The organism is Brevundimonas sp. (assembly GCF_019636155.1).
Classification (GTDB): domain Bacteria; phylum Pseudomonadota; class Alphaproteobacteria; order Caulobacterales; family Caulobacteraceae; genus Brevundimonas.
In genome coordinates, this window is record NZ_JAHBYB010000008.1 from 1 (window position 1) to 111,949 (window position 111,949).

At 70.3% G+C, this 111,949-nt stretch carries 106 protein-coding genes, 1 pseudogene and 1 riboswitch (1 of these 108 cut by a window edge); of the genes and pseudogenes, 51 read left to right on the forward strand and 56 right to left on the reverse strand.

Features of this window, described 5'->3' with window-relative positions; genetic code table 11:
* Positions 1-271: 271 nt before the first annotated feature.
* The gene (locus KF910_RS09900) at positions 272-526 is read right to left on the reverse strand and encodes a DUF1150 domain-containing protein (RefSeq protein ID WP_292261315.1); all 255 of its coding nucleotides are present in this window, start codon (positions 524-526) and stop codon (positions 272-274) included.
* 63 nt (positions 527-589) lie between these two features.
* Positions 590-1,009, reverse strand: coding sequence for an Hsp20 family protein (locus KF910_RS09905; RefSeq protein ID WP_292261318.1), 420 nt, complete (start codon positions 1,007-1,009; stop codon positions 590-592).
* 173 nt (positions 1,010-1,182) lie between these two features.
* Between KF910_RS09905 and KF910_RS09910 the strand changes: the two genes are divergently transcribed.
* Positions 1,183-2,031 carry a neutral zinc metallopeptidase gene (locus KF910_RS09910; protein ID WP_292261320.1) on the forward strand — a complete coding sequence of 283 codons (849 nt, stop codon included), beginning with the start codon at positions 1,183-1,185 and terminating at the stop codon, positions 2,029-2,031.
* Between the two features lie 16 nt (positions 2,032-2,047).
* On the opposite strand, the gene KF910_RS09915 is transcribed toward KF910_RS09910, so the two are convergent.
* A complete protein-coding gene (locus KF910_RS09915; RefSeq protein ID WP_292261323.1) occupies positions 2,048-2,998 on the reverse strand; it encodes an aspartyl protease family protein in 951 nt (316 codons plus the stop codon).
* Positions 2,999-3,085: 87 nt separating this feature from the next.
* Between KF910_RS09915 and thrC the strand changes: the two genes are divergently transcribed.
* Positions 3,086-4,477 (forward strand): threonine synthase, encoded by a 1,392-nt coding sequence (gene thrC / locus KF910_RS09920; RefSeq protein WP_292261325.1) that lies wholly within the window; start codon positions 3,086-3,088, stop codon positions 4,475-4,477.
* On the opposite strand, the gene thrB is transcribed toward thrC, so the two are convergent.
* The 3 genes from thrB to KF910_RS09935 form a co-directional block, all read right to left on the reverse strand.
* Positions 4,474-5,406: a homoserine kinase gene (gene thrB / locus KF910_RS09925; RefSeq protein ID WP_292261328.1), complete on the reverse strand. Its 933-nt coding sequence runs from the start codon at positions 5,404-5,406 to the stop codon at positions 4,474-4,476. The genes thrC and thrB overlap by 4 nt on opposite strands.
* 32 nt (positions 5,407-5,438) lie before the next feature.
* Entirely contained in the window at positions 5,439-7,169 is a 1,731-nt protein-coding gene (locus KF910_RS09930) for a homoserine dehydrogenase (protein ID WP_292261331.1), read from the reverse strand.
* 111 nt (positions 7,170-7,280) lie between these two features.
* Positions 7,281-7,412, reverse strand: a complete 132-nt coding sequence (locus KF910_RS09935; protein ID WP_292261334.1) for a hypothetical protein — start codon at positions 7,410-7,412, stop codon at positions 7,281-7,283.
* Positions 7,413-7,596: 184 nt separating this feature from the next.
* Positions 7,597-7,713: riboswitch (SAM riboswitch) on the forward strand.
* Positions 7,714-7,789: 76 nt separating this feature from the next.
* Between KF910_RS09935 and metX the strand changes: the two genes are divergently transcribed.
* Both metX and metB read left to right on the forward strand, forming a co-directional pair.
* Entirely contained in the window at positions 7,790-8,836 is a 1,047-nt protein-coding gene (gene metX / locus KF910_RS09940; protein WP_292261338.1) for a homoserine O-succinyltransferase MetX, read from the forward strand.
* Entirely contained in the window at positions 8,833-10,005 is a 1,173-nt protein-coding gene (metB, locus tag KF910_RS09945; protein WP_292261341.1) for a cystathionine gamma-synthase, read from the forward strand. Before metX ends, metB begins: the two co-directional genes overlap by 4 nt.
* Here the strand turns inward: metB and KF910_RS09950 are convergent.
* Entirely contained in the window at positions 10,002-10,838 is an 837-nt protein-coding gene (locus tag KF910_RS09950) for an LD-carboxypeptidase (RefSeq protein ID WP_292261347.1), read from the reverse strand. The genes metB and KF910_RS09950 overlap by 4 nt on opposite strands.
* A 61-nt stretch (positions 10,839-10,899) precedes the next feature.
* Here KF910_RS09950 and KF910_RS09955 point away from each other — a divergent pair, with 61 nt between their 5' ends.
* From KF910_RS09955 to KF910_RS09975, 5 genes are all read left to right on the forward strand, one after another.
* The gene (locus KF910_RS09955; protein ID WP_292261353.1) at positions 10,900-12,309 is read left to right on the forward strand and encodes a UDP-N-acetylmuramate--L-alanine ligase; all 1,410 of its coding nucleotides are present in this window, start codon (positions 10,900-10,902) and stop codon (positions 12,307-12,309) included.
* Between the two features lie 62 nt (positions 12,310-12,371).
* Complete coding sequence (locus KF910_RS09960; RefSeq protein ID WP_292261355.1) at positions 12,372-13,049, forward strand: PepSY-associated TM helix domain-containing protein; 678 nt, start codon at positions 12,372-12,374, stop codon at positions 13,047-13,049.
* A gap of 11 nt (positions 13,050-13,060) precedes the next feature.
* Positions 13,061-13,582 (forward strand): DUF2271 domain-containing protein, encoded by a 522-nt coding sequence (locus tag KF910_RS09965; protein WP_292261362.1) that lies wholly within the window; start codon positions 13,061-13,063, stop codon positions 13,580-13,582.
* Positions 13,583-13,593: 11 nt separating this feature from the next.
* Positions 13,594-14,397, forward strand: a complete 804-nt coding sequence (locus tag KF910_RS09970; RefSeq protein ID WP_292261367.1) for a DUF4198 domain-containing protein — start codon at positions 13,594-13,596, stop codon at positions 14,395-14,397.
* Positions 14,398-14,531: 134 nt separating this feature from the next.
* Positions 14,532-15,488: an FAD:protein FMN transferase gene (locus KF910_RS09975; protein ID WP_292261371.1), complete on the forward strand. Its 957-nt coding sequence runs from the start codon at positions 14,532-14,534 to the stop codon at positions 15,486-15,488.
* Here KF910_RS09975 and KF910_RS09980 read toward each other — a convergent pair.
* The 3 genes from KF910_RS09980 to KF910_RS09990 form a co-directional block, all read right to left on the reverse strand.
* Positions 15,485-16,162, reverse strand: a complete 678-nt coding sequence (locus KF910_RS09980; protein ID WP_292261378.1) for a Fe2+-dependent dioxygenase — start codon at positions 16,160-16,162, stop codon at positions 15,485-15,487. The genes KF910_RS09975 and KF910_RS09980 overlap by 4 nt on opposite strands.
* 192 nt (positions 16,163-16,354) lie before the next feature.
* Positions 16,355-18,598, reverse strand: coding sequence for a TonB-dependent receptor (locus KF910_RS09985; protein ID WP_292261382.1), 2,244 nt, complete (start codon positions 18,596-18,598; stop codon positions 16,355-16,357).
* Between the two features lie 80 nt (positions 18,599-18,678).
* Entirely contained in the window at positions 18,679-19,884 is a 1,206-nt protein-coding gene (locus KF910_RS09990) for an NAD(P)/FAD-dependent oxidoreductase (protein ID WP_292261384.1), read from the reverse strand.
* 190 nt (positions 19,885-20,074) lie between these two features.
* Between KF910_RS09990 and zwf the strand changes: the two genes are divergently transcribed.
* From zwf to KF910_RS10015, 5 genes are read left to right on the forward strand one after another with little or no spacing between them, the layout of a single operon-like run.
* A complete protein-coding gene (gene zwf, locus KF910_RS09995; RefSeq protein ID WP_292261388.1) occupies positions 20,075-21,535 on the forward strand; it encodes a glucose-6-phosphate dehydrogenase in 1,461 nt (486 codons plus the stop codon).
* The gene (pgl, locus tag KF910_RS10000) at positions 21,525-22,235 is read left to right on the forward strand and encodes a 6-phosphogluconolactonase (protein WP_292261393.1); all 711 of its coding nucleotides are present in this window, start codon (positions 21,525-21,527) and stop codon (positions 22,233-22,235) included. Before zwf ends, pgl begins: the two co-directional genes overlap by 11 nt.
* On the forward strand, positions 22,232-24,121 hold the full coding sequence (edd, locus tag KF910_RS10005) for a phosphogluconate dehydratase (protein WP_292261402.1): 1,890 nt from the start codon (positions 22,232-22,234) through the stop codon (positions 24,119-24,121). Before pgl ends, edd begins: the two co-directional genes overlap by 4 nt.
* Complete coding sequence (gene glk, locus KF910_RS10010) at positions 24,118-25,107, forward strand: glucokinase (RefSeq protein WP_292261411.1); 990 nt, start codon at positions 24,118-24,120, stop codon at positions 25,105-25,107. Before edd ends, glk begins: the two co-directional genes overlap by 4 nt.
* 56 nt (positions 25,108-25,163) lie before the next feature.
* Positions 25,164-25,439 carry a hypothetical protein gene (locus KF910_RS10015; RefSeq protein ID WP_292261417.1) on the forward strand — a complete coding sequence of 92 codons (276 nt, stop codon included), beginning with the start codon at positions 25,164-25,166 and terminating at the stop codon, positions 25,437-25,439.
* A gap of 67 nt (positions 25,440-25,506) precedes the next feature.
* Here the strand turns inward: KF910_RS10015 and KF910_RS10020 are convergent, their stop codons facing one another.
* From KF910_RS10020 to KF910_RS10035, 4 genes are all read right to left on the reverse strand, one after another.
* On the reverse strand, positions 25,507-25,860 hold the full coding sequence (locus KF910_RS10020; RefSeq protein WP_292261419.1) for a hypothetical protein: 354 nt from the start codon (positions 25,858-25,860) through the stop codon (positions 25,507-25,509).
* Positions 25,857-27,161, reverse strand: a complete 1,305-nt coding sequence (hmgA, locus tag KF910_RS10025; protein WP_292261420.1) for a homogentisate 1,2-dioxygenase — start codon at positions 27,159-27,161, stop codon at positions 25,857-25,859. Before hmgA ends, KF910_RS10020 begins: the two co-directional genes overlap by 4 nt.
* 293 nt (positions 27,162-27,454) lie before the next feature.
* Positions 27,455-28,099 (reverse strand): LolA family protein, encoded by a 645-nt coding sequence (locus KF910_RS10030; protein WP_292261424.1) that lies wholly within the window; start codon positions 28,097-28,099, stop codon positions 27,455-27,457.
* A gap of 211 nt (positions 28,100-28,310) precedes the next feature.
* The gene (locus KF910_RS10035) at positions 28,311-30,671 is read right to left on the reverse strand and encodes an FtsK/SpoIIIE family DNA translocase (RefSeq protein ID WP_292261426.1); all 2,361 of its coding nucleotides are present in this window, start codon (positions 30,669-30,671) and stop codon (positions 28,311-28,313) included.
* A 211-nt stretch (positions 30,672-30,882) separates the two neighbouring features.
* On the opposite strand from KF910_RS10035, the gene KF910_RS10040 reads away from it, so the two are divergent.
* On the forward strand, positions 30,883-32,130 hold the full coding sequence (locus tag KF910_RS10040) for a UbiH/UbiF/VisC/COQ6 family ubiquinone biosynthesis hydroxylase (protein ID WP_292261429.1): 1,248 nt from the start codon (positions 30,883-30,885) through the stop codon (positions 32,128-32,130).
* Positions 32,131-32,148: 18 nt separating this feature from the next.
* On the opposite strand, the gene purH is transcribed toward KF910_RS10040, so the two are convergent.
* Entirely contained in the window at positions 32,149-33,750 is a 1,602-nt protein-coding gene (gene purH / locus KF910_RS10045; RefSeq protein WP_292261432.1) for a bifunctional phosphoribosylaminoimidazolecarboxamide formyltransferase/IMP cyclohydrolase, read from the reverse strand.
* A 145-nt stretch (positions 33,751-33,895) separates the two neighbouring features.
* On the opposite strand from purH, the gene KF910_RS10050 reads away from it, so the two are divergent.
* Together KF910_RS10050 and KF910_RS10055 are read left to right on the forward strand one after the other, a co-directional pair.
* Positions 33,896-34,519, forward strand: a complete 624-nt coding sequence (locus tag KF910_RS10050; protein ID WP_292261435.1) for an IPTL-CTERM sorting domain-containing protein — start codon at positions 33,896-33,898, stop codon at positions 34,517-34,519.
* A gap of 78 nt (positions 34,520-34,597) precedes the next feature.
* Positions 34,598-35,355 (forward strand): IS5 family transposase gene (locus KF910_RS10055; RefSeq protein ID WP_292258833.1). Its coding sequence is split into 2 segments (ribosomal slippage): positions 34,598-34,940 and positions 34,940-35,355, totalling 759 coding nucleotides; the frame shifts between segments, so codons are not numbered across the junction.
* Between the two features lie 13 nt (positions 35,356-35,368).
* On the opposite strand, the gene KF910_RS10060 is transcribed toward KF910_RS10055, so the two are convergent.
* The 4 genes from KF910_RS10060 to KF910_RS10075 form a co-directional block, all read right to left on the reverse strand.
* Positions 35,369-37,195 carry a heparinase II/III family protein gene (locus KF910_RS10060; protein ID WP_292261437.1) on the reverse strand — a complete coding sequence of 609 codons (1,827 nt, stop codon included), beginning with the start codon at positions 37,193-37,195 and terminating at the stop codon, positions 35,369-35,371.
* Positions 37,192-37,854 (reverse strand): ribulose-phosphate 3-epimerase, encoded by a 663-nt coding sequence (gene rpe, locus KF910_RS10065; protein ID WP_292261439.1) that lies wholly within the window; start codon positions 37,852-37,854, stop codon positions 37,192-37,194. The genes KF910_RS10060 and rpe overlap by 4 nt, the downstream gene beginning before the upstream one ends.
* Positions 37,855-37,933: 79 nt before the next feature.
* Positions 37,934-39,115 (reverse strand): acyl-CoA dehydrogenase family protein, encoded by a 1,182-nt coding sequence (locus KF910_RS10070; RefSeq protein WP_292261442.1) that lies wholly within the window; start codon positions 39,113-39,115, stop codon positions 37,934-37,936.
* Positions 39,116-39,166: 51 nt separating this feature from the next.
* Positions 39,167-39,421: an Lrp/AsnC family transcriptional regulator gene (locus KF910_RS10075; protein ID WP_292261445.1), complete on the reverse strand. Its 255-nt coding sequence runs from the start codon at positions 39,419-39,421 to the stop codon at positions 39,167-39,169.
* Positions 39,422-39,469: 48 nt separating this feature from the next.
* On the opposite strand from KF910_RS10075, the gene KF910_RS10080 reads away from it, so the two are divergent.
* Positions 39,470-40,324 carry an alpha/beta hydrolase gene (locus KF910_RS10080; protein ID WP_292261448.1) on the forward strand — a complete coding sequence of 285 codons (855 nt, stop codon included), beginning with the start codon at positions 39,470-39,472 and terminating at the stop codon, positions 40,322-40,324.
* A gap of 22 nt (positions 40,325-40,346) precedes the next feature.
* Positions 40,347-41,021 carry a bifunctional 4-hydroxy-2-oxoglutarate aldolase/2-dehydro-3-deoxy-phosphogluconate aldolase gene (locus KF910_RS10085; RefSeq protein ID WP_292261451.1) on the forward strand — a complete coding sequence of 225 codons (675 nt, stop codon included), beginning with the start codon at positions 40,347-40,349 and terminating at the stop codon, positions 41,019-41,021.
* On the opposite strand, the gene KF910_RS10090 is transcribed toward KF910_RS10085, so the two are convergent.
* The 10 genes from KF910_RS10090 to KF910_RS10135 all read right to left on the reverse strand — a co-directional run bounded on the left by KF910_RS10090 (position 41,018) and on the right by KF910_RS10135 (position 52,331).
* Positions 41,018-41,548, reverse strand: a complete 531-nt coding sequence (locus KF910_RS10090) for a periplasmic heavy metal sensor (protein WP_292261454.1) — start codon at positions 41,546-41,548, stop codon at positions 41,018-41,020. The two genes, KF910_RS10085 and KF910_RS10090, sit on opposite strands and share 4 nt — an antisense overlap.
* Positions 41,545-41,967, reverse strand: a complete 423-nt coding sequence (locus KF910_RS10095) for a hypothetical protein (RefSeq protein WP_292261457.1) — start codon at positions 41,965-41,967, stop codon at positions 41,545-41,547. Before KF910_RS10095 ends, KF910_RS10090 begins: the two co-directional genes overlap by 4 nt.
* A 1-nt stretch (position 41,968) precedes the next feature.
* The gene (locus KF910_RS10100) at positions 41,969-42,565 is read right to left on the reverse strand and encodes an RNA polymerase sigma factor (protein ID WP_292261459.1); all 597 of its coding nucleotides are present in this window, start codon (positions 42,563-42,565) and stop codon (positions 41,969-41,971) included.
* 26 nt (positions 42,566-42,591) lie between these two features.
* Positions 42,592-43,167: an EF-hand domain-containing protein gene (locus KF910_RS10105; protein ID WP_292261460.1), complete on the reverse strand. Its 576-nt coding sequence runs from the start codon at positions 43,165-43,167 to the stop codon at positions 42,592-42,594.
* A 52-nt stretch (positions 43,168-43,219) separates the two neighbouring features.
* Positions 43,220-46,126 (reverse strand): bifunctional [glutamine synthetase] adenylyltransferase/[glutamine synthetase]-adenylyl-L-tyrosine phosphorylase, encoded by a 2,907-nt coding sequence (locus KF910_RS10110; protein ID WP_292261463.1) that lies wholly within the window; start codon positions 46,124-46,126, stop codon positions 43,220-43,222.
* The gene (locus KF910_RS10115) at positions 46,123-47,550 is read right to left on the reverse strand and encodes a sensor histidine kinase (RefSeq protein WP_292261472.1); all 1,428 of its coding nucleotides are present in this window, start codon (positions 47,548-47,550) and stop codon (positions 46,123-46,125) included. Before KF910_RS10115 ends, KF910_RS10110 begins: the two co-directional genes overlap by 4 nt.
* Positions 47,551-47,699: 149 nt before the next feature.
* Entirely contained in the window at positions 47,700-48,371 is a 672-nt protein-coding gene (locus KF910_RS10120) for a response regulator transcription factor (RefSeq protein WP_292261480.1), read from the reverse strand.
* An 87-nt stretch (positions 48,372-48,458) separates the two neighbouring features.
* Positions 48,459-50,027 (reverse strand): trypsin-like peptidase domain-containing protein, encoded by a 1,569-nt coding sequence (locus KF910_RS10125; RefSeq protein WP_292261486.1) that lies wholly within the window; start codon positions 50,025-50,027, stop codon positions 48,459-48,461.
* A 153-nt stretch (positions 50,028-50,180) separates the two neighbouring features.
* Positions 50,181-51,104 (reverse strand): EamA family transporter RarD, encoded by a 924-nt coding sequence (gene rarD / locus KF910_RS10130; RefSeq protein WP_292261494.1) that lies wholly within the window; start codon positions 51,102-51,104, stop codon positions 50,181-50,183.
* 180 nt (positions 51,105-51,284) lie between these two features.
* Positions 51,285-52,331, reverse strand: a complete 1,047-nt coding sequence (locus tag KF910_RS10135) for an aspartate-semialdehyde dehydrogenase (RefSeq protein WP_292261502.1) — start codon at positions 52,329-52,331, stop codon at positions 51,285-51,287.
* 145 nt (positions 52,332-52,476) lie between these two features.
* Here KF910_RS10135 and zapE point away from each other — a divergent pair, with 145 nt between their 5' ends.
* Both zapE and KF910_RS10145 read left to right on the forward strand, forming a co-directional pair.
* Complete coding sequence (gene zapE / locus KF910_RS10140) at positions 52,477-53,577, forward strand: cell division protein ZapE (protein WP_292261509.1); 1,101 nt, start codon at positions 52,477-52,479, stop codon at positions 53,575-53,577.
* 35 nt (positions 53,578-53,612) lie between these two features.
* The gene (locus tag KF910_RS10145) at positions 53,613-54,227 is read left to right on the forward strand and encodes a YbjN domain-containing protein (RefSeq protein WP_292261514.1); all 615 of its coding nucleotides are present in this window, start codon (positions 53,613-53,615) and stop codon (positions 54,225-54,227) included.
* 59 nt (positions 54,228-54,286) lie between these two features.
* Here the strand turns inward: KF910_RS10145 and mdh are convergent, their stop codons facing one another.
* Complete coding sequence (gene mdh / locus KF910_RS10150; protein ID WP_292261517.1) at positions 54,287-55,249, reverse strand: malate dehydrogenase; 963 nt, start codon at positions 55,247-55,249, stop codon at positions 54,287-54,289.
* Between the two features lie 241 nt (positions 55,250-55,490).
* On the opposite strand from mdh, the gene KF910_RS10155 reads away from it, so the two are divergent.
* The gene (locus KF910_RS10155) at positions 55,491-55,922 is read left to right on the forward strand and encodes an HIT domain-containing protein (RefSeq protein ID WP_292261520.1); all 432 of its coding nucleotides are present in this window, start codon (positions 55,491-55,493) and stop codon (positions 55,920-55,922) included.
* On the opposite strand, the gene KF910_RS10160 is transcribed toward KF910_RS10155, so the two are convergent.
* A complete protein-coding gene (locus KF910_RS10160) occupies positions 55,919-56,440 on the reverse strand; it encodes a hypothetical protein (protein WP_292261522.1) in 522 nt (173 codons plus the stop codon). The two genes, KF910_RS10155 and KF910_RS10160, sit on opposite strands and share 4 nt — an antisense overlap.
* A 145-nt stretch (positions 56,441-56,585) precedes the next feature.
* Between KF910_RS10160 and sdhC the strand changes: the two genes are divergently transcribed.
* From sdhC to KF910_RS10190, 6 genes are all read left to right on the forward strand, one after another.
* Complete coding sequence (gene sdhC / locus KF910_RS10165) at positions 56,586-57,062, forward strand: succinate dehydrogenase, cytochrome b556 subunit (RefSeq protein ID WP_292261525.1); 477 nt, start codon at positions 56,586-56,588, stop codon at positions 57,060-57,062.
* Positions 57,059-57,463 carry a succinate dehydrogenase, hydrophobic membrane anchor protein gene (sdhD, locus tag KF910_RS10170; RefSeq protein ID WP_292261527.1) on the forward strand — a complete coding sequence of 135 codons (405 nt, stop codon included), beginning with the start codon at positions 57,059-57,061 and terminating at the stop codon, positions 57,461-57,463. The genes sdhC and sdhD overlap by 4 nt, the downstream gene beginning before the upstream one ends.
* Before the next feature lie 7 nt (positions 57,464-57,470).
* Positions 57,471-59,270, forward strand: coding sequence for a succinate dehydrogenase flavoprotein subunit (gene sdhA, locus KF910_RS10175; protein WP_292261529.1), 1,800 nt, complete (start codon positions 57,471-57,473; stop codon positions 59,268-59,270).
* A gap of 7 nt (positions 59,271-59,277) precedes the next feature.
* Positions 59,278-60,081, forward strand: a complete 804-nt coding sequence (locus KF910_RS10180) for a succinate dehydrogenase iron-sulfur subunit (RefSeq protein ID WP_292261531.1) — start codon at positions 59,278-59,280, stop codon at positions 60,079-60,081.
* Between the two features lie 38 nt (positions 60,082-60,119).
* Entirely contained in the window at positions 60,120-60,440 is a 321-nt protein-coding gene (locus KF910_RS10185) for a 2Fe-2S iron-sulfur cluster-binding protein (protein ID WP_292261540.1), read from the forward strand.
* 127 nt (positions 60,441-60,567) lie between these two features.
* Entirely contained in the window at positions 60,568-61,146 is a 579-nt protein-coding gene (locus tag KF910_RS10190) for a DUF4168 domain-containing protein (protein ID WP_292261546.1), read from the forward strand.
* Positions 61,147-61,233: 87 nt separating this feature from the next.
* Here the strand turns inward: KF910_RS10190 and KF910_RS10195 are convergent, their stop codons facing one another.
* On the reverse strand, positions 61,234-62,424 hold the full coding sequence (locus tag KF910_RS10195) for an acyl-CoA dehydrogenase (RefSeq protein WP_292261548.1): 1,191 nt from the start codon (positions 62,422-62,424) through the stop codon (positions 61,234-61,236).
* Positions 62,425-62,532: 108 nt separating this feature from the next.
* Between KF910_RS10195 and KF910_RS10200 the strand changes: the two genes are divergently transcribed.
* On the forward strand, positions 62,533-62,799 hold the full coding sequence (locus tag KF910_RS10200) for a DUF6356 family protein (RefSeq protein WP_292261550.1): 267 nt from the start codon (positions 62,533-62,535) through the stop codon (positions 62,797-62,799).
* Positions 62,800-62,802: 3 nt separating this feature from the next.
* Here the strand turns inward: KF910_RS10200 and KF910_RS10205 are convergent, their stop codons facing one another.
* Together KF910_RS10205 and KF910_RS10210 are read right to left on the reverse strand one after the other, a co-directional pair.
* Positions 62,803-63,597, reverse strand: a complete 795-nt coding sequence (locus tag KF910_RS10205) for an SDR family oxidoreductase (RefSeq protein ID WP_292261555.1) — start codon at positions 63,595-63,597, stop codon at positions 62,803-62,805.
* Positions 63,594-63,890, reverse strand: a complete 297-nt coding sequence (locus KF910_RS10210) for a 4a-hydroxytetrahydrobiopterin dehydratase (RefSeq protein WP_292261561.1) — start codon at positions 63,888-63,890, stop codon at positions 63,594-63,596. The genes KF910_RS10205 and KF910_RS10210 overlap by 4 nt, the downstream gene beginning before the upstream one ends.
* A gap of 112 nt (positions 63,891-64,002) precedes the next feature.
* Here KF910_RS10210 and KF910_RS10215 point away from each other — a divergent pair, with 112 nt between their 5' ends.
* The 4 genes from KF910_RS10215 to KF910_RS10230 are packed head-to-tail and all read left to right on the forward strand — an operon-like array spanning position 64,003 to position 67,579.
* The gene (locus tag KF910_RS10215; protein ID WP_292261565.1) at positions 64,003-64,704 is read left to right on the forward strand and encodes a hypothetical protein; all 702 of its coding nucleotides are present in this window, start codon (positions 64,003-64,005) and stop codon (positions 64,702-64,704) included.
* Positions 64,705-64,713: 9 nt separating this feature from the next.
* Entirely contained in the window at positions 64,714-65,475 is a 762-nt protein-coding gene (locus KF910_RS10220) for a class I SAM-dependent methyltransferase (RefSeq protein ID WP_292261570.1), read from the forward strand.
* Entirely contained in the window at positions 65,463-67,061 is a 1,599-nt protein-coding gene (gene ubiB / locus KF910_RS10225; protein WP_292261574.1) for a 2-polyprenylphenol 6-hydroxylase, read from the forward strand. The genes KF910_RS10220 and ubiB overlap by 13 nt, the downstream gene beginning before the upstream one ends.
* A gap of 20 nt (positions 67,062-67,081) precedes the next feature.
* A complete protein-coding gene (locus tag KF910_RS10230) occupies positions 67,082-67,579 on the forward strand; it encodes a hypothetical protein (protein WP_292261579.1) in 498 nt (165 codons plus the stop codon).
* A gap of 24 nt (positions 67,580-67,603) precedes the next feature.
* On the opposite strand, the gene KF910_RS10235 is transcribed toward KF910_RS10230, so the two are convergent.
* Together KF910_RS10235 and KF910_RS10240 are read right to left on the reverse strand one after the other, a co-directional pair.
* Positions 67,604-69,709: a PBP1A family penicillin-binding protein gene (locus tag KF910_RS10235; RefSeq protein WP_292261581.1), complete on the reverse strand. Its 2,106-nt coding sequence runs from the start codon at positions 69,707-69,709 to the stop codon at positions 67,604-67,606.
* Positions 69,710-69,831: 122 nt separating this feature from the next.
* Positions 69,832-70,797 (reverse strand): alpha/beta fold hydrolase, encoded by a 966-nt coding sequence (locus KF910_RS10240; RefSeq protein ID WP_292261587.1) that lies wholly within the window; start codon positions 70,795-70,797, stop codon positions 69,832-69,834.
* Between the two features lie 118 nt (positions 70,798-70,915).
* On the opposite strand from KF910_RS10240, the gene KF910_RS10245 reads away from it, so the two are divergent.
* A complete protein-coding gene (locus KF910_RS10245; protein ID WP_292261594.1) occupies positions 70,916-72,037 on the forward strand; it encodes an aromatic ring-hydroxylating oxygenase subunit alpha in 1,122 nt (373 codons plus the stop codon).
* 3 nt (positions 72,038-72,040) lie between these two features.
* On the opposite strand, the gene KF910_RS10250 is transcribed toward KF910_RS10245, so the two are convergent.
* A complete protein-coding gene (locus KF910_RS10250) occupies positions 72,041-72,664 on the reverse strand; it encodes an SCO family protein (RefSeq protein WP_292261615.1) in 624 nt (207 codons plus the stop codon).
* 42 nt (positions 72,665-72,706) lie between these two features.
* Between KF910_RS10250 and KF910_RS10255 the strand changes: the two genes are divergently transcribed.
* Positions 72,707-74,215: an ActS/PrrB/RegB family redox-sensitive histidine kinase gene (locus tag KF910_RS10255; protein ID WP_292261621.1), complete on the forward strand. Its 1,509-nt coding sequence runs from the start codon at positions 72,707-72,709 to the stop codon at positions 74,213-74,215.
* A 56-nt stretch (positions 74,216-74,271) separates the two neighbouring features.
* Positions 74,272-74,826, forward strand: a complete 555-nt coding sequence (locus KF910_RS10260; RefSeq protein ID WP_292261625.1) for an ActR/PrrA/RegA family redox response regulator transcription factor — start codon at positions 74,272-74,274, stop codon at positions 74,824-74,826.
* A 100-nt stretch (positions 74,827-74,926) separates the two neighbouring features.
* On the opposite strand, the gene mmcB is transcribed toward KF910_RS10260, so the two are convergent.
* The 4 genes from mmcB to KF910_RS10280 are packed head-to-tail and all read right to left on the reverse strand — an operon-like array spanning position 74,927 to position 80,439.
* Positions 74,927-75,373, reverse strand: a complete 447-nt coding sequence (gene mmcB, locus KF910_RS10265; protein WP_292261627.1) for a DNA repair putative endonuclease MmcB — start codon at positions 75,371-75,373, stop codon at positions 74,927-74,929.
* A gap of 50 nt (positions 75,374-75,423) precedes the next feature.
* Positions 75,424-75,867 (reverse strand): hypothetical protein, encoded by a 444-nt coding sequence (locus KF910_RS10270; protein ID WP_292261631.1) that lies wholly within the window; start codon positions 75,865-75,867, stop codon positions 75,424-75,426.
* Positions 75,868-75,891: 24 nt separating this feature from the next.
* Positions 75,892-77,412 (reverse strand): 2-oxoglutarate dehydrogenase complex dihydrolipoyllysine-residue succinyltransferase, encoded by a 1,521-nt coding sequence (gene odhB, locus KF910_RS10275; protein ID WP_292261634.1) that lies wholly within the window; start codon positions 77,410-77,412, stop codon positions 75,892-75,894.
* 18 nt (positions 77,413-77,430) lie between these two features.
* Positions 77,431-80,439 carry a 2-oxoglutarate dehydrogenase E1 component gene (locus KF910_RS10280; protein WP_292261643.1) on the reverse strand — a complete coding sequence of 1,003 codons (3,009 nt, stop codon included), beginning with the start codon at positions 80,437-80,439 and terminating at the stop codon, positions 77,431-77,433.
* 345 nt (positions 80,440-80,784) lie between these two features.
* Here KF910_RS10280 and KF910_RS10285 point away from each other — a divergent pair, with 345 nt between their 5' ends.
* Positions 80,785-81,150: a hypothetical protein gene (locus KF910_RS10285; protein ID WP_292261648.1), complete on the forward strand. Its 366-nt coding sequence runs from the start codon at positions 80,785-80,787 to the stop codon at positions 81,148-81,150.
* Between the two features lie 115 nt (positions 81,151-81,265).
* On the opposite strand, the gene KF910_RS10290 is transcribed toward KF910_RS10285, so the two are convergent.
* Positions 81,266-81,607 carry a GIY-YIG nuclease family protein gene (locus tag KF910_RS10290; RefSeq protein ID WP_292261652.1) on the reverse strand — a complete coding sequence of 114 codons (342 nt, stop codon included), beginning with the start codon at positions 81,605-81,607 and terminating at the stop codon, positions 81,266-81,268.
* Between the two features lie 188 nt (positions 81,608-81,795).
* On the reverse strand, positions 81,796-84,387 hold the full coding sequence (gene clpB / locus KF910_RS10295) for an ATP-dependent chaperone ClpB (RefSeq protein WP_292261660.1): 2,592 nt from the start codon (positions 84,385-84,387) through the stop codon (positions 81,796-81,798).
* Positions 84,388-84,564: 177 nt separating this feature from the next.
* Between clpB and KF910_RS10300 the strand changes: the two genes are divergently transcribed.
* Entirely contained in the window at positions 84,565-86,208 is a 1,644-nt protein-coding gene (locus KF910_RS10300; protein WP_292261665.1) for a serine hydrolase, read from the forward strand.
* 58 nt (positions 86,209-86,266) lie between these two features.
* On the opposite strand, the gene KF910_RS10305 is transcribed toward KF910_RS10300, so the two are convergent.
* From KF910_RS10305 to phnC, 10 genes and pseudogenes are all read right to left on the reverse strand, one after another.
* On the reverse strand, positions 86,267-86,671 hold the full coding sequence (locus KF910_RS10305) for a hypothetical protein (protein ID WP_292261671.1): 405 nt from the start codon (positions 86,669-86,671) through the stop codon (positions 86,267-86,269).
* 55 nt (positions 86,672-86,726) lie between these two features.
* On the reverse strand, positions 86,727-87,923 hold the full coding sequence (locus tag KF910_RS10310; RefSeq protein WP_292261680.1) for an FAD-dependent oxidoreductase: 1,197 nt from the start codon (positions 87,921-87,923) through the stop codon (positions 86,727-86,729).
* A gap of 14 nt (positions 87,924-87,937) precedes the next feature.
* A complete protein-coding gene (locus KF910_RS10315) occupies positions 87,938-88,588 on the reverse strand; it encodes a DUF4893 domain-containing protein (protein WP_292261689.1) in 651 nt (216 codons plus the stop codon).
* Between the two features lie 115 nt (positions 88,589-88,703).
* On the reverse strand, positions 88,704-90,071 hold the full coding sequence (locus tag KF910_RS10320; RefSeq protein ID WP_292261695.1) for an ATP-binding protein: 1,368 nt from the start codon (positions 90,069-90,071) through the stop codon (positions 88,704-88,706).
* Positions 90,072-90,144: 73 nt separating this feature from the next.
* The gene (locus tag KF910_RS10325) at positions 90,145-91,044 is read right to left on the reverse strand and encodes a DUF4167 domain-containing protein (protein ID WP_292261698.1); all 900 of its coding nucleotides are present in this window, start codon (positions 91,042-91,044) and stop codon (positions 90,145-90,147) included.
* A gap of 239 nt (positions 91,045-91,283) precedes the next feature.
* Positions 91,284-92,339: a substrate-binding domain-containing protein gene (locus KF910_RS10330; protein WP_292261703.1), complete on the reverse strand. Its 1,056-nt coding sequence runs from the start codon at positions 92,337-92,339 to the stop codon at positions 91,284-91,286.
* A gap of 69 nt (positions 92,340-92,408) precedes the next feature.
* Positions 92,409-93,167, reverse strand: a complete 759-nt coding sequence (gene phnE, locus KF910_RS10335; protein WP_292261924.1) for a phosphonate ABC transporter, permease protein PhnE — start codon at positions 93,165-93,167, stop codon at positions 92,409-92,411.
* Positions 93,168-93,398: 231 nt separating this feature from the next.
* Positions 93,399-94,265: pseudogene (phnD, locus tag KF910_RS10340) on the reverse strand (phosphate/phosphite/phosphonate ABC transporter substrate-binding protein); the annotation flags it as partial.
* 35 nt (positions 94,266-94,300) lie between these two features.
* Positions 94,301-95,302, reverse strand: coding sequence for a phosphate/phosphite/phosphonate ABC transporter substrate-binding protein (gene phnD / locus KF910_RS10345; RefSeq protein WP_292261710.1), 1,002 nt, complete (start codon positions 95,300-95,302; stop codon positions 94,301-94,303).
* The gene (gene phnC, locus KF910_RS10350) at positions 95,299-96,096 is read right to left on the reverse strand and encodes a phosphonate ABC transporter ATP-binding protein (protein WP_292261715.1); all 798 of its coding nucleotides are present in this window, start codon (positions 96,094-96,096) and stop codon (positions 95,299-95,301) included. The genes phnD (KF910_RS10345) and phnC overlap by 4 nt, the downstream gene beginning before the upstream one ends.
* Before the next feature lie 301 nt (positions 96,097-96,397).
* On the opposite strand from phnC, the gene KF910_RS10355 reads away from it, so the two are divergent.
* From KF910_RS10355 to KF910_RS10375, 5 genes are all read left to right on the forward strand, one after another.
* Entirely contained in the window at positions 96,398-97,663 is a 1,266-nt protein-coding gene (locus KF910_RS10355) for a type III PLP-dependent enzyme (RefSeq protein WP_292261720.1), read from the forward strand.
* Positions 97,664-97,895: 232 nt separating this feature from the next.
* On the forward strand, positions 97,896-98,948 hold the full coding sequence (locus tag KF910_RS10360) for a 1,9-bis(guanidino)-5-aza-nonane synthase (RefSeq protein WP_292261728.1): 1,053 nt from the start codon (positions 97,896-97,898) through the stop codon (positions 98,946-98,948).
* A gap of 94 nt (positions 98,949-99,042) precedes the next feature.
* Positions 99,043-99,384, forward strand: coding sequence for a ribonuclease (locus tag KF910_RS10365; protein WP_292261733.1), 342 nt, complete (start codon positions 99,043-99,045; stop codon positions 99,382-99,384).
* A 95-nt stretch (positions 99,385-99,479) separates the two neighbouring features.
* Positions 99,480-99,983, forward strand: coding sequence for a hypothetical protein (locus tag KF910_RS10370; RefSeq protein WP_292261738.1), 504 nt, complete (start codon positions 99,480-99,482; stop codon positions 99,981-99,983).
* The gene (locus KF910_RS10375; RefSeq protein ID WP_292261740.1) at positions 99,980-100,789 is read left to right on the forward strand and encodes a PA-phosphatase; all 810 of its coding nucleotides are present in this window, start codon (positions 99,980-99,982) and stop codon (positions 100,787-100,789) included. The genes KF910_RS10370 and KF910_RS10375 overlap by 4 nt, the downstream gene beginning before the upstream one ends.
* 112 nt (positions 100,790-100,901) lie before the next feature.
* On the opposite strand, the gene KF910_RS14315 is transcribed toward KF910_RS10375, so the two are convergent.
* Positions 100,902-101,156, reverse strand: a complete 255-nt coding sequence (locus KF910_RS14315; RefSeq protein WP_416354698.1) for a twin-arginine translocation signal domain-containing protein — start codon at positions 101,154-101,156, stop codon at positions 100,902-100,904.
* Positions 101,157-101,172: 16 nt separating this feature from the next.
* On the opposite strand from KF910_RS14315, the gene KF910_RS14320 reads away from it, so the two are divergent.
* Positions 101,173-101,778 (forward strand): hypothetical protein, encoded by a 606-nt coding sequence (locus tag KF910_RS14320; protein ID WP_416354699.1) that lies wholly within the window; start codon positions 101,173-101,175, stop codon positions 101,776-101,778.
* 10 nt (positions 101,779-101,788) lie between these two features.
* Here KF910_RS14320 and prmC read toward each other — a convergent pair whose 3' ends face one another.
* Positions 101,789-102,673 carry a peptide chain release factor N(5)-glutamine methyltransferase gene (gene prmC, locus KF910_RS10385; RefSeq protein WP_292261749.1) on the reverse strand — a complete coding sequence of 295 codons (885 nt, stop codon included), beginning with the start codon at positions 102,671-102,673 and terminating at the stop codon, positions 101,789-101,791.
* Positions 102,674-102,726: 53 nt separating this feature from the next.
* On the opposite strand from prmC, the gene KF910_RS10390 reads away from it, so the two are divergent.
* The 3 genes from KF910_RS10390 to KF910_RS10400 all read left to right on the forward strand — a co-directional run bounded on the left by KF910_RS10390 (position 102,727) and on the right by KF910_RS10400 (position 106,088).
* Positions 102,727-103,974: a YihY/virulence factor BrkB family protein gene (locus KF910_RS10390; protein WP_292261755.1), complete on the forward strand. Its 1,248-nt coding sequence runs from the start codon at positions 102,727-102,729 to the stop codon at positions 103,972-103,974.
* Between the two features lie 66 nt (positions 103,975-104,040).
* Entirely contained in the window at positions 104,041-104,451 is a 411-nt protein-coding gene (locus KF910_RS10395; RefSeq protein WP_292261762.1) for a TadE/TadG family type IV pilus assembly protein, read from the forward strand.
* The gene (locus tag KF910_RS10400; protein ID WP_292261794.1) at positions 104,451-106,088 is read left to right on the forward strand and encodes a TadG family pilus assembly protein; all 1,638 of its coding nucleotides are present in this window, start codon (positions 104,451-104,453) and stop codon (positions 106,086-106,088) included. Before KF910_RS10395 ends, KF910_RS10400 begins: the two co-directional genes overlap by 1 nt.
* 6 nt (positions 106,089-106,094) lie before the next feature.
* On the opposite strand, the gene KF910_RS10405 is transcribed toward KF910_RS10400, so the two are convergent.
* Positions 106,095-107,426, reverse strand: a complete 1,332-nt coding sequence (locus KF910_RS10405) for a M23 family metallopeptidase (protein WP_292261802.1) — start codon at positions 107,424-107,426, stop codon at positions 106,095-106,097.
* Positions 107,427-107,847: 421 nt separating this feature from the next.
* On the opposite strand from KF910_RS10405, the gene KF910_RS10410 reads away from it, so the two are divergent.
* From KF910_RS10410 to KF910_RS10425, 4 genes are all read left to right on the forward strand, one after another.
* A complete protein-coding gene (locus KF910_RS10410; protein WP_292261806.1) occupies positions 107,848-110,982 on the forward strand; it encodes an intermembrane phospholipid transport protein YdbH family protein in 3,135 nt (1,044 codons plus the stop codon).
* Between the two features lie 65 nt (positions 110,983-111,047).
* A complete protein-coding gene (locus tag KF910_RS10415) occupies positions 111,048-111,260 on the forward strand; it encodes a YnbE family lipoprotein (protein WP_292261815.1) in 213 nt (70 codons plus the stop codon).
* 13 nt (positions 111,261-111,273) lie between these two features.
* A complete protein-coding gene (locus tag KF910_RS10420; protein ID WP_292261827.1) occupies positions 111,274-111,639 on the forward strand; it encodes a YdbL family protein in 366 nt (121 codons plus the stop codon).
* Positions 111,640-111,680: 41 nt separating this feature from the next.
* Positions 111,681-111,949, forward strand: the beginning of a protein-coding gene (locus KF910_RS10425) for a bifunctional folylpolyglutamate synthase/dihydrofolate synthase (protein WP_292261836.1). The gene runs 1,006 nt beyond the window's last position; 269 of the gene's 1,275 nt are visible here — the first part of the coding sequence; it begins with the start codon at positions 111,681-111,683; its stop codon lies beyond the right edge, outside the window.

Consider the following 111,949-nt stretch of genomic DNA (forward strand, 5'->3'; position numbering starts at 1 on the left):
CCTCTCGCCGAACACGGCATCTTGTTCCATCACGCCGGGCGAAGGCCCGACGCTCCGCCGCCTTCCCGAACTTCGCAGCATCCGCTGGCGGAGGTGGACTCAATTCTCCCTTCTCCCCTTGTGGGAGAAGGTGGCAGGCGAAGCCTGACGGATGAGGGGTCGCACAGACCCTAGCCATCATCCGAACGTCAATGGCACGGGCCGGAGAAACCCCTCATCCGAGCGGCTCCGCCGCCCACCTTCTCCCCCGAGGGGAGAAGGGACAATTTATCTAATGAACCGAGACCGGTTCCAGCTCATGGGCCACGGCGGCGGCGAAGGCGGTCTCGCGGTCGATCATCACCGCCAGCCGTTCGCCGTCGGCGCCGTGCAGGGCGTACAGGGTCTGGTCCGGATCGATCTCCAGCCCCCGGATGTCGGCCACCGGCGTATCGGCCAGGATCTCGGCGGCCGAGATCTCGCGCACATAGACGAGGTCGGGGGCGCCCAGGCCGGCGAATTCTTCCTTGGTCATGAACGGCGTCATCAGGACCGCCTCCTTACGCGGGGACAAACGCCCGGAAGGCCGGGCGGGTTCGGCGGCCGGTCATCAGTCCGCCGTGATGGGGATGCGGCGCACCGCCCGTTCCTGCTCGGGCCGCACCAGGTCGACGTGCAGCAGGCCGTGCTCCAGCCGGGCGGCCTGGACCTCCAGACCGTCGGCCAGGACGAAATTGCGGATGAAGCCGCGCGCCGCGATGCCGCGATGCAGGAAGGCCTGGTCGCCCTTGCCCGCCTCGTCCCGCTTACCCGCTATGGTCAGCTGGCGCCCCTCCAGGGTGATGGCCAGTTCGTCCGGCGAGAAGCCCGCCACCGCCAGGGTGATGCGGACGGCGGCGTCGCCGCGCTGCTCGACATTATAGGGCGGATAGCTTTCGGCCGCGGCCTTGGCGGCGCGGTCGATCAGGGCGCGGGTGTGGTCGAAGCCCAGCAGGAAGGGGCTGTCGAACATCAGGGTTCGCGTCGTCATGGTCTGGTCCTTACGTCAAGCGACCCGGCCGCGCCGATCCCCGAACGGGCGACCGGCGGCCTGCATTGGAAAATGGGGTCTGGCGGCGGCGCGATCAACCGGGGCGGCGCATCTCTTCCCTTCGCCGGGCGTTCCGGCCTAGCTTGGGCGAGACGGACGGAAGGACGACGACCATGAAGTGGCAGGGCGGACGGCGCGGCGGCGGTATCGAGGACCGGCGCGGCATGGGCGGCGGGGCGGTCGCCGGCGGCGGGGTCGGGGTGCTGATCCTGGCGGCCATCGGCTATTTCGTCTTCGGCATCGACCCCTCCACGACCCAGCAGGTCGCCAGCCAGTTCGGCGGCGTCGGCGCGGCCGAAAAAGGCGTCGAGGGCACGCCCCAGGACCAGGCGGGCCAGTTCGTCGATGTCGTCGGGGCCAATATCAACGATGTCTGGACCAACAAGCTGAACGGTTATCAGCCGCCGCGCGTCGTGCTCTATGAACAGGGCACCCCCACCGGCTGCGGCTTCGGCCAGGCGGCCATGGGACCCTTCTACTGCCCCTCGGACCGGACCGTGTATCTGGACCTCGGCTTCTGGGCCCAGATGGAGCAGCAGCTGGGCGCCTCCGGCGCCGATTTCGCCCGCGCCTATGTCATCGCCCATGAGTTCGGCCACCACGTCCAGACCCTGACCGGCGCCAGCCAGGAGGTCCAGCGGGCCCAGCAGCGCGCCTCGGGCCAGGCCGAGGCCAACCGCTATTCGGTGGCCCTGGAGCTTCAGGCCGACTGCTACGCCGGGGTCTGGGCGCGCAACGCCGCGGCCGTGTCCAACGGCCAGGTGGCGCTGGAGCCGGGCGATCTGGAAGAGGGGATGAAGACCGCCAACGCCATCGGCGACGACACCCTGCAACGCCGCTCGGGCGGCCGGGTGACGCCGGAAGGCTTCACCCACGGCTCCTCGGCCCAGAGGGTGGAATGGCTGAGGCGCGGCTATGACGCGGGCGATCCTGCGGTCTGCGACACCTTCGGCTCGGTCTGACCGCGGCCGGCCTGGCTCACCCCACGGTCAGGTCCAGCAGCCGCGACGCCCACAGCCGGCCGGCGCCCAGGTCCATGACCACCCGGCGTCCGGCGAAGGCGTCCATGCCCAGCAGGGCCTCGGGCACGCCGGGGGCGGCGGTGTCGGCGAAGATGGACACCGGCCGCCGGTGATAGGTCTGGTCGGCGAAGGCCACGCTGCGCGCCTCGACGACCTGGGCCGCCACCACCCCGCCCAGGACCATGCTGGTTCCGGCGGTGACCGGCCGCCCGTCCAGCAGGCCCGCCGCCTCGGCGGCCGAACGACGCAGGGCCAGCAGGCCCGAGGCGCCGGTGTCCACCACCGCCCGCACCGTCCGGCCCTCGATCGTCACCGTGGTCGCCAGGGCGCGGCCCTTGCGGCCGACCTCGACCGGATGGACGCTGGCGGGCGGTTCGTGGGTCGCCGGGTCGGCGAAGGCCAGCCGCCGCCGTTCGACGTCCAGGTCCAGGATCACCCGGCTCAGCACGTCCTGCCCCAGGATCAGGGGCGTGCCCAGGCCGTCGTCGCCGGCCAGCGGCCCCAGGTCCAGGATCGCCGCCCTCAGGCCAGACAGCCTCAGGCCGCCGACCGAGACATCCAGAACCGCGCCCCGACCCATCTGCGGCGGCCCGCCGACCCCATGGGCCATCAGCGGCAGGTCGAACCCGCGGCCGCCCGTCTCGGTCCGAGGCAGGGCCTCGAACAGGGGGCGGTCGATGACCGAATACTGGGCCCCGCTGTCGACCAGGGCCCTGACCTCCCGCCCGCCGATCCGCGCCCGCACGGTCGGCACCACGGCGCGCACCGCCCAGGGCGTCCAGCCGGTCCCGCCGTCCGCCGGAAAGGCGGCCCGGGGCGGCGCCCACAGCACATGGTCGCGCAGCCAGACCGCCCCGCCGACGACGGCGGCGCCCAGGCCCAGGCGAAGGAAAAGACGGCGATCCATCCGCCCTAGATGGCCCGGCCGACGCCCCGACGCCAGCGGGACTCTTCTGCAGGTGACGGCGGCCGGCCGTCTCGATACCAAGGACCGATGACCCTTCGCCCTGACCGCTATGTCTCCACGCGCGGCGCCGCCCCCATCGCCGACTTCGCCCAGGCCCTGCTGCGCGGCATGGCGCCGGACGGCGGCCTCTACATGCCACAGGCCTGGCCCACGCTGGCGGCCGATGCGGCGCGGTCGGCGCGCGCCTACGGCGACATCGCACGCGACGTGCTGGCGCCCTTCATCGGCGACGCCCTGCCGCCCGCCGCCCTGGACGCGGCCATCGCCCGGCTGGTCGCCGGTTTCGACCATCCGGCGGTGACGCCCCTGGTCGAGGTCGAGGACGGCCTGTTCGTGCTGGAGCTGTTTCACGGCCCCACGGCGGCGTTCAAGGACCTGGCCATGCAGCTGGCCGCCAGCCTGTCGGACGCGGCTCTGGCCGCCTCGGGCGAGCGGCTGACCCTGCTGACGGCGACCAGCGGCGACACCGGGGCGGCGGCGGTGGCCGCCTTCGCCGGGGCCGAGCGCATCCGCCTGATCGTGCTGCATCCGCTGGACCGCGTCTCCCCGGTGCAGCGTCGCCAGATGACCACCTGCGGCGCCGACAATGTGCTGAACCTGGCCGTGCGCGGCGATTTCGACGACTGCCAGCGTCTGGTGAAGGCCCTGCTGGCGACCGAATCCCTGCGTCAGGAGGGGCGGCTCAGTTCGGTCAATTCGATCAACTGGGCGCGGCTGGCGGGCCAGATTCCCTATTACGTCTCGGCCGCGTCGCAACTGGGCGGGCGGCCTGCGACCTGGGTCGTGCCCACCGGCAATTTCGGCGACGCCTTCGCCGGTATCGCGGCGGCCAGGATGGGCCTGCCAGCCCTGGGCTTCGTCGCGGCGGTCAACGCCAACGACGCCCTGGCCCGGGCCATCAACGACGGCGTCTATGAACGCCGCGCCGCCGTCCAGACCGCCAGCGTCAGCATGGACGTCCAGGCGCCGTCCAATTTCGAACGGCTGGTGTTCGAGGCGTCCGGCCGCGACGCCGAGACCACCCGCGCGGTGTTCGAAACCTTCGCCCGCGAGGGCCGGGTTGCGCTGCCCGACGACCTGCTGGCGGCCCTGCGGGGCCAGGTCTCGGCCGTCTCGGTGAACGAGGCGACGACCCGCGGCCAGATCGCCCGCGCCCACGCCGACTGGGGCCGCATCGTCTGTCCGCACACCGCCGTGGCCCTGGCCGCCGCGCGCATGATCGACCGTTCCGCCGGGCCGGTCGTGGCCCTGTCGACCGCCCATCCGTCCAAATTCGGCGGCTTCGTTTCCGATGTGCTGGGCGTCGAACCCCAGACCGCGCCGGTCATCCGGCGCTTAAGCGACAAGCCCGAACGCCTGACCGTCATCGACGCCACCGAGGCCGCCGCCCTGGACGCCGTGCGCGCCTTTTCGGCCTAAGACCAGCCGTCCAGCCGCGCCAGGAAGGCCGCCGGGTCCTTGGGCGTGACCAGCTTGGTCGGGTCGTGGAACACAAGGTCATGCAGCCGCGTCAGGCTGAACCGCAGACAGGCCGCCCGGCCCAGGCGCGGCAGGGCGTCCGCCTCCACCGCCGTCAGCGGCCGCACCGATTCATAGCCGTCGCGCAGGGTCGCCATCGCCCCCTCCAACGGTCGCCCGTCACCATCGAACCCCCAGGCCGTCATGGCGATGGCCAGGTCATAGGCCAGCGGGCCGATGCAGGCGAAATAGAAGTCGATCACCCCCGACACGGCGCCGTCCGCGAACAGCACATTGTCGGGGAAATAGTCGGCATGGATGGCCCCGGCCGGCAGGTCGCCTCCGAACGGATCAGCTCCCAGGTCCGCCAGCCCGGCCTCGATCCGGTCCAGCATCGCCCGGTCGGCCCCTTGCGCCCGTTCGGCGATGCGGTCGGCCAGGGCGCGCCAGGCGGCCGGTCCCACCGGATTGTCGCGCCGCATCGCAAAGCCGTTCGCCGCCCCATGCATCCGCGCCAGCATGGCCCCGGCCTGGACCAAATGATCCGCCCGGGGCGCCCGCAGCCAGGCGCCGTCCAGCCATTCGACCACCGCCGCCGCCCGCCCGTTCAGCGACCCAAGCCATTGGCCCGACGTATCCCGCACCGGCCGCGCCATCGGCAGGCCCGCGCCCGCCAGATGGTCGGTCAGGCCCAGGCAGAAGGGTAGGGCCGCCGCCTCCGTCCGCCCCTCGAACAGGGTCAGGACGAACCGGCCGCGCGTGGTCTCCAGTGCATAGTTGGTGTTCTCCACCCCCTCGGCGATGGGCGTCAGGGCGGTCAACTCGCCCAGGTCATAGGCGCGCAGGAACCCGCGCGCATCGTCGTCGCTGACAGGGGTGAAGACGGCCATGGCCTTCCCCTAGCTTGGGTTGCGGCCCGGCGTCACGCCTCCTCGTGGCGCGCCCGCGCGATCTCGGCCAGGTCGGCCAGCAGGCTTTCCGTCGTGGCCCAGCGGCCGGCGCCGCGCCCCCGGCAGGTCCAGACCCGCCCATCGGCGCCGACGACCCGCAAGGCGTTGCGCTCGCCTTTCAGGGCCGCGAACAGCGGCTGGTCGTTGTCGGCGTCCAGGCGAACCGACGCCGACAGGCCCTCGTCGTCCGCCCGGCAGGCGCCGATCTGGCGCAGGCCCGGCGCCACCGGCGTGGCGGGCGACAGCACAGCCAGCGACACCGCCTCGGGCGCCCGGCCGAACGCCTCGAACGCCAGAAGCCGCACCTTGGCCGCCGAATCGTGGCCTTCCAGATCGGCGGACGGGTCTTCTTCCGCAAAGCCCGCCGCCCGCGCATCCGCCAGGGCCTCGTCGAACGCCGCCCCCTGGCCCAGCCGTTCCAGCATGAAGTTGCAGGTGCCGTTCAGCACCGCCTCGAAGGCGGCGATCGGGCCGGCCGCGCGGGCGGCGCGCACCGTCTCGATCATCGGCGATCCACCCCCGACCGAGGCCGACCAGAACAGCCGCCGTCCCTTCTGCTCCGCCAGGGCCAGCAGCCCCTCAGGATCAGCCGCCACCGCCTGTTTGTTGGCGCTGGCCACGTCGCAGCCGGCCTCCAGCGCGCGGCGGATCAGGGCGTGGCCCGCCGCCCCGTCCGACAGGGCCTCCAGCACCACGTCCGGCCCACGCGCCAGCAGGTCGGCCGCATCGGCGGTGAACAGTTCGGACGGACAGTCGATGTCGCGCGGCTTGTTCGGATCGCGCACCAGGACGCCCACCACCTCGATTTTCGGATCGGCCAGCAGGCGGCTGACGGCGCCGCCGCCCACCACGCCGCAACCGGCCACGGCCACCCGCACCGGCCGCCGGGCCGGGGCCGGGCCGGGGGGCGCCGAACGGTCGCCGATCACCGTGCCCTCGGCCCGGTCGATGGCGGCCACCTCGATCTCGACCGCCCGATCCTGGCCCAGGTCGATGGCGTCGCGCTGGACCAGCTGGCCGCCCAGGCGGCGCGCACCCTCCCAGTCGATGCGGCGGTATCGCAGCGGCACCGAGGCCGTGGCGTTGGGATCGCGGTCATAGAGGCCGTCCACATCCTTCACCAACCGCACCCGATCCAGCCCCAGTTCGGCCGCCAGGAAGACCGCCGTCAGGTCCGATCCCCCGCGCCCCAGCAGGGCCAGCCGCCCATCGGCCCGCACGGCGCCGAAGCCGGGCGCGATCACCGCCTGATGCCGCGCCAGGGCGTTCTTCAGCGCCTCGCCGCGCAGGGCCGAGGGGCGCGCATGCTCGGCCGGGCCGTCGGCCGCGATGCCCAGTTCGCGCACCGACAGGGCGGCGGCGTCCAGTCCGATCCGGTCGCAGGCGATGGCCACCAGGGCCGCCGCCTTCTCCTCGCCCAGGGCGACATAGCCAGGCAGCAGGTCGTTCTCGTGCGCCAGGCCCAGGCCCCGCGCCTCGGACAGCAGCTTGTCGGTCGCGCCGCCGAAGGCCGAGACCACCGCCACCACCCGCCGCCCGGCCCGCACCTGGGCGTAGATGGCCGAGGCCACGGCCGGAGCATCGGCGGGCGAACGCAGGATGGACGATCCGAACTTCAGCACCACCACCGGCGCCTCCACCTCGGGACAGGGGGCGGGGCTTTCGGCGTCGGCGACCAGGGCGAGGGCGGCTTGGGAAGACATGGCGGGGTCCGTGGGCTGGAAGGTCGTTGGGGAGAATGGCGGAATGGAAAAACCCCGCCGGGCGGGGCCGGGCGGGGTTCGGTGTCTGCGTTCAGGTCTGGTTCGACCGCGCTATCCCGTTCCCGCCCGCGAGGGCATGGTGGTGGTGGTCATCGAGGTCATACCCATGAAGGCCGCGCCCATGCCGAAGCGCGTCGCGGTGGCGACGGTCATCCGGCCGGAGATGAAGGCGCGATGGGTCACGCGGAAACCTCGTTCGATCTGCCGCCAGCCTGACGCAGCCTATGGCGGCGCGTCAAGCGGTTCGCATGATTTTTGCGGTCACCGCGTGCAAATTCGCCACAGGACGGGCGTAAGGCAGGATTTCGCGGGCAAGGCGCAAAATTTTTCCGCTTGACCGGCGCGCTTCGCATCCGCACCGTAAGCCCACTCATCAAGACCGGCTGAGGGATAGGCCCTTTGACGCCGGGGCAACCATCGGGTTCCGCCCGAAACGGTGCCAACTCCTGCGGGGATCGCTTCGGCGGTCCGCGAGAGATGAGTGGAGCGTCGACAAGGCGACGCGCCACGATCTGTCACCGCGTCCTGGAGGCTTGAGGAGCCGAGGATGCGACCGACCGATGACCCTTCTGGCCCTCTCCGATCCCGACGCCGCCGCCCTGCGTCGTGCGACGCCTGACCTCCGGCCCGCGCCCCATCCGGCGGCCCGGGGCGCCCGCGACATCGCGGCCGAGATTCCCGGCGACTTCCGCCTGGCCTCGGGCCAGCGCCTGCACCAGCGGCGGATCACCGGGCGTCTGATCGGGCCGGCGGGCGCGCCGGTCGTGGTGGCGGCGGGCGGCATATCGGCCGACCGGTTCGTGCATCGTACCGAGACCGGCGGGCGCGGCTGGTGGTCCAGCGCCGTCTCGGTGCGCGGCCCGATCGATCTGAACCGTTACCGGGTGCTGAGCTTCGACTATGCCCCCCAGGTCTCCGGGCGGGCGCCGGCCACCCTCTCCACCCACGACCAGGCGCGCCTGCTGGCCATGGTCCTGGACGCCGCCGGGATCGAGCGGATCGCGGCCTTCGTCGGCGCCTCCTACGGCGGCATGGTCGCCCTGGCCTTCGCCGAACTGTTCCCCGAACGGGTGGACAGTCTGGTGGTCATCTCGGCCGCGCACCGGGCCCACCCGCAAGGCACCGCCTGGCGCGGGGTGCAGCGCCGCATCCTGAAGCTGGCGGCAGAGGCCGGGCGACCCCAGGACGGCGTGGCCCTGGCCCGCGAACTGGCCATGACCACCTATCGCACCGGCGAGGAATTCGCCGAACGCTTTCCCACCCAGGCCCCGGACCAGGCCGGCGACGCCTATCCGGTCTGCGACTATCTGACGGCGCGTGGGCGGGCCTATCGCGACCGCATGACGCCGGAGCGGTGGATCAGCCTGTCGGACTCCATCGACCGGCACCAGGTGACGCCCGAGGCGATCCGCACCCCGGTCACCCTGGTCGGCTTCACCACCGACCGCCTGACCCCCATCGACGACCTGCGCGAACTGGCCGCGCGCCTGCCCGCCCTGTGGCGCTTCGTCGAGGCGCCCTCGATCTATGGCCACGACGCCTTCCTGAAGGAAGAAGCCCTGATCGGTCAGGTGCTGCGCCAGGCGCTGAAGGAGATCGAACAATGAGCGACACCCCCTGTTTCGACACCCTGCTGGCCCGCGCGGGGGTCGACGCCGACCCGACGCACCGGGCGGTGATGCCGCCGCTGTATCTGTCGTCCAACTACGCCTTCGACGGCTTCGACCAGAAGCGGCCCTATGACTACACCCGCTCCGGCAATCCGACCCGCGATGTGCTGGGCGAGGCGTTAGCGGAACTGGAAGGCGGCGCCGGGGCCGTGGTCACCGCTACCGGCATGGCGGCGGTGGACCTGCCGCTGAACCTGCTGAAGCCGGGCCAGCGGCTGATCGCGCCGCACGACTGTTACGGCGGCACCTGTCGCCTGCTGAACGCCCGCGCGCGCCAGGGCCGGTTCGAACTGGTGTTCGTGGACCAGACGGATTTCGACGCCCTGGACGCCGCCCTGGTCCAGGGCGCGGCCATGATCCTGATCGAGACCCCGTCCAATCCCCTGCTGCGGATCACCGACGTGGCCGAGGTGGCGCGGCGGGCCAAGGCGGTCGGCGCCGTGGTGGTGGCGGACAACACCTTCCTGTCGCCGGTGCTGCAACAGCCCATCGCCCTGGGCGCCGACATCGTGGTGCATTCCACGACCAAATACATCAACGGCCATTCCGACGTGGTCGGCGGCGCCGTGGTCGCGGCGAGCCGGGCCCTGCATGACGAACTGGCCTGGTGGGCCAACGCCACGGGGGTGACGGGCGCGCCGTTCGACGCCTGGCTGACGCTGCGCGGACTGCGCACCCTGTCGGTGCGGGTCCAGCGCGCCCAGGCCACGGCGACCCGCGTGGCCCAGGCCCTGGCCGCCCATCCGGCGGTGGCGCGGGTGCACTATCCGGGCCTGGGCGATCATCCCGGTCACGCCCTGGCGGCGCGGCAACAGGCCGGCTTCGGCGCCATGCTGAGTTTCGACCTGGCCGGCGGCGTCGAGGCGGCGCGGGTGCTGTGCGAGGGTCTGTCGGTCTTCACCCTGGCGGAATCCCTGGGCGGGGTGGAAAGCCTGATCGCCCACCCGGCCACCATGACCCATGCCGCCATGACGCCGGAACAGCGCGCCCTGGCGGGCGTCGGCGACGGCCTGATCCGCCTGTCGATCGGGCTGGAGCATGAAGACGACCTGGTCGCCGACCTGATCGCCGCGCTGGACGCCGCCAGCCTGCGCCAGGCGGCCTAGCTTCTGGGGCCGAAGGGCACGACGGTGTTGGCGGCGTCGTGGCCGATGTCGGCGGCGCCCAGCCAGGGAATGCCCGACCGGCCGCACCAGTCGCGGACGATCTCCTCGGGCGTCATGCCGAAGTCGGGCTCGTTATAGGTGATGTCCGAAACTCGCCCCAGGCGGATGCCCGCGACCCGCCGGATCGAGGCCTGGCCCGTCAGGTGGAACATCATCCGGTCGATGCGATAGAGGGCCTCGGACACCTCTTCCAGCATCAGGACATGGCCGGTCAGGTCCGGCTCAATCGCCGTGCCGACCAACTGATCGATGATGGTCAGGTTGAAGGCGGCGGCGGGCCGGGGATCGGTCGCCAGCGACGGCTCCAGCCCTTTGGTCCGGCCCTTGACCAGCCAGTCTATCGACCGCTGGACCGTCTCGGCCCCGCCACGACGGTTGACGTCGGACGCCATCGGCCCGTGCGCGACCTGTCCGATGCCTGCCTTGTAAAGCGCCGCCAGCATCGACCCGGCGTCGGAATAGCCCAGATACCGCTTTTTCGCCGCCACCGGCGACAGGGCCGCCACCGCCGCCTCGGCGATGCGGCACGAGCCATAGCCCCCGCGCGCGAACCAGACCGCATCGATGCGCGGATCATTGGCGAACTCGACGAAGGCCCGCGCCCGGCTGGCGTCGTCGCCGGCGAAATGGCCGTGGGTCAGGAAGCTGGATTCGTGGAAGACGGCCGAGACCTCGCCCGACGGATAGCGTTCGGCCATGAAGGCGGACACGCGGTCGGCGCTTTCGCGGCTGAACCGCGACGAGGCGGCGACGATTCCGATCTTGAAGGTCATCTGGCGTCCGGCGCAGCCCGTGCTAGTCAGGCGGACGTTCAGCCTTCCCGGTTTCGCCGACATGAATCAAGACGCCTCCTATTTCTTCTGCGGCATTGGCGGCTCGGGCATGTTGCCCCTGGCCATGATCGTCCAGGCGTCGGGCGCGCGGATCGAAGGTTCGGACCGCGCCCTGGACCAGGGCCGGATGCCCGAGAAATTCGACTGGCTGCGCGCCCACGGCGTGACCCTGCATCCCCAGGACGGATCGGGCGTGACCCGGCCGGACCAGATCGTGGTGGCCACGGGGGCGGTAGAGGAGACGGTGCCGGACATCGGCGCCGCGCGGCGCGTCGGCGCGACGATCAAGACCCGGCCCCAGTTGCTGAGCGAACTGTTCAACGCGGCGCCGACCTCGATCGGCGTGGCGGGCACCAGCGGCAAGTCCACCATCACCGGCATGGTCGCCTGGATCCTGAGCCAGGCGGGCCGTCGCCCCACGGTGGTCAACGGGGCGGTGATGAAGAATTTCGCCGACGCCGATCATCCCTTCGCCAGCGCCCTGGTCGGCGGAACGGACCTGTTCGTGGCCGAGGTGGACGAAAGCGACGGCTCCATCGCCCGCTATGACGCGAGCGTGGCCGTGGTCTCGAACATCAGCCTGGATCACAAGTCGATGGAAGAACTGCGCGACCTGTTCGGCGGCTTCGTCAGTCGGGCCGCGACGGCGGTTGTGAACCTGGATAATCCCGAAACCGCCGCCCTGGCCCAGGCCCTGGTCGCCGAGGGGCGCGGGGCGGGCGTGGTCACCTTCGCGCTCGGCAACGAGGATGCCGATCTGGCCGCGCACGACCTGAAGCCGACGCCCACCGGCATGACCTTCGAACTGGCAAAGCGCGCGACCGGCGACCGGCGCGCCGTCACCCTGAACGTGCCGGGCGCACACAATGTGGCCAACGCTCTGGCGGCCCTGGGCGCCGTGCGGGCGCTGGGCGTCGATCTGGATCAGGCGGTCGCGGCGCTGGAAATCTTCTCCGGGATCCGGCGCCGGATGGAGGTGGTCGGGACGCGCAAAGGCGTCACCGTCATCGACGATTTCGCCCACAACCCCGACAAGATCGCCGCCACCCTGAAAACCCTGCACGCCTTCGACGGACGGTTGCTGATCCTGTTCCAGCCGCACGGGTTCGGGCCGCTGAAGCTGATGCGTCAGGCGTTCATCGACGGCTTCGCCGGACTGATGCGGGCGGACGACATCCTGCTGATGCCCGAGCCGGTCTATTACGGGGGCACCACGGACCGGTCGGTGGGGTCCGAAGACATCGCCGCCGGGGTGCGGGCGGCGGGGCGGCGGGCCGAAGCCCTGGCCGACCGGGCGGCCTGCGGCGACCGCATCGTCGAACTGGCCCAGGCCGGGGATCGAGTCATCGTCATGGGCGCGCGCGATGACACCCTGTCGAGCTTCGCCGCGGAGCTTCTGGCGCGGTTCTGAGGCGCCGGGGGTGGCGGCCCGCCGCACTTGCAAACGATTCTCAATAGTGGCAGAGCGCCGGTGTGACAGACGCCGCCGCCAAGCCCACGACCGCGCCCAAAGCCGCGCCCAAGTCTCCGCGTCCGCCCCAGTGGAAGACGCGGCCCTTCTGGCTGCGCCAGCTGCGGCAATGGCACTGGATCACCGCGGCGATCAGCCTGATCGGCCTGATCCTGTTCTCGTTCACGGGCATCACCCTGAACCGTGCGGCCCTGATCGGGTCCGAGCCGGTCACCACCGAGGCGACCGCCACACTGTCGGACGCCGCCCGCACGGCCCTGGCCGCCATGCCGGAGGAGACCACCGATCCGGTTCCCGCCGAGATCGCCCGCTGGGCCCGGTCCGAGCTGAAGGCCGATATCGCCGGAAAGCCGACCGAGACCACGGCCGACGAGGTCTATGTGGCCCTGCCTCGGCCGGGCGGCGACGGCGCCCTGACCATCGACCGCGCCTCGGGCGAGGCGGTGGCCGAACGCACCTCGAACGGCTGGGTCGCCTATCTCAACGACCTGCACAAGGGCCGCAACGCCGGTCCGGTCTGGGCCTGGTTCATCGACATCTTCGCCGTCGTCTGCATCGTCTCGGCGATCACCGGCCTGGCCCTGCTGTACCTGCTGTCGACCGGCCGGCGCTGGACCTGGCCCCTGGTCGGGCTGGGGGTGCTGATCCCCATCATCATCGCCATAATCTTCATCCACTAAAGAGCGTTCCCATGGCCCTGCGTCGACTGTCCCTGGCGTTTTCGACCTCCCTGGTCGCGGCCGGTCTGAGCGCCGGGGCCGCCCAGGCGGCGGACCTGACCGTGACGGTCGATATCCCCCGCATCGCCTCGGCCAGCTATCACCGGCCCTATGTCGCCATCTGGATCGAACAGCCGGACCAGACGGCGGTCCAGACCCTGGCGGTCTGGTATGACGTCAAGCTGCCGAACGCCGAGGGCAAGGACTGGCTGAAGGACCTGCGCACCTGGTGGCGCAAGGGCGGGCGCGCCATGACCCTGCCCGCCGACGGCGTCTCGGGCGCCACCCGCGCCCCGGGCCGACAGACGGTCACCATCCCCGCCACTCGTCTGCGCAACCTGCCGGCGGGGCAGTATAATCTGGTCGTCGAGGCCGCCCGCGAACTGGGCGGACGCGAGGCCGTGCGCGTGCCCTTCCGCTGGGGCGCCGCCAACACCGGCCGCGACGCCGGGACCACCGAACTGGGCGCCGTCACCGTCGCCGTGAGCCGCTGAAGGATCGCATCATGAAAAAGACCGTCTTCGCCCTGACCGCCCTGGCCGCCCTGCTGTCCGCGCCGATGGCGGCCCAGGCCCACCGCGCCTGGCTGGCCCCGACCTCGACCGTCCTTTCCGGTTCGGACGCCTGGGTCGGGTTCGACGCCGGCATGTCGAACGGCGTCTTCATTCCGGACCATGCCGCCATGCGGCTGGACGGCCTGACCATCATCGCGCCCGACGGCTCCACCAGCGCGGCCGAGAACATGGCGCGGGGCCGCTATCGCTCGACCTTCGATGTCCATCTGACCCAGCCGGGCACCTGGAAGGTGGCCAATGTCATGACCGGCTACAGCGCCGTCTACAAACAGGGCGGCGAAGAAAAGCGCTGGCGCGGGACCGAGGCCGAGATGGCCAGCGCCATCCCCGCCGACGCCACCGATGTGGCCCGCACCCGTTCGGTGACCCGCGTCGAGACCTTCGTCACCCTGGGCGAGCCGACCGACACCGTCTTCGCCCCGACCGGCCAGGGGCTGGAACTGGTTCCCGTGACCCATCCCAACGACCTGGTGGCGGGCGAGGCGGCGCGCTTCACCCTGCTGCTGGACGGCCAGCCGGCGGCCGACCAGACCATAACCGTCGCGCGCGGCGGGTCGCGCTATCGCGACAATCCCGAAGAGATGACCGTCACCACCGGCGCCGACGGCGGCTTCAGCATCACCTGGCCCGAGGCCGGGATGTACTGGGTCAATGCCGCCGTGCGCGGTCCGGCCCAGGCCGGTCAGGTCGCCCTGAACGCCCAGTACAACGGCATTGTGGAAGTCCTGCCCTGAGCTTCGATCCGACCTGGAAGGGCTCTCGCGCGGCGCCGCCGACCGTCACCGTCGGCGCCGAGACGGACCGCGCGCCCAACCGGGTCCTGGTCCCGCGCCTGACCGAGGCGCCGCCCCGGCCGCCCAGCGATCAGGTGTGGACCCTGAAGGGCGAGACCATGGGCACGACCTGGTCGGCCCGGGTCGTGCCGCCGCCGAGCGCCGACCACGCCGCGCTGGAAGCCGCCATCCAGGCCGAGCTGGACGCCGTCACGGCCCTGTTCAGCCCCTGGGTCCGGTCCAGCGAGATCAGCCGGTTCAACACCGCGCCCGCCGGCATGTGGGCGGTGTCGCCCGAGTTCTGGAGCCTGGTCGACCAGGCGATGGACCTGGCCGACGAGACCAATGGGGCCGTTGATCCGACCCTGGGGGCCCTGGTCGATCTGTGGGGCTTCGGCCCGCCGGGGCCGAGATCGGCCGAGACCTTTCCGCCCACGGACGAAGAGGTGGCCGCCGCCCTGGCCGTCAGCGGCTGGCGCGCCCTGCGGACCCACCGCGAGGGGCGCGGCCTGATGCAGATGGGCGGGATGAAGCTGGACCTGTCCGGCATCGCCAAGGGTCATGCCGTCGATCGGGTCTCGGACCGGCTGACCGTCCTGGGGGCCACGGCCCATCTGGTCGAGATCGGGGGCGAGCTGAAGGGGCGGGGGGTCAAGCCGGATGGCCAGCCCTGGTGGGTCGAGATCGAGCCGGCGCCCGACAGCGGCGTGCCGCGCACCCTGGCGGCCCTGATCGACCTGGCGGTGGCGACGTCAGGCGACTATCGCCGGGCCTTCACGGCGGGGGGGCGGCTGTATCCACACACGATCGACGGGGCCACGGGGCGGCCGGTCGACAACGGGGTGACCTCGGTCACCGTCCTGCACGACAGCGCCATGAAGGCCGACGCCTACGCCACCGCCCTGACGGTCATGGGCGCCGAGGCAGGGGCCGAATACGCCGCCATGCTGGGCCTGGCCGCCCAGATCGTCGAACGCACGCCCGACGGCCCGGTGGAGCGGATGACCACCGCCTTCGCCGCCCTGCTGGAAGACGACTCGGCGGAAACCTAGAGCTCGGTCCAGCGCCGGAGCAGGTTGTGATAGACGCCGGTCAGCTCGACCGCCGCCGGGCTGCCGGCGCCGGTTTCGACGGCCACCCGCTGGACCCCGATGTCGAGGCGGAACAGAAGCTCGCGATCCGCGTCGTCGCGCACCAGGCTCTGGATCCAGGTGAAGCAGGCCACCCGCGCGCCGTGCGTCACCGGGGTGACCCGGTGCAGGCTCTTGGACGGATACAGCACGGCGTCCCCGGCCGGCAGCTTGACCGTCTGGGGGCCATACAGGTCCTCGATGATCAGTTCGCCGCCGTCGTAGTCGTCCGGCTCGGACAGGAACAGGGTCATGGACAGGTCGCTGCGGATGCGCGCGCCCGATCCCTGGCGGATGGCGTTGTCGACGTGCAGGCCAAACTGGCCCCCGCCTTCGTAGCGGTTGAACAGGGGCGGGAAGATGGTGTGCGGCAGGGCCGACGAGACGAACATCGGATTGGCGTTCAGGGCCTGGGTCACCGCGGCGCCGACCTCGCGCGCCTCGGCCGAGTCGGTCGGCAGCTGAAGATTACGCTTGGCCAGGGCCGACTGGTGCCCCGAGGTGGCGTTGCCGTCGGTCCAGGGCCCGGCGTCCAGCCGCTGGCGCAGGGCCGCGACCTCTTCCTTGGAGAACACCTGCGGGATCTGCAGCAGCATGGGCGCGGTCCGAAAAAAGATGCGGCCCCGCCGGAAGGACGGGGCCGCCAGTCTAGAGCCTGATCGGTTTAGGCGGAACCGCGTCGCGGTTCCGGCTGAAGCGTGAATCAGGCTCTCGCTAAATGCTGGAGCCTGATTCACCGCAGCGATTCCATCTCAACGGATCAGGCTCTAGGCCGAGGATCGTGGCCTTTAGAAGCGGAGGTGCAGCGTCAGGATCGCCTGGCGGCCCGGCGCCACGTCGGCGTGGTGCACGCCGTTGGTGCGCATGATGTAGCGTTCGTCGCCGGCGTTCTGGACATTCAGGCGCAGGCTGGCGCGATCGGTCAGGTCATAGGCGCCGTACAGATCGACCCGGGTATAGGCCGGGGCGTAGATGCGGTTGCCGCCGCCGCCGGCGCCGCCCTGGTTGCCGCCGAAGCGGTCCGACACATGATACAGGCCGCCGCCCACCGTCAGCCGGGGCAGGACGCGATAGGTGGTGAAAAGGCTGAGGCTGTGCTTGGGCGTATTGGCCAGGGGGTCGCCGACATTGACGCTGTTGTAGGCGCCGCGGACCAGTTCGGAGTCCATGTAGGTATAGCCGCCGAACACTTGCCATTCCGGGGTGATGTTGCCCGAGACGCCGATTTCCAGCCCGCGAACCTCGACCTCCCCGGCCTGCTCATAGACCCCTGCGGACACCAGGATCTGGGCGTTCTTGCGGGTGGTCTGGAACAGGGCGGCGGTCAGGCCGAGGCGGTCGGCGAACAGGCTGGTCTTGGCGCCGATCTCGAAGCTCGCGGTGTCTTCCGGGTCCAGCAATTCCGTCGCCAGATTGCCCGAGCCCATGCCGCCGGAGTTGTTCTGGTCGCCGGCCGAGATGGTCGGCGGCGTCGAGGAGGTGGCGTATGAGGCGTAGAGGCTGGTGTTGGCCGTCGGCTTGTAAACCAGACCGATCTGGTAGTTGACGAAGTCCCACGACGACTTGGGCACGGCCGCTCCCGTCGATGCGACACCATCGACCGAATAGTCGTCATAGCGCAGACCCAGGTTCAGCAGCCAGCGCTCGCCGATGGCGATGGAGTCGAAGGCGTAGAGGGCGGTGGTGTGGGTGGTGTTCTCGGTCACCGCGCCGCGCACGATGGTCCCGGTCCAGGGGTCGCTGGAGATGGGCGCATAGACCGGGGTGCAGTCGAAGCCGGTCAGGGGCGCCGGGCAGGCCGTGCCGCCGGTGGTGGTGACGGTGTAGCCGGCGTTGCGGTTCTCTTCCTTCGACAGTTCAAGTCCGATGTCGAAATTGTGGGTCAGGCCGCCCAGCTGGAACGAACCGTAGAGGTCGGTGACATTGGCCAGGGTCTCGGCCGGGTTCCAGCGCGACTTCAGGCCCCGCTTCATCCACCATTCGCCGCCGATCAGCTGGGCGGCGCCGCCGTCGCCGGGATTGGTCACGACATAGTCGTTCAGGGTCTCGGCATAGCGGGTGACGTTGCGGATCGTCAGGCTGTCGGTGAGGCGATGCTCCAGCTTCAGGGTGACGCTGTCGACCTCGTTGGTCAGGAAGTCGCGGGCCGTCAGGCCGTAGAAGCTGTCGCGCGGCACATCCAGGACGCCCGAGGCGTCGGGTCGCGGCGCCGTCGCCCCGCCCAGCTTGGTGTAGAGCGGCAGGCCGTAGTCCGGCAGGGAATCCGAGCGCAGGTGATACAGGCTCAGGGTCGCGGTGGTGTCGGTCCCCAGGCCCGTGGCGATGGCGGCGGCGATGCCGTATTTCTCGAAGTCCGCGGCATCGCGGCCGGGCACGTCCCCGGCGGTCGACATCAGGTTCAGGCGCAGGGCCGTGGTCTCGCCGACGCGGTGGTTGGTGTCGAAAGTGGCGCGGTAGTAGCCGTCCGTGCCGACGCCGGCGCTCAGCTGGTTGAAGTCGGTCAGGCGCGGCGCCTTGCTGCCCAGATTGATCGAACCGCCGCCCGAGCCACGACCCGAATAGACCGAGTCCGGCCCCTTGATGACCTCGACCTGCTCCAGGTTGAAGACCTCGCGCGACTGGCCGCCGGTGTCGCGCACCCCGTCCACGAAGATGTTGTTGCCCGACGACTGACCGCGGATGAACGGCCGCTCGGCCAGGGGCTGGCCGCCTTCACCGGCGCCGAAGGTGATGCCCGGCGAGGTGCGTAGCAGGTCCTCCAGCGAGGTGGCGGCGGTCTGTTCGATGATCTGCTGGGGGATGATGGTGACCGAGCGCGGCGTGTCCTGCAGCGGGGCCACGAACTCGGCGCCGCTCGGCTGACGCTTGGTGGGCTCTCCGACCACGTTGATCGTGCCCAGATTGGTCGGGTCCTGAGGATCCTCGGGGGCGGCCGGGCCGTCGGCGGCCATGGCCTGTCCGGCGCACAGCAGGCCGGCGGCGCTGGAGGCCAGGATGAGGGAACGCAGGGTATGGGCCGGGGAGGCGGTCATGGGAGAGACTCAATTGATATTGCGATGCGGTCGCATTATCCCTCCCGCCGGCCCCGTTCAAGGCTAATTGAGAATTATTCTCACTCGCGAGCGACGGATTTCATCGGCACGGCCGTATCGGCCAGTCGCGCCGTGTCGATCGGGGTGCGGCGGCCGATGAACTGGCGACCCGCCATGAACTCGGCCGGGGCGTTCACGGCCTCGACGCAGACGATCCGGTCTCCCTTCAGGTGGAAGACGGCGAAGCCCGGCGCGGTCGGGTCGCCGCGCACCAGCTGACGGTCGGCCCCGGCGGGCAGGCCGGCGATCTGCAGCTTGAGGTCATACTGGTCCGACCAGAACCACGGAACCTCGGGCGCCGGAGCCGGGCGGCCGGTGAGGGCGGCGGCGGCCTGTTTGGCCTGTTCCAGGGCGTTGGGCACGCTCTCCAGGCGGAAGGCGCCGTCGTGCACCGGCACGGGCCGGTGGGTCATGTCGCCGATGGCCCAGATGGCCGGGTCGCTGGTGCGGGCCTGTTCGTCCACCGCCACCCCATTGTCGCAGGCCAGGCCCGCCGCCGCCGCCAGACTGTCGTTGGCCAAGGCGCCGACGCCCACCAGAACCGCATCCGCCGGAACCAGCCGTCCGTCCGCCAGCCGCACCCCCGCATCCTCGAACCCGGTCACCTCGGCGTCGGTCAGGATCTCGACCCCCTCGGCGCGATGCCGGGCGGTGAAGAAGGCCGACAGGGTCGCCGACGCCACCCGGGCCAGAACCCGGTCCATCCGTTCGATCACCACCGCCTGGGCGCCCAGGGCGCGGGCCGAGGCCGCCGCCTCCAGACCCACATAGCCGCCGCCGACCACCGCCAGCCGCCTGCCGGGGCCCAGGGCGGCCTTCAGCCGTTCGGCTTGGGCCAGGGTGCGCAACTCCAGCAGATCGAGCCGATCCGCCCCGGGGATCGGCAATCGGCGTGCGGTCGAGCCCAGGGCCAGGATCAGGGCGTCATAGGGCTCGACCGATCCATCGGCGAAGGCGACGGTCCGGGCCACCCGGTCGATGGCGGTCGCCGTCGCCCCGGTGCGCAGTTCGATCTTCTTCTCGGCATAGAAGCTCTCGGGGCGCAGCAGCAGGTCTTCCAGCTCGGCCTCGCCCTTCAGCCAGGCCTTGGACAGGGGCGGCCGCTGATAGGGGGGCGCCGGCTCCTCGCCCGCCAGCAGGATCGGCCCCTCATGCCCGTACTGCCGCAACAGGGCCGCCGCCGTTCCGCCCGCGTGCCCGGCCCCGATGATCACGATCCTGCTCATGCGTCGCAGATAGAGGGAAGGCGCCGGCTTCGCCATAGCCGCCGGAACGGACCCGCTCCGCGTCTGTTTCCATACGAGGGCGGCGTCACATGGTGTTTCATCCCATCCCGGCGATTGGCGCGCGGTGCGGGAACGGCCTAACACCAAGGGAAGCGTCGCCGTTGGGCGGGCGCGACAGGAAAGGAAGCGGATGGCGGCCCTGGTGATCTTCGGCGGCGGGGGCGACCTGGCGATGCGGATGCTGCTGCCGTCGCTGTATTTCCTCGAACATGACGGCCTGCTGCCCGACGACCTGAAGATCATCGGCGCGGCCCGGTCGGACGATAGCCGCGACGCCTATGTCGCCAAGGTGCGTCAGGCGGTTCAGGCGCGCGCCCAGGCCGACAACGCCTGGGACGAGGCGGCGTGGGAAAGGCTGGCGTCCCGGCTGGACTATCTGGCCCTGGACGCCACCGACGCGGACAGCCTGAAACCACTGAAGGACCGCGTCGGCGAGGCGGGGGCGACCAGCTTCCTGGCCGTCTCACCCTCGCTCTATGCCCGTATCGTCACGGCGATGAAGGCCGCCGGCCTGGCCGGGCCGAAGGATCGGCTGGTGCTGGAAAAACCGGTTGGCCGCGACCTGGACAGTTTCCGCGTCATCGACGACGCCGTGTCCCACGCCTTCGACGAGCGGCAGGTGTTCCGCATCGACCACTATCTGGGCAAGGAGACGGTCCAGAACCTGATCGCCCTGAGGTTCGGCAACACCATCTTCGAGCCGCTGTGGAACAACCTGACCATCGACCACGTCCAGATCACCGTGGGCGAGACGGTGGGCGTGGGCGACCGCTGGCCCTATTATGACGAGTACGGCGCCCTGCGCGACATGTTGCAGAACCACATGCTGCAACTGCTGTGCCTGGTGGCCATGGAGCCGCCCAGCGACCTGGACCCGGACTCGGTGCGCAACGAGAAGGTCAAGGTGCTGCGCTCCCTGCGCCCCGTCACCCATGAGGAGGTCGAGCGCGTCACCGTGCGCGGCCAGTATCAGGCGGGCGTGGTCGAGGGGCGCGAGGTGGACGCCTATGAAACCGAGCGCGGCCAGGCGTCGGACACCGAAACCTTCGTCGCCATCCGGGCCGACATCGACAACTGGCGCTGGGCCGGCGTGCCCTTCTTCATGCGCACCGGCAAGCGGCTGGCGGAGAAGCGCACCGAGATCGTGATCCAGTTCAAGCCGGTGCCCCATTCCATCTTCGACCGCGGAGACCGGGGGGATCTTCAGGACAACCGGCTGATCATCGAGCTGCAGCCCGAGGAGGACATCAGCCTGACGGTGATGAACAAGCGGCCGGGCCTGGACCAGCGGATGCAGCTTCAGCCCATCCGGATGAGCCTGTCGTGGGGAGTTGACGGCAAGACCGCCGCGCCGCCGCGTCGCCGGATCGCCTATGAGCGGCTGCTGCTGGACGCCATGGCCGGGGACTCCACCCTGTTCGTCCGCCGCGACGAGGCCGAGCAGGCCTGGAAATGGGTGGACGAGGTGGCCGAGGCCTGGGCCGGCGCCCATGTCCGGCCCCTGCCCTATGCGGCCGGGACCTGGGGCCCCGATGCGGCGGACCTGCTGCTGTCGCGCACCGGGCGGGCATGGAACGCCGATGACGCCTGAGGTCCAGAGCTTTGATCGCGGCGCCGACTGGGCCGCCGCCTGCGCCGAGCGTCTGACCGGCGCCCTGGCCGAGGCGGTGGCGGCGAACGGCCGCGCCACATTCGCCGGTTCGGGCGGATCGACGCCGGGGCCGATCTATCGCCGGATGGCGGAGGCGCCGCTGGACTGGTCACGCATCGTCGCCACCCTGATCGACGAACGCTATGTGCCCGAAAGCGACGACCGGTCGAACGCACGCCTGCTGAAACAGACCCTGCTGACGGGTCCGGCTTCGGCGGCGCGCTTCGTTCCGCTGTATCACCCGGCGGTGACCGTGGATCGGGCGGCCGCCCTAGCGACCGCGGCCCTGAGGCCGGAAGGGCGGCTGGACGCCGTGTTGCTGGGCATGGGGGAGGATGGGCACATCTGCTCGATCTTTCCCGGCAGCCCGACGCTGAAGACCCTGCTCAGCCCCGGACTGGACCCGGCGGTCCTCGGCGTCCCGGCGGGGCGCGAGGGGATGGCGCCGGCGCTGGAACGGCTGACAATCAACCTGCCCTATCTGATGCGGGCGGGGCGAGTGGTGCTGGCCCTGACCGGCGCCAGGAAGCGCGCCGTGTTCGAGGAGCAGGCGGCGGGCGATCCGGCCATGACCCCCATCGCCGCCCTGGTGGCCCATGAGGTTCCGCTGGAAATTCTATGGTCGGAGGGCGCGCCATGACCCTGCATCCCGTGGTCGCCGAGGTGACCAACCGCATCGTGGACCGCAGCGGCCCGGCGCGGGAAGACTATCTGCGCCGCATGGACGCCGCCCGTGACCGCGGCGTGGGCCGGGCCAAGCTGTCCTGCGCCAACTGGGCTCATGCCTTTGCCGGCCAGACTCCCTCGGACAAGCTGACCATGATGGGCGGCCAGGCGCCGAACGTCGGGGTGGTCACAGCCTATAACGACATGCTGTCGGCCCATCAGCCGTTCGAGCGGTTCCCAGAGATCATCCGCCAGGCGGCGCGCGAGGCGGGCGCCACGGCCCAGGTGGCGGGCGGCGCCCCGGCCATGTGCGACGGCGTCACGCAAGGCAGGCCAGGCATGGAGCTGAGCCTGTTCAGCCGCGACGTCATCGCCATGTCCACGGGTGTGGCGCTGAGCCACGACGCCTTCGACGCCGTCATGGCCCTGGGCGTCTGCGACAAGATCGTGCCGGGCCTGTTCATGGGGACGCTGGCCTTCGGACACCTGCCGGTCGTCTTCGCCCCGGCCGGGCCGATGCCGTCGGGCATTCCGAACGCCGAGAAGGCGCGGGTGCGGGCCCTCTACGCCCAGGGTCAGGTGGACCGACAGACCCTGCTGGCCAGCGAAGTCGGCAGCTATCATTCGCCCGGCACCTGCACCTTCTACGGCACGGCCAACTCCAACCAGATGATGATGGAGATCGGCGGCCTGCATATGCCCTCGACCGCCTTCGTCCATCCGGAGACGGGCCTGCGCGACGCCCTGACGGCGGCGGCGGCCAAGCGGGCGGTGGAACTGGCCAACAGCGGCGAGGGCCGGATGGCCCAGGTCGTGGGCGAGAAATCCATCGTCAACATGATCGTGGCCCTGCTGGCCACCGGCGGATCGACCAATCACGCCATCCATCTGGTGGCCATGGCGCGGGCGGCGGGGATCGTCATCGACTGGACCGACATGGACCGGCTGAGCGCCGTCACGCCCCTGCTGGCGCGGGTCTATCCGAACGGTTCGGCCGATGTGAACGCCTTCCAGGCGGCGGGCGGCACGGCCTTCGTGATCCGCGAACTGGCCCGGGCCGGGAACATCCACACCGACGTGACCACCATCATGGGCCGGGGGATCGAACCCTATTTTCAGGAGCCGAGGCTGGAGGACGGCGAACTGGTCTGGTGCGACGGCCTGGGCGAGAGCCTGGACCGGGACATCCTGCGTCCCGCCTCCGATCCGTTCCAGAAGGACGGGGGCCTGCGGCTGGTCCAGGGCGACCTGGGCCGGGCGGTCATCAAGGTCAGCGCGGTCAAGCCCGAGAACCGTATCGTCGAAGCCCCCGCCGCTGTGTTCGAAACCCAGGAGGCGGCGCTGGAGGCGTTCAAGGCCGGCGAACTGGACCGCGACGTGGTGGTGGTCCTGCGTTTCCAGGGGCCGCGCGCCAACGGCATGCCCGAACTGCACAGCCTGTCGCCCGCGCTCGGCGTCCTTCAGGACAAGGGGTTCAAGGTCGCCTTCGTCACCGACGGCCGCATGTCGGGGGCCAGCGGCAAGACCCCGGCCGCCATCCATGTCTCGCCCGAGGCCCTGGCCGGCGGTCCCCTGGCCCATATCCGCGACGGCGACATCATCCGACTGGATCCCGAGGCCGGCGTCCTGACCACGCTCGGCGCCGGGGACCTGGCCGCGCGGCCAGCCGCGCGCTGGGCGCCCGAACATGCCGAAGGCGCGGGCTGGGGCTATGGCCGCGAACTGTTCGCCGCCTTCCGCCAGGCCGTGGGCGCGGCCGAGGCGGGGGCCTCGGTCTGTTTCCTGCCGCCGGTGGGGGCGGCCGAGCACAAGGACGTTCCGCCAGATCCCAACATCGTCGACCGGGCGGTGGACGCATGAGCCGGGCGTCCGAACGCACGCTTCTGGTCGGCGACGTGGGCGGCACCAACGCCCGCTTCGCCCTGGCCCGCTGGACCGACGCCGGCCCGGTGCTGGAGCACCAGGAGAGTTTCCCGGCGTCCGAACATCCGACCTTCCTGGGTGGGGTGAAGGCCTTCATCGACGGCTGTGCGGACAAGCCGACCGGCGGGGTCATCGCCGTGGCCGGGCCGGTGACGGACGGGGCCATCGACCTGACCAATTCGCCCTGGCGGGTGTCGGAGGACGAGCTTCGGACCCTGGGGCTGGGCCCGGTCCGGCTGATCAACGACTTCGAGGCCCAGGCCTGGGGCGCGCCGGTTGTGCCGGCCGAAGGCCTGGAGCGACTGGGCGGGCCCGAGGTGGGCGATCCACATGCCGCCATCGCCGTCCTGGGCCCCGGCACGGGCTTCGGCGTCTCGGCCCTGGCGCGCGACCGCGAGGGGCGGGAGATCGCCCTGCCGTCCGAGGGCGGTCACGCCTGTTTCGCCCCCAATGACGCGGTCGAGGACGAGGTGCTGCGCATCCTGCGCCGCCGTTATGACCGGGTGTCGATCGAGCGGCTGATCTGCGGGCCGGGCCTGCTGAACCTGCACCGCGCCCTGGCCGAGATCGACGGGCGCGAGAGCCGGATCGACGAGCCCGCCGAGATCACCCGGCAGGCGATGGCCGAGCCGAACAGCCCCTGCGGCGCCAGCCTGGCCCGGTTCTGCGCCATCCTGGGGTCTGTCGCCGGGGACATCGCCCTGACCATGGGCGCGCGCGGCGGGGTCTATGTGGCCGGGGGAATCGCGCCGCGCATCCTGCCCTTCCTGAAGGCCAGCCCCTTCCGCGAGCGGTTCGAGAGAAAGGGCCGGTTCCAGCCCTATCTGGAGGCCATCCCCACCTGGGTGGTGACCCACAAGCAGGCGGCCCTGCTAGGCGCGGCCCGGGTGGCCTGGGCGCAGGAAAAGATCACGGCGGCGTGAACCCGCGCCGGGCGCAGGCGTTACCGGGGCTCCCCTCGTTCTGGAAGGAAGAGTCCATGAAGAAGATCGCCATCGCCGCCATCGCCGCCTTCTCGGTCGCCGGTCTGGCCGCCTGCGGTGAAAGCGCCGCCGACAAGGCCGCCGAACAGCAGGCCGACGCCCTGGAGGCCCAGGCCGCCCAGGCCCCGACCGAGACCCAGGAACGCGCCCTGAACGCCGAGGCCGACCGCATCGAGCAGCAGGCCGGCAACGCCGACGGCGGCATGACCACCGCCAATACGCCCAACACCTCGCCCAGCATGACCGAGGCCGAAAAGAAGGCGGCGCAATAAGCCCTCTTACGGCGCCCGCTTCCGGACCCCGTCGCCACGCGCGGCGGGGTCTTTTTGCGTCAGGGGGTCAGTCGATGCACAGGGTCGCCTGGGCGCGGCCGTTCTCGATGGTGGTGAAACAGCCGAACCGCACATTCTCGACCTGGCAGCGGCCCTGGACCTGCTGGCCCTCGCGCGGGGCGGCGTCGCCCTCGACACGGCAGTCGCCCTGGCACTGGGCGCCGTCGGTGCAGGGTTTTCCAGCGTCGGCGTAACGCAGGACGCAGCGCACGCTCTGCATCCGCCCGACCGGCCGCATCTGGCCGCCCCGCGTCGCGCATTCGTCGGCGGTCAGGGTCTGGGTCGCGCCCGCAGACTCTTCGGCGACCGGCGCACAGGCCGCGACACCCAGCAGCAGGGCCAGGCCCCACGCGCGCATCATGGCTTGACCCGCCCCTTGTCGAAGCCGGTCCAGGCGTCGTCGTAGTCCAACTGCATCGTCGGCGTGCCTTCGGCCCAGGCGGTGGTGCGAATGGGCATGCGGGTCTCGAACATGAAGGCCAGGGTGCGGTCGATCTTGATCGGCTTCAGCTCCGCCTTGACGGCGTTGTCATAGGTGGTCTGGTCCGGACCGTGACCGCTCATGCGGTTGTGCAGACTGGCGCCGCCGGGGGCGAAGCCGCCCCCTTCCTTGGCGTCGTATTCGCCGAACACCAGGCCCATGAACTCGCTCATGACGTTGCGGTGGAACCACGGCGGGCGGAACGTATTTTCGGCCACCATCCAACGCGGCGGGAAGATGACGAAATCGATATTGGCCGTGCCTGGCGTCTCGGACGGACTGGTCAGGACGGTGAAGATCGACGGGTCCGGGTGATCGAAACTGACCGTGCCAATGGTGTTGAACCGGGCGGTGTCATAGCGGTAGGGAACCAGGTTGCCGTGCCAGGCCACGACGTCCAGCGGGCTGTGGTTGAAGGTGGTGGCCCACAGTTTTCCGCCGTATTTCTGAATGCATTCGGTGGGGCGATCCACGTCTTCGAAGGCGGCGACGGGCGTCTCGAAATCGCGCGGATTGGCCAGGCCATTCGAGCCGATCGGCCCCAGATCCGGCAGGCGGAAGGGCGCGCCGTAGTTTTCGCACACATAGCCGCGGATCGGTCCGTCCAGCTCGACCCGGAAGCGGACGCCGCGCGGAATGACGACGATGTGGCCCGGCGCCGCCTCGATCAGGCCGAACTCGGTGACGAAGCGATGCGCCCCCTGCTGCGGCACGATCAGCAGTTCGCCATCGGCGCAATAGAAGACCCGGTCGGTCATCGACCGGTCGGCCGCGTACATGTGAATGCCTGCGCCGGCGCCGCCGTCCGGCTCGCCGTTGCCGCCATAGGTGACCAACCCCTCGACCCAGTCGGTCGGCTCGCCCGGCAGGGGCAGGGGATCCCAGCGCATGCGGTTGGGGTTGGGCGGCGTCTCGTCGAACGGGCCGGAGCGGACCCCGCCCTGGTCGAACGGCCGATAGGGACCGTGCTGGGCCGAGGGGCGCAGGCGATAGAGCCAGCTGCGCCGGTTCTCACTGCGCGGGGCGGTGAAGGCCGTGCCCGACAGCTGTTCGGCATAGAGGCCCAGGGGCGTCTTCTGGGGCGAGTTGCGGCCCTCGGGCAGGGCGCCGGGGGCGGCCTCGCTGGCGAAATGGTTGGCGAAGCCGGTCATGTAGCGGGCGGCGTTGGCGCGCGTGGTCATCTGCGTTTCTCCCGTGGCCGAACATTTAGCGACCCGCCCGCCTTGCGTCACCTGCGCGCCCGACCGCCTTGGCCTGGATCAATCCGGGGCGGGAAAGATCGCGCCCGGACGATAAAAAAGCGCCCGGCTTTGGGCCGGGCGCTCAGTCTCTTCTCTCTCGCCGCCGGGAGGGGGATGAATCCGTAGCGGTCGGACGGCCGCCGCCGTCCTGTGTTCAAAGTGTCACGTCGCCGGAAAAACGTCAATGGTCCGGGTGAACGGATTTCCTCTGTGCCTGGCAAGGCACGGCCGGGTCAGCGGTCGCGGCCGGGGCGCCGCGTCGGATCCCGCAGCTGGAACAGGGAGGCCGACAGGCCCGAAGCCGGCCGCAGGGAGGTCAGCTGGGTCCGGGTACGGCCGCCCTGGGCGTCGGTGATGGTCCATTCCTGCAGCCGCATCGGATCGCCGGCGAAGGCCAGGATGACCGACCCCTCGTTGGGCCGACGCGCGTCGCGGGCGGTGATGGCGAAGGCGCCGGACTGCATCCGGGTGACGCGGTCGATCCGCACCCCCTGGTCCAGCCGCACGGTGCGCGCCAGGAAGGTCGACAGGGGGGTCTGGCCCAAAGGCACCTGGCGGAAGACGTTCAGCCGGGGGTCGTAGCGATTGACGTTCGACCCGTCCGACACCACCAGCAACCCCGCCGGGTCGGTGTATTCGAACCGCATCTTGCCGGGGCGCTGCAGCCAGAACCGGCCCCGCCGCGTCTGGCCGCCCGGGCCGGTTTCGATGAAGTCGCCCTGGGCCGAGGTCAGGCCCTGAAGATAGGTCTGGGCGCGCTGAAGCACGGCCTGGTCCTCGGCGGACAGGCCGGACTGGGCGGCTCCAATGGTCGGGATCGACCACAGGGCGGCGAGGGCGGGCAGGCCCAGGGCCAGGTCGCGGCGGGACAGGGTCATGCGGGGTCTCCTGTTCAAAGGTTCCGGCCGTCTTATGCCGGTGCGGCGCGGCGAGGTCATGACGCCAGCCTGACCATATTCCGGCGGCCCGATGAAGCGCCGTTCATCGCCGGAGGTTCCCGCCCTCAAGCAGCGAGCGCCCGCGGCGCGAGCGATAGGGCCTCAAACCTGCCCTCAAGCAGCGAGCCGCCGCGCGGTGAGCGTTAGGGTGTCAAACAACCGGCGGAGGACCAGCCAGGACTTCGCGCTTGCCGGAATGGTTGGCGGGGGTGACCACGCCTTCCTTCTCCATCCGCTCGATCAGGCTGGCGGCGCGGTTGTAGCCGATCTGGAGGCGGCGCTGGACATAGGAGGTGGAGGCCTTGCGGTCGCGCGTCACCACGGCCACGGCGCGGTCGTAGAGGTCATCGCCGGACCCCCCGCCTTCGCCGCCGAAGTCGTCGCCGCCTTCGTCTTCGTCGCCGCCGTCGGTGATGGCGTCCAGATAGTCGGGCGAGCCTTGCGCCCGCAGATGGGCGCAGACCTGTTCGACCTCCTGGTCGGTCACGAACGGGCCGTGCAGGCGGGTGATGCGGCCGCCGCCGGCCATGTAGAGCATGTCGCCCTGGCCCAGCAGCTGTTCGCCGCCCTGTTCGCCCAGGATGGTGCGGCTGTCGATCTTGGAGGTGACCTGGAAGGAAATCCGAGTCGGGAAATTGGCCTTGATGGTGCCGGTGATGACGTCCACCGACGGCCGCTGGGTGGCCATGATCAGGTGGATGCCGGCGGCCCGCGCCATCTGGGCCAGACGCTGGACCGCGCCCTCGACGTCCTTGCCGGCGACCAGCATCAGGTCGGCCATCTCGTCCATCACCACGACCAGATAGGGCATGGGTTCGGGGCGGATCTTCTCGGATTCATAGATCGGCCGCCCGGCGTCGTCGAAGCCGGTCTGGACCGTGCGCTCGAAATGCTCGCCCTTGGCCTGGGCTTCGCGCGCCCGCTCATTGTAGCTGGCGATGTTGCGCACCCCCAGCTTGGACATGCGGCGATAGCGATCCTCCATCTCGCGCACCGTCCATTTCAGGGCCACGACGGCCTTCTTGGGATCGGTGACGACGGGGCTGAGCAGGTGCGGAATACCGTCATAGACCGACAGCTCCAGCATCTTGGGGTCGATCATGATGAAGCGGCACTGTTCGGGCGTCAGCTTGTACAGGATCGACAGGATCATGGCGTTGACCCCCACCGACTTGCCCGAGCCGGTGGTGCCCGCGATCAGCAAGTGCGGCATGCGCGCCAGGTCGGCCACATAGGGTTCGCCTCCGATGGTCTCGCCCAGGGCCAGGGGCAGGAGGTGCGCCGGCTTGTCGTATTCCCCGGACGCCAGCAGGTCGCGCAGATAGACGGTCTCGCGCTTCACGTTCGGCAGTTCAATGCCGATGGCGTTGCGGCCCTGGACCACGCTGATGCGACAGGCGCGGGCCGACATCGACCGGGCGATGTCGTCGGCCAGGGCCACGACGCGGCCGTGCTTCACCCCTGGCGCGGGGACCAGTTCGTACAGGGTCACCACCGGGCCGGGGCGGATCTGGTCGATCACGCCGCGCACGCCGAATTCCTGCAGCACGCCTTCCAGCATCTTGGCGTTCTGTTTCAGGGCGTCCTCGTCCACCGAGGCGGCGCGGGTCTGGGGCTTGGCGAGGATGCCCAGGGACGGCAGGTCGAAGCCGCCCTCTGAACCGCCGAAGTCGAAGGCGGACTGGCGGTCGTCGATCTTGCGCGGTTTGGGCGCCTTGGCGGCGGCCACCTTGGGCTCGATCTCGGCCGGGCCGCGACGGGGCGCGGTCGGGGCGGGGGCGGCCTCCCAGGGCGGGGGCGCGTCGTCATCGTCCTCAAGATCGGCGACCGGAGCCGGGCGGGGCGCGGCCGGCTTGCGGCGAGGGCGGGGCGGGGCGGCCTCGGCGGCGGTTGCGCGCAGCGACCGGCTCCAGCTCAGGCCCCGGCCCAGGTCCGCGCCCCTCAGGCCGACGGCGTAGCCCAGGCTCCACAGGCCGGCGAGGGCGAAGATCGCGCCGACGAAGGGCCGCGCCCCCTCGAGACCCATGGCCTGGAGACCGCCGGCGGTCAGACCGATCACGGCGTCGCCCCAAAGTCCGCCCAGGCCCGAGGCCAGGGGCCAGGCCGCCGGCGCGGGCAGGGCCGACAGGCCGCCGGCCAGCAACAGCACCCCGGCCACGGCGCCCAGGGTCGTCAGGGGGGTGATCCTCAGCCGCTGCTGCAGGGTGTCGCCCAGCGCCCCGGCCAGGCCGAAGGCGCCGGCCGTCAGGGCTGCCAGCCAGGCGCTGAGCCCCAGCGACTGCATCGCCAGGTCGGCGAAGACCGCCCCGCCGCCGCCCAGCCAGTTGGTTGGCCCTTGGGCTGAGGCGGCGTTCCAGCTGGGATCGGCCGGGTTCCACGACGCCATGGCGACCAGCAGCAGCCCGGCCAGCAACAGCTGGACCATGCCGCGAAATCGCACGGCGAAGGGCGCGTCCCAGATCAGGCGGGCGCTGGACCAGGCCTGGCGGCCGAGCACGAGGGCGGCGGACATGGAGGCGGGCGGCTCCGAAACGGACAGGGTTCGACCCATCCTGCGCCGCACAGGGTTAAGGGGTTGTTCACCACGGAAGGGGGGAGGGCTTAGGTTTTAGGGAGTAGGGACGGGTGAGCCATTCATCTTCTAAGCCCTAAGCCCTACCTCCTCTTCGAACCCGCGACCTCTCGACGCTTTACCTCGGCGGCGGACAGCGCGAAGAGAGGCCATGACCGACCGCTACGACATCGTCATCGCCGGCGCCGGGCTGGCAGGCGCCGCCTTCGCCCTGGCCGCGGCCCAGGGGGGGCTGAAGGTCGCCCTGGTCGATCCCCAGCCGTTCGAGGCCCAGATGACGCCGACCTTCGACGGGCGATCGACGGCCATCGCCTATTCGACCTTCCGCATGCTGGACGCCCTGGGGGTCGGCGAAGGCCTGCGGCCCCATGCCTGCCGCATGGATCACATCCTGGTCACCGACGGCCGTCGCCCCGGCGCGGCCAGCCGCCGCCCCTCGGCCGCCTTCCTGCGCTTCGACGCCGACGAGATCGCCGACCGCACGGACGGCGAGCCCCTGGGCTATATGGTCGAGAACCGGCGCATCCGCGCCACCCTGGCCGAGGCGGTGACGCGCGCTGGGCTGACGGTCCTGGCGCCCGCCTCGGTCGCGGATGTCCAGGCCGACGCGGGCGGGGTCACGGTGGCATTGGCCGCTGGGGCGCGCCTGCGCGCCGCCCTTGCGATCGGGGCGGAAGGGCGCGGCTCGCGGGTGCGGGCCGCGGCGGGAATCCAGACCCTGGGCTGGGGCTATGGCCAGTCGGGTGTGGTGGCCACGGTCGGCCTGGGTCGCGACCACGGCAATGTGGCCCACGAGTATTTCCTGCCCGACGGCCCCTTCGCCATCCTGCCGCTGACCGAGCAACGCGCCAGCCTGGTCTGGACCGAATCCACCCGCCGGGCCGAGGCGCTGAAGACCGCGTCGGACGCCGCCTTCCATGCCCATCTGATGCGTCGCTTCGGGGCGTTCCTGGACGGGGTGCAGGTCCAGGGGCCACGCTTTGTCTATCCCCTGTCTCTCAGCCTGGCCGAACGGCTGACCGCGCCGCGCGTGGCCCTGATCGGCGACGCCGCCCACGCCGTGCATCCGGTGGCGGGCCAGGGGCTGAACATGGGGCTGAAGGACGCCGCCGCCCTGGCCGAGGTCCTGATCGAGGCGGCCCGAAACGGCGAGGACATCGGGGCCGAGACGGTGCTGGATCGCTACGCCCGCTGGCGGCGGTTCGACAACACCGCCCTGGCGGCCGGGTTCGATGGTTTCGTGCGGCTGTTCTCGAACGACCTGCCGCCGGTGCGGCTGGCGCGCGACCTGGGCATGGCGGCGGTCAACCGCATCGGCCCCCTGCGCCGCGCCTTCATGCAGGAGGCGGGCGGCGGCCTGGGCGACCTGCCGCGCCTGCTGCGGGGCCAGGCGGTCTGAGAGTCCAGTCTCCCGGCCTCAGTGGCGGAAGACGCGCACCCCGGTGAAGGCCATGGCCACCCCCTGTTCGTCGGCGGCGGCGATGACCTCTTCGTCGCGGATCGATCCGCCCGGCTGGATCACCGCCGTGGCGCCAGCCGCGACCGCCTCCAGCAGGCCGTCGGCGAAGGGGAAGAAGGCCTCGGACGCGCAGGCCGACCCCTGGGCCAGGGAATGGGCCAGACCCTTGGCCTCGCCGGCTTCGCGCGCTCGGATGGCGGCGATGCGGGCCGAGTCGCGGCGGTTCATCTGGCCGGCGCCGATGCCCGCCGTCTGGCCGTCCTTGGCGTAGACGATGGCGTTGGACTTGACGTGCTTGGCCACGGTGAAGGCGAACAGCATGTCCTGGATCTCGGTCGGGGTCGGCTGGCGGCGGGTGACGATCTTCAGGTCCGCCGCCGTGATCCGGGCCGTGTCGCGCGACTGGACCAGGAAGCCGCCGGCGACCGAGCGGAAGACCTGACCGGCCGCCAGCGGATCGGGCAGGCCGTCGGTCAGCAGAAGGCGCAGGTTCTTCTTGGCCGCGAAAACCGCCTGGGCGGCCGCATCGGCGCCGGGGGCGATGACCACCTCGGTGAAGATGTCGGTTATGGCGCGGGCGTCGGCCTCGGTCAGGGGCCGGTTGACGGCCACCACCCCGCCGAAGGCCGAGACGGCGTCGCATTCCAGGGCGCGGGCGTAGGCTTCCGACAGGTCGTTCCCCACCGCCACGCCGCAGGGGTTGGCGTGTTTGACGATCACGCAGGCCGGCGCCTCGAACTCGGCGACCAGTTCATAGGCCGCGTCGGCGTCGGCGATATTGTTGTAACCCAGTTCCTTGCCCTGAGCCTGGCGGGCGTTGGCGACGCCGGGACGGGGTTCGGTCGTGCGATAGAAGGCGCCCGACTGATGCGGGTTCTCGCCGTAGCGCAGGGTCTGGGCCAGGGCGCCCGCGATCGACTTGCGGGCCGGGGCGGCGTCTTCGACCTGACCGGCGAACCAGCCGGACACGGCAGCGTCATAGGCGGCGGTGCGGGCGAAGGCGGCGGCCGCCAGTCGCTTGCGCTGCTCCAGCGTCGTGCCGCCATTCGATGCGGCCTGGGCCACCTCTTCGGCCGAGGCGCGGTCGACGCAGACGGCGACATAGCCGTGGTTCTTGGCGCCCGAGCGGATCATGGCCGGGCCGCCGATGTCGATATTCTCGACCGCCGCCTCGAACCCGCCGCCGGCGGCGACGGTGGCCTCGAACGGATAGAGGTCGATCCAGACGATATCGATCGGGCCGATGCCGTGGTCGTCCATGGCCCGGGCGTGGGCCGGGGCGTCGCGCACGCCCAGAAGGCCGCCGTGCACCACCGGGTGCAGGGTCTTGACCCGGCCATCCATCATTTCCGGAAAACCGGTCAGGTCGGCGACGTCCTTCACCGGCAGGCCCAGGGCCGCGATGGCCGCCCGCGTGCCGCCGGTGGAGACCAGTTCGACCCCGGCGGCATCCAGGGTGCGGGCGATCTCCTCCAGCCCGGCCTTGTCGGACAGGGAGATCAGGGCGCGGCGCGGCGCCACGCGGTCGGGCGCGGGCGGAAAATCGGGAGCGGCGGGCATGGGAGATGTCCGTTCGGCGGGATGGGGAGGGATGGCGCGCCCTCTAGCACCGCCTGCCCGGCTGGTCACCAAATCCGTGATCTCTGCGGCTCAGCTTGCAGCCGCCACCGTCCGATGCAACCCTGAAGGGCGAGGGGAAATGTCCATGAGAAACAGATTTCTGGCCGTCCTGTCGGGCCTGATGGTCCTCATCCTGGCCCAGCCCGCGGCGGCCCAGGCGACGATTGGCAGCAATGCGACCGGCGACGTCGCGGCCCTGAACGATTCTCATCCCATGCCGGGCGAGGTCATCACCCCGCCGGGCTGGCAGGGGCCGCTGACCGAATATTCGCTGTGGATCCGGCGCGGATCGGCCACCCTGACGGTCCGGCCGGTGATCTATGAATGGGACAATCTGGGGCCGGTCGGTCCGCCCATCTGGACCGGGGCGCCGACGGTGGTGCCGGACACCACCTTTACCGAGATCGTGGCCCAGCCCCATGTCTATCTGGACGCCACCAAGACCTATTGGCTGGCCGTGGCCCAGGTGACGCCCGGCGAGTTCGGCGAACTGGAGGCGGCGATCGTCAACAATGACCCCGGCGGCTACTACGCCTATCGGGACGAGACCATCTCCGGCTGGGGTCGGTCGCTGGGCGGCGAATTGCATTTCAGCGCGACCTTCGCCGCGCCGCCGGGCGTACCGAGCCTCGGTGAGTGGGGGATGATCCTGTTTGCTCTGATCTTGGCGGGCGGGGCGGCGATGCGCCTGTGGCGGCGAACGGCCTAGGTGATATCGACATTCAGGATTCTCAGACGCTGAGATGTCTGATTCATAGGGCTCCGTTCGATGGACGGAGCCCTTTTGATGTCAGCCAAGCGCTACGAGTTGAGCCAGGTTCAGTGGGAGCGGATCGCGGACCTGCTGCCGGGCAAGGCGGGCGATCCTGGGCGGACTGCCGCCGACAACCGGCTGTTCGTCAACGGGGTGCTGTGGGTGCTGCGCTCGGGGGCGCACTGGTGCGATCTGCCCGAGCGCTATGGACGCTGGAAGACGCTGCACAAGCGCTTCAGCCGATGGTCGAAGGCCGGGGTGTGGGATCGGGTGTTCGCCGACCTGATCAAGGACCGTGACAATCAGTACCTGATGATCGACAGCACCTTGGTCCGAGCCCACCAGCAGGCGGCGACCGGAAAAGGGGGGCCTCGGATCAGGCTCTGGGGCGCTCCCGAGGCGGACTGACCACCAAGATCCACATGGCCGCCGACACCCTCGGCCGGCCGATCCGGTTCATCCTAACCGCCGGCCAAAGCGGCGACGCCCTGGCCGCGCCAGCCCTGCTGGAAGGCTTTCGCCCCCGCGCCGTGCTGGCCGACAAGGCCTACGATTCCAACGCCCTGCGCCAACTCATCGCCGACGCCGGCGCGCAAGCCGTCATCCCCTCCAACCGCACTCGCAAGGTGCTGATCGCCCACGACATTGAAGCCTATCGCGCTCGTAACCGCATCGAGCGTTGCTTCTCAAAGCTCAAGCACTTCCGACGCTTCGCCACCCGCTACGATCGCAGAGCCATTCACTTCCTAGGCTTCGTTCACCTCGCCGCCGCCATGATCTGGATGCGATGAATGTCGATTCCACCTAGGCCGGATCGCCGGGCGCGCCGGCGGGGCTCAGCTTCCAGCGGATCTTGGTCTCGGCGTCGGTGCGGGCCGAGCCGCGCACCACGATCTGAAGCGAGCGGCGGGTCAGGCCTTCTTCGACATGGACGCTGGGCTCGATGGCCACGTCCGGGCCGTCGGTGCGGAACCACCAGCCACGGCCCGAGGCGCCGCGCAGCAGGATCGACCGCCGGTCCCGCGCCAGGGAGGCCGAGACGCCGGGCTCCAGCTGGAACCGGATCGCATAGGGGGCGGCGATGGCGCGCACCACCTCCTTCTGGCCGGGGGCCGGATATAGCCTTTCCTCGGCGCGCAGTTCGTCCAGCCTCTGATCCATATAGAGCCGCCGCTGGTGCAGCAGGCCGTGCTGGGTGACCCAGCCGTCATGCTCGATCTCCAGCCACAGGGCGCCTTCGCCCTCGCGCCGCTCGACCTCGACATGCAGGGGACGGCCGGCCAGGCGCGGGCCCAGGACCTCACTCTTCCACCCGCCCAGAGGCTCGGCGGTCGAACGCTCGCCCAGGGTCAAGGTTGAATGGCCGGGCGTCAGCCTCAGTCCCTGACGGTCGGCTGCGCGCGGGGTCCAGCCGGACCCGGTGATCAGCCGGTCGCGACCACAGGCGATCTCAAACGCAGCCGGCTGGGCGCAGGCGTTGACGGACCAGACACCGCGCGCGGGCGGGGCCGCGTCGGCGATCACCGTCATCAGCGGGCTGCGCAGCCGCACGAAGCCGCCCACCCCGTCCAGCCCCGGTCCGACGGCCGGGTCGAAAGCCTCCGGTTCCGGCTCCGCATGGGCCAGGGCCGCCGCAACGCGGCCGGGCGTGGACGGTCCGCCGCCCTGGAAGGTCGCCAGCCGCCCATCCGGCAGAGACAGGATGCGCAGGCCCCGCGTCAGCCGATCCATGGCCTGGGCAACGGCGGGCGGGGTCGGTTCCGACAGCTGGGCCAGGGCGTCTTCCAGCGTCAGAAGGTCCAGCAGCAGCTCCAGCCCCGCCTCGGGCGAATGGGAGGCGTGCAGACCGTCCGGCCCCACGGTCGTCTCCAGGGCCCGGCCAAGCCGCGTCAGGGCCCGGCGGCGCAGGCCCGTTCCCGCCGATCCGGCCAGGACGCATCCGGCCACGGCCGCGGCGGTCAGCCGTTCGGCCCGTCCGGCGGCCCCGCCGGGCGGCCGCAGCAGCTGGCGCGCCTGGCGCCCCAGGAGGTCGGCCAGGCGAAGGCGTTCGGCATCGGTCGCCGCCTGGCCCATGCGGCGCGCGGCGCAGGCCAGGTTCATCACCCGCCGTCCCAGGATCTCGGGACCCCAGGCGAAGGGAGACCAGCGGGCGAAGGCCTGGCCCCAGGCCAGGGTCAGGCGCAGGCCCTCGCGCGATCCGCGCTCGCCCTGGAGCATCAGGCTCGGCAGCCAGGCGAAGGCGTGCAGCTCGACGGCGAAGGCGCGGCTGGGGCTGGGCCGGTTCCAGGGGTCGGCGTCCGCCTCGATGTCCTGGCTCAGCCCGGCCAGGGTGAACCGGTTCGACAGGATCAGCTTGCCCGTGGCCGGGTCCGCGGGGCGATAGTCGCGCGGCGTGGCGGCGAAGGCGGCGGCCGCTGGTCCCTTCAGAGTCAGGGCGTAGCCGGGCAGTCCGTAAAGCTCGATCCACAGCTGTCGCGCCAGGGCGCCCGCGGCCAGGGCGGGCCACAGGCCGGGCCCTGTCGTCGCTCCCGCCGCCCGCACCGGGGTGCGGACCGGGGCGCCGTGCAGGCCGGGAATCTGGTCCGGTCCGACCGAGGGTTCGTCGCGCGCGAAGGGGCCGAAGGGGCTCATGCCGGCCGCTTCAACCCGGCGATGTTGGCGATGTAGGCGTCGGGCCCGCCCCGGAAGACGGCCGTCCCCGCGACCAGGGCGTCGGCCCCGGCGGCGACGCAGGCGGCGGCGTTGTCGGCCGTCACCCCGCCGTCGACCTGCAGATGCGCCGACGATCCGGCGCGATCCAGGATGGCGCGGGCCCGGCCGATCTTGTCCAGGGCCGAAGGAATGAATTTCTGCCCACCGAACCCCGGATTGACCGACATGATCAGCACCAGGTCCACCAGGTCGACGACCTCCTCCAGGATCGACAGGGGGGTGGCCGGGTTGAACACCACCCCCGCCTTGGCCCCCAGGTCGCGGATGGCGCCCAGGGTCCGGTGCAGGTGCGGCCCGCTCTCGGGATGGACCGTCAGGATGTCGGCCCCGGCGTCGCGATAGGCCTTCAGCCAGGGATCGACCGGGGCGACCATCAGGTGCACGTCGAAGGGCAGGGTCGTGTGGGGGCGGATGGCCTTCACGATGTCCGGCCCCAGGGTCAGGTTGGGCACGAAATGGCCGTCCATGACATCGACATGGATCCAGTCGGCGCCCGCCGCCTCCAGCGCCCGCACCTCCTCGCCCAGGCGGGCGAAGTCGCTGGCGAGGATCGAAGGGCAGATCAGGGGCGCGGCCATTCGCCGGGGATAAGGCGGGTCGCGGCATGGGGCAAGCGTCGGCGCGGCCTGGGCGGCCCTTATCGACCGCGACGCCGGGTCACGCCCCCGGCAGTTGCAGCAGATGCTTGGCGATGATGTTCAGTTGGATCTCGCTGGTCCCGCCCTCGATGGAGTTGGCCTTGGTGCGCAGCCAGTCGCGGGCCATGGCGCCGTCGCGCGACCGCTCGCCTTCCCATTCCAGCGCCTCATGGCCGCCCGCCGCCATCAGCAGTTCGTGGCGGCGCTTGTTCAGCTCGGACCCATAGTATTTCAGCATGGAGGCGATGGCCGGATGGGCCTGTTTGGCCTTCACCTGATCGCCCACCCGCTCCATGGCCAGGCGGAAGGCGGCGGCGTCCACCTCCAGTTCGGCGATGCGGGCGCGCAGCATGGGGTCGTCCAGGCGGCCCGCCTCGTCCAGGCCGATATGGTCGGCCGCGACCTGGCCCACGGGCCGACCGGCGGCGACCTCGCCCATGGCGCCGATCATGGTGCGTTCGTGGGCCAGCAGGTGCTTGGCCACGTCCCAGCCGCGGTTCAGCGTGCCGACCAGGTTTTCCTTCTCGACCCGCACATCGTCGAAGAAGGTCTCGCAGAAGGGCGACTTGCCACTGATTAGCGTAATGGGGCGGGTGGTCACCCCCGGCGTGGCCATGTCGAACAGGACGAAGGAAATGCCCAGATGTTTGGGCGCCTGGGGGTCGGTGCGGACCAGGCAGAAGATCCAGTCGGCCTTGTCGGCGTAGCTGGTCCAGATCTTCTGGCCATTGACGATCCAGTGGTCGCCGCGATCTTCGGCGCGGGTCTGGATCGAGGCCAGGTCCGAGCCCGCGCCGGGTTCGGAATAGCCCTGACACCAGCGGATTTCGCCACGCACGATTTCGGGCAGGAACCGCTGCTTCTGTTCTTCCGTCCCGAACTGCAGCAGGGCCGGGCCCAGCATCCAGACGCCGAAACTGTTCAGGGCCGGCTGGGCCTGGATGCGGCGCAGTTCGGACGTCAGCACCTTGGCCTGTTCGCGGCTCAGGCCCCCGCCGCCGTATTCGGTCGGCCATTCCGGCGCCGTCCAGCCGCGCGCCGCCATGCGGTCCAGCCACAGCTTGTGCGCGGGCGTCTTGAAGACGGCGTTGCGCCCGCCCCAGATGGCCGCGCCCTCGTCCGCCGGCCCGCGGCATTCTAGGGGACAGTTGGCCTCCAGCCAGGCGCGGGTCTCTGTGCGGAAGTCGTCCAGTTCGCTCATGCGGCGGACCCTAGCAGGGATTCCGGCTGACGCAGCATCAGAGGCGAACGCTCAGCGGCTGGGCGTGAAGGGCGAGAAGGTGATGACGGTGAAGGTGTCGCGGATGTGCGGCCGGGTCTGGACTTGACGGGTCACGAAGGTCCCGATGTCCATGTCCTTGGGCAGGCTGAATTTGGCCAGGAGGTCATACTGGCCCGAGGTCGAATAGCATTCCGAGACGTATTCGACATTGTCGACAATGTCGGCCGCCACGTCGTTGGCGCAGCCCAGCTCGCATTTGATGAAGACGAAGATGGCGGTCATCATGGCGGGGTCTCCGGCGCGGCGTCGGGGCCTCTAGTAGCGGATGGATGCGTGGCGGGTAAGGTCGATCTGGAGGCCCAGTACAACAACCGCGCCCGCGTGCCCGACCATCCGGCGGTGATGGCGATGTGGCGAGAACAAGCCGAGGCGGCGCGGGCGGCCCATCCGTCGGTCCGCATCGCCTATGGCGAGGGCGCGCGTGAGGTCATGGACCTGTTCGAGGCCGCCCCTGACGCGCCGGTCGCGGTCTTCATCCACGGCGGCTACTGGCAGGCGCTGGACAAGGATTGGTTCAGCGGTGTCGCGCCGGCCCTGCTTGTGCGCGGTGTCAGCGTCGCCATCCCCAGCTATGACCTGGCGCCCGCCGTGCGCGTCGGGGCCATCGTCGGCCAGATGCGCCAGGCGGTCGAGGCGATCCGGGCGCGGACGGGACGCCGCCCGCTGGTGTTCGGCCATTCGGCGGGCGGCCATATGGCGGCGGCGATGCTGAGCGAGGGGCGGGCCTGCGCCGCACTGGCCATCTCGGGCGTGTTCGACCCCGAGCCTCTGATCGGGACCTCGCTGAACGACGCGCTGAAACTGGATGAACGAGAGGCGCGCGCCCTGAACATCCTGCGCTGGCCGGCGCCGAATGGGGCCACGCCCGGCGGCACGGTTCTGGACTGTATCGTCGGCGGCGACGAGAGCGAGGAATTCCTGCGCCAGAGCCGCACCATGTCGGAGGTGTGGGCCGCGCAAAGGGTGCAGACCCGTTTCGAAGCCCTGCCCGGCCTGAACCATTTCACCGTGCTGGACCCTCTGTTCGACGCGGATAGCGCGATGGTGGGGCGGGTCGCCGAACTGGCGCGCGCGGACACCGGGATTGATCGCGGCTCACTTGACGTGAACCCGGTCCCGTCAGACTGAGGATCAGCCCCCGGAGCCCGCCATGCCCCACGACCGCCTGACCGTCCTGACCGCGCTGGAACGCCAGGGCGTCGCGCCGGTCTTCTATCATGCGGACGCCGGGGTATGCCTGAACGTGATCCGCGCCTGCGCGCGCGGCGGGGCGCCGGTGGTGGAGTTCACCAATCGCGGCGATTTCGCCTGCGACCTGTTCGGCGAGATCGCGCGCGAACTTCAGAAGACCGATCCCAAGGTGATCCTGGGCATTGGTTCGGTAGTCGATGCGGGAACCGCCAGCCTGTTCCTGAACCGGGGCGCGCGTTTCGTCGTCAGCCCTTGTCTGGTCGAGGAGGTGGCGCGGGTCTGCAATCGGCGCATGACGGCCTATTTCCCCGGCTGCGGCTCGGTGACCGAGATCGGCCGGGCGCACGAACTGGGATGCGAGATCGTCAAGCTGTTCCCCGGCGCCAGCGTCGGCGGGCCGGACTTCGTCAAGGCGGTGCGGGGACCGATGCCCTGGACCAAGATCATGCCGACCGGCGGCGTCGATCCGGATGAGGCCAGCATCGCCAGATGGTTCGGCGCCGGCATCACGGCGGCGGGCATGGGGTCGAAACTGATCACCGACGCGGCGGTGAAGTCCGGCGACTGGGCCGGGATCGAGGCCCAGGTGCGCCGGACGGTCGAGGCGGTGAAGGCGTTCCGCGCCAGGCCTTAATCGGCCGAGGGCGGCGGACCGTCCGGCTGGGCGTCGCGCGGTCCATGCGGCCCGCCATGGACGCCGCCGGGACCCCGCCCGCTACGGCGGGCCAGTAGACGGGACATGACCGCACGGTCCGCCGGCGACAGGGTGTTCATCAGGGCCAGAAGATCGCTTTCCAGACGGGCGCGACCGCGCATCTCGGCCAGGCGCGACTGTTCCAGCAGGGCCTGGATCGCCGCCGGGTCATAGGTCTCGGCCCGCGACCGGGTCACGGCCTCGCGACGGGCCGCGCGGGCGGCGTCGAAGTCGGGCCGCGCCGCATGGGCCGACTGGCGCAGGGCCGTGCGGACGCGGTCGCGCGCCTCGGGCGACAGGCGATCGGTCAGGCCCATGAAGGACTGTCCCCTTCCGGGCCGGGCCTGATCCTCGACCTGCCGTTCGACCTTGGCGCGGGCGGCGTAGAGGGTGACCCCACCGGCAAGGGCGAACAGGTTCAGGGCGACCGAAACCGCCAGCAGAATCTTCAGCGTGCGTCCGGTCATCCCAGCACCTCCGCGTCATCGATCACGGCGAAATCCGCCTGGGTGTAGACGGCCTCGGCCCGGGCGTCGGCCGTCAGATGGGTGGTCATGGCCAGGCCCGAGACGGCCCCGGCGCCGGTGGCCGCCATCAGTCCCGCCGCCGTCAGCCAGGCGAACGGCCGCAGGACCTCGAAGCGGAACAGGCGAGGCCGCGCCGCCTGGACCGCCGAGGCCAGGACCCGGTCGTGCAGCGCCATCGAGGCGCGAGGCGTAGGGGAAGCGTCCAGGGCGTGATCCAGCCCGACCGCCGCCTGGCGCAGCCGCTCCAGGTCCGGCGCCTGGTCCAGCAGGCGCAGGGCCGCCGCCCGCTCCGATTCCGGCCAGCGATGCGGAGAGGCGCCATAGGCGTCGATCAGCTGTTCCAGCCTTTCGCGGTTCATCTCATCTTCCTTCGCGTCCGGGGGCCAGGTCCGCAAGGGCGGCGCGAAGGGCGCGGCGTCCCCGGGACAGCAGGCTCTCCATGGCCTCGACGCTGACCTCCATCAGGCGCGCGGCCTCGATATTGGTCAGTTCCTGATAATGGCACAGCACCAGGGCTTCGCGCTGCCGGTCGGGCAGGGCGTCCAGGGCGGCCTGGACGCGCCGGCCGGTGTCGGCGGCAAAGAGGCCCCGGTCCGGAGCAGGCCCCTCGTCGGGCCGGTCGGGCGGCGCCTCGGTCGGGATTTCGCGCCGACGCCGCAGCCGGTCGTAGCAGAGGTTCAGCCCCACCCGGTGCAGCCAGGTGTCGAACCGCGCCTGTCCGGGCCGCCAGTGCGGCGCCTGGCGCCAGGCCCGCAGCATCGCCTCCTGGGCCACGTCCTCGGCCTCGGCCGGGTCGCCCAGCATGCGCTGGGCCAGGGCCAGGACGCGCGGCAGCTTGCGCGCGACCAGGGCCTGGACGGCGGCCGGATCGCCACGGGCGACCCGAAGCACCAGATCCTCGTCCGGATCCTCCACCGTCAAGCGTTCCAGCCTCCGCGGCCCAGGGGTTTGATCCATGCTCGCCGGGCGACCGGCGCATCGGCCTACTCCGTTACAGGCGCGGCCGGCGAAGGGCCAGCCGCGTGCGGGCGGCGGTGCGGGCGGCGTTCCGCCCGCGCGGCGCGGCGTTCGTCGGCGCTCAGATAGCCATCGCTGTCGGCGTCCATGCGGTCAAAGGCCTGGGCCGCGCGGTCGCGCATCTGGTTCAGGTCGAGGCTGGCGGAACGGATCGAGCCTCGACGGCTGTGAGGACCGGGCCGCATCCGGGGGGCGGCGCCGGCCTTGGCGCGCGGCGCGTCGAACTCGGCGCGGCTGATGACCCCGTCGCCGTCCGCGTCCAGCCGGGCGAAGGCCTCGGCGCGGCGCTGGGTCATCCGCGCCTGCATGGCCGCGCGCCGTTCGTCGCGCGACAGGGTTCCGTCGGCATCGGTGTCCTGGGCCGCCATCCGGTCGATCCGCGACAGGAATTCGGCGCGGCTGATGCGGCCGTCGTTGTCGGTGTCGATGCGCGAGGCGTGTCGGGTCGGCGCGCCTTGACGGGGCGCATCCTGGGCCAGGGCGCCGGCGGCGGGGGCCAGGAAGAAGGCGGCCGCACAGGCGGCGATCAGGCGAGTCTTCATGGTCGGTCTCCTTTCGCCCCCCGGTTCTGCTGAGAAGTTCAACGCCGGTCGGTCAGGAGTCCGTCGCGGCGGCCTTCGGTCCCGCCACGGGATCGGCGCCCAGCCCGGCCTGGAAGGCCTCCAGCGCCGCGCGTCGGGCCGTGACCAGACGGGCCTTAAGGGTGTCGAAATCCGGCGCGCCGACCGCGGCGGCCAGGCGGCGGCGCAGGCCCTCGGGCTCGCTCTCCGGATCCAGGTCGTCCTCGGACGCGCAGGCCAGGAACTGACGCAGGGACTGCTGCAGGGCCCAGGCCTCGGCCGCCGCCGGTTCGCCGGCCAGGGCCTCCAGGGTCGAGACGGTCAGGGGATCGCCGGCCGCCGCGGCCTGAATCTGCCGGTACTGGGCCAGGAATTCGGCGTCCACCTGGCCGCCGCGCGACAGCTTCAGATCCCAGAACCCCCAGGGCGCCCGCTCGCGCGCCATCAGTTCACGCATCCGCCGCACGTCGGCGGCGATGTCGACGCCTGGCCGTGGCCGCCGCAAGGCCTGTTCGATCGCGCCCTGGACCGCCCGGCCAAAATCGGGGTCGGACGCCCAGACCAGCCGGGCGCGGGTCAGGGCCATGAACTCCCAGGTGTCGGCCTCGCCGGCGTAATAGTGATCGAAGGCCGACAGGCGCACCGCCACCGGCCCCTTGGACCCGGTGGGCCGCAGCCGCATGTCCACCTCGTAGAGGCCGCCCTCGGCCGTATGGGCCGACAGGGCCGCGATCAGCCGCTGGGTGAAGCGGACATAGAAGACCTCCGGCCCCCATCCTCGACCCTCGGACACCGCCTCGGCCGGGGCGTCGTAAAGGGTGATCAGGTCCAGGTCGGACCCGGCCGTCATCTCGCGCGAGCCGGTCTTGCCCAGGGCGATCACGGCGACCGCTCCGGCGATGGCGCCGCCCTGCCGCTGGACATCGCCCAGGGCGGCGGGGGCCAGGGCGCGGATCACGGCGTCGGCCAGGTCGGCGTAGGCGCGGCCCACGGCCTCGGGCGCCGCCCGGCCGGTGATGGTCTGCATGCCGATGCGGAACACCTGCTCGCGATGGATGCGACGCACGGCGTCCATGGCGCCCTCGAAGTCTCCGGCCGAGGCGGCTTCGCCCGACAGTTCGGCGACGACGCCTGAATCCTGGTCCAGGTCGCTGGCGAAACGGGCGTCCAGCACCCCGTCCAGGGCCGCCGGCCGCCGGCCCAGCACCCGCGCCAGCCGGGGCGCGAAGGCCATGACCTCGACCACCAGGTCGAACAGCCTAGGCTGGTTCAGGAACAGGGCCTGGACCTGCACCCCGGCCGACAGGCCCGAGAAGAAGACGGCGAAGCGGCGGAAGGCCGCGTCGGCCGCCCCGGTGTCGGCCACGGCGGTCAACAGACGCGGCGCCAGGCGGGTGAACAGTTCGCGCCCCTGGGCCGTACGGGTGGCGGGGATGCGACCGTGATGCCAACTGCGGATCGTATCGGCCACGGCGGCCGGTTCGGCGAACCCCATCCGCGTCAGGGTTTGCAGGGTCTCGGGATCATTCTCCACACCCGTGAACACCAGGCTGCCATAGGGGGAGGACAGATCCTCTTCATCCTGAAACAGCTCGCCATAGCGGGCGTTGACCCCGGCCAGCAGCCTCTCGACCTTCGCATCGAAGGCGGTCAGGTCCGCCTCGCCCGCCAGGGCAGCCACGGCGGCGCGGCGCGTGGGATCGGCGGGCAGGACATGGGTCTGTTCGTCGTCCAGCATCTGCACCCGATGCTCCAGGGCGCGCAGGCGTTCATAGGCGGCGGTCAGATCGGCGGCCGTTTCCGGCGCGACATGGCCGGCGGCGGCAAGGGCCTTCAGCGCCTGGACCGTGCGGTTCGAGCGCAGCGACCGGTCGCGCCCGCCCAGGATCAGCTGCTGGGTCTGGGCGAAGAATTCGATCTCGCGGATGCCGCCGCGACCCAGCTTCAGATTGGCGCCCGCCGCCTCCAGCCCCTCGCCGGTCTTGTGGACGTGGATCTGGCGCTTGATCGACTGGACGTCCAGCACCGCCTTGTAGTCCAGGCTGCGCCGCCAGACGTAGGGGACCAGGGCCTTCAGGAAGGCCTCGGCCGCCCGAATGTCGCCCGCCACGGGCCGGGCCTTGATGAAGGCCGCCCTCTCCCAATTCTGGCCGACGGATTCGTAGTAGGCCAGGGCCATGGGCGCGGCCACGACCGGCGGGGTCGAGGAGGGATCGGGGCGCAGCCGCAGATCGACGCGGAAGACGTATCCCTCGGCCGTCCGCTCGCTGAGCAGCCCCGCCCAGGCCTGGGCCAGCCGGTCCAGGAATCGCTGCGGCTCCACCCCCTCGGCCAGGGCCGGGGCCAGGCGGTCGGGATCGTAGAACAGCGACAGGTCGATATCGCTGGAATAGTTCAGCTCATTGGCCCCATGCTTGCCCATGGCCAGGCCGAACAGGCCGGGCACAGGGCCGGCCGGATCGTCAGGGTCGGAGATCAGCTTGCCGCGCAATCTCTGCTCGCCGGCCACCGAGGCCAGGGCCGCACGCACCGCCGCATCGGCGAAACGACTCAGGGCGCCGGTCACCGTGTCCAGGTCCCAGACCCCGCCCAGGTCGGACAGGGCGGTCAGAAGATGCAGTTCGGCCTTCATCCGCCGCAGGGGCGCGCGAATTTCGTCGGGCGTTCCCTCCGGCGCCCCGACCCGCGCCAGAAGGTCTTCGAGACGGGCGTCGGGGTCGCTCTGGAGCAGGGCCTGCAGCATCTCGGGCCATCGCCGCGCCAGTCCGGCCAGATAGGGCGAGGCGGAAAACACCGGCGCCAGGGCCGGCCAGGCCTGATCCAGGAGCGGCGTCCATCCGTGGTCCCGGGCAGCCTCGGCCAGACGCTCAAGCACCCGTTCGGCCGCGCCGGGATCGATGACGGGGCCGCAGGGCGCCAGCCGCTCCGCCAGCACGGTCACGCCGTCTCCGGCGCCGTGGCGGGGGGCAGGACCATGGCCACCCGCAGGCCCGGCCCGAAGCCGTCATAGGCGCCCGGCCCCTCGTCCAGCATCAGCCGCCCGGCGTGCGCCTCCAGCACCGCCGTGACCAGGGACAGGCCCAGGCCCGACCCGGCCTCGGTCCGGCTGTTGTCCAGGCGCACGAACCGCTGGATGACCCGCTCCCGATCCTCGGCCGGCACGCCCGGCCCGGTGTCGGTGACGGAGAATTCGATCTCTCCGGACGACCGCCGCCGCGCCCTCAGCTTCACCGCCCCGCCAGCCGGTGTGTATTTGATGGCGTTGTCGATCAGATTGGCCAGAGCCTGGGCCAGGAAAGGCCGGTTGGCCTCGATCGTCAGACCGCGTTCGATCTCGGCCGAGAATTCCATCCCCTTCTCCTCGGCCGCCGGTTCGTAGAGTTCGGCCATGTCGGCGGCCAGGTCGGCGGCGTCGAACACCACCGGATCGGGCGTGCGGCCGGCCGCCGCCTGAAGCCGGGCGATGGCCAGGACGGTGTTGAAGGTCTTCAGCAGGGCGTCCGCTTCGTCCAGAGCCACCTGCAGGGCGTCGACCCCGTCGATCCGTCCGGCCTCGGCGTCGATCAGGGCGACCTCCAGCCGCGCCCGCATCCGCGTCAGGGGCGAGCGCAGGTCGTGGGCGATGGCGTCCCCGGCGTGGCGGATCGAGGCCATGGAGACCTCCAGCCGGTCCAGCATCTGGTTCAGCCCGGCGCCCAATTCGTCCAGTTCGTCGCCCGAGCGGCGCACTTCCGCCCGGGCCTTGAGGTCGCCGTTCTGGACCGCGTGGACGACCCGGTTCAGCCGCCCCATCGACCGTTCGACGTTGCGGCTGACGATCAGCCCGCCTCCGGCCCCCAGCAGGACCACCAGCAGCATGGCCGTCCACAGGGCCTGGGTCAGGCGGTTCAGATATTCCTCGGTGTCGCCGATGTCTTGACCGACGAACAGGATTTCGCCGCCCGTCAGCTTCATCTCGACCCCCATGGCCTGGCGGCGACGGACGCGGCCTTCCTCGTCCGTGTCGGTCAGGCGGAAGGTGCTCCACTGGCTGGCGCTTCCGTCCTCGGCGGGCTCGATCGGCGATTCAGAGACATTGCCGGTGATCGCCGTCCGGTCCGGCCGCATCAGCAGATACAGGTGCGGCCCTCCGCGAATGGTGCGTTCGACCAGGGCCTGGTTCAGGGCGTCGACGCCCCGCGCGCGATACAGAGACGCCAGAACCCCGACCTCGGTGCGGACGTCCGCTTCGGCCCGCGCCCGGGCTTCGCCGGCGGAGGCCACATAGACCCAGGCCAGCACCGACCCCGCCGCCGCCGCGAACAGCGCCAGGAACAGCAGCGTCAGCCGGAAGGGGGTGCGGCGAAAGAGGGATGGAAGGCGCATGATGGCTTAGCGACGAGTGGCGAGTGGCGAGTGGCGAGACATCAGCAATCCGTGAAGCCGAGTTCGAGCGTGACAGCGAGTTGAAATTCGAACCCGCTCATCTTCGGCTCCTCACACTCCTTCTCGCCACTCGCCACTCGTCGCTGCTCTCACGCCTCCAGCCGGTAGCCCGCCCCGCGCACAGTCTGCAGCATGGCCTTGTCGAAGCCCTTGTCGATCTTGGAGCGCAGGCGGCTGATATGGACGTCGATGACATTGGTCTGGGGGTCGAAATGATACTCCCACACCTTTTCCAGCAGCATGGTGCGGGTCACCGACTGGCCGGCATGGCGCATCAGGAATTCCAGCAGCTGGAACTCGCGCGGCTGCAGGTCGATCTCGCGGCCGGCGCGGTGCACGGTGCGGCCGATCAGGTTCATCTCCAGGTCGCCGACCTTCAGCACGGTGGCGACCGAGCCGGTCTCGCGGCGGCGCGACAGGGCCTCGACCCGGGCGATCAGCTCGGCGAAGGCGTAGGGCTTGACCAGGTAGTCGTCGGCCCCGGCCTTCAGCCCCGTGACCCGATCCTCGACCTCGCCCAGGGCCGACAGGAACAGGACCGGGGTCTGGTCGCCGTCACGGCGCAGGGTCTCGACCATGCCGACGCCGTCCAGGCGCGGCATCATCCGATCGACCACATAGACATCATAGCCGCCCTTCTGGGCCTCCAGCAGGCCGAAGGCGCCATCGACGGCGTGCACCGCCTCGTGCCCCGCCTCGGTCAGGCCGCGCATCATGGCGGCGGCGGCTTCGGTGTCGTCCTCGACCACCAGTATGCGCATCTTTGCTGCCTCAATTACAGAATCGCCGCCGATACTAGCGCATCGGCGGCGATCCCGTGAGTTACGGCTTTGTCAGGCCGCGCCGGCCTATTCGGCGTCGGGCAGGTCCAGCACCACCGGCGCATTGCCCTGGGGCGTGCGGACCAGCAGGAACAGGGTCTTGCGGCCCGCCTGGCGCGCCGCCTCGACCTGGGACCGGACATCGGCCACCGAACGCACGGCGGTCTGGCCGGCGCGGGTGATGACGATGCCGGCGGTGAAGCGGCGGTCGCCGCCGCGCGCCACGCCGGTCACCACGGCGCCCTCGACATCGGCCGGGATGCCATAGCGCTGGCGCAGGGCAGGGGTCAGGTCGGCCAGGTTCAGGCCGGCGACGACCTGTCCGGTCGGCGCCGTCGGCTTGGCCGGGTCGGCGCCCTCGTCGGTGGAGGTGCGCGGATTGTTCAGCTCGCTTTCCGGCGGGCGGGCGTCGGCGCGGATGGTCACCGTCTGGCGCCGTCCGTCGCGCAGGACGTCCAGCCGCAGCGTCTGGCCCGGCGCAACCTGGGCCACCTGACGGGTCAGGTCGGTGTTGCTGTTGACCCTCTGGCCGTTGATGGCGGTGACGACGTCGCCGGCGCGCAGGCCGCCGCGCTCGCCGGGGCCGCCCGGATTGACGTCATTGATGAAGGCGCCGCGCTGGTCGGCCGGCAGGCCCATGCCCTCGGCCATCTCGCGGCTGAAGGTGCCGACGGTGACGCCGATATAGCCGCGCTGGATCGCCTCGCCGCGCATCAGCCGGTCGACGATGGGCTTGGCCACCGAGACCGGGATGGCGAAGCCGATGCCGACCGAGTTGCCGGTCGGGGAGTAGATGGCCGTGTTCACCCCGATGACCCGGCCGTAGATGTCGAAGGTCGGGCCGCCCGAGTTGCCGGTGTTGATGGCCGCGTCGATCTGCAGATAGTCGACATAGTTGCTGCTGCGCTCGGCCGGGATATTGCGGCCGCGCGCCGAGACGATGCCGGCCGTGGCCGTGCCGCCCAGGCCGAAGGGGTTGCCCACGGCGATGACCCAGTCGCCGACGCGGGGGTCGTTCTCTTCCTCGAAGGCGACGAAGGAAAAGTCGTTTCCATCCACCTTCAGCACCGCCAGGTCCGTGCCCTCGTCCCGCCCGACGACGCGGGCCGGCATCTCGCGCTGGTCCGACAGGACGACGGTGATTTCCGAAGCGTTCTCGATGACGTGGTTGTTGGTGACGATGTAGCCGTCGCGGCTGATGAAGAAGCCCGAGCCGGCGCCGCGGCCCATGATGGCGTCGTCATCCTCGCCCTCGCCCTCGCCGCCGTCGGGCGTGGCGCCCTGGGGCAGGGGCACGGTGAAGGGGGTGCCCGGAATCTGGAACATGCCGCCGCCGCGCGGACGTTCGATGCGGGTCTCGGTGTTGATCTGGACCACCGCCGGGGCGACCTGGTCGAAGATCTGGGCGAAGGACAGGGGCGCGCCCTGCGGCGGGGCGAAGGCCGCACCCGCGGCGCCCGACGACGGAACGATGCGTCCCGCCTCGATCGGCGCGGCATGGGCCCCGGGCCAGGAAATGACGCCGCCCGCGGTGGCCGCGGCGGCGAACGTCAGGCCGACAGCGGCCCCCAGGATGAACTCCTTGCGCTTCAGCATACGCACCTCAGATCCTTCCTTCACGGGCGGATCGCACCGCCCCTGGCGTCATATAGGCCCCGTCTCGTGCGCCAGCCAACCGGGGTAAACACGAGGATGAGACCTCGTCAGAGTTCGTCATATGGCGAAGTTGCGGCAAGACCGCGGCGTTGCCTAAGGAAGCTCGGCGCCCTGGGCCAGGGCGCGGCGTTCGATCCGATGGCGCATCAGGGCGCCCAGGGCGAAGACCCCGGCGCCGCCCCAGATGAAGACGAAGCTGACGGCCCGCAGCGGCGTCAGGGCCTCGCCCGTCATCACGCCCACGGCGAACTGAAGGGTGGGGGCGACGAACTGGATGAAGCCTAGCGTCGACAGGGGCATGCGCCGCGCCGCCCAGGCGAACAGGGCCAGGGGCAGGACCGTCGCCGGACCGTTGGAAAGGGCCCACGGCAGATGGACGGGATCTTCGAAGCCCACGCCTTGCCCGGCCCGCGCCAGCCAGACCAGCCACAGCACCCCCAGGGGCGCCAGCAGCAGGCATTCCACCAGCAGTCCGGCCTGAGCCTCGACGGGCGCGCGCTTGCGGATCACCCCATAGGCGGCGAACGACAGGGCCAGGAACAGGGATATCCAGGGCGGGCGTCCCAGGGCCAGGGCCTGCAGCAGGACCCCGACCGCCGCCAGTCCCACCGCGACCCAGCCGAAACGGTCCATCCGCTCGCGGAACAACCACAGGCCGAAGACCATGTTCAGAAGCGGGTTCAGATAGTAGCCGAGGCTGGCCTCCAGGGTCGCATGATGGGTGGTGGCCCAGACATAGACGCCCCAGTTGGTCCCGATCAGCAGGGTCGAGACCGCAAGCCAGCCCAGCAGACGCGGATTGCGGAATACGGCCGCGACCTGTCCGCCCTGGCGCGCGGCCAGCACCAGAAGGGCGGCCGCCGGCGCGGCCCAGACGGTGCGGTGCGCCAGAATCTCCATGGCGTCGAAGCCCGCAGCATGCTGGCCGATGAACAGCAGGGGCATCAGCCCCCACATGATATAGCAGCCGAAGGCCGACAGCAGGGCGGCGCGTGGGTTGTCGGACGGGGAGGTCATCGGGGCCTGTCGATTCTGTTCCTTCTCCCCTCGGGGGAGAAGGTGTCATGCAGCGCATGGCGGATGAAGGGGACGCCGGTTTGACCTCGTTTCCGGACGAAGCGAGCGGCGACCAGCCCCCTCATCCGAGCGCCTCCAGCGCCCACCTTCTCCCCCGAGGGGAGAAGGCCGTGGCGGTCTTCAAACGGTGATCGAGCGGTAGCCGTCCGAAGGCTTGAGGGTCCCGGTCTCGTCCAGAAGCTGGGCGATCTGGACCGCGTTCAGGGCCGCGCCCTTGCGCAGATTGTCCGACACGACCCACAGCATCAGACCGTTCTCGACCGACGGATCCTTGCGGATGCGGCTGACATAGACGGCGAACTCGCCCGCCGCATCGACGGGGGTGACGTATCCATCGTGTTCCTGCTTGTCGATCACCTGGACGCCGGGGGCGTCGCGTAGGATGGCGCGGGCCTCGTCCGGGGCGATCGGCCGGTCGAACTCCAGGGCCACCGCCTCGGAATGGCCGACGAAGACGGGCACGCGGACGCAGGTGACCGTCAGCCGGATGTCGGGGTCCAGCATCTTGTGCGTCTCGGCCCACATCTTGGCCTCCTCGTCGGTGAAGCCGTCGTCACGGAAGTCGCCGATCATCGGAATGACGTTGAAGGCGATCTGCTTGGGGAATTTCTTCGGCGTGGCGTCGCCCAGGCCGTAGATGGCCTTGGTCTGGGTCCACAGCTCGTCCATCCCTTCCTTCCCGGCGCCCGAGACGGACTGATAGGTAGAGACCACGGCGCGGGTGATCTTCGCCGCGTCGTGCAGGGGCTTCAGCGCGGTGACCAGCTGGATGGTCGAGCAGTTGGGGTTGGCGATGATGTTCTTCTTCGTCGCCAGCTTGACGTCGTCCGGGTTCACTTCCGGCACGATCAGCGGCACCTCCGGGTCCATGCGGAAGGCGCTGGAGTTGTCGATGACGATGGGGCCGGCCTTGCCGATCCTTTCCGACCAGGCCTTGGACACCTCCTTGCCGGCGCTCATCAGCACGATGTCGACCTTGGAGAAGTCGAAACCTTCCAGATCCTGGCATTTCACGGTCCGCTCGCCGAAGGCCACTTCGACACCCTTGGATTTGCGCGAGGCGATGGCGTGCAGTTCCGACACGGGGAATTGCACCTCCTCCAGGATGTTCAGCATCTCCTGGCCGACATTGCCGGTGGCCCCCACGACGGCGACGCGATAGCTCATCTTTGTTGGTCCTTCGGACGCCCTACCGCTCGCCGCGCGGCGGCTTGCTGCTTGAGGGCGGAATTTGTGCGTTCCAGCGATGTAGGCTTTCGCAGGCGCGAAGCAATCGCTTTTCAGGGGCGGCGGGCGCCTTTATTCGGGGGCCATGCCTTCCCGCATCCGCCGCGCCTTCGACCAGCGCCTGAAAGACGGCCGGTTGAGCCCCGATCCTGCGCAAGGGTCGGCGCTGGCGGCGCTCGAGCGGCTGGAGCGCGACCTGGGTCGAAAAGGATTGTTCGGCGCCCGGCCCGAGGTGCGCGGCGTCTATCTGTGGGGACCGCCGGGTCGGGGCAAGTCCATGCTGATGGACCTGTTCTTCGCCTGCGCGCCCGAGCCGAAGAAGAGCCGCGCCCATTTCCACGCCTTCATGGCCCGGGTCCACGACCTGATCGGCCGCTGGCGCAAGGGCGACCGCAAGGCCCGCCAGGCGGTGTTCGGGCAATCGAAAGGCGACGACCCCATCGCCCCGGTCGCGGCCCTGATTGCATCCGAGGCGCGGCTGCTGTGCTTCGACGAGCTTCAGGTCACCGACATCGCCGACGCCATGATCCTGGGTCGGCTGTTCCAGGCCCTCTTCGACCTGGGCGTGGTGCTGGCCGTCACCTCGAACCGGGAACCCGGCGACCTCTATCACAACGGGGTCAACCGCCAGCTCTTCCTGCCCTTCATCGACCTGATCCGCGACCGCTGCGAGGTGGTGTCGGTGGCAGGCGACCGCGACTGGCGGCGCGAACGCCTGGCCGGGCGCCAGGTCTGGTTCAGCCCGGACAACGCCGAAGCGCGCGCCGCCTTCGAGGCCCTGTGGTCCGAACTGAAGGGCGAGGAGCCGGAGGAGCCGGCCCATCTGGCGGTCCTGGGCCGCGACATCGTCATCGCCCGCACCGCCGGCAGCCTGGCGCGCGCCACCTTCGCCGAACTGTGCGCCCGGCCGCTGGGGCCGCAGGACTATCTGGCCGTCGCCGGCCGGTTCCACACTCTGTTCCTGGAAGGAGTCCCAAGACTGGACCCCGCCGCCCAGCAGGAGGCGCGGCGGCTGGTGACCCTGGTGGACGCGCTTTATGAGGCCGGAGCGCGGCTGGTGGTCCTGGCCGATGCGGCGCCCGACGCCCTGTATCCGACCGGAGTGGGCGCCTTCGAATTCGAGCGCACCGCCTCGCGCCTGGCCGAGATGTCGGCGGTGGACTGGCTGGCGCGCGCGCCGGCTTGACCCTAAACAGCGGCCGAAAGAGGAGTTTCGACGCCATGATCCGTTTCCCGCGCCTGACCCCGTTCGCGCCCGCCCTGTCGGCGGCCCTGGTGCTGGGCCTGGCGCCGGCCTCCCTGGCTCAGGATACGAGCTCTCGGGCCGCGCCGCCGGCTGAACAGGCTCAGGATCAGGCGCCCCTGGCCGGAGAGGCCCTGATGGCCGCGCCGGGGGTCACCCTGGCCGAGGCCGGCGCTTGGCTGGCCACCGCCGGCGCCACGGTGGGCGAGCCCCAGACCGCCGGCGGCCGCACCTATATCCCGGTCAGCGACGGCGCCCTGAGCTGGACCCTGTGGCTTTACGCCTGCCCGCGCGACGTGTGCGACGACATCCAGTTCAGCGCCATCTTCAGCGGCGCCGGCATCACCCAGGAAAAGGTCAACGACTGGAACCGGGATCACCGCTTCCTGAAGGCCTTCTTCGCGCCGGCCCAGGGCGACACGCCGCCGCGCGCGGCGGTCCAGTATGACGTGGTCCTGACCGCGCCGGGGATGGTGCATCTGTCGGAACCGGCCGGAATCTGGGTCGATCTTTTGGGCCAGTTCGCCCGGGCCATGGGCCTGGACCCGAACGCCGCCTCGGTCCCCGACGCGGCCCCGGCCGCCGAGGACTGACCGGCCGCGAAAAAGGGGGCCGCGTCGCCGCGACCCCCTGAAGATTCCGGCGTCGCCGATCAGGCCAGCGAGGGGTCGGCCTGTTTGCAGGCCTCGATCAGCCCCTTCACCGAATCCACCGACTTGGCCAGCATGGCCTTCTCGTCGTCATTGGTGGTGAACTGGACGATCTTCTCGACGCCCGAGGCGCCGATCAGGGCCGGCACGCCGACATAGAGGTCGTTCAGGCCGTATTCGCCCGACACCCAGACGGCGCAGGGCAGGACGCGCTTCTGATCCAGCAGATAGGAACGGGCCATGGCAACGGCGCTCTCGGCCGGGGCGTAGAAGGCCGAGCCGGTCTTCAGCAGGCCCACGATCTCTCCGCCGCCCTTGCGGGTGCGGTCGACGATGGCGTCCAGCTCGGCCTGGCTCATGAAGCCGGCGGCGACGGCGTCAGGCAGGGGCAGGCCGCCGACGGTCGAGTGGCGCACCATGGGCACCATGTCGTCGCCGTGACCGCCCAGGGTCCAGGCGTGGATGTCCTGCACCGACACCCCGGTCTTTTCGGCCAGGAAATAGGCGAAGCGGGCGCTGTCCAGCACCCCGGCCATGCCGACCACCTTCTCCTTGGGCAGGCCCGAGAATTTCTGCAGCGCCCAGACCATGGCGTCCAGCGGATTGGTGATGCAGATGACGAAGGCGTTGGGGGCGTGGGCCTTGATGCCTTCGCCGACGGCCTTCATGACCTTCAGATTGATGCCGATTAGGTCGTCGCGGCTCATGCCCGGCTTGCGCGGCACGCCGGCGGTGACGATGCAGACGTCGGCGCCGGCGATGTCGGCGTAGTCATTGGCGCCCTTCAGGGCCACGTCCTGGCCGAAGACGGCGCTGGCCTCGGCGATATCCAGCGCCTTGCCCTGGGGCGTGCCCTCGGCGATGTCGAACAGGATCACGTCGCCCAGCGCTTCGCGCGCGCAGATGTGGGCCAGGGTGCCGCCGATCATGCCGGCGCCGATAAGGGCGATCTTCGCGCGAGCCATGTGAATCTCCGGATCGTGTTGCGTTGCGGGAAGGAAGATGGGCGGCGGTCTAGACCCGCCGGGTCGCGCCCGCAAGGCGGCGGCGCGGTCAGCCGCCGGATCGCCGCCGTGGTTTTGACACGACCGGCCGGCAGCGTCACGGTTCCCGTCCCAAGGAGCCGCGCCATGTCCAGACCCCTGATCTCCGCCCTGGGCCTTGCCCGACGAATCTGGCCTGCGTCGTCTATGGGCTGGAGGGCTGATGTCCGTTGACGGGTTCGCCTTGGCTCCTGCCTTCGAAGCCGGCTCGGTCTTCGTCGCCGACGGGGACCTGTGCCAGGTGCGGCTTCAGGACGATGCGCGCTTCCCCTGGCTGGTCCTGATCCCGCGCGTCTCGGGTGTAACCGAGATCGATCACCTTTCTCCCGCCGACCGGGCGCGGCTGATGGAGGAGGTCGTCCGCGCGGGCCAGCGGGTGCGGGCTATGGGCGAGGCTGTCGGGCGGCCGGTCGACAAGCTGAATGTCGCCGCCCTGGGCAATGTCACGGCCCAGCTTCATGTGCATGTGGTGGGTCGGCGGCGGGACGACGGCCTGTGGCCCGATCCGGTCTGGGGCCGCCCGGGCGCTCGCCCGTGGGAGCCGGCGCTGCGGGAGCGGCTGAGGGCGCTGGCGGCGCGCCAGAGCGAACTTTAGGGCTCGCGTTTCAGCGTGACCGTTTCGCCCTTCCATCGGCCGGTCCAGCCGTCACGGACGTGACGCAGGGTCAGGGCGCCGCCCGGCAGGGCCAGTTCGGCCCGGCCACCCTCGCGCCGGCCGCTGAGGGGCGTGGCGGGCGCCACGCCGTCGCCGAAGGCGCCGTCCAGGGCGCCCGAGGTCCAGTCCGACAGAACCAGGCGACCCAGGGCTCGTCCGTCCTGCATCACCAGCCAGCTTCCGTCCAGCGGTCCCGCCATGGCGTCGGCCTGGGCCTCGGCCGCCGCCACCGCCTGGTTGTAGGCGGCGTCCAGGGGCTCGGGCCCGGTGCGATAGCCCAGGCGGAAACGGTCCAGGGTCTCGGGCTCGGTCAGGGGTTCGAGGCGCGGGCCGCTCATCGGCGCGCTCAGGGCGAAGGCCTCGGACGGTTCGAACGGCCGCACCGGCGGTGGGGCGTAGACATCGGAGGGCGTCGCGGCCGCATAGGGCGTCTGGACCGTCAACCACAGGATCAACATCGCCGGACTCATGGGAAGGGAACCTGCGCCGGCCCGGACGACTGAGCAAGTGCGGTCGGTGCGTTGACACGCTGCGGCGGCGGTCACTAAAGCCTGTTCACCGACATCGGCGCATTGAATTTGCGCGATTTTGAGAACGATTCGCATGTCCCAACCCGCTCCCGGCGTCGGCGACCCGACGAACGAGGCAGACCTCGATCAGACCGGTCGCTTCGTGATCCAGCCCAACGGCCGCGTCCGTCCGTTGTCGCCGCATCTGCAGATCTGGCGCTGGCACATCACCATGGCGGCTTCGATCCTGTTCCGGGTCACCATCGGCGCGGCCAGCTTCGGGGCGATCATCGTCCTGGCCTGGATCGCGGCCCTGGCCAGCGGGCCGGAGGCCTTCGCCCGCGCCGCCGAATGGGCGGGTTCGCCCCTGGGCCTGCTGGTCGGCTTCGGCCTGACGGCGGTGCTGTTCTCCTTCATCCTGAACGGGGCGCGGCACCTGATCCAGGACACCGGTTCGGCCCTGACGCTGAAGTCGGCCGACCTGTTGTCGCACATCTCGATCTGGGGGGCGCTGGTGCTGGCGGTCCTGTTCTGGGCGGCCCTGTTCGCCTCGGGGAGGGTTTCGCTGTGAGCGGACGCGTCGAATATCGCAGGGGCGTGCGGGTGTCCCAACGCCACGGCGCCGGAGAGTGGGCGACCGAGCGGGTGCTGCTGCTGGCCCTGATGCCGCTGGGCCTTTGGCTGGCCGTCAGCGCCTTCGGCCTGGTCGGCGCCGATTACGACCAGATGCTGGCCTGGTTCGGCAAGGGGCTGAACGCCGCCCTGGCCAGCCTGACCGCCCTGGTCTTCTGCGCCTATGCGGCCCTGGCCTGGAAGGTGATCGTCGAGGACTACATCCACGCGCCACGCAACAAGACCCTGCTGCTGGTCCTGGTGAACCTGGTCTTCCTGGCGCTGGCGGCCGCCAGCATCTTCTTCATCGTGCGGCTGGCGCTGGGTTCGGCGCCGCTGCCTGCCGGCATCGGAGCCTGAGCGCGTCATGACAAAGCTTGGGGCTGCATATGAATTCGTCGATCACGCCTATGACGTGGTGGTGGTGGGCGCCGGCGGCTCGGGCCTGCGCGCGGCCCTGGGCGCGGCCCAGGCCGGCCTGAAGGTCGCCTGCGTCACCAAGGTCTTCCCGACTCGCAGCCACACGGTCGCGGCCCAGGGCGGCATCTCGGCCAGCCTGGGCAATATGGGCGAGGACGACTGGCGCTGGCACATGTACGACACCGTCAAGGGGTCGGACTGGCTGGGCGACCAGGACGCCATCGAATACATGGTCCGCGAGGCGCCCCAGGCGGTCTATGAGCTGGAGCACTGGGGCGTGCCCTTCTCGCGCACCGAGGAAGGCAAGATCTATCAGCGCGCCTTCGGCGGCATGACCCGCAACTATGGCGAGGCGCCGGTCCAGCGCACCTGCGCCGCCGCCGACCGCACCGGCCACGCCATCCTGCACACCCTGTACGGCCAGTCGGTGCGGCGCGAGGTCGAGTTCTTCATCGAATTCTTCGCCCTGGACCTGATCATGGACGGCGGCGCCTGCGTCGGCGTCACGGCGCTGAAGCTGGACGACGGGACCCTGCACCGCTTCCGCGCCAAGACCACCATCCTGGCCACCGGCGGTTATGGCCGGGCCTATTTCAGCGCCACCAGCGCCCACACCTGCACCGGCGACGGCAACGCCATGGTGCTGCGCGCCGGCCTGCCGCTGCAGGACATGGAGTTCGTCCAGTTCCACCCCACCGGCATCTATGGCGCCGGCTGTCTGATCACCGAAGGGGTGCGCGGCGAGGGCGGCTACCTGACCAATTCCGAGGGCGAGCGGTTCATGGAGCGCTATGCGCCGACCGTGAAGGACCTGGCCCCGCGCGACATGGTCTCACGCTCCATGACCATCGAGATCCGCGAGGGCAGGGGCGTGGGTCCGAAGAAGGACCACATCTTCCTGCACCTGGATCACCTGGACCCGGAGATCATCCACCAGCGCCTGCCGGGCATTTCCGAAAGCGCCCGCATCTTCGCCGGGGTGGACGTGACCAAGGAGCCGATCCCGGTCCTGCCGACCGTCCACTACAACATGGGCGGCATCCCCACGAACTATCACGGCGAGGTCCTGACCAAGCGGGGCGATGACGCCGACGCCGTGGTGCCCGGCCTGATGGCGGTGGGTGAAGCGGCTTGCGTCTCGGTGCACGGCGCCAACCGGTTGGGCTCCAACAGCCTGATCGACCTGGTGGTGTTCGGCCGCGCGGCGGGCCTGCGCGCCGGCGAGACGATCGACAAGGCCAGCGCCGTCCCCGAAGCCCCCGCCTCGGCCACCGACGCCCACCTGGCGCGGCTGGACAGGTTCCGCAACGCCTCGGGCTCGACCCCGACCGCCCATCTGCGCCTGGCCATGCAGCGCGCCATGCAGGAGGACGCCGCCGTCTTCCGCACCGGCGAGACCCTGGAACAGGGCGTCAATCGGGTGCGCGAGGTGTTCAAGGCCTCGGACGACATCAAGACCACTGATCGCGGCCTGATCTGGAACACCGACCTGGTCGAGACCCTGGAATACGACAATCTGATCGGTCAGGCCGTCGTCACCATCGAAGGCGCCCTGAACCGCACCGAAAGCCGCGGCGCCCACGCGCGCGAGGATTATCCGAACCGCGACGACGCCAACTGGATGAAACACACCCTGTCGTGGCTGGACGAGGCCAAGGGGCAGTCGAAGATCGATTACCGCCCGGTCCACAGCTACACCATGACCAAGGACGTGGATTACATCCCGCCCAAAGAGCGGAAGTACTGAGGCCCCGATGGTTCAGCTCACCCTCCCCAAAGGTTCGCGGCCCACGACCGGCAAGGTGCACAAGGCCCCGCCGGGCGCCCAGAACGTCAAGACCTACAAGGTCTATCGCTACGATCCCGAGGTGGACGCCGCCCCGCGCTGGGACGTCTATGAAGTGTCGGCCGACGACCACGGGCCGATGCTGCTGGACGCCCTGATCCACATCAAGAACGAGATCGATCCGACCCTGACCTTCCGCCGGTCGTGCCGCGAGGGCATCTGCGGCTCGTGCTCGATGAACATCGATGGGACCAACACCCTGGCCTGCACCAAGGGCTGGGACGAATGCCGGTCCTCGACCATCGCCATCGCCCCCCTGCCGCACCAGCCGGTGGTCAAGGATCTGGTGACGGACCTGAGCCTGTTCTACGCCCAGTATGACTCGATCCAGCCCTGGCTTCAGTCCGATGCGCCGGACCCGCAGAAGGAACGTCTGCAGAGCCCTGAGGATCGCGAGAAGCTGGACGGCCTCTACGAATGCATCCTGTGCGCCTGCTGCTCGACCTCCTGCCCCAGCTACTGGTGGAACCAGACCGAATACCTCGGACCGGCCGCGCTTCTGCAGGCCTATCGCTGGATCGCCGACAGCCGCGACGACGCCACGGACAAGCGCCTCGACGACCTGGAGGACCCGTTCAAACTCTATCGCTGCCACACCATCATGAACTGCGCCCAGGTGTGTCCGAAGGGTCTGAACCCCGCCAAGGCCATTGCCGAAACCAAGACCCTGATGGTCTCGCCCAGCCGCCACAAGGCCAAGACGCCGGCCTGAGGCTTGATCGGCGCGCGGCTTGCGCTAGTGGGGTTCGCATGGCGAAGATCACCTATATCGAACACGACGGGACCGAATACGCGGTCGAGGTCCGCAACGGCCTGTCGGTGATGGAAGGCGCCATCCGCAACAATGTGCCGGGCATCGACGCCGACTGCGGCGGCGCCTGCGCCTGCGCCACCTGCCATGTCTATGTGGACGAGGCGTTCCAGGACGTCACCGGCCGCCCCTCGGCCATGGAGGAATCGATGCTGGACTTCGCCGAAAACGTCCAGCCGAACAGCCGTCTGTCCTGCCAGATCCGGGTGTCCGACGATCTGGACGGCCTGATCGTGCGCCTGCCTGAAAACCAGCACTGAGGGCCTTTCACGCGTTCGGCGCCGATCCGGCGCCTGGCGTCCCGCAAGCCGCCGCATTTGCATGTGCGAATAAGGGGCCCTTATGCTGGGGGTCCTCCCCCCACCTAAACAGTTCGAAGGATTGCCTATGCGTTTCGCCGTTCTCGCCGCCGCCTCCCTGCTGACCCTCGCCGGCGCCGCCCACGCCCAGGAGCCCGCCGACGCGCCGGCCGCCCAGGCCTCCGTCACGCCCGCTACCGTCACCGACGACGAGCTGCTGAAATTCTCGGCCGCCATGACCAAGCTGCGCACCGTGGCCGCCGCCGTGGGTTCGGGAACCCCGACCGAGGAACAGCAGGCCGAGATGGCCGCCGCGGTCGAATCCTCGGGCCTGGAGATCGACCGGTTCAACGCCATCGCCCATATCTCGGGCGATCCGCTGTTCCGCGCCCGGCTGAACGTGGCCTCGGCCCCCGCCTCGGCGGAAGGTTCGGTCGGCGCCTCGGTCAGTGACGACGAACTGGGTCGTTACGCCCGCGCCGCGACCCAGGCCCGCACCGTGGCCCAGGCCGGCGGCACCCCGGCCGAACAGCAGGCCGGCATGGCCGCCGCGGTCGAAGGCCAGGGCCTGACCCTGGACCGGTTCAACGCCATCTCGGCCGCCACCTCCAGCGACAGCCGCCTGCGCGCCCGCGTGGCCCTGGAGCAGCTGAAGGCCGAAGCCTGATCGCCCATTCGGCGTGAAGACGAAGAAGGGGCGACGCCGCCGGCGCCGCCCCTTTTTTCTGCGTCGAGGTTCGGTCGCGGCGACGGCCTAGAAGGCGCTCTCGCCGGTGATGGCCCGGCCCAGGATCAGGGCGTGGACGTCGTGGGCGCCCTCATAGGTGTTGACCGTCTCCAGGTTCATGGCGTGGCGCATGACGTGAAGCTCGCCGGTGATGCCGGCGCCGCCGTGCATGTCGCGGGCCTCGCGGGCGATGGCCAGGGCCTTGCCGCAGTTGTTGCGCTTCATCATCGAGATGGCTTCCGGAACCCAGGCGCCGGTGTCCAGAAGGCGGCCCAGGGCATAGGCGCCCTCGAACCCCAGGAAGATCTCGGTCTGCATGTCGGCCAGCTTCTTCTGCACCAGTTGGCGCGACGACAGGGGCCGACCGAACAGCATCCGCTCGGCGACATAGTCGCGCGTGGCGTGGAAACAGAATTCCGCCGCCCCCATGGCCCCCCAGGCGATGCCGTAGCGCGCCTTGTTCAGGCAGGAGAACGGCCCGCGCAGGCCCTTGACGCCGGGCAGCAGATTTTCTTCCGGCACCAGGACGTCGTTCAGCCCGATGTCGCCGGTGATGGAGGCGCGCAGGCTCAGCTTGTCGCCGATCTTGTCGGTGGTGAAGCCGTCCATGCCGCGTTCGACGATGAAGCCGCGGATCACGTCATCCAGCTTGGCCCAGACGATGGCCAGATCGGCGATGGGCGAGTTGGTGATCCAGTATTTGGCGCCGTTCAGCCGGTATCCGCCCTCTACCTTTTCGGCGCGGGTCTTCATCCCCGCGGGGTCTGAACCGCCGTCGGCCTCGGTCAGGCCGAAACAGCCGATCAGTTCGCCCGCCGCCATGCGCGGCAGGAAGCGCATCTTCTGCTCTTCCGACCCGAAGGCGTAGATCGGATACATGGCCAGGGACGACTGCACGCTCATGGCGCTGCGGTAGCCGCTGTCGATCGCCTCGATCTCGCGCGCGATCAGGCCATAGGCGACGTGGCTGGCGCCCGACCCGCCATATTGTTCCGGCAGCATGGCCCCCAGGAAGCCCATCTCGCCCATCTCGGTCATGATGGAACGGTCGAAGGTCTCGTCGCGGAAGGCGGCGACGATGCGCGGCAACAGCCTGTCGCGGGCGTAGGCGCGCGCCGCGTCGCGGATCATGGCCTCGTCGTCGGTCAGCCGGCCGTCCAGGTCCAGCGGGTCGTCCCAGCGGAAGGTCTTGGCGGGTGCGTTCGAGCCGTCGGCCATGTCGGGTCGGTTCCTGTGTTCCGGAAATCCGGGGCTTTAAGCCAAATCGTCGCGCCGGGGTAGGGGGCGACTGGAGCCCGGCGGCGGACCGGGTTACCCTGCGTCCCCATGAAAGCGACCCTGAACCGTCTGTTCGCCGAACACCCGCGCGAGGTCGGCGAAAGCTATTTCGAGCACATGGCCGCCTCGTCCGGCTTCGGCTTCAAGCTGCTGAAGCTGGCCGCCTGCGCCTTCGCCCACGCGGTGGTGCCGGGGGTGCACAAGGCCACGGTCTCATCGAACATCTGCCGCATGGCGACCGAGATGAGCGGCCGCGCCGAAGAGGCCCGGGACTGCCGGATGCGCGACGCGGGGGTCTGGGACCCGGGGCTGTGACGGCTACTGGGCCGTCATCCCCCCGTCGATCTTGAACTCCGAGCCGGTGACGAATTTCGACTCGTCCGAGGCCAGGTAGAGGACGCACCAGGCCACGTCGTCCGGCTCGCCGATGCGCTTGAGCGGTATGCCGCGGCTTAAGCGTTCGTGCGCCTTGGCCTCGTCGCCGCCGCTCATGGCGATGAAGGGGTCCAGGATGGCGGTCTTGATGAAGACCGGATGCACGGAATTGCAGCGCACGTTCCAGTCGGCCTTGGCGGCCTCCAGGGCGACGGTCTTGGTGTACATCCACACGCCCGCCTTGGTGGCGTTGTAGGCGCCCATCCCTGGCCCCGCCGCCAGGCCGGCGATCGACGAAATATTGATGATCGAGGCAGGCGCGCTGGCCCTCAGGTGCGGCATGGCGTGTTTGCAGCCGAACATGACCGAGCGCAGGTTGATCTCGAACTGGCGGTTCCAGTTGGCAGCCGTGTCCTGCTCGACGAAGACCAGGTCGCCGCCGATCCCGGCATTGTTCACCAGCACCGACAGCCCGCCCATCTGGCCCACGGCGGCGGCGATGACGGCGGCCCACTGGTCTTCGTCGGCGACGTCATGGACATGGGCGAAGGCCGCGCCGGGGATCTCGGCGTTGATCGCCTCGGCCAGGGCGGCGACACGCGGCCCGTCGATATCGGTGACGGCGACCCGCGCGCCCTCGCGCGCCAGCATCCAGGCCATGGCCTCGCCCAAGCCGCCGGCCGCCCCGGTGATCAGGGCGGCCTTGCCGGCCACCCGCCCCTGTTTCGCGCCCGTCATTTCGCGTCTCCGGCGATGGAATCGATGAACCGCGCCAAATCCAGATCCTTCTGCGTCACCCCGCCCGCGTCATGGGTGGTCAGCAGCACCTCGACCCGGTTGTAGACGTTCGACCATTCGGGGTGATGGTCCATGGTCTCGGCCTTCAGGGCCACGCGGTTCATGAAGCCCCAGGCGGCGTTGAAGTCGGCGAAGGCCAGGCTGCGCGCGATGGCCGGGCGCGGATCGTCGGCGTGGCGCCAGCCGGGCAGGTCGCCCAGGGCCTGCTGAACCTCGATGACGGAACTGGACATGGCGGCGTCTCCTCGGCGGCGGTCCCTGTCGGGGTAGCGGGCGCAAGGCCCGGCGGCAAGCGGCGCGCGCAGGGCTTGGCGCGGGCGGGAAAATCCGTTCAATCTGCGTCCCATGACCGAGCCGGCGACCCAGGCCCCGATCCGCCGCCATCCCTTCGCGCGCTGGCGCCGCTGGCTGCCCCGGGCCGCGTTCGAAAGCCTGCTGATCGTCTTCTCGGTGGTCCTGGCCCTGGCCCTGACCAACTGGGCTGAGGAAAGACGCACGGCCCATCGGGTGGCCGAGATGCGGGGATTCCTGATCCAGGAGATCCGCACCAACCGGGCCGATCTGGGCTCGGACTACTATATTCCGCATCATCAGCGACTGAAAAACACGTTCGGCCAGGCCGGCGGGCGGCCGGGCGCGATCGTCACCCGACGCGGGGCCGAACCAGCCATCGCCGCCCTGTTCAGCAGCGGCATTCACCTGATGATTCCCGGCGATGCGGTCTGGAGCAGTATTTCCGCCAGCGACCTGTTCGAACACATGGACGCCCAGGAGCTGTTCCTGCTGGCCCGGGTCTATCGCGCCCAGGAGACGCTGGAGAGCACCAACAGGGCGGGTTACGAGAACGCCGTCGGCCTGCTGGACATCCTGACCGACGAGAACGACGCCCATCGCCAGATGATGCGGATGACTATCTTTCTGGAAGACCTGATCCAGCAGGAGACCAACCTTTTGAGGCTTTACGATCAGGCCCTGGCGGAAATGGATCCCAAGGCGCCGCCGCCTGCGGCCACGCGAACGGATGACGGGGCCGCGCCGAAAGGCTAGACCGCGCCCATGACCGAGACCGCCACCTCCCCCTTCGGCTTCAAGGACGTCGATGCGCGCGAGAAGGTGCGCCTGGTGCGCGGGGTCTTCGACAGCGTGGCCGGCAAATACGACCTGATGAACGACCTGATGAGCGCGGGGGTGCACCGGCTCTGGAAGGACGCGGCGGCGGCGAAACTGAACCCCCGTCCGGGCGAGGTGATCCTGGATGTCGCGGGCGGAACCGGCGACATGGCGCGGCGGTATTCGAAAATGGCCCGCGCGGCGCAAGCGAGGATGGGGGGCGAGGACGCCTCGGTCATCGTGCTGGACTACAATGCCGAGATGATCCTGGCCGGGGTCGAGAAGGGCGGCGAGCCGGAGATGAGCTGGACCGTCGGCGACGCCATGGCCCTGCCCCTGCCCGACGCCTCGGTCGACGCCTATTCGATCAGTTTCGGCATCCGCAATGTCTCGGACGTGGCCGGGGCCTTGAAGGAGGCGCGGCGGGTGCTGAAGCCGGGCGGCCGCTTCCTGTGCCTGGAGTTCAGCCGGCCGGTCGCCGGACCGGTGCGCCGCGCCTATGACGCCTGGTCCTTCCACGCCATCCCGCGCATCGGCGGCTGGGTCGCGGGCGACAAGGACAGCTATCAGTATCTGGTTGAAAGCATTCGCCGCTTCCCGGACCAGGCGACCTTCACCCGCATGATCCAACAGGCGGGTTTCAGCCGCGTCACCCACACCAATCTGTCCGGCGGGATCGCCGCGATCCATCACGGGTGGGCGATCTGAGCCGTCTGACCGTCAAGACGCCGCCCCCGCCGCCGCGCGCCCTGCCGGTGCGCGATCCGCTGGGCGCCTCGCTGCGGCTGGTCGGCTGGCTGGGCGTCCTGGTGCGCCACGACGCCCTGGCCCCGCGCGAGATCACCCCCCTGCTGCCCGCCTGGGGCCGCTGGATCGCCCATCTGCTGCATCTGTTCGCGGGCCGCGAGGCGCGCCAGGGCCGGCCCGGCGAGCGGCTGGCCCGCGCCTGCGAACGCCTGGGGCCGGTGGCCATCAAACTGGGCCAGGTCCTGGCCACACGGGCCGACATCTTCGGCGCCCAGTTCGCGTCCGATCTGGGCCGGCTGAAGGACCGTCTGCCGCCCTTTTCGACCGACGAGGCCCGCGCCGAGATCGAACGCTCCCTGGGCCGGCCGGTCGAGGCCCTGTTCGTCCAGTTCGATCCGCCCGTCGCCGCCGCCTCCCTGGCCCAGGCCCATCCCGCCTGGCTGGCGGACGGCCGCAAGGTGGCGGTGAAGGTGCTGCGGCCCGGCGTCGAACGGCGGGTGGCCAAGGGGCTGGACGCCATGCGGCTGGCGGCGCGGCTGGCGCACCGGTTTGTTCCCGTGGCCCGGCGGCTCGAGCCGGCCGCCTTCGTCGAGACCGTGGCCCGTGCGCTTCAGCTCGAGCTGGACATGCGGCTGGAGGCGGCGGCGGCGTCGGAGCTGGGCGACATCATGCGCGCCTCGGCGGCCGACGGCGGCGGCCACATGATGGCGCCGGGGGTAGTCTGGGACGGGGTCGGGCGCCGCGTCCTGACCCTGGAATGGGCGCAGGGCCTGCCCATGACCGATCCTGCGGCGGCCGACCAGCCGGGCCTGGACCGCAACGCCCTGGCCGACAACATCGTGCGCGCCTTCCTGTCACAGGCTCTGGATCACGGGGCCTTTCACGCCGATCTGCACGAGGGGAATCTGTTCGCCCGCGCCCCGGCCGAGGTGACCGCCGTCGACTTCGGAATCGTCGGCCGCCTGGGCCCGGCCGAGCGGCGCTATCTGGCCGAGATCCTGTGGGGTTTCCTCAGCCGCGACTACGACCGCATCGCCCGCGTCCATTTCGAGGCCGGATACGTCCCGCCGCACCATTCGGTCGACGCCTTCGCCCAGGCCCTGCGCGCCGTGGGCGAGCCGGTGATCGGCAAACAGGCGTCCCAGGTCTCCATGGGCCGTCTGCTGGGCCAGTTGTTCGAGATCACGGCCCTGTTCGACATGCACCTGCGGCCAGAGCTGATCCTGCTGCAGAAGACCATGGTCTCGGTCGAGGGGGTGGCGCGCCGCCTGAACCCCGATCACGACCTGTGGGAGGCCGCCCGGCCGGTGGTCGAGCGCTGGATCCGCCGCGAACTGGGCCCGGCCGCCCAGGCGCGGGAAGCGGTGGACGAGGCCGTCGCCGCCCTGAAGGCCCTGTCCCGCCTGGTCCAGGATCCGCCCCAGGCCCAGACGGTGGTCGTCGAGCGGTCCCATGGACCCGGCTGGCCGGTCGCCGTCCTGTCGCTGCTGCTTGGCGCCGCCGTCACGGCCCTTGTCTTGACGCTTTGGCCGGGCATTCTTTCCTGAACCTCGCAGGAGCGCCGACCATGAAGACCCTGATCGCGGCCCTGATCCTCGGCATGGCCGTCCCCTCGGCCGCCCTGGCCCAGGATGGGGCAGCCGCCGGCCGCATCCCCAACACCTTCGACGGCCCCGCCGCGGCCCAGGCCGCCCCGCCGCCCGCGCCCGAGCCGCGCTCGGTCTCGGGCGCCGAGATCGGTCCGGACGTGAAACGGTCCGAGGACGCCCTGCGCGCCGTGGTGGCCCAGGCCCAGGGCGAAGGCCTGGACTACACCATGTTCAGCGACAGCCTGGCCCAGCGCATCCGCGGCCAGGCGGCCCAGATCATTCCCATCATCAAGGGCTTCGGCGAACTGCAGGAAGTGATCTATGTCGGCCAGGAACAGGGCGCGGACCTGTTCGCCCTGGATTTCGCCCAGGCCCGGACCCAGTGGATCATCGGTTTCAACGCCGAGGACCAGATCGCCGTCCTGCTGTTCCGTCCGGCCCCGGCCGAGCCGACGACGCCGTCTCACGACCACTGACCGCCAGGGGCCGATAGGCCCGCGTCAGAAGAACAGGGGTTCGGGCTTCTTCTCCGGCGGCTGACGCGCCTCGGGCTGCTGGTTCGGCGGATCGCGCCGCTCGGGCTGGGGCGTCGTGGGCCGGACCACGGGCTGGGTCGTGGCCGGCGGGGCGGGATCGGGGCGATAGGGCTGGCCCTGGTTCGGATCGACCGGCTGGGACGGGGCGCCGCCGGTGGAACCGCCCAGGACGTCGCCGATCTGGCCCATCAGGTCGCCCACCGGGTCCGGCGCCTGCCAGCCGTCGGGCATGGCCGGGCCGTCGGGAATGCGCGGGGCGTTCAGGCGCGGCAGGGCCGCCTCCATGAACCCCTTCCAGATAGCGGCCGGCGACGAACCGCCGGTGACGCCGCGCATGGCGGTGTTGTCGTCCTTGCCGACCCAGACGGCGGCGACGAAGCCGCCAGTGTAGCCGACGAACCAGGCGTCCTTGTAGTCCGAGGTCGTGCCGGTCTTGCCCGCCAGGTCGCGACCGCCGATGGCCACCGACCGCGCCGTGCCCGAGGTCACCACCCCGCGCAGCATCTGGTTCAGGTAATACAGGGGCGGATTGTTGATCGCCTGGCCCGCGGCGGCCTCGCCGCCGCCGCGCTGATAGATGACCCGTCCGGCCGGGGTGCGGATGCGGCTGACGCCATAAGCCTCGACCCGGCGGCCGCCGTTCGCAAAGGCGTCATAGGCGGTGGCCATCTCCAGCGGAGAGACTTCGACGGCGCCCAGGGCCATGGCCGGCTCCAGGCCGATACGGCTGGTGATGCCCAGACGGCGGGCGGCGCGCGCCACGCTGTCACGGCCGATCTGATCGGCGACCGAGGCGGCGACGGTGTTGATCGACTGGGCCACCGCCTGGGCCAGGGTCATCTGGCCCGAGAAGGTGCCGGAATAGTTGCGGGGCGACCAGGAGCCGATGCGGATAGGCTCGTCCACCACCGGGGTCTGGGGCGTGTATCCGGCCTCCAGCGCCGCCAGATAGACGAAGGGCTTGAAGGCCGAGCCGGCCTGACGCCGGGCGTCCACGGCGCGGTTGAACTGGCTGTCGGCATAGCTGGCGCCGCCGATCATGGCGCGGACCCGGCCGTCGCCGTCCAGGGCCACCAAAGCGGCTTGTTGAACTCCGCGCGAGGCGTCGCGGTCCAGAATGCGGCGCACGCTGCGCTCGGCCGCGGTCTGAAGCGTCAGGTCCAGGGTCGTCTCGACGATCAGGTCCTCGGTCGGTTCCCCGACCAGGCCGCGGATCGACTTGTCCAGCCAGTCGATGAAATACTGGGCGTGCTGGGTGGCCAGGGTGCGCGACACCCGCACGGGCTCCAGAACGGCGGCGGCGCGCTGTTCGGGTGTGATGACCCCCATGTCCTGCATCTCGTTCAGGACCACGGTGGCGCGAGTGGCGGCGCGTTCGGATTCCGACACCGGCGAATAGCGCGAGGGCGCCTTCAGCAGGCCCGCCAGAAGGGCGGCCTCGCCCACCGTCAGGTTCTTGGCCGACTTGTCGAAATAGCGCTGCGACGCCGCCTCGATGCCATAGGCGCCGGCGCCGAAATAGACCCGGTTCAGATAGAGGGCCAGGATCTCCTTCTTGCTGAATTTCATCTCCAGCCAGACGGCCAGCATCAGTTCCTGGACCTTGCGCTTCAGGTTCTGGTCCGGCGTCAGGAACAGGTTCTTGGCCAACTGCTGGGTCAGGGTCGAGCCGCCCTGGACCACCCGGCCTGCGCGCATGTTGGAGAGGATGGCGCGGCTCATGCCGATCGGGTCGAAGCCGGGATGCCAGTAGAAACGCCGGTCCTCGATGGCGATGAAGGCGGCGGGAACATAGTCGGGCAGGGCGTCCAGGTCGGCGGGCGGCGCCTGCTGGGTTCCACGGGTGGCGATCAGGGCGCCGTTGCGGTCCAGATATGTGATCGAAGGCTGGCGATCGACGTTGTAGAGGCTGGAGGTGTCCGGCAGGTCGCGCGCGAAGACGGCGAAAAAGACGACCAGGAAGATCACCCCCCAGACCGCCGTCACGGCGCCCCAATACAGCAGCTGCTGCATGCGGGTGCGCCCCCGCGCCCCGCCCTGATCTCTGCCGCCTTGGCCGAAACCCGCCATGGAAACCCTTCAGACCCTAAAGCCGTATCCGGTCTAGCCGAACGCCGGTCTCGCGCAAACGCCCCTCATCGGTCACGCGACCGTGAAGCGGATTTTCGCCGAAACCATGACCGTGCAGCGGATTAATCTAAAAAGGCGTTCACCTCGGCCTCGAACCGCTCGGGCTGGTCCAGCATGATGAAATGGGCGCTGTCGTCGATGCGTTTCAGCTGGGCCGAGGGCAGGGACATGAAGGACGCCTGATAGATACCGTCGGTGATCTCCGGCGTCATGCCCGGAAACTCGAAGGCGACATAAAGAACCTCGACCGGGGCGGTGATGCGCGGCAGTTCAGCCCGTAGGTCGGTCAGCATCAGTTCGCGATAGGCGTTTGCCGACACGGTCCGGTCGCTGGTCGCCGCGTCGTGCAGGGGGCCGGCGCGCAGCGCCTCGGTCTTGATCATGGCGCCGACCGTGGCCGCGACCTGGGCTGCATACTGTTCATCGCTCAGGGCCTGGGAGCGGGCGTGCATCGCCTCCACTCCCGGCGTCACCGTCTCGACCGTGGGGGCCACGCCGGGAGGGGCGAACATCACCCCGACAAAGGGCATCATGTCCACCACCATCAGCTTGCCGATGCTGTCCGGATGGCGGGCGGCCAGCATCATGCCGAAGGTTCCGCCCATGGAATGGCCGATCACCGCAGGCTTGTTCAGCCCCTGTTCGGCGATATAGCGGGCCAGATCCTCGGCCACGGCGCCGAGGATGGGGCCCGAGGCGTTATCCATCGCCGGCGCTCCGGCGAAGCCCTGAACGTGGATTCGGTGGATGCGATAGCGGTCCTTCAGCGCATCGGTCAGCCGATCCCATACCTCGGGCGATGACGACAGGCCGGGGATCAGGATGATGTCGCTGATCGGATGCTCCGGCCCATCGACACGCACATGGAAGCGGCCGGAACGGAAGTCGGCGTGGGCGTGGCCGTGGTCGGCGTGTTCGTCGGCCGCCGTTTGCGCCGGCTGGGCGCCATGATCGTGATGCTGGGCCATGGCGGGCCCGGCGGCGGCGACAAGGGCCGCGGCGGCGGCGCTGGCGAACAGTCGGGTCATGGGGTCTCCCCTTGGCGACGAGCCGTCGGCCCGCCTTCGCTGTCTATGGACCTCATCGATGACGGCTTTGCACGCGGCCGGTCAAGACTTCGCGCGCGGGTAGCGCTAGGATCGGCGCATGACGCCCGCCGACAGCGCCCAGACCCCTGCCGCCGCACCCCAGGCCAAGGCCCCGCCCGCAGCCTTCGGCAAGGGGTTCGTGACCGACGCCTGGTATTTCGTCGCCCTGTCGCGCGATGTCGCGCCCGGATCGCTGCGTCGGCAGGAGCTGATGGGCGAACCGGTGCTGATCGGACGGACCAACGGAGGGCAGGTCTTCGCCCTGCGCGACATCTGCCCGCACCGGGCCGCGCCCCTGTCGGCCGGCCGGGTGGTGCAGAAGCCCGGCGAGGGCGAGACGGTCGAATGCCCCTATCACGGCTGGCGGTTTCGGCCCGACGGCGCCTGCGCGGCCATTCCCTCCCTGGTCGAGGACCAGGCGTTCGAGACGGACCGCATCCGGGTGCGGGCCTATCCGGTTCGCGAGAGCCAGGGGCTGGTCTTCGTCTGGATGGCGTCCGATCCCCGCAATCCGGCCGAGCCGGACCACGAGCCGCCGGTATTCCCTGGCGTCGTCGGCGGGGGGGCCAAACTGGTCGAATGGATGGATTTCGACAGCCACATCGACCATGCCGTCGTCGGGCTGATGGACCCCGCCCACGGTCCCTATGTCCACCAACAGTGGTGGTGGCGGTCAGAGCATTCGATGCACGAGAAGGCCAAGGCCTTCGCCCCGGTCGAACACGGCTGGGCAATGGTGCGGCATGCGCCCTCGTCGAACAGCCGGGCCTATCGCATCCTGGGCGGCGCGCCGGCGACCGAGATCACCTTCCGCCTGCCCGGCTATCGCTGGGAGCACATCCAGGTCGGCGAGAAGCAGGTCCTGGCCCTGACCTGCCTGACGCCCATCACCGAGACGAAGACGCGCATCACCCAGATCTTCTGGTCCGACCACTGGGTCTTCGGCCTGGCCAAGCCCTTCCTGCGCATGGGGGTGGTCGCCTTCCTGAAACAGGACGGCGGCATGGTGAACCTGCAGAACGAGGGGCTGCGCTACGACCCGGCCCTGATCTGGATCGACGACGCCGACAAACAGGCCAAATGGTACCAGCAGCTGAAGCGCGAATGGATGCGCAGCCGGGCCGAGGGTCGAGCCTTCGTCAATCCCATCCAGCCGACCACCCTGCGCTGGAAGAGCTGAGGCTCAGCCGCGCGCCACGGCTCGGCGGATGACCTCCGCCGCCCGCTCCGGCCCCAGGTCGTGCGCTAGGGCGGTGCGGAAGCGGCCGTCCGGCCCCATCAGATAGATCGTCAGCGAATGCTGCATCGTATAGGCCTCGCCCTCGCCCACCCGGGCGTAGCTGGCGCGATAGGCCCCGGCGATGTCCCGCACCTGGTCCGGCGTGCCGGTCAGGCCGATGACGCCCCGGGGGAAGCCGTCGCTGGACAGATAGTCCTTCAGGGCCTGGGGGGTGTCGCGTTCCGGATCGACCGAAACGAAGACGACCTGCAGCGGCGGCCCGTCCGGGCCTAGCTGCTTCTGGGTGGCGTCCAGCATGGCCAGGGTCGTGGGACAGTAGTCTGGACAATAGGTGAAGCCGAAGAAGACCAGGCTCCATTTGCCGTTCAGCATCGTCTGGTCCACGGCGCGCCCGTCCTGATCCACCATGGTGAAGTCGCCGCCGATCAGGGGCTGGCCCTGTTCGCTGACCTGGACGGCGCCGGCGTCGGGCGCGCGACGGCCGGACACGGCGATGGCCGCCACGGCGATGACGGCCGCCAGGGCCACGCAGGCGGCGGCGAACAGAAGGATCGGGCGACGGGGCATGGGGCTCTCACGGTTCGGATCGCAGGGGTCTATAGAAGACGCGTGAGTTTCGAAGAAGCCTCGACATCGCCGCACCTGCACGACCCGGCCCGCGCCGGCGTCCTGGCCGGCTGGCGCGACCTGCCCCGGCGCGGAAGGGGCCTGTCGCTGCGGACCCTGATCGTTCTGCGCTGGCTGGCGCTGGCGGGCCAGACGGCGGCCGTCCTGACGGCCTTCTTCGCCCTGCATTTCCCCCTGCCGCTGGGGCCTTGCCTGGCCGTGATCACCGCCAGCGCGGTCATGAACCTGGCCGCCACCTCGCACCTGCGGCGCACGGACAACCGCCTGCCCGACGGCCGCCAGACGGCGGTGCAACTGGGGTTCGACATCCTGCAGCTGTCGACCATGCTGGCCCTGACCGGGGGACTGGAGAACCCCTTCTGCCTGCTGCTGGTGGCGCCGGTGACCATCGCGGCGGCGGCCCTGCCGTCGCGCCAGGCCCTGCTGCTGGGGCTGATGGTGCTGATCGCCGCGGGGGTGATGTTCTACTGGTCACTTCCCCTGCCTTGGCGGCCGGGCGAGCATCTGGACCTGCCGCCCCTCTATCGCTTCGGCATGGCCCTGGCCCTGGTCACGGGGGTGGTCTTCACCGCCGCCTATGCCTGGCGGGTGGCGGCCGACGCCGAGAAGCTGGAACTGGCCCTGGCCACGACCCAGGACGTGCTGCAGCGCGAGCAGAGGCTGGCGGCCCTGGGCGGGCTGGCGGCGGCGGCGGCGCACGAGCTGGGCACGCCCCTGGCGACCATCCAGGTGGTGGCCAAGGAACTGTTGCGCGCCTCGCCGCCCGACAGCCCGGCGGCCGAGGACGCGGCCCTGATCCTGCAGCAGTCGGAGCGGTGTCGGGGCATACTGAAACGCCTGTCCCAGCGGCCGGAGCAGGGCGACAAACTCTATGCCGACGTCGGGCTGAAGGCCCTTCTGGAGGAGGTTGTGGAGCCTCACCGCGGCTTCGACCTGGAGTTCCAGGTCGCCGTCCTGACCCCGCCCGGACGGCCGGCGCCGCGGGTCAAGCGCCTGCCAGAGATCATCCATGGCCTGTCGACCCTGGTCGAGAACGCCGCCGACTTCGCCGACAGCCGGGTGACGGTCCAGGCTACGGTCGACGCGGGCTGGATCGAGATCGCCGTCATCGACGACGGCCCCGGCTTCGCCTCCGAGGTCCTGCCGCGCCTGGGAGAGCCCTATGTGACTACCCGCCCGCACGGCAAGGCGCGCCAGGCCCTGGCCGCCCAGATCGCCGCCGCGGCCCGCCCGGTGACCCCGTTCCGGGGCCGCAAGGCCTCGCCCAAGCCCGATCCCATCGCCCCCAGCCAGGGCGGCATGGGCCTGGGCTTCTTCATCGCCCGCACACTGCTGGAACGGACCGGAGGCGCGCTCAGTGTCGGTTCGGCCTCGCCCGAGGCGGGACGGCGAGGCGGCGGCCGGGGCGCGCGGGTGGCCGTTCGCTGGTCGCGCCAGACCCTGGAGGCGCCGCCCGAGGCCGGGGCCGAAATGTCGCAGCACGATGGCTGAGCCTTGACCGGAGCGACCCCGGCCCCGACCTGTCCGTATCAGGAGACCGAACACAGATGTCCGACCTCGACGCCCGCATCACCGCCCTGGACGACCGAACCCTGCTGTTGCTCGACGACGACCAGGCGCTGCGCACCCGCATGGGCCGGGCGCTGGAGGCGCGCGGGTTCGAGGTGACCCTGGCCGCCTCGGTGGCCGAGGCCAACCAGGTGCTGCGCGAGCGGGTTCCCGCCTTCGGGGTGCTGGACATGCGGCTGGAGGACGGCAATGGGCTGAAGGTGGTCGAGACCATGCGCGAGCGGCGCCAGGACGCCCGCATCGTCATGCTGACCGGATATGGCGCCATCGCCACGGCCGTGGCGGCGGTCAAAGCCGGGGCGGTCGACTATCTGTCCAAGCCCGCCGACGCCGACGACGTGGTCAAGGCCCTGCTGGCCGTCGGCGACGCGCCCGAACCACCCGAAAATCCCATGAGCGCCGACCGGGTGCGCTGGGAGCATATCCAGCGGGTCTATGAGCTGTGCGACCACAATGTTTCCGAGACGGCGCGCCGCCTGGGCATGCACCGGCGGACGCTTCAGCGGATCCTGGCCAAGCGGGCGCCGCGATAGGCGCGACGCGCCCATCGCTTTTTTTTGGCCTAACGCTCGCGTCGCGGACGCTCGCTGCTTGAGGCCATTTTGGGCCTAAGGCTCGCCCCTTGAAGTCGAACTATTCTCGGAAGTTTCGCAGGGCGCCGAGCCGCGCGAACGCCAGGGTCAGAGCCTTGCGCCGCGCGGGGGGCAGGGGTGTCGAAGGCGCGTCGCGGACGACCGCGCCGCCGAAGCCGTCGGCGACGATCAGGCCGGGTTCGACGGGCAGGACGCCTTCGGGAAACTGGGGCGCGACCGCGAAATAGAAGGCGTCGCAATAGGGCCCGTATTCGTGCCATTTGCGGTCGACGCGGTAGTCTTCGACGCCCGACTTGACCTCGACGATGATGATGTCGCCGCGTGGGCCCAGGGCCATGACGTCGGCGCGGCGGCCGTTGGGCAGGCAGACCTCGGTCAGGGGCGCATAGCCCATGTCGACCATCAGCCGCGCCGCGCCGCGGGTGACGCCCAGCGTCGTCTCGGGCCGCGAGAAGACCAGTTCCAGATGCACGGCGGGGGCGGGCATCCGGGCATATGTTCCGCTTGTGTTCCGAAGGTCAAGCGGCGGGCCGGACCCTAGGGTGGGTCCAGCAATAGCTTGGCGACGATCGCCACCCCGCCCCAGACGGCGATGAACAGCAGGCCGGCCAGCAGCATTCCGGTCCCCGATACGCCGCGGAAACGCCGCGGCAGGCTGTTGCCCCAGAAGCCGCCCGTAGCGAAGGCGGCCAGGGCCATCAGCGCGCCGAAGGCCCAGGTTCGGGTCGGGCGCGGCGGCAGGTCATCGCCCTCGTCGGTGGCGAACTCGCCCGAACCGGCCCGGGCCAGCAGGTCGCGGGCCTGGTCGGCCTGGACGCCGGGAACCATCAGCCGGATCCCCAGCGCCCGCTGCATCAGGGGATCGACCGTGGTCTGGAACCGCTCGGTCACGCTGACTTCGATGGCGTGCGAGGCCAGGAAGGCGGCGGCCAGATCGGCCTCATAGACGTCCTGGAAACGGGCGATCTCGACCAGGGACAACGCCCGCCTTCCCGACGTTCGGCCTTACAGATCCAGCAGGGCGCGTTGCGGGTCTTCCAGAAGTTCCTTGATACGCACAAGGAAGGTCACCGCCTCCTTGCCGTCGACGATGCGGTGATCGTAGCTGAGGGCCAGGTACATCATCGGGCGGATCTTGACCTCGCCGTTCACGGCCATCGGCCGCTGGACGATGTTGTGCATGCCCAGGATGCCGGACTGCGGCGCGTTCAGGATCGGCGTCGACATCAGCGAGCCATAGGTGCCGCCGTTGGTGATGGTGAAGGTGCCGCCCTGAAGCTGGTCCAGCGTCAGGGCGCCGTCGCGGGCGGCCTTGCCCAGGGCGGCGATGCCTTTTTCGATCCCCGCCAGAGACAGGGCGTCCGCATCGCGCAGCACCGGCACCACCAGCCCCTTTTCGGTGCCGACGGCGATGCCGATGTCATAATGGTTCTTGTAGATGATGTCCGTGCCGTCGATCTCGGCGTTGACGGCCGGGATCTCGTGCAGGGCGGCGACGACCGCCTTGGTGAAGAAGCTCATGAAGCCCAGCTTCACCCCGTGGCGCTTCTCGAACGCCTCCTTGTACTGGGCGCGCAGGGCCATGACGTTGGTCATGTCCACCTCGTTGAAGGTGGTCAGCTGGGCGGCCGTGTTCTGCGATTCCTTCAGGCGGCGGGCGATGGTCTGACGCAGGCGCGTCATCTTCACCCGCTCTTCGCGCGGCTGGTCGGCGCGCGGCGCGGCCGGGGCGGCGGGCGCAGACGCCGGGGCGGCGGCCGGGGCGGGAGCGGCGGCGCCGATGGCGTTCAGGGCGTCGCCCTTGGTGATATTGCCCTTGGGACCGGTGGCGGCGATGGCCTTGGGATCCAGGTTGTTCTCGGCCACGACGCGGGCGGCGGCGGGCGACAGGTGCGGGCCGTCCGAGGCGGCGACCTGGGCCGAGCCGGTGTTGGCGGGCGCGACCGCCGGGGCCTCGCCCGAGGCGGCGCCAGAGACCGCGATCCTCCCGATCGACTGGCCCGGGGTGACGCTGGCGCCGGTGTCGGCGGTGATGGTCAGGATACCCGAGGCGGGGGCCGAGACCTCGACGGCCACCTTGTCGGTCTCGATCTCGACCAGCAGTTCGTCCTTGGCGACGGTGTCGCCGTTCTTCTTCTTCCAGGCGCCCATGGTCCCTTCGGCGACGCTTTCGCCCATGGTCGGCACGGGGATGTCGATGCTGGCGGCGGCGGCCGGAACAGCCTCGGCCTTGGGCGCATCGGCCTTGGCGGTCTTGGCCGGCTTGTCGGTCTTGGCCGGAGCCGCCGCAGCGCCTTCGGAGACGACACCCAGGACCGCGCCCGGGGTCACCGTGTCGCCGGCGTTGAAGCGGATTTCCGACAGCACGCCATCCGACGGCGAAACCACCTCCAGCGAGACCTTGTCGGTCTCCAGCTCGACCAGAAGTTCGTCCTTCTTCACCGGCTCGCCGGCGGCCTTGGTCCATTTGGCGATGGAGGCTTCGGTGACGGATTCGCCCAGGGCGGGGGTCAGGATGTCGGCCATGGTCTTAGCGCTCTCAGGTCAGGCGAAGGCTTCGGTCAGGAAGGCGTTCAGTTCGGAAAGGTGGCGGCTCATCAGGCCGGCTGCGGTGGAGGCGGAGGCCGGGCGGCCGACGTATCGGGCGCGTTTGGCCCGGATGTCCAGCTTCTCCAGCGTCAGTTCCAGCCAAGGATCGACGAAGGTCCAGCCGCCCATGTTCTTGGGCTCTTCCTGGCACCAGACCAGTTCGGCCTGGGGGAAGCGGGCTAGTTCGGTCAGCAGCGACTTCATCGGCCAGGGATAGAACTGCTCCAGCCGCAGGATATAGACGTCGTCCACCGGCTTGCCCGCGGCGGCGTCCTTCTCGCGGCGTTCCAGCAGGTCGTAATAGACCTTGCCCGAGCACAGGATGACGCGGCGGATGTCGGCGTCGGCCTTCAGGGTGATCCCCGCGACCTCGGGCCGGGTCTGGGCGTCGTCATGCAGCACCCGGTGGAAGGCCGAGCCCTCGGCCATGTCGGCCAGGGTGGACACGGCCTTCTTGTGACGCAGCAGCGACTTGGGTGTCATCAGGATCAGCGGCTTGCGGAACGGCCGATGCATCTGGCGGCGCAGGATGTGGAAATAGTTGGCCGGGGTGGAGCAGTTGGCGACCTGCATATTGTCCTCGGCGCAGGCCTGCAGGAACCGCTCAAGCCGGGCCGAGGAATGCTCCGGCCCCTGGCCCTCATAGCCGTGCGGCAGCAGCATGGTCAGGCCGCACATCCGCAGCCATTTGCGTTCGCCCGAGCTGATGAATTGGTCGATGACCACCTGGGCGCCGTTGACGAAGTCGCCGAACTGGGCCTCCCACATCACCAGGGTGTTGGGGTCGGCCAGGGCGTAACCGTATTCGAAGCCCAGCACCGCCTCTTCCGACAGGGCCGAATCGATGACCTCGAAATGGGCCTGGCCCTCGCGCAGGTTGTTCAACGGGACGTAGCGGCTCTCGGTCGTCTGGTCGATCACGCCCGAATGGCGCTGGCTGAAGGTGCCGCGCACCGAATCCTGACCGGACAGGCGGATCGGGAAGCCTTCATCCAGCAGGCTGGCGAAGGCCAGGCTCTCGGCCGTGGCCCAGTCGATGTTCTGACCGGTCGTGATCGCCTCGCGCCGGCCGTCGATGACCCGTTTCAGCGTCTTGTGGATATCGACGGCGTTGGGAATGGTCGTCAGCCGCGCGCCCAGGTCGCGCAGTTTTTCGGCCGGGACGTCGGTGCTGCCACGCCGCTCGTCGCCATCGGCCAGGCCCATGCCGGTCCACTGGCCGTCCAGCCAGTCGGCCTTCTTGGCCTGGAAATCCTTGCCCGCGTCGAATTCGGCGTCCAGGAAGGCCTCGAACCGGGCGATCTCGGCCTCGACATCGGCCTCGGTCATCATGCCTTCGGCGACCAGGCGGCGCGAATAGGTCTCGCGGGTCGAGGGCTGGTCCTTGATCTTGCGATACATGACCGGCTGGGTGAAGGTCGGGTCGTCGCCCTCGTTGTGGCCGAAGCGCCGGTAGCAGAACATGTCCACCACCACGTCCTTGTGGAATTTCTGGCGGAACTCGGTGGCCACCTTGGCGGCGAAGACCACCGCCTCGGGATCATCGCCGTTCACGTGGAAAATCGGCGCCTGGACCATCAGGGCCACGTCCGACGGATAGGGCGAGCTGCGCGAGTTGCGCGGGCTGGTGGTGAAGCCGATCTGGTTGTTGATGACGAAATGCAGGGTACCGCCGGTGCGGTAGCCCTTCAGCCCCATCAGGGCGAAACATTCGGCCACCACGCCCTGGCCGGCGAAGGCCGCGTCGCCGTGGATCAGAAGAGGGGCGACCTTGGTGCGGTCAAGGGCCCAGGTCTCTTCGGGCGCCCCGGCGTTGGCCTCGCGGATGTCGAAGGCCTGTTTGGCGCGCGCCTTGCCCAGGACGACCGGGTTGACGATCTCCAGGTGCGAGGGGTTGGCGGTCAGCGACAGGTGGACCTTGTTCTCATCGAACTGCCGGTCCGAACTGGCGCCCATATGGTATTTGACGTCGCCCGAGCCCTCGACGTCGCTGGGCACGGTCGAGCCGCCCTGGAATTCGTGGAAGATGGCGCGATAGGGCTTGCCCATCACCGCCGCCAGGACGTTCAGCCGGCCCCGGTGGGCCATGCCCAGGACGATCTCGTCCACGCCCAGGGCGCCGCCGCGCTTGATCACCTGCTCCAGGGCCGGGACCATGGCCTCGCCGCCGTCCAGGCCGAACCGCTTGGTGCCGGGGAAGCGTTTGTGCAGGAAGCGTTCGAAGCCCTCGGCCTCGATCAGCTTGTTCAGGATGGCCAGCTTGCCTTCGCGGGTGAAGGTGTTGCGGTCGAACCGGTCGGCGCCCTCGAACCGCTGTTGCAGCCAGGCTTTCTCCTCGGGCTCGGCGATATGCATGAACTGGATGCCGATATTGCCGCAATAGATGGCCTTCAGCCGGGCCATGACCTCGCGGATCGTGCCGGTCTCAAGGCCCAGGACCCCGTCCAGATAGATGGGCCGGTCCATGTCGGCCTCGCCGAAGCCGTGGAATTCGGGCGTCAGCTCGGGATTGTTCGCCGGCAGTTCGATGCCCAGGGGGTCCAGGGTCGCCTGCAGGTGGCCGCGCACGCGATAGCTGCGGATCAGCATCAGGGCGCGGATGGAATCGTGGGCCGCGGCCCGCACGGCGTCAGAAGACACGGCGGCGGCCGGCGCGGTCGGGGAGGGCGCGGCCTTGGCGGCCTTCGGGTCCGGCCTGGGCACCGGCCAGCGCCCGTCGAACACGGCGGTTTCCTCTGTCGGCTCGCTGACGGCGCCGCGGCCCCAGCCGCCGGCGTCGGCGGCGGCCTTCACGCTGTCGGCATTGTCGCGCAGCTGATCGAAGAAGGCGCGCCATTCGGCGGGCACCGAGGCGGGATCGGCGGCCCAACGGCCGTGCAGATCCTCAATGAAGGCGGCGTTCGACCCATAGAGGAAGGAGGTCTCGGCAAAGACCTGGTTCAGCCGCCCGGCGTCGTCAGCCATCGTTCTCGTCAGTCCCATGTCGCCCAAGTCAGGAGGGCGCGCGCCCGTGCGCGCGAGGCGACGAGGCTCATATAGGCCGTGTTTCCTCAGGGGTCATGACCGAATGGAGGCGAACGGCGAAGATTTTCACCGCAATTCGTCCCATCGCCGCCTTTCAGGGGTGATTTTCGCCGTCCGAGCCTGACAGGGGCGCGCTGGACAGGGTGATCGACACCCCGCTGAACCCCACCCGCGCGACAAAAGGACTGCTTTCGGGGATGAATCCGACAAGGATCTCGCCCGTGCCCGAAAGACCTGACGCTTGGATCGGTCTAGGCTGCGGGCGATCTTCGCAAGGAGGCCCGCATGACCGCTCCCACCCGCTATCTGGCCATCTTCACCATGGACAAGTCCGGCCCCCGATACCGGGCCTGGAAGGCGATGAGCGAAACCCGGCAGGCCGAGACGGCCGAGACCGGGGTGGCGGCGGTCAAGGCCTGGGAGGCGGCGCACGCCGACGCCATCCTCTACGCGGGCGGGCCGCTGGGCCCGACGAAACGGATCTGCGACGACGGGGCGGTGACGGACGTGGTCAATCAGCTGACCGTCTTCATGGTGGTGCGCGCCGACAGCCACGAGGCGGCGGTGCGGCTGTTCGACGGCCACCCGCACATGTCGATCTTCCCCTGCGACGGGGTGGAGGTGATGCCGGTGCTGGGGGACCCGGACTGACGGCGAAAAACAGGGTCTATGGAGTCTATCTGGTCTATCGAGTCTAGAAAGCGGTGGCGGGTGGATGACCGGCGCACCCTGGCAGATGCCTGCGCCGGATGCGGACGTGGGGGTCTCAGTCCGCCTCGGGCGGCGGCGTCCAGTCCGGGTCGTTCACCGGATACCAGTCGGCCGCCAGGTCGAGCCAGTCGGGGTTGGCGTCCTCGATCAGTTTAAGCTTCCAGTCGCGCTTCCACTTTTTGATCTGCTTCTCGCGCCGGATCGCATCGACAACCCATTCATGCTGCTCGAACCAGACCAAATGGGTACACCCCTTGGTCTTTGAGTGGCCGTCATAGGCGCCGGTTTTGTGCTTCCAGACGCGCGCAGTCAGATTGGCCGTCATTCCCACATAGGTCGCACCATTGCGCCCGTTGGCCATAATGTAGGTGGCGATGAAGGTGCGATGGGTCGCCATCTGCACAACCTAAGCAATCTTCTTTCTTTCGTCATTCCGGGCGTAGCGCAGCGCAGACCCGGAACAAGGCGGCGCCGCGCAGCGGCGATGGCGACGACCGCGCCTGCGATAGGTTCGCGCTATCGCACGCCGCCTTGTTCCGGGTCTGCGGCTCGCGAGCGAGCCTCCGCCCGGAATGACGATAAGGGTCAGTGCACCCGCGCCTTCCCGATCTCCAGCCCGTCCCCGCCCGCTGACACGGCGATGACCGCGCCGTCCTCGATCTCGCCCGCCAGCAGTTTTCGGGCGATGGGGTCGACTAGGTCCTTCTGGATCACGCGCTTTAGCGGCCGGGCGCCGTAGACGGGATCGTATCCGCGGTCGGCCAGCCAGGCCAGGGCGCTGTCGTCCAGGGACAGGGTCAGGCGGCGGTCGGCCATCAGCTTTTCAAGGCGCTGGAGCTGGATGCGGACGATGCCGCTCATCTGTTCGCGGCCGAGGCGGCGGAACAGGATGATCTCGTCGATGCGGTTCAGGAACTCCGGCCGGAAATGGGCGCGGACCTGGTCCATGACCAGGGGGCGCGCGGCCTCGACATCCTGACCCTCCGGCTGGCTGGCCAGGTATTCGGAGCCGAGGTTGGAGGTCAGGATGATCAATGTGTTCTTGAAGTCGATGACCCGGCCCTGACCGTCCGTCAGGCGGCCGTCGTCCAGCACCTGGAGCAGCACGTTGAACACATCGGGGTGGGCCTTTTCGACCTCGTCGAACAGCACGACCTGATAGGGGCGGCGGCGCACCGCCTCGGTCAGGGCGCCGCCCTCGTCATAGCCGACATATCCGGGCGGGGCGCCGATCAGGCGGCTGACACTGTGCTTCTCCATATATTCCGACATGTCGATGCGGGTGATGGCCGCGTCATCGTCGAACAGGAAGGCGGCCAGGGCCTTGGTCAGCTCGGTCTTGCCCACGCCCGTGGGCCCCAGGAACAGGAAGCTGCCCAAGGGTTTGTTCGGGTCGTTCAGGCCGGCGCGGGCGCGGCGCACGGCGTCGGACACGGCCGTCAGGGCCTCGTCCTGACCGACCACGCGGCCGCGCAGGGCGTCTTCCATGGTCAGCAGTTTCTCGCGTTCGCCCTCCAGCATCTTGTCGACCGGCACCCCGGTCCAGCGGCTGACCACGGCGGCGATCTGTTCGGCGTCGACCACCTCGGGCGTCAGGGGCGAACCGGCCGCGGCGTCCTCGGCCGCCTCGGCGTCGTTCAGTTGCTTCTCCAGCTGGGGGATCTGGCCATAGGCGATCTCTGACGCCCGGCCCAGGTCGCCGGTGCGCTGGGCCGTCGCCAGTTCGGCGCGCAGCCGGTCCAGGGTCTCGCGCAGCTGGGCGGCCTGACCGACCTTGTCCTTTTCCGACTTCCAGCGGGCGGTCAGGTCGTCGGACTGGCCCTGAAGCTCGTCGATCTCGTCTTCCAGCTTTTCCAGGCGGGCGACCGAGGCCTTGTCGGTCTCCTTCTTCAGGGCTTCGCGCTCGATCTTCAGCTGGACCAGGCGGCGGTCGATCTCGTCCAGGGCCTCGGGCTTGGAATCCACGGCCATACGCACCCGGCTGGCTGCCTCGTCCACCAGGTCGATGGCCTTGTCCGGCAGGAAGCGGTCGGTGATGTAGCGGTTCGACAGGGTGGCGGCCGCCACAATGGCGCTGTCGGAAATGCGCACCCCGTGGTGGACTTCATACTTCTCCTTCAGTCCACGGAGGATCGACACCGTGTCCTCGACCGAGGGCTCCTCGACCATCACCGGCTGGAAGCGGCGGGCCAGGGCGGCGTCCTTTTCGACGTGCTTGCGGTATTCATCCAGGGTGGTGGCGCCGACGCAGTGCAGCTCGCCGCGCGCCAAGGCGGGCTTCAGCAGGTTGGAGGCGTCCATGGCGCCGTCCGTCTTGCCCGCCCCGACCAGGGTGTGCATCTCGTCGATGAACAGGATGATCTGGCCTTCGGCGGCCGTGACCTCGTTCAGCACGGCCTTGAGCCGCTCCTCGAACTCGCCGCGGTATTTGGCGCCGGCGATCAGGGCGCCCATGTCCAGCGCCAGCACCTTCTTGTCCTTCAGGCTTTCGGGCACGTCGCCGTTGACGATGCGGGCGGCCAACCCTTCCGCGATCGCGGTCTTGCCGACGCCGGGTTCGCCGATCAGGACGGGGTTGTTCTTGGTGCGGCGGGCCAGGACCTGGATGGTGCGGCGGATTTCCTCGTCGCGGCCGATGACCGGGTCGACCTTGCCGTCGCGGACGGCCTGGGTCAGGTCGCGAGCGTAGCGTTTCAGGGCGTCATAACCTTCTTCGGCCGAGGCCGTGTCGGCGGTCTTGCCCTTGCGCAGATCGGCGATGGCGGCGTCCAGCTTGTCGGCGGTGACGCCTGCGTTTTTCAGCGCCTCGGCAGCCGCGCCCCCTTCGCGCGCCAGGGCCGCCAGCAGCCGCTCGGTGGTGACGAAGGCGTCGCCGGCCTTCTTCGAGGCCTCTTCGGCGGCCGCGAAGACGCGGGCGGTGTCGCCATCCAGATACAGCTGGCCCGAGCCGCCCGAGACCTGGGCCCGCTTGCCCAGGGCGGCCTCGGCGGCCTGGTCGGCGGCCTGGGCGTTTCCGCCGCCGGCGGTGATCAGATTGCGCGCCAGGCCGTCGCGTTCCTCCAGCAGGACCTTCAACAGGTGTTCGGGTGCGAACTGCTGATGGCGGCGGGCCAGGGCCAGCGACTGAGCCGACTGGACCGCCTGTTTGGCGCGATCGGAATAGAGGTCGAGATTCATGGTGCGGGCATCCCCTGCTCAGGCGGATTACGGGACCGGCGCGTCCTCCTATGCAAGCAACGCGCCGCCCGGTCGGGGTTGAGGTGGGGACATGGCCCAGGCGTCGCAAGAGGGCCCATGCTTGGCCATGGGGCCAGGTCGGGCTAGCGTCCGGCCGACATCACCGGGAGCGTCGCCATGTCCATCCGTCTGAGCCGCCGCGCGGCCCTGTTCACCACCGCCGGGGCCGCCCTGGCGCCGGCCGCGCCAGCCCTGGCCCGTCAGCAGGCCGCCAACGATGACGCCGGCCTGGCCGAACGGGTGGACGCCTTCGTCCGACAGGCGATGGCTGCCTGGCCCGACCAGCCGGCCCTGGGGATCACCGTGGTCAGGGACGGGCGCGCCGTCCTGGCGCGCGGCTATGGGGTGAAGCGTCAGGGTCGGCCCGATCCCGCCGACGAACACACCCTGTTCGCCATCGCCTCCAACACCAAGAACGTCACTGCCGCCGCCCTGGCCATATTGGTCGATGAGGGCAGGGTGAAATGGGACGCGCCGGTCCGCACCTATCTGCCCGATTTCCGCCTGTCGGACCCCTATATCGGCGAGCACATCACGGTGCGCGACACCCTGAGCCACCGCGCCGGCTTCGGCCTGGGGGCGGGGGACCTGCTGTTCTGGCCCAACAGCGACCGGACCCGCGCCGAGGTCCTGGCCCAGGCCGCCTTCGTGCCGATCCAGGACGGTTTCCGCAGCCGCTACAACTACTGCAACCTGATGTTCGTGGTCGCCGGGGCGGTGATCGAGGCGGCGTCGGGCATGGCCTGGGAAGACTTCATCCAGACCCGCATCCTGGACCGGGTCGGCATGACCGAGACCGTGCCTCTGGCGCGCCTGGCCGATCCGGCCAGGTCGGCCCTGCCGCACGCCCGGCTGGGGCCTCCCCTGCGCTATCAGGGGGCGATGCAGCCGATCGCGGCCTCGATCGCCGAGGTGTGGAACTGGGATTCGGCGGCGGCGGCGGGCGGCCTGTGCACCACCGCGACCGACTGGGCCAAATGGATCGCCGTGCGGCTGAACGACGGGCGGCTGGCCGACGGCTCGCGCCTGTATTCGGAGGCGGCGGCGCGCGAGATGTACCGCCCCAACATCATCATCAGCGGCACCCCCGGCCCGACGGCCGAACTGCCGGGCCGGGCCATCGCCTCGACCTACGCCATGGGCCTGCAGGTCCAGGACTATCGCGGCGAACGGCTGATCAGTCACGGCGGCGGCTCGCCCGGCGGGATTTCGGCGACCCTGCTGATCCCCGGCCGGCAGACCGGCTTCGCCATCTTCAGCAATGCGGAGGAGAGCTTCCTGCTGCGTGCCCTGCGCTCGGGCATCGCCGACATCTGCATGGACAAGACCGGCTTCGACTGGATCGCCGATTCCCGCCGGCTGGAGGCCGAGGGGATCGAGAAATCCCTGGCCGCCGCCGCCGAGATCGACGCGAAACAGGCGGCGGGGGCGGCGCCCTCCCTGCCTCTGTCGGCCTATGCCGGAACCTGGCGCGACCCCTGGTATGGCGACATCACTATCGAAGAGAAGACCGAGGGACGCGGGCGCAGCCGCAAGACCGGACTGTGGCTGGCCTTCACCCACAATCCGGCGCTGAAGGGGTGGCTGGAGCCCTATGACGGCGACACCCTGCGCACCCGTTTCCCTGACAAGCGCGAAGAGGACGCCTTCGTCACCTTCACGATCCAAGACGGCGCTCCGGCGACCGCGACCGTGAAGGGGGTCAGCCCCGACATCGACTTCAGCTACGACTACCAGGACCTGCGGCTGACGCGGGTCTGACGCGGATCAGGGTCGGGCCCCGCCGCGCGGGCGGGGCCGCAAGCCTCAGCGGCCCAGCTCAGCGGCCCAGGGCGACGCGGCCGGATTCCAGGATGGGAATCCCCGCCTCGGTGGGGATGTAGATGGTCTGGCGGCCTTCCTTGCCGGCGGTTTCCTGCAGCATGTTGATGTAGCTCCAGCGCAGATAGGCCTCGGGCCCGCCCAGGGCGTCGGCCATGATGCGGTTGGCCTCGTTGGCGCCCTTGGCCCGTTCGATTTCGGCCTGGGCGGTCAGGCGGGCGGAATCCAGCGCGGCCTGGGCCTCCAGCACCCGGATGCGGCGATCCTGCACCGCCTGTTCATAGGCGGCGCGGCCGGCCATCTGCTTGCGATAGACGTTGTAGGTGGGCAGGCCGACCATGAAACCGGCCACCACGGCTATCGCCAGGATCGCCAGGACTATGGAGGATCCGTATCGGCTCATCGTCGTGCTCCCTTGATCGTCGAGACCCGCAGACTCGCAAGGGCGAGGGGCGGGGTCAACCGCGCGGATCGTCCGGTTCAGGCCGGGGATCCAGCAACAGGCCCGAGACGGTCGCCGCCAGGAGCCGCGCCGCGCCCGGCAGGCGGGCGATGCGGCCCAGGACATGGTCGCGCACCATCGGCCGCAACCGCCCGTCCGCCTGGTAGAAGGGGGTGAAGCCAAGGCTCAGCGCCTGGTACAGCCGCACATGCCAGCGCCGCGCGGCGGCGTAGGCGCCGAGGGCCTTATCCAGGTCCGCCCGGGTCTCCAGGGCCTGGGCCAGGGCGAAGGCGTCCAGCAGCCCCATGTTGATCCCCTGGCCCAGTTGGGGACTGGTCGAATGGGCGGCGTCGCCGATGACCGCCAGTCGGTCCTCCACCGGGCTGCGCAGGGTGTGGTGGCCGTAGCGGGCCAGGGTCAGCTGATCCGGGTCGGCGAGGGCGGCCAGGATCGGCGCCGTCTCGGGCCAGAAGGCCAGCACCCGGTCCTTCCAGGCGTCCAGCCCCTGGGCCCGCCAGCGCGGATAGTCGGCGGACTTCAGGCTCCAGAAAAAGGTGGCCAGGGGCGCCTTGCCGCGCGGCTGGCGGCCGACCGGCAGGACGCCGATCATGGTGTCGGCGCGGCGATAGACCTGCTGCAGGGCGCGCGAGTCGAAATGGGGATGGTCGGGCCAGGGCGTGGTGGCCCACAGGGCGCCGAAGTCCAGGTCCAGCCGGCGGCGGCCGACGCCGACATGCATCCGATGCGCCACCGGAGAGCGCGCCCCCATGGCGTCGATGACCAGATCGTAGGCGGGGGACATCACGCCGTCCGCGCGCTTCAGCCGGCCATGGGCGGCGGACCGCACCGGCCAACCGGTCTCGAAGCGGACGCCGGCCTTGATCGCCGCCCTGTGCAGCACATGGAACAGGGCGGCGCGATGCACCCCCAGGGCGCCGCGTGGTCGGGCCAGGGCGTCGTAGCGGACATCCAGCACCACCCGGCCCGAGGGATGGGCGCGGCCGAACAGGCGATCGATGGGCTGGGCCAGGGCCTCGACCTCGGCGGTCAGGCCCATGCGGTCCAGGACGGCCAGGCCGGTCGGCTGGAGGATGAAACCCGCGCCGACGGTGGCGGGGCGGTCGAACCGCTCATGGACGGTGACCCCTTTACCCTGGCGCGCCAGCAGGATCGCCGCAGCCAGGCCGGCCGGACCGGCGCCGGCGATCGCCACCTCCCGCGTCACGATCAGGCCGGGACCAGCTCGATCAGGTCGAGGTTGGATTCGTTCTGGGGCCAGGGGATGATCAGCCGCCAGCGCGCCTCACCGATCCGCTCCAGCACGGCGACCAGGTCGCGGTCGGGCCTCTGGCCATAGGAGTTGGCCGCCGGTTCCGACGCCAGGGCCATGGAGCCCAGCATGACCATGTGGCGGTCGGTCTCGGGGAACAGCAGGCCGGACGGGCGCTGGCTGCCGGTCAGCTTGACGAATTTCAGCCCGTTCGGCGTCTGCTCGATACGGCAGGCGAACCAGCCGTAGACCACATAGCCCAGGCCGTCCTCGCCGCCCTGGGAGCCCAGCTTGATGGTGCGGCAGCGATAATCGCCGGCGGGCGGCGCGACCGAGAGGCGGGCGGCGTCGGGCGTGATCAGATCGCCGAGCGGGCGCAGGTCGCCCGAGCCGGGCTGGCGCCGCGCCTGCTGCAGTGCCAGGGTCCAGGCGGCCTCGCGCCGATTGTAGCGGTCGCGGTCGGCGGGGGTGATGATGCTGCGCCAGTCGCGCAGGACGGGGCCGGAGCCTGTGGCCGGCGGGGGCGGCGGCGCGGGCGTCGCGGCGCAGGCGGCGGCCATCAGGGCGACGGCGCAGGCGGCGACCGGGCCGGGGCGGAGGCGGGACATGGGCGCTCCCGTGCAGATCATCCGCCCTTTGGGCCTGTCCGCGCCGGCTGCGTCAACCCTGTTCCCCCCTGACCGCGCGTCGCAGGCGGCTGAGAATTCGTATCTGAGAGGCGGATCAGGCCGGCCGACCGGCCGAAACCCGATGCCTGCCTGAATCCTCGACCCGCGCCGGGATCGGTCGGGGCAAGGCGTCCGCCAGGGCGCGCGCCAGGGCGTGGATGTCCAGGGGCTTGGTCAGATAGGCGGCGAAGCCCGCGTCGCGCCCTCGACGCAGGTCGTGAGGCATGGCCCCGGCCGACAGGGCCAGGACCGGAATGCCGGCTGTCGCCGGGTCCGCGTCAAGCGCGGCCTTCACCGCATAGCCGTCGATATCGGGCAGGGCGATGTCCAGCAGGATCAGATCGGGCGCCAGGTCGCGGGCCAGGATCAGGCCGTCGCGGCCCGTCTCGGCGACATGGACCCGAAGCGGGCCGAGGGCGGCGCAGACATGGCGCATCAGGGCGATGCTGGACGGATTGTCCTCGACATAGACCAGGGTGGCCTCCGGCAGGATCAGGTCCGGGACGGGGGAGGCGACCACCCGGGGCGCGGTGCTGTGCGCGGCGGGTAGGTGAACGGTGAAGGTGGAGCCTTCTCCGGGCGTGGAGGCGATGTCCAGACGTCCCTGCATCGCCTCGGTCAGGCGCCGCGCGACAATCAGGCCCACGCCCGCGCCGGGGATGTCCGAACCCTCTCGACCCAGGCGGTTGAAGGGTTTGAACAGGTCCGCCACGCGCCCTGCCGGCACGCCCGGACCGGTGTCATGGACGGCCACCGCGACCGAGCCCGCCGCCTGGCGGACCTCGACCAGGACGGTCCCGCCCGGCCGGTTGTAGCGGACGGCGTTCGACACCAGCTGCGTGAGCACCTGACGCAGCCGTGTCCGGTCGGCGACCGCGGCCAATCCGGCGACCGGCGGAGGCGCCTCGATCCGGATGTGCTGCCGTTCGGCCTCGGCGCGGAAGGCGTCGCACACCTGGCGGGCCACCAGCTGCGGATCGACCCGCTCCAGCGACACCGACAGGGTCCCGGCCTCCAGCCGGGCCAGGTCCGGCACCTCGTCGATCAGGGCCAGGATATGGGATCCGGCGGCCAGGATGTGGTCCACCGACTGGCGCTGGCGAAAGGTCAGGGGCTCGGCCGCGGCGTGGACTCGCATCAATTCGGCGAATCCGATCATCGCGTTCAGGGGGGTTCGCAACTCGTGGCTCATGGCCGCCAGGAAGTCTGATTTGACCCTGTCGGCGGCTGCCAGGGCGACGGCCTGTGCGTCCGCCGCCTGAAGCGCCTGGGCCAGCTGTTCCGTGCGTTCGGCGACATGGGCCTCCAGGTTGCGGGCCAGATGTTCATGCCGTTGGGCCTGCGCCCGCGCATGAAGTCCCAGGCGCACCCCCGCCCAGCCGCCCGACAAGGCCAGGGCCACCACGGTGATCACGAACAGCATAGGACATCCTCCCGATCGTCATCACCATGACAATCAGAAGTTGCATTCCGATGAATACATCCCTAGGGTGTATTCAGTCCTCGGTGGAGGCGGCTTCGGTCTTCTTGCGCGCGGCGCGGCGCTTGGGCGCCGGCGGCACGTCTTCGTCGGCGGCGGCCGGGGTCGCGCGGGTCAGGAAGCCCGGCAGGGCCGCGGCTGTGTCCGACGGCTCTTCGCGCGACACGCGACGGCCGCGCGCCGGGCGATCTTCCACCAGCGGCGGCTGGTCGTCCGAAGTCTCGGCGGTGGTGGGAGCCGATTCGGCTACTTCAAGGGGCTGGCCGGCGGCCTCGGCCTCGCGGCGCAGGCGCTGCTCCTCGCGGCGGCGGTCGTGATAGTCGTCGCGGTCGCGTTCGATCAGGTCTTCCGGCGTCGCGACGCCGTCGGCGATACGCTTGTTGCGTTCTTCGCGCCGGCGCTCCCAGCGGTCCTTGCGGGATTCGCGCGCGTCGCGGGACTGACGGTCGCCGTTCTCGCCGTCCATGCGGGGCTGTTCGCCTTCGCCACGCTCGCGGGCGGCGGTCCGTTCGGCCTCCTGCTGGGCCTGGCGCTCGGCGGCCTGCTGGGCGGCCAGGAAGGCGGCGGCCTGAGCCCCGGACTCGTCCTCGAAATCGATGTCGAAGCCCTGGTTGGACATCTCGCGCTGGGCGATCTCGCTGACCGGTCGCGCCGGCTGGAGGGCGCGCAGGACGCGGAAATAGTGTTCGGCGTGCTGGAGGTAGTTCTCGGCCAGGACCCGGTCGCCGGCCGAGGCCGCGTCGCGCGCCAGCTGCATGTAGCGCTCATACACCGTCTGGGCGTTGCCCCGGACCTTGATGTTCTCGGGCCCCTGCGAATCCCACGAGCGGTTGGGATTGGCGCTGTTGGCGCCATTGCCGCCGCCGGGCTTGCGGTTGCGCCCGCGCTGGCGCTTCATGCCCTTGAAATCTCTCATGGAACTACCGTTTTGAAAGCCGCGCTCGCCGGTCGCCGGGGCCGATCCCCGCAGTGCAATTCCGGTGAAAGCCATGCCGCCCGCGTGGTGCGTCCGATCAGGATCGGACCGTCACGCAGACCCCGAACGCCCGAGCCCGGACCACGGGTCCGAAACGCTGCGAAGAGGCGGGAGACGCAGCCAGACTTAGCGCGCCGCCGCGCGGTTTCCAAGCGGTTTGTTCGCGGCGGTCCCGCGACCTACTGCGGACGCGTCATCACGGTCAGGGCCTGGGCCGCGGCCTGTTGGGCCGCCAGCTGGTCGGCGGGCAGCGGGACCAGGCCGCGATCCTGCAGATAGCCGCCGCGTCCGGCCGAACCGGTGGAGACGAAGGCCTGGACGAACGGCTGTAGGCCCGGGGTCACGCCGACATGGGCCTTCTTGACGTAGATGTAGAGGCTGCGCGCCAGGGGGTAGGAACCGTCCGCGATGGTGTCCAGCGTCGGGGCCACGCCGTCGATGGTCTCGGCCTTCACCGTGTCCAGGTTCTGCTCCAGGAAGGAATAGCCGAACACGCCAAGCGAACCGGGGGTGCGGGTCAGGGTCTGGACGATGGCGTTGTCGTTCTCGCCCGAGTCGATCCAGGCGCCGTCCTCGCGCAGGGTGTGGGTCAGGGTCTCGAAACGGGTCTTGTCGCCCTTCAGGGCCGCCACCGCCGGGTTCAGTTCGCCGCCCGGCGCCATGCCCAGCTCCAGGAAGGCGTCGCGGGTGCCCGAGGTCGGGGGCGGACCATAGACCTGGATGCGCTGGGCCGGCAGGGCCGGGTTGACCTGGTTCCACGTAGTGGCCGGGTTGGCGACGAATTGTCCGTTCGCCCCCGGGGTCTGGGCGGCCAGGGCGGAATAGAGGTCGCCCAGGCGCAGGTCGAAGCTGTTCCCGGTGCGGGCCGTGGCCACGACAATGCCGTCGAAGCCGATCTTGATCTCGACGATGTCGGTGACGCCGTTCTTGGCGCACAGGTCGAACTCCGACGCCTTCATGGGGCGCGAGGCGTTGGCGATGTCCGGCGTCTGGGGGCCGACGCCCTGGCAGAAGGCCTGGATGCCGCCGCCGGTGCCCAGGGATTCGATGCGCGGCGGGGTTCCGCCCTGGGTGCGGTTGAAATTCTCGGCCACCCGGGTGGCGAAGGGAAAGACGGTCGAGGAGCCCGCCGCCCAGATGCCGGACCGGGTCGCCGATCCGCCGCCGCTGTCGCCGCAACCGGCCAGGGCGACCAGGGCGACGGCCGAAACGGCGCTCAGCAAGGTGCGGATCATGGGCGGGCCTCCGATGGACGCCCGCTTAGACCAGAGGATTGCGACAGTTCGGCTGAGCCTGTGTGACGATTACAGCAAACGCTTGCGCATCGCCTGGGACAGCATGTCGATCAGGGTCACCGCCACGATGATGATGATCGCGATGGTCGAGACGGTGCTGTAGTTGAACGCCTGCAGGTTCTCGAACAGGGCCTGGCCGATGCCGCCGGCGCCGATCAGGCCCAGGACGGTGGCCGCGCGGCTGTTGGACTCGAAACGATAAAGGGCGAACGAGGTCCATAGGGGCGCCACCTGGGGAATGACCCCCCAGACGATCTCGTGCAGGCGGCCGGCGCCGGTCGCCTTGACCCCGTCGACAGGCCCCTTGTCGATCGACTCCACCGCCTCGGAGAACAGCTTGGCCAGGACGCCGGCCGTGTTCAGGGCGATGGCCAGGACGCCCGCCAGCGGCCCCAGGCCGACCGCGACGATGAACAGGGTGCCGATCACCAGATCGGGGATGGAGCGCAGCAGGTCCATGATCCGGCGCACGGGCCAGACGACCCAGTTCGGCGCCATGTTGCGCGACGCCATCAGGCTGAGCGGCACGGCCAGGAAGACCGCCAGGAATGTGCCCCACAGGGCGATCTGGACCGTCAGCCACATCTGGCCGACCAGCAGCCGCCACTGAGAGAAGTCCGGGTTCAGGAAGTCGCGGCCATAGGCCCGCATGTTCTCGGAGTTGGCGAACAGGTTCAGGATATTGGGCAGGTCGACCCGGCCGAAGGCGGCGATCAGGACGATGGCGAACCCGCCCCACAGCAGGACATCCAGCGCCCAGCCGCCCATGGACTTGGTCGGCGGGGCCGGCACGGCGCCGGGCTCCAGCGGCGCGGGCTTGCGGCGCGGGATCAGGTTCAGCGCCACGGCGATCAGTACCAGGACCCCGATCAGGGCGAAGGGCGCCCAATCGCGGACGGCGACGGCGCGTTTGGGCGGGGCGACCTCGCTGGCGCGACCCTCGCGCCGGGCCTGGTCGGCCTTCATCTCGCGGATGGGATCCAGGTAGGAATCCTCGGCGGCGCGGAACTGGGAGTAGTTCAGCCCTTCCATGATCTGGCGCTGGCGGTCGGCGTCGGGACCGGCGCCCTGGCCGTAGTTGACGAAGAACTCGCGAATTTTGGCCTTCAGCCCCTCGGGCAGGTCGCGGCGCAGCAGGATGCCGGATTCCGGAATCGGCGGCGATTCCCAGATGGTCTCGATCTGGCTGGCGACCTGAGCGTTCTGGCGGCGCAGGAAGATCAGGTTGACCGAGTTGGAGGTGGCCACATCGACCAGGCCATTGGCCACGGCGAAGGAATTGGCCTGGTGGTTGGCCGAGCGGACGGTGGCGAAACACTCGGTCGGATTGATGTTCCGTGGGCTGAAGAAATAGGTCAGGGGCGCCAGGGTGCCCGAGGTCGACTGGGCGTCGCCCAGGCCGAAATCATAGCGCTTGCCGCAGCGGGCCACGTCCTCGGCCGTGATGCCCGACCCCTTCTTGACGATCAGGCTGGAGGTGTAGGAATCGCGGCCCTCCGGGTCGACGATGCGGGCGATGACCTGGGCGTTCGAACGGTCGATGGCCTGAACCGCCGGCAGGGCCGAGAACCAGCCGATCTGGGCCTGGTTGGCGCGCATCGCCTCGACCAGCACCGAATAGTTCGTGCCGAAAATAGGCTTCACCGGAATGCCAATCTCGCGCTCCAGGTCCTTCAGCAGCGGCTCCCACAGCGGACCGGAAGAGGCCTGGCCCTCGGCCGACAGGATGGTGAAGACCAGTTCGCGCGGTGCGCCCTGGGCGTTTCCGCGCGCCGCCGTCTGGGCCGAGGCGGGTAGGGTCCAAAGCGACAGCATCAGGGCCGCCATCACGGCCGTCAGGCCGGCGAACAGGGTGCGGAAGGTCATTCTGGAGGTCTTTCCCGAAAGGGCGTTCTTCGACGTCACGGCTGCACCTCGCGTTTGGCCCGCAGGCGCTGGAGTTCGGCCTCTGCGGCCTGGCGCTCGGACCGGTCGCCCGAGGCGCGCGCCTGGATCAGCCGCTGGCTGGCGATCATCTCGCGCACCGGGTCCAGATAGGCGGCGTCGGCGGCGCGGAATTGCGAATAGTTGAGGGCGGCCAGCACCTGGCGCTGGCGCGCGGCGGCCGCGCTCTCGCCCTGTCCATAGGTCAGAAGGAAGCTGCGCAGCTTCTCCCGCACGGCCGGGTCCACGTCCTGGCGCACCAGGACGGCGCTTTCCGGCAGGGCCGGCGAGCGCCAGATCTCCTGCACCTGATCGGCGATCTGGGGGTTCTGGCGACGCAGCTGGGCCAGGGTCACGGTGTTGACCACCGCCACGTCCAGGGTTCCGCCGGCGACGGCGTAGGCGTTGGTCGGATAGTCGCCCGACCGCACCGAGGCGAAACAGGCGGCCGGGTCGATGTCGCGCGGGCCGAACAGGAAGGCCGCCGGCGCCAGGGTGGCCGAGGTCGAATCGGCGTCGCCCAGCCCCAGCCTCAGCTTGCGGTCGCAGTTCAGAACGCGCTCGAGCGTCAGGCCCGATCCGGTCTGGACGATCATGACCGAACGATAGCTGTCCTCGCCCGAGCCATCGACGGTTCGGGCCACCACCTCGGCGGTTCCGGATTCCAGCACCTGAATGGCCGGACGCGGCGACAGCCAGGCGACCTGCACCTCTCCGGCCTGCATGGCGTGGACCAGTTCCTCGTAGCTGGCGCCAAAGCGCGCCTGGACCGGGGCGCCCACGGCCTTGCCCATGTCGTCCAGCAGGGGACGCCAGACCGGCTCGGTCGCGGCCTGGCCCTCGGCGGACAGGATGGCGAAGGTCAGGGGATGGCCAGGCGCGGCCTTCTGGCCCCCGTCGCCGCAGGCGGCCAGTGCGACCAGCCCCGCTAGGGCGCAGGCCCGGCGCAGGCCCCGCCCAAGCCGCAGGGCGGGTGTCACGCCTGCGTCTCCCAGAAGGCGTCCTCGAACTCCGGCCCGTAGATGCCGACCAGGGTCTTGTGGTCCAGCCCCGTCGAGGGGCCGTCATAGACCACCTTGCCCGCCTGCAGGGCGATGACCCGCTCGCAATAGCGGATGGCGTAGTCGACCTGGTGCAGGGTGACGATCACGCCCAGGCCGTCGCGCTGGTTCAGCTCGACCAGTTGCTCCATCACCTTGCGGGCCGACACGGGGTCAAGAGAGGCGACGGGTTCGTCGGCCAGGATGGCCTTGGCGCCCTGGACCAGGGCGCGGGCGATGGCGCCGCGCTGCTGTTGCCCGCCCGACAGGGTGTTGGCCCGCTGGGCGGCGTAGTCGGACACGCCGACGCGGTGAAGGGCGGCCATGGCCTTGGCCTTGTCCTCGGCGGGCCAGACGCCCAGCACCCCGCGCCAGCCCGGCAGGCGTCCCAGGGCGCCCAGCATGACGTTCGAGAACAGGCTAAGGCGGCCCACCAGGTTGAACTGCTGGAAGATCATCCCCAGCTGGCGGCGCGCGTCGCGCACGGCGCTTGTGACGCGGCCGTTCTTCTGGACCGTCTGGCCGAAGACCTCGATGGTCCCCTTGCCGCCGTCGATCGACTGCAGCCCGGTGATCGAGCGCAGCAGGGTGGACTTGCCCGATCCGGACGGCCCGATCAGGGCGACCATCTCGCCGGCGGCGATCTGAACCGAAACCCCGTCCAGCGCCTTGCGGGCGCCGAAGGTCTTGGACACGTCCCGGACGGACGCGACAGCGGCTGTGGCGGTGGTCATGACCTGCGCGGACGGCTGTTGCTGGGGCGCGCCGCATGACCCGAATGGGCCGCGCGGGCAAGTCTTAATGACATGCGGGCGGCGATTTCGTCCAGCGGAACGGCTGCAGGACGGCGCTTTGTCAGCCGTGCGGGGCGGCTGGACGCGGCCCGGTCGACGGAACCCCTGGCCCGCCACGAAATTACCTTTTGACATGAAGGCCTGAAGACCTCATATCGCGCGCTTCCGGCGGACCCCGTAGGTCTGTTGCTGCGCCGCTAACGCCGGGTCTGGGTTAACAATCATCAGGGGGTTACGTGAATTGCGCACGTACCAGCTTCCCCTGGACCTGGTCCGCGAGCGGTCTCCGGAGCGTCCTGTCGCCCTTGTGCGGCCGCGCTCCGTCTCCGTAGCGGCGCGCTGGTTCCAGGATAATCTGAAAGCCGACGTCTTCTATGCGGTGAAGGCGAACCCGTCGCGCTGGGTCATCGAGGCCCTGGTCGAGGCGGGCGTGACCGGTTTCGACGCCGCCTCGATCGCCGAGATCGAGCTGGTGCGCTCGGTCCTGCCCGAGGCGCGCATCGCCTTCATGCACCCGGTCAAGAGCCGGGCGGCCATCACCAAGGCCTATTTCGAGCATGGAGTCCGCACCTTCGCCCTGGACTGCCAGGAAGAGCTGGCCAAGATCCTCGACGCCACGGGCGGCGCGGCCGACCTGACCTTGGTCGTGCGTATGGCCGTGTCGGCGGACGGCGCGGCCTATACGCTGTCGGGCAAGTTCGGCGTGTCGCCGGACCAGGCCCCGGCCCTGCTGCTGGCCACGCGCCAGGCGGTGCGGGACGGGCTGATGGGCGTCAGCTTCCACGTCGGTTCGCAATGCATGCGCCCGACCGCCTATCAGGCCGCCATGGCCCAGGTCGGCCGGTCGCTCAGCCGCGCCGGGGTGATCGTGGACATCGTCGATGTGGGCGGCGGCTTCCCCTCGGTCTATCCGGGCATGGTCCCGCCGGACATGAGCGAATACGCCGACGCCATTCATCGCGGCTTCAACGAGATGCCGGTGTCTGAAACCACCGAACTGTGGTGCGAGCCCGGCCGGGCTCTGGTGGCGGAATCGTCGTCGGTTCTGGCCCGGGTGGACCTGCGCAAGGGCGACGCCCTGTATCTGAACGACGGGTCGTACGGCGCCCTGTTCGATGCGACGCACAGCCGCTGGCCCTTCCCGACCAAGCTGGTCCGGGACGGCGAACGGTCGGCCGAGCTGAAGCCCTTCCGCTTCTACGGTCCGACCTGCGACAGCATCGACCACATGCCCGGTCCGTTCTGGCTGCCGGCCGATGTGCGCGAAGGCGACTTCATCGAGATCGGCATGCTGGGCGCCTATGGCGTGGCCATGTCCACCGGCTTCAACGGCTATGGCGACCATGAGGTCGCGGTGGTCGAGGATGCGCCGATGGCGTCGCTGTACGGCCTGGCCCCGCGCTCCATCCCGACCGTGCGCACCACGGCCGAGGAACAGGCCCGCAAGGTCGTCCGCCTGTCGCGTCCCAAGGGCAAGGCCGGCCAGCGCAAGAAGGCGCGGCGTTAGGACAGCTTCCCTCTCCCGGCGGGAGAGGGCTTGAGCCTCCGAGAGCGTAGTGATCGGTTAGGCGAAAGGGTGAGGGTTTACGGCGCCCGAAGTTTCTGACACCGGAACCCCTCATCCTCCCACCCGCTTACGCGGGCGGGTCCCTCCTTCTCCCTCTGGGAGAAGGCTCAGTCATCGCCGTCGCTCCGTCCGGCTTTTCGACGGGCGCTCACCAGTAAGGGAAACCAAACCGATGAACGCTCCCGTTCAAGCCAACACCAAGGCCGAGCTGCTCCAGAACACCGTCGAGCATGTCGACATCACGTCCTTCGACGCTCGCCCGATCATCGACAGCATGCGCAAGATGTCGTTCTCGAGCCGCGACACCGCCCGCGCCGCCGACATCTTCAACATGGCGCTGGAAGACAAGGCCTGCTCGCCCTGGCTGATCCTGGCCGGTTCGACCTCGGCCGGCGGCTGCATGCACGTCTATCGCGACATGGTGAAGCTGGGCATGATCGACGCCGTGGTCGCCACCGGCGCCAGCATCGTCGACATGGATTTCTTCGAGGCCCTGGGCTTCAAACATTATCAGGCGGCCGGCGAGGTGGACGACAACGTCCTGCGCGACAACTACATCGACCGCATCTACGACACCTATATCGACGAGGAAGAACTCCAGGCCTGCGACCACACCATCCTGGAGATCGCCAACCGTCTGGAGCCGCGCGGCTATTCCAGCCGTGAGTTCATCTGGGAGATGGGCAAATGGCTGTCGGAAGGCAACGCCAAGAAGCCCGGTTCGCTGATCCAGACCGCCTATGAAGAAGGCGTGCCGATCTTCTGCCCAGCCTTCGTGGACTCCTCGGCCGGGTTCGGCCTGGTCAAGCACCAGAAGGAGCGCGCGGCCGCCGGCCAGCCCTATATGATGCTGGACGCCATCGCCGACTTCCGCGAACTGACCGACATCAAGATCGCCGCGGGCGTGACCGGCCTGTTCATGGTCGGCGGCGGGGTGCCCAAGAATTTCGCCCAGGACACCGTTGTCTGCGCCGAGATCCTGGGCGTCGAGGCCGAGATGCACCGCTATGCGGTCCAGATCACGGTCGCCGACGTGCGCGACGGCGCCTGTTCGTCGTCCACCCTGAAGGAGGCGGCGTCGTGGGGCAAGGTCCAGACCACCCACGAGCAGATGGTCTTCGCCGAGGCGACCACCGTCGTGCCGTTGATCGGCTCGGACGCCTATCACCGCGGCGCCTGGAAGGCCCGCGAGAAGCGCCGCTGGGCCAAGCTGTTCGGGAAATAAGGATCATGGCAGGGGCGCTCGAAAGGGCGCCCCTTCTGCTTGGCGGGAACCTCAGGCGCGCCGGGCGGCTTTCATCGGATGAAGGAGCCGCATCATGACCGACCACCACCTGGCCGAAGACGCTCGCGAAGCCGACGAGACCGGCGAACGCCCGGACCTGGGCCGCAAGTCCGACGCCCTGATCGACGCGCTCAGCGGAACGGACTCCGGCTCGGACACCCGCGCCGGCTCGCTGCAGGGCGGGGCGGCCACCGGCTCGGACCGCGATCCGGACCAGGAGGCGGTCAACGCGGCCCTGGCCGGCGAAGGCATGGATACGCCCGACGGCCTGACCGGTCCCGCCGGAGACCCGGCCGAGGGCAAGACCAGTCTCAAGACCAACGACAAGGCCGATCCCAAGACCCCCGGCGACGACGTCGACGCCGCCACCGGCTGAGGCGCGACGCCGCCGTCATTCGGCCCAGCTTCGCCTTGCCCGCGCCACAGGCTTGCGCCACCCTCGCGCCTGTCGATTTCGTGAGGATGTTTCGCATGATCCGCCGTCTGTTGGCCGCCGGTTTCGTGGCGGTGTTGATCTCGTCGTCCCTGGCCGCCTGCGATGGCGCGCCCCGGGCCGAGTCGGAAACGACGGCTCCTCCTCCTCCGGCCCCCGCGGCCCCCGCGGTCGAGGCGAACGCCGCCGCGGTCGCGACGCCGGCCGCCGTACCTCAGCCTCCCGCCGCGAACGGCGCCCCGGCCTTCGCCGTCCTCTATCCGGGCGCGCGGGTCGCCCAGACCTCCAGCGTGAGCGCCTCGGGCCCCGCCGGCCCGGGCGGGATGAGCAGTTTCACTGTCGCGGCGGAACCGGCCGAGGTCATCGCCTTCTATCGCCAGCAGGCCGACGCGGCGGGCCTGGCCTCGGTCATGGCCATGGATCAGGGCGGGTCGCGCGCCTATGGCGCCGCCGGACCGTCGGACGCCCAGCTTCAGGTCGTGGCCTCGCCCCAGGATGGCGGCGGATCGACTGTTCTGCTGACCTGGAGCGCCGGCCGGTGAGGCCAGGCGCCGTCCTGGCGGCGGCGTCCCTGGTCGGTGCGGCGGTCCTGACGGCCTGCATCACGGCGCCCGAGCCGCGCCGGCCCGCCGCCCAGGGCTATGTCGAGATGGAGACGATCCGGGCCCTGGCCGCCGATCTTCCGGCGCCGCCCGTCGCCGGCTCTCCGGGCGATCTGGCCGACCGCGAGGCTTCGGACGCCCTGAAACGATGGGAGGATACGGATCGCTGGCTTCTGGCCGGCGCCCAGGCCGAACTGCGGCCGCCCCTGGCCCTGCAGCATTTCGACTGCGCCCTGGGCGTCCGCACCGCCGACGCCGAAGTTCCTGCCTTGAAGCGGCTGGCCGAACGGGTGATGCGCGATGCCGTGACCCTGGCCGAGGCCGCCGATCGTTTTCAGCGCCCGCGTCCGGTCGTCGAGGATCCCCAGCGCCGCGCCTGCATCCGGCTGGACCCGGCCACGCGGGCGCGATCCGCCTGGCCGGCGCGCCCGGCCCTGTATGGCGCGGCCTATGCGGAGGCCCTGGCGCTGGCGGCGCCGGATCGGGCCGAGGCGGTGCGGGCCATCGGCCGCGCCATCGGCGACAGCGCCGCCGTCTGCGCCCTGAACCGGCCTGCCGACGTCGCGGCGGGCGCGGCCCTGGGCCAGGCCCTGGCCGCCGAACAGGCTCAGGTGGCCGACTATCGCGCCGACGCGTCCGCCGCCGGGGCCGAGATCGCCGCCCTGAGGGCCGGCGGCCGCACCCATCCGGGCTGCGCCGCCGAACGTCGCGCCCTGGCCCAGCCCGTGGCGGGGGACGGGCGATGATGGGGCTGCTGGCTCTGCTGCTGGTCCAGGCCGCCGGGGCGACGGAACAGGCGGCCGCTCGGCCGTGTTCGGCCGCCCAGATCGCCGAGATGACCGCGCCGGCGGAAACGCCCTATCGCCTGACCTGCCGCGCCGTCCTTACGCCCGTGACCCAGGTCCGCCGCCGCATCCTGATCGAGGGGGCCGAAGCGTCGGGCGCCGGGATCGACTGTCGCGGCGGCGCGCTGGGCGTGCCGGGCGCGGCGACCACCACGGCGACCCCGACCGTCTTCATCGCCTCGCGCCGCGAGGGCGAGGGCTGGAGCCGGCCGGCGGACATCCGCCTGGAGAATTGCATCCTCCATGGGGCGGTGAGGATCTGGGGCATGGGGGCGGGGGGTTCGATGCGCGACCTGCTGGCCTCGTCGCGCACGGCGGGCCATACCGCCGCCGCCCAGGCGGCCGCCCCGACGCGGATCACCCTGAGCGACCTGACCTTCGCCGCCACCGGCTCGATCCCCCTCTATGTCGGGCCGGGGGTGACCGGGGTGATGGTCGAACGGCCGCGCTTCACCGGGCGATCAGTATCAACCGCCGTCTATCTGGATGCCGAGAGCGCGGACAACGCCATCATCGACGGCGTCTTCGACATCCGCACCGGGCGCGAACAGATCGCCGTGGACGGCTCGGCGCGCAACCGCATCACCGGCAACCGCTTCGCCTTGCATTCTGGCGTCTTGAGAAGCCGGGGCGGGGTCTTCCTCTACCGCAACTGCGGCGAGGACGGGGTGATCCGCCACCAGACCCCGTCCGACAACCGGATCACCGACAATGTCTTCACCGGCGCCCACTGGCTGTGGCCGCGCGCCGTGGTGGTCGGCGCGCGGGAGGGAAACCGCCGCTACTGCCGCGACGACGCCGGCTGGCCGTTCGGGTCCAGCTTGGACGACGGCGACCACGCCACGGGCAATGAGGTGGCGCGGAACACGGTGCGGCGCTTCGGCGGCTGACCGCGCGGTCCTACATCTTGGGAATCGGATTGGTGCGCGGGTCGGGGCCGTTGGTCACCACCCGGTCGCGGTCCGACAGGTCCTTGACCACCTTGACGTCGGCGAAGCCCGCCTCATTGAACAGGGCGCTGACGGCCGGTCCCTGGTCCCAGCCGATCTCGACGGCGAAGACGCCGCCGGGCTTCATCACACGCCGGATTTCCGGGACCAGGTCGCGATAGGCCTGCAGCCCGTCGGGGCCCCCATCCAGGGCCAGGTGGGGGTCGTGGTCGCGCACCTCCGGGTCCAGGCCTGGGATGTCGGCGCTGGGGATATAGGGCGGGTTGGACACCACCAGGTCGAAACTGTGGTCCGCCAGACCGGCGGCCCATTCAGTGCGCAGGAAGTCGCAGCGTTCCCCCAGCCCCAGGTTGGCGGCGTTCTCGCGCGCGACCGCCAGGGCCTCGGTCGAGATGTCCGTGCCCAGGCCCCGCGCCCCGGCGCGCTCGGCCAGGATGGCCAGGAGGATGGCTCCCGATCCCGTGCCCAGGTCCAGCACGCTGAATGCCTCGTGCGGGGCGTAGTGCAGCAGGGCGACATCCAGGATGGCCTCGGTGTCCGGCCGGGGGCAGAGCACGTCCGGGGTGACGTTCAGCATGATCTTCCAGAAGCCCTTGCGGCCCAGGATACGTGAGGTCGGCTCGCGCCTCAGCCGCCGCTCGACATAGGCGTCCAGCGTGGCCTGCTGGTCGTCGGCGACGGTCCGATAGGGATCGGTCAGGATGTCGGTTCGGCTGGCGCCGGTCGCGGCTTCCAGCAGCAGGCGCGCGTCGATGGACGGGCTGTCGATGCGGCCGGCCTTCAGCCGGGCCTGGGCCGCCTTCCAGGCGGTCAGCAGAGTGGTCGGTTCGGTCATGGGGGCGACTTGGCGCGGCGGTGGCGGGATTTCAAGCGGAACGCGCGCCAGGCTTGACCGTTCAGCAGCGGATGAAGGGGCGTATCCTGCACAAGACATCCTCCGGCGCCCTGGGCGCCTGGGCCTGGCTCGGGGCCGTGTTTGGCGGGCTGGCGGCCGGCGCCGGCGCGGCGCACCTGGCCTATCGCTATGGCCACACCGTTGGGCTGGAGCTGCGACGCGAACGGCCCGCCCCCTTGCCGCCGGCCGCGCCGACGCCCGAGGATTTCGACGCCCAGGAGCCCGGCCGGGGCCGGATGGCGACCCGACCCGAACACATCCCGCGCAAGGGCTGGACCGATATCCTGTGGCGTTGGGGGGGCAGCTATTTCGGCGATCGGGTGGGATTCGTCGCGGGGGGCGTGACCTTCTTCGTCATGCTGTCCCTGTTCCCGACCCTGGCCGTCCTGGTCACCATCTACGGGCTGTTCGCCGACCCAAGCGACGCGGTCTCGCGGCTGTATTTCCTCTACAGCGTCCTGCCTCCGGGGGTGGCTGAGTTCATCGGCGGGGAGATGCAGCGCCTGGCCCAGAACTCGACCGGCGTCCTGACCTTCACCCTGGTCTGGACCCTGTTGCTGTCGCTGTGGACCGCGAACGGGGCGGTCAAGATGCTGTTCTACGGCCTGAACGTCGCCTACCACGAGGTCGAGCGGCGCAATCTGGTCCGATACAATCTGCTGTGCATGGGCTTTACCCTCTCCGGCCTGGCGGCCGTGCTGATTTCCGCCGCCCTGGTGGTCGGGGCGCCCCTGGCCCTGCACCTGCTTGGGTTCGAGGCGCGATGGGGGCATCTGGCGCCCCTGCGGTGGCCGGTTCTGCTGCTGGTCTATGGGGCGGCCCTGACCCTGGCCTATCGGTTCGGACCGTGCCGGGCGCGGGCGCGCTGGCGCTGGCTGACCCCCGGCGCCATCCTGGCGGCCCTGCTCAGCGTCGGTCTGTCCCTGGCCTTCAGCTGGTATCTGCAGACCTTCGTGCGGACCGCCTCCTACGGGCCCCTGGCGGCCATGATGGGCTTCCTGCTCTGGACCTGGCTGTCGGTGCAGATCGTCCTGATGGGCGCCGAGCTGAACGCCGAGATCGAGCATCAGACGGCGGTCGACACCACCACCGGCCAGGCACAACCCATGGGAGAGCGCGGCGCCGTGGTGGCCGACACGGTGGGGCCGCGCCGCGGATCGCCCGCCGCCCTGGCCTTCACCCTGAAACATGCGGAAGCGCTTTCGGACCGGCTGCTTCGGCGGCGGCGAAAGGCGTCGTGACCGGCCAAACCATGCCTTAAGGAAAAACAACCCATAGTTGCTTCACGAAGCCTCGTGGAGCGGGTGATGAAAGGGCGGGCGCAAAGGAAACGTGAGGGATCTGCGGCGGTCGAGTTCGCCCTGGTCGGGCCGATCCTGGTCCTGCTGCTAATGGGGCTGGTGGTCTATGGCGGCTGGTTCTGGATGGCCCAGGCGGTCCAGACCATGGCGTCGGAGGGCGCGCGGGCGGCGGTCGCCGGCCTTGACCCCGCCGAGCGCGAGCGGCTGGCCCGCCGCTTCATCGCCGAACAGGCCCAGGCGGGCGCCGGGCTGGATCCCAGCCTGGCGGTGGTCAGCGTCCAGTCGGACATCGAGGCCATCCGGGTGCGCGTCGCCTATGACGTCGGCGGCCAGCCCCTGCTGGCCCTGGCCGGGCCCCTGCCCAAGCCGCCCCAGGTGATCGAGCGCACGGCCGTCGTCCGCATCGGGGGCTATTGATGGCGATGCGGCGGCTGATCCGGGATCGGCGCGGCGGGGTGGCGATCATGGCGGCGTCGGTGGGCGGCCTGCTGTGCGCCCTGGCCGCCCTGGTGATCGATGTGGGGTCGGTGGCCCTGTATGCGCGCAAACTTCAGGGGGCGGCCGACCTGGCGGCCCTGGCCGCGACGCGGGATCTGGACCGCTATGACGCCGCCGCCCGCGCCACGGCTGCTGCCAATGTGGGCCCGTCGGTTCAGGTGGCGGCGACCACGGGCGTCTATGTCGCTGATGCGACCCTGGAGCCGGGGGATCGGTTCCGGTCCGGGGCCGGACCGGCCAACGCCGCCCGAGTGACCCTGAGCGGTCAGGCGCCGCTTTATTTCGGCCGCTGGCTCCTGGGGCGGGAGACGGTGGCGGTGCATCGGTCGGGCACGGCGGCGACATCCGCCGGCGAACACCTGGCCATGTTCTCGATCGGATCGCGGCTGGCGCGGCTGGACGGAGGGCTGGCCAACGCCCTTTTGTCGGGCCTGACGGGTTCGACCGTGTCGCTGACGGCGCTGGACTACAATGCCTTGGCGACGGCTGACGTCAGCCTACTGGACTTCACCGACGCCCTGTCGATCGACCTGGGGCTGACGGTTGGAGACTATGAGGCGTTGAAACGGGCCGAGATCGACGCCGGCCGCGCCCTGGGGGTGCTGGACGCCGTGGCCGGGGACGCCGACGGCTCGGCCCTGTCCAAGCTGGCGCGGGCGGCTGACGGACTGAGGGTCAAGGTGGGCGACCTGATCGGACTGGAGGCCGACGCCCCCCAGGCCCTGAGGCAGGGGCTTGAGGCCCGAGTCTCGGCCCTGGACCTGGCCACGGCCATGCTGGAGACGGGCGGCGACCGTCAACTGGCCCTGAACCTGGGCGCCCAGGCCGGGCTGGCGGACCTGAGCCTGGATCTGGCCATCGGTGAGCGGCCCAACGGCTCGCCATGGATCGCCGTGACCGACACCGGCCAGCCGATCATCCGCACGGCCCAGGCGCGGCTGTATCTGGAGGCGCGCACCAGCCAGAAGCTGGCCGGCCTGGCCCAGGTCTCCCTGCCGATCCTGATCGAACTGGCGCCGTCCGAGGCGCGGCTGGAAAGCCTGGCCTGTGATCCGCGCCGGGTCGATCTGGCCGTTCGTCCCGGCGTCGCCCGGGCCGCCATCGGGACGGTCGATGAGAGCCGGCTGGGAGACTTCAAACGCGCCCTGACCGTGTCGCCGGCGGTCTTCGTCTCGGTCGCCGGGCTGGTGACGGTCAGCGGATCGTCACAGATCGAGGCGGCCGATCAGGGGTTTCGTCCGGTGCGCTTTTCGGCCCAGGAGATCGAGGATCAGGCGATCCGCACCGTCGGTTCGCGCGGTTTCGTCGGCGGCCTGGTCGCCAGTCTGGTGGGTCGGCTGGATATCACCGTCAGGGTGGTCGGGCTGGGGCTTGGCCTGGGCGATCTGGCGGGGGCGCTGAAGGCGCTGCTGACGCCCCTTTCCCCCATGCTGGACGGGGTGGTCAACGCCCTGCTGGATACGCTGGGCCTGAAGTTCGGCGAGGCGGACGTGCGGGTGCTCGGCCTGTCCTGCCCTGACGCCCACGGGCCGGTCGCGCCGGTCCTGGTGGGTTAAGGGCGATCAGCCCTCGTTCTGGGCCGGGCGCAGGCCGTCGACCGAGGCCTGCTGCAGGGCCGGCTTGCGTTCGCCGCCGGCGGCGATGATACGGTCGATGCGGGCTTTTTCCGCGCGGAAGGCGGCCAGGTCGGCGCCCGTCAGCTCGGTGCCTTCGGTGGTGCGGATGCCGGCCGGATTGATCCGCTGGCCGCCGCGCCAGATTTCATAATGCAGGTGCGGCCCAGTCGAGGCGCCGGTCGAGCCGACATAGGCGACCACCTGGCCCTGGCTGACCCTCTGGCCCGCCCGGATGCCGGCGCCGTAACGCGACAGGTGTCCGTAGCCGCTTTCCAGCCCATTGGCGTGGCGGATGCGCAGCCAGTTGCCGTATCCGCCCCAGCGCCGCGCCTCAACCACCACTCCGTCGGCGGGGGCGATCACCGGCGTGCCCATGCCGGCGGCGAAGTCGATGCCCTGGTGCATCTTGCGATAGCCCGAGATCGGGTGGGTCCGCACGCCGAAGTTCGAACTGACGCGGCGGAAGCTCTGCAGCGGAGTCCGCATCATGGCCGAGCGCAGGTTCTTGCCCGAGGCGTCGAAATACTGGGCCGACTTCGATCCCGCGGGGGTGAAGCGATAGAAGGTCTGGCCACGCAGTTGGGCGTACATCAGTTCGCCCACGGCGACGGTGCGTCCGGCCTCGGTCACGTCGCGGTCGAACACCAGAACGAACTCGTCCGATGCGCGCACGTCGCGCTGCATGTCGAATTTGGTGGCGAACAGGCGGCTGGCGGCGCGCACGATCGAGGCGGTGGCGCCCAGTTCGCGGGCGCTGGCCGACAGCGACCGCTCGACGTCGCCCTTCAGCACCATGGTCTCGTGGGTGACCTTCTCTTCCAGGGCGCGCAGGCGAAGCGCGCCGTCGAAGCTGCGCGACACGGTCAGCTGGCTGGCCGGACCGGTGCGCATGGTCAGGCCGATCAGCCGCGCTTCGCCCAGGCCGCCGCGCGGACGGGAGACGGCGGTCTCAAACCGCAGCCCGGCGCGAATTTGACTGACGTCCAGGGCGTTGGCGACCGTGGCGGCCACGGCCGAGGCGTCCTGATCCGATACGCCGGTGCGGCGCACGGCCTGTTCGAAGGTCTCGCCACGGCGAATCTGGACGGGAATGGCTTCCGGGGCGGTCAGGCCGGCCGGGGCGGCGGCGGCGGCGAAGGCCTGGACTTCAAGGATTTCCAGCTGGGCCGGGGTCAGGACCGGGGCCTCTTCGGCGCGGGCGGGCTGGTACACACGGCCGGCCAGCAGGGCCACCGAAACCGCCGCCAGGGCTGTGAAGGCGTGCGGCGCGAGACGCATCGGCTGACGGCGTGGGTCAAACTGAGCCATCGGTCCCCGACAACTGGCGACGCCCATTCGGCGCCAAGCACTGACAAGCAAGGATCGCGCCCAAGCACCCCCGGTCGCGAAGGCATGGGCTATAACCCTTCATGCCGGTTATGGGAAGCCGGAAGGTTATAAACGGTTAACCGCCGCCGTAATCCGCGAGTCGGCGAGCAGCGTCCGCGCGCTTATGCAACCCTGTCCGACAGTCTAGCGTAAAGCATTGCCATTCTATGCTTGGACGATCATGACCCCTCGCGCCCCGGCAGCGCCACAATAAGCTGCGGGTGTCTTATGCGTCACTATACAGTGTTTCCCATGCAACGCCGACGAGCCGCCGGGTGTCTCTGATCATGCCGCTTCCCCGCCCCTCTCGTCGCCTTCCCGGAGACCGCGCATGAGCCGCGCCGGTCGGATCGTCCGGGGCGTCGGCCTGGGCCTCGCGGCCCTGGCGGTGCTGGCCCTCGTCCTGTTGGCGGCCCTCTATCTGAACCGGCGCGCGGCGGCGCGCGAACTGCTGGTCGGATGGCTGGAGCGGCGGGGTGTGGACGCCGATGTCGAGATCGAGCGGATCGAGCTGAACGGCCTGACGGCCAGGGTCCGGGTGGGTGACGAGAAGGACCCGGACTTCGCCGTCCAGCGGGTCGAGGTCGACTATATGATCGGCGCGCCCTGGTCGGCCTCGGGCCTGGGGGTGACGCCCAGCCGGGTGCGGCTGGTCCAGCCGGTGCTGCGCGCCCGCTGGGCGGACCAGGGGCTGTCCCTGGGGTCGCTGGACCCGATCATCGAGACCTTCACCCGTCGCCCGCCGCGTCCCGACAGCCGCGCGCCTCTGATCCTGGTCGAGGACGGCCGTGTCCATCTGGACACGGCAAGCGGCCGGCTGAGCGCGCGCGGCGCGGCGCGGCTGGACGACGGAAAGCTGACTGACCTGGACGCCCGGCTGATCCCGGCGACCCTGTCGGGCGACATCGAGGCACAGGGCCTGACCGGCGCCGTTCGGGCGCATCGGACCGGCGACCGGCTGAACCTGCGTCTGGATGTCGCGGCCGCCCGGGCGCGTTCGGGCGAGATGTCCGTGGCGGGGGGGCGGATCACGGTTTCAGGCCAGGCGGCCTATCCCGATCTGAAACGCCGGCGCGGCGACGGGCGGCTGGTTCTGGACGTCTCGGCCGAGGCCGGCCGGCTGGAGGCGGCCGGGACGCGGCTGGACGCCTTTTCGGCGACGGGTGGTTTCGACGGGACGACCGCCGGCTGGATCGAGACCTTCGCCGTGGACGGCCGCCTGAACCTGCGGACCCGTCTCGGCGCCTTTTCGACCGGCGATCTGGGCGGACGGGATGTGACCCTGACGGCGGACGGAAGACGCCTCGCCGTCCGGCGCGACGGCCAGGGCGTGACCTGGCGCACGGACGGTCCGGCCGCCGTGCGGGCCGCGCGCCTGACCATGACGGGGGGGGGCTTCGAGAGCCTGGCCCTTGACACGGCCGGCCTGACCGCCGGCGGACGCGGCGGGGCCTGGGAGGCCGAGGGGCCGATGGCCGTCCGCGCCGGGGCCCTGCACGCCGGCGACCTGAAACTGACCGGGGTGGAGGGCCGGATCGACCTGGACGCGCGGACCGATGGCGCGGTCCTGATCCAGGCCGGCAGTCGGCTGGACGCCGCTGGCGGGGCCTGGCCGATCCTGGGTCCGGCCAAGGCCGACGATCCGGAAGACCTGAAGGCGATGAAGTCGGCCCTGGGCGATTTCACCCTGTCGGCGCCCTCGGTGCGGCTGACGGCCGGCAGCCCCGGCGTGACCGTGTCGCTGGACCGGCCGGTGGAGGCGCGGCCACGCAACGGTGGCCTGCTGCGGGTCGCAGCCGTTCCGGGACGCCCCGTCTTCACGGCCGAGCCGGGCCAGGCGGGCGGCGGCGCTCTGACCCTGACGGCCCAGCGGGGACGCGGCCTGCCCGAACTGGCGGTCGATGTGGCCCGGTGGCGCCTGACGCCTGGCGGGTTCGAGGCGGCCCTGGACGGGCGCGCGGCGCTGGATTTCGACCTGTTCCGCGGCGTCGAGGCGCGGACCCGGGGAAATCTGATCTCGTCCAACGGCCGCCTGACCTTCGTTTCGGGCGCCTGCGCCGAGGTCTCGGTCCAGCGGCTGGAACTGGACGAGAACGACATCACCGACGTCTCGGGCCGCTTCTGCCCCGAGGGCGGGCCGCTGATCGCCATCGCCGACGGCGGCTGGACCGCGCGCGGGCGGCTGGAGGCGGTGGACGCCGCGGCGCCCTTCCTGGAGATGCGGTTCCGCGAGGCCGCCGGGCGGCTGACGGCCTCGGGCGGGCCTTCGGGCGTGGCCCTGAACGCCGCGGTGGATCGCGCCCAGGTGGTTGATGCGGCGGCCGAACGGCGGTTCAACCCTCTGACGGCCTCGGGCTCGGCGGCTCTGGCGGACGAGCGTTGGAGCGGCGGCTTCGACCTGACGGCCGATGGCCATCCGGTCGGGCGTCTGACCCTGGCCCATGACGGCCGGTCCGGCGTCGGCGGGATCGAGATCGAGACCCCGACCCTGGCCTTCGTCGAGGGCGGACTGCAGCCCCTGAACCTCAGCCCCCTGGTCGAACCCTTCGTCCAGTCGCCGGCCGTCGGCTCGGCCCGCTTCTCCGGCCGGATCGGCTGGCGCGCCGACGGCGAGGGCGACAGCCAAGGCCTTCTGGTCGTCCCCGGCCTGGATTTCGCCAGCCCGGCCGGGGCTGTGAAGGGGCTGAGAGGCGAGATCGAGTTCACCAGCCTGGTCCCCCTGGTCACCGCCCCCGGCCAGACCCTGACGGTCGACAGCGTCGAGACCCTGACGCCCCTGACCCAGGCCGAGGCCCAGTTCTCGATCGACCAGGGCGGGCTGAACCTGGCGGGCGCCGATGTGCGGGTGGCTGGCGGACGCCTCCTGATCGAGCCCTTCACCGTGCCCCTGGATCCCAGCCAGGAGTTCGAGGGGGTGGTGGTGCTGGACCGCGTCCAGCTGGGCGAACTGCTGGCCGGCTCGGGCTTTGGCGACAAGGCGCGGCTGGACGCCGTGGTCTCCGGCCGCCTGCCCTTCCGATCGACGCCGGACAGGGGCGTCCAACTGGTCGGCGGCCATCTGTATGCGGTCCAGCCCGGCCGCCTGTCGATCCAGCGCGAGGCCCTGAGCGGGGTCGAGGCCGGAGGCGGGGGCGCCGAGGTTCCGCCGAATACGGTCCAGGACCTGGCCTATCAGGCCATGGAAAACCTCGCCTTCGACACCCTGACGGCCGAGGTCAACAGCCTGGACGAGGGCCGGCTGGGGGTGCTGTTCCACATCCGGGGCCGCCATGATCCGCCCCAGCGGCAGGAATTGCGCCTTGGCCTGTCCGAACTGATCAGCCGCGAGTTCCTGAAACGCGACCTGCCCCTGCCGTCCGGCACCGGGGTGGACCTGACCCTGGACACCACCCTGAACGCCGACCAGCTGTTCGGCGACCTCCTGGCCGTCAACCGCGCCCGCAACGGCGAGGCGACTGGCGAGTGATCCGTTCAGGACCCATTCACCCAATGCGACGTTAGATCGCCGCGACCCTTTCTCGGAGCGACCCCATGAACCCCAAGCCAGCGATCTTCAGGCCCGCCTCCGGCCTTGCCGGGCTGATTCTGCTGGCCGCCGTCACGGGCGCGGCCGGCGCCTGCGCCCCCACCGTCCGGGTCGAGGTCGCCCCGATCCAGATCTACGCCAAGCTGGACGCCGATGTGCGCGTCCGCCTGGACCGCGAACTGCAGCAGCTGCTGCAGGAAAACCCCAACCTGTTCTGAGGGGATGAAGACCATGAGCTTCCGCAAACTGTTCATCGCCGTCGCGGCCGTGGCCGCCCTGGGCGTCGCCGCCGGCGCGGCCCTGGCCCAGACGTCCCAGCAGAAGGCCGCCATCGACGCCGCCAAGGCCCAGGGCGTGGTCGGGGAGCAGGCCGACGGCTTCCTGGGCATCCGCACCCCCGCCTCGGCCGACGCCGACCTGCGCGCCGCGGTCACCGCCACCAACGACGGCCGCCGCAGCGTCTATGCCCGCAGCGCCGCCGAGGCCGGCACCACGGCCGATGTGGCCGGCGCCCGGATGTTCGAATCCCAGCTGCTGCCGCGCATCAGTTCGGGTCAGTGGTATCGCAACGCCCAGGGCCAGTGGGTCCAGCGCTAATCCCCTTGCGCCCTTCGGCCAGCTAGGGTCGAAGGGCGCCCATGGACGCCATCTCCGCCCGGCTTCGCGCCCGCCATCCCCAGCGCATCGACCTGTCGCTGGACCGGATGCGCGCCCTGTGCGCCGCCCTGGACGATCCCCAGCACCGCCTGCCGCCAGTGGTCCATGTGGCCGGGACCAACGGCAAGGGTTCGACCGTCGCCTTCCTGCGCGCCATGGCCGAGGCGGCCGGCCTGAGGGTCCACGCCTACACCTCGCCCCATCTGGTGCGATTCAACGAGCGCATCCGCCTGGCCGGGCGGCTGATCGA

Bases quoted from the DNA above. Each gene is read 5' to 3' on its own strand.
- KF910_RS09900 (WP_292261315.1), bottom strand. From the start codon at position 526: ATGACGCCGTTCATGACCAAGGAAGAATTCGCCGGCCTGGGCGCCCCC.
- KF910_RS09905 (WP_292261318.1), bottom strand. From the start codon at position 1,009: ATGACGACGCGAACCCTGATGTTCGACAGCCCCTTCCTGCTGGGCTTC.
- KF910_RS09910 (WP_292261320.1), top strand. From the start codon at position 1,183: ATGAAGTGGCAGGGCGGACGGCGCGGCGGCGGTATCGAGGACCGGCGC.
- KF910_RS09915 (WP_292261323.1), bottom strand. From the start codon at position 2,998: ATGGATCGCCGTCTTTTCCTTCGCCTGGGCCTGGGCGCCGCCGTCGTC.
- thrC (WP_292261325.1), top strand. From the start codon at position 3,086: ATGACCCTTCGCCCTGACCGCTATGTCTCCACGCGCGGCGCCGCCCCC.
- thrB (WP_292261328.1), bottom strand. From the start codon at position 5,406: ATGGCCGTCTTCACCCCTGTCAGCGACGACGATGCGCGCGGGTTCCTG.
- KF910_RS09930 (WP_292261331.1), bottom strand. From the start codon at position 7,169: ATGTCTTCCCAAGCCGCCCTCGCCCTGGTCGCCGACGCCGAAAGCCCC.
- metX (WP_292261338.1), top strand. From the start codon at position 7,790: ATGACCCTTCTGGCCCTCTCCGATCCCGACGCCGCCGCCCTGCGTCGT.
- metB (WP_292261341.1), top strand. From the start codon at position 8,833: ATGAGCGACACCCCCTGTTTCGACACCCTGCTGGCCCGCGCGGGGGTC.
- KF910_RS09950 (WP_292261347.1), bottom strand. From the start codon at position 10,838: ATGACCTTCAAGATCGGAATCGTCGCCGCCTCGTCGCGGTTCAGCCGC.
- KF910_RS09955 (WP_292261353.1), top strand. From the start codon at position 10,900: ATGAATCAAGACGCCTCCTATTTCTTCTGCGGCATTGGCGGCTCGGGC.
- KF910_RS09965 (WP_292261362.1), top strand. From the start codon at position 13,061: ATGGCCCTGCGTCGACTGTCCCTGGCGTTTTCGACCTCCCTGGTCGCG.
- KF910_RS09970 (WP_292261367.1), top strand. From the start codon at position 13,594: ATGAAAAAGACCGTCTTCGCCCTGACCGCCCTGGCCGCCCTGCTGTCC.
- KF910_RS09980 (WP_292261378.1), bottom strand. From the start codon at position 16,162: ATGCTGCTGCAGATCCCGCAGGTGTTCTCCAAGGAAGAGGTCGCGGCC.
- KF910_RS09985 (WP_292261382.1), bottom strand. From the start codon at position 18,598: ATGACCGCCTCCCCGGCCCATACCCTGCGTTCCCTCATCCTGGCCTCC.
- KF910_RS09990 (WP_292261384.1), bottom strand. From the start codon at position 19,884: ATGAGCAGGATCGTGATCATCGGGGCCGGGCACGCGGGCGGAACGGCG.
- zwf (WP_292261388.1), top strand. From the start codon at position 20,075: ATGGCGGCCCTGGTGATCTTCGGCGGCGGGGGCGACCTGGCGATGCGG.
- pgl (WP_292261393.1), top strand. From the start codon at position 21,525: ATGACGCCTGAGGTCCAGAGCTTTGATCGCGGCGCCGACTGGGCCGCC.
- edd (WP_292261402.1), top strand. From the start codon at position 22,232: ATGACCCTGCATCCCGTGGTCGCCGAGGTGACCAACCGCATCGTGGAC.
- glk (WP_292261411.1), top strand. From the start codon at position 24,118: ATGAGCCGGGCGTCCGAACGCACGCTTCTGGTCGGCGACGTGGGCGGC.
- KF910_RS10015 (WP_292261417.1), top strand. From the start codon at position 25,164: ATGAAGAAGATCGCCATCGCCGCCATCGCCGCCTTCTCGGTCGCCGGT.
- KF910_RS10020 (WP_292261419.1), bottom strand. From the start codon at position 25,860: ATGATGCGCGCGTGGGGCCTGGCCCTGCTGCTGGGTGTCGCGGCCTGT.
- hmgA (WP_292261420.1), bottom strand. From the start codon at position 27,161: ATGACCACGCGCGCCAACGCCGCCCGCTACATGACCGGCTTCGCCAAC.
- KF910_RS10030 (WP_292261424.1), bottom strand. From the start codon at position 28,099: ATGACCCTGTCCCGCCGCGACCTGGCCCTGGGCCTGCCCGCCCTCGCC.
- KF910_RS10035 (WP_292261426.1), bottom strand. From the start codon at position 30,671: ATGTCCGCCGCCCTCGTGCTCGGCCGCCAGGCCTGGTCCAGCGCCCGC.
- KF910_RS10040 (WP_292261429.1), top strand. From the start codon at position 30,883: ATGACCGACCGCTACGACATCGTCATCGCCGGCGCCGGGCTGGCAGGC.
- purH (WP_292261432.1), bottom strand. From the start codon at position 33,750: ATGCCCGCCGCTCCCGATTTTCCGCCCGCGCCCGACCGCGTGGCGCCG.
- KF910_RS10050 (WP_292261435.1), top strand. From the start codon at position 33,896: ATGAGAAACAGATTTCTGGCCGTCCTGTCGGGCCTGATGGTCCTCATC.
- KF910_RS10060 (WP_292261437.1), bottom strand. From the start codon at position 37,195: ATGAGCCCCTTCGGCCCCTTCGCGCGCGACGAACCCTCGGTCGGACCG.
- rpe (WP_292261439.1), bottom strand. From the start codon at position 37,854: ATGGCCGCGCCCCTGATCTGCCCTTCGATCCTCGCCAGCGACTTCGCC.
- KF910_RS10070 (WP_292261442.1), bottom strand. From the start codon at position 39,115: ATGAGCGAACTGGACGACTTCCGCACAGAGACCCGCGCCTGGCTGGAG.
- KF910_RS10075 (WP_292261445.1), bottom strand. From the start codon at position 39,421: ATGATGACCGCCATCTTCGTCTTCATCAAATGCGAGCTGGGCTGCGCC.
- KF910_RS10085 (WP_292261451.1), top strand. From the start codon at position 40,347: ATGCCCCACGACCGCCTGACCGTCCTGACCGCGCTGGAACGCCAGGGC.
- KF910_RS10090 (WP_292261454.1), bottom strand. From the start codon at position 41,548: ATGACCGGACGCACGCTGAAGATTCTGCTGGCGGTTTCGGTCGCCCTG.
- KF910_RS10095 (WP_292261457.1), bottom strand. From the start codon at position 41,967: ATGAACCGCGAAAGGCTGGAACAGCTGATCGACGCCTATGGCGCCTCT.
- KF910_RS10100 (WP_292261459.1), bottom strand. From the start codon at position 42,565: ATGGATCAAACCCCTGGGCCGCGGAGGCTGGAACGCTTGACGGTGGAG.
- KF910_RS10105 (WP_292261460.1), bottom strand. From the start codon at position 43,167: ATGAAGACTCGCCTGATCGCCGCCTGTGCGGCCGCCTTCTTCCTGGCC.
- KF910_RS10115 (WP_292261472.1), bottom strand. From the start codon at position 47,550: ATGCGCCTTCCATCCCTCTTTCGCCGCACCCCCTTCCGGCTGACGCTG.
- KF910_RS10120 (WP_292261480.1), bottom strand. From the start codon at position 48,371: ATGCGCATACTGGTGGTCGAGGACGACACCGAAGCCGCCGCCGCCATG.
- KF910_RS10125 (WP_292261486.1), bottom strand. From the start codon at position 50,027: ATGCTGAAGCGCAAGGAGTTCATCCTGGGGGCCGCTGTCGGCCTGACG.
- rarD (WP_292261494.1), bottom strand. From the start codon at position 51,104: ATGACCTCCCCGTCCGACAACCCACGCGCCGCCCTGCTGTCGGCCTTC.
- KF910_RS10135 (WP_292261502.1), bottom strand. From the start codon at position 52,331: ATGAGCTATCGCGTCGCCGTCGTGGGGGCCACCGGCAATGTCGGCCAG.
- zapE (WP_292261509.1), top strand. From the start codon at position 52,477: ATGCCTTCCCGCATCCGCCGCGCCTTCGACCAGCGCCTGAAAGACGGC.
- KF910_RS10145 (WP_292261514.1), top strand. From the start codon at position 53,613: ATGATCCGTTTCCCGCGCCTGACCCCGTTCGCGCCCGCCCTGTCGGCG.
- mdh (WP_292261517.1), bottom strand. From the start codon at position 55,249: ATGGCTCGCGCGAAGATCGCCCTTATCGGCGCCGGCATGATCGGCGGC.
- KF910_RS10155 (WP_292261520.1), top strand. From the start codon at position 55,491: ATGTCCGTTGACGGGTTCGCCTTGGCTCCTGCCTTCGAAGCCGGCTCG.
- KF910_RS10160 (WP_292261522.1), bottom strand. From the start codon at position 56,440: ATGTTGATCCTGTGGTTGACGGTCCAGACGCCCTATGCGGCCGCGACG.
- sdhC (WP_292261525.1), top strand. From the start codon at position 56,586: ATGTCCCAACCCGCTCCCGGCGTCGGCGACCCGACGAACGAGGCAGAC.
- sdhA (WP_292261529.1), top strand. From the start codon at position 57,471: ATGACAAAGCTTGGGGCTGCATATGAATTCGTCGATCACGCCTATGAC.
- KF910_RS10180 (WP_292261531.1), top strand. From the start codon at position 59,278: ATGGTTCAGCTCACCCTCCCCAAAGGTTCGCGGCCCACGACCGGCAAG.
- KF910_RS10185 (WP_292261540.1), top strand. From the start codon at position 60,120: ATGGCGAAGATCACCTATATCGAACACGACGGGACCGAATACGCGGTC.
- KF910_RS10190 (WP_292261546.1), top strand. From the start codon at position 60,568: ATGCGTTTCGCCGTTCTCGCCGCCGCCTCCCTGCTGACCCTCGCCGGC.
- KF910_RS10195 (WP_292261548.1), bottom strand. From the start codon at position 62,424: ATGGCCGACGGCTCGAACGCACCCGCCAAGACCTTCCGCTGGGACGAC.
- KF910_RS10200 (WP_292261550.1), top strand. From the start codon at position 62,533: ATGAAAGCGACCCTGAACCGTCTGTTCGCCGAACACCCGCGCGAGGTC.
- KF910_RS10205 (WP_292261555.1), bottom strand. From the start codon at position 63,597: ATGACGGGCGCGAAACAGGGGCGGGTGGCCGGCAAGGCCGCCCTGATC.
- KF910_RS10210 (WP_292261561.1), bottom strand. From the start codon at position 63,890: ATGTCCAGTTCCGTCATCGAGGTTCAGCAGGCCCTGGGCGACCTGCCC.
- KF910_RS10215 (WP_292261565.1), top strand. From the start codon at position 64,003: ATGACCGAGCCGGCGACCCAGGCCCCGATCCGCCGCCATCCCTTCGCG.
- KF910_RS10220 (WP_292261570.1), top strand. From the start codon at position 64,714: ATGACCGAGACCGCCACCTCCCCCTTCGGCTTCAAGGACGTCGATGCG.
- KF910_RS10230 (WP_292261579.1), top strand. From the start codon at position 67,082: ATGAAGACCCTGATCGCGGCCCTGATCCTCGGCATGGCCGTCCCCTCG.
- KF910_RS10235 (WP_292261581.1), bottom strand. From the start codon at position 69,709: ATGGCGGGTTTCGGCCAAGGCGGCAGAGATCAGGGCGGGGCGCGGGGG.
- KF910_RS10240 (WP_292261587.1), bottom strand. From the start codon at position 70,797: ATGACCCGACTGTTCGCCAGCGCCGCCGCCGCGGCCCTTGTCGCCGCC.
- KF910_RS10245 (WP_292261594.1), top strand. From the start codon at position 70,916: ATGACGCCCGCCGACAGCGCCCAGACCCCTGCCGCCGCACCCCAGGCC.
- KF910_RS10250 (WP_292261615.1), bottom strand. From the start codon at position 72,664: ATGCCCCGTCGCCCGATCCTTCTGTTCGCCGCCGCCTGCGTGGCCCTG.
- KF910_RS10260 (WP_292261625.1), top strand. From the start codon at position 74,272: ATGTCCGACCTCGACGCCCGCATCACCGCCCTGGACGACCGAACCCTG.
- mmcB (WP_292261627.1), bottom strand. From the start codon at position 75,373: ATGCCCGCCCCCGCCGTGCATCTGGAACTGGTCTTCTCGCGGCCCGAG.
- odhB (WP_292261634.1), bottom strand. From the start codon at position 77,412: ATGGCCGACATCCTGACCCCCGCCCTGGGCGAATCCGTCACCGAAGCC.
- KF910_RS10280 (WP_292261643.1), bottom strand. From the start codon at position 80,439: ATGGCTGACGACGCCGGGCGGCTGAACCAGGTCTTTGCCGAGACCTCC.
- KF910_RS10285 (WP_292261648.1), top strand. From the start codon at position 80,785: ATGACCGCTCCCACCCGCTATCTGGCCATCTTCACCATGGACAAGTCC.
- KF910_RS10290 (WP_292261652.1), bottom strand. From the start codon at position 81,607: ATGGCGACCCATCGCACCTTCATCGCCACCTACATTATGGCCAACGGG.
- clpB (WP_292261660.1), bottom strand. From the start codon at position 84,387: ATGAATCTCGACCTCTATTCCGATCGCGCCAAACAGGCGGTCCAGTCG.
- KF910_RS10300 (WP_292261665.1), top strand. From the start codon at position 84,565: ATGTCCATCCGTCTGAGCCGCCGCGCGGCCCTGTTCACCACCGCCGGG.
- KF910_RS10305 (WP_292261671.1), bottom strand. From the start codon at position 86,671: ATGAGCCGATACGGATCCTCCATAGTCCTGGCGATCCTGGCGATAGCC.
- KF910_RS10315 (WP_292261689.1), bottom strand. From the start codon at position 88,588: ATGTCCCGCCTCCGCCCCGGCCCGGTCGCCGCCTGCGCCGTCGCCCTG.
- KF910_RS10320 (WP_292261695.1), bottom strand. From the start codon at position 90,071: ATGCTGTTCGTGATCACCGTGGTGGCCCTGGCCTTGTCGGGCGGCTGG.
- KF910_RS10325 (WP_292261698.1), bottom strand. From the start codon at position 91,044: ATGAGAGATTTCAAGGGCATGAAGCGCCAGCGCGGGCGCAACCGCAAG.
- KF910_RS10330 (WP_292261703.1), bottom strand. From the start codon at position 92,339: ATGATCCGCACCTTGCTGAGCGCCGTTTCGGCCGTCGCCCTGGTCGCC.
- phnE (WP_292261924.1), bottom strand. From the start codon at position 93,167: ATGGGCGGCTGGGCGCTGGATGTCCTGCTGTGGGGCGGGTTCGCCATC.
- phnC (WP_292261715.1), bottom strand. From the start codon at position 96,096: ATGACCACCGCCACAGCCGCTGTCGCGTCCGTCCGGGACGTGTCCAAG.
- KF910_RS10360 (WP_292261728.1), top strand. From the start codon at position 97,896: ATGAACGCTCCCGTTCAAGCCAACACCAAGGCCGAGCTGCTCCAGAAC.
- KF910_RS10365 (WP_292261733.1), top strand. From the start codon at position 99,043: ATGACCGACCACCACCTGGCCGAAGACGCTCGCGAAGCCGACGAGACC.
- KF910_RS10370 (WP_292261738.1), top strand. From the start codon at position 99,480: ATGATCCGCCGTCTGTTGGCCGCCGGTTTCGTGGCGGTGTTGATCTCG.
- KF910_RS14315 (WP_416354698.1), bottom strand. From the start codon at position 101,156: ATGCCCCAGATCCTCACCGCCCCATGGAGGATGCAATTCTCCAGGCGG.
- KF910_RS14320 (WP_416354699.1), top strand. From the start codon at position 101,173: ATGCGCGACCTGCTGGCCTCGTCGCGCACGGCGGGCCATACCGCCGCC.
- prmC (WP_292261749.1), bottom strand. From the start codon at position 102,673: ATGACCGAACCGACCACTCTGCTGACCGCCTGGAAGGCGGCCCAGGCC.
- KF910_RS10395 (WP_292261762.1), top strand. From the start codon at position 104,041: ATGAAAGGGCGGGCGCAAAGGAAACGTGAGGGATCTGCGGCGGTCGAG.
- KF910_RS10400 (WP_292261794.1), top strand. From the start codon at position 104,451: ATGGCGATGCGGCGGCTGATCCGGGATCGGCGCGGCGGGGTGGCGATC.
- KF910_RS10405 (WP_292261802.1), bottom strand. From the start codon at position 107,426: ATGCGTCTCGCGCCGCACGCCTTCACAGCCCTGGCGGCGGTTTCGGTG.
- KF910_RS10410 (WP_292261806.1), top strand. From the start codon at position 107,848: ATGAGCCGCGCCGGTCGGATCGTCCGGGGCGTCGGCCTGGGCCTCGCG.
- KF910_RS10415 (WP_292261815.1), top strand. From the start codon at position 111,048: ATGAACCCCAAGCCAGCGATCTTCAGGCCCGCCTCCGGCCTTGCCGGG.
- KF910_RS10420 (WP_292261827.1), top strand. From the start codon at position 111,274: ATGAGCTTCCGCAAACTGTTCATCGCCGTCGCGGCCGTGGCCGCCCTG.